At 40.5% G+C, this 115,343-nt stretch carries 101 protein-coding genes (2 of these 101 running past the window's edge); 53 read left to right on the forward strand and 48 right to left on the reverse strand.

Going from position 1 to position 115,343, the window contains the following annotated elements; all coding sequences use genetic code 11:
- Together WKF66_RS02405 and WKF66_RS02410 are read right to left on the reverse strand one after the other, a co-directional pair.
- Window positions 1-300: the start of a SusD/RagB family nutrient-binding outer membrane lipoprotein gene (locus WKF66_RS02405; RefSeq protein ID WP_489672806.1), read on the reverse strand. 1,356 nt of this gene lie to the left of the window's left edge; 300 of the gene's 1,656 nt are visible here — the first part of the coding sequence; the start codon lies at window positions 298-300; its stop codon lies off the left edge, out of view.
- A gap of 16 nt (window positions 301-316) precedes the next feature.
- The gene (locus WKF66_RS02410; protein WP_489672807.1) at window positions 317-3,421 is read right to left on the reverse strand and encodes a SusC/RagA family TonB-linked outer membrane protein; all 3,105 of its coding nucleotides are present in this window, start codon (window positions 3,419-3,421) and stop codon (window positions 317-319) included.
- Window positions 3,422-3,925: 504 nt separating this feature from the next.
- Here WKF66_RS02410 and WKF66_RS02415 point away from each other — a divergent pair.
- A complete protein-coding gene (locus tag WKF66_RS02415; RefSeq protein WP_489672808.1) occupies window positions 3,926-7,735 on the forward strand; it encodes a PVC-type heme-binding CxxCH protein in 3,810 nt (1,269 codons plus the stop codon).
- Window positions 7,736-7,850: 115 nt separating this feature from the next.
- Entirely contained in the window at window positions 7,851-9,230 is a 1,380-nt protein-coding gene (locus tag WKF66_RS02420) for a PAS domain-containing protein (protein WP_489672809.1), read from the forward strand.
- A 19-nt stretch (window positions 9,231-9,249) separates the two neighbouring features.
- Here the strand turns inward: WKF66_RS02420 and WKF66_RS02425 are convergent, their stop codons facing one another.
- Window positions 9,250-9,504, reverse strand: coding sequence for a DUF3072 domain-containing protein (locus tag WKF66_RS02425; RefSeq protein ID WP_489672810.1), 255 nt, complete (start codon window positions 9,502-9,504; stop codon window positions 9,250-9,252).
- Between the two features lie 73 nt (window positions 9,505-9,577).
- On the opposite strand from WKF66_RS02425, the gene WKF66_RS02430 reads away from it, so the two are divergent.
- Window positions 9,578-10,444: an alpha/beta hydrolase gene (locus tag WKF66_RS02430; protein WP_489672811.1), complete on the forward strand. Its 867-nt coding sequence runs from the start codon at window positions 9,578-9,580 to the stop codon at window positions 10,442-10,444.
- Window positions 10,445-10,490: 46 nt separating this feature from the next.
- Here WKF66_RS02430 and WKF66_RS02435 read toward each other — a convergent pair whose 3' ends face one another.
- Entirely contained in the window at window positions 10,491-10,949 is a 459-nt protein-coding gene (locus tag WKF66_RS02435; RefSeq protein ID WP_489672812.1) for a MaoC family dehydratase, read from the reverse strand.
- Between the two features lie 179 nt (window positions 10,950-11,128).
- Complete coding sequence (locus WKF66_RS02440) at window positions 11,129-12,193, reverse strand: glycoside hydrolase family 43 protein (RefSeq protein WP_489672813.1); 1,065 nt, start codon at window positions 12,191-12,193, stop codon at window positions 11,129-11,131.
- 104 nt (window positions 12,194-12,297) lie between these two features.
- On the opposite strand from WKF66_RS02440, the gene WKF66_RS02445 reads away from it, so the two are divergent.
- A complete protein-coding gene (locus tag WKF66_RS02445; protein ID WP_489672814.1) occupies window positions 12,298-13,056 on the forward strand; it encodes an MBL fold metallo-hydrolase in 759 nt (252 codons plus the stop codon).
- 27 nt (window positions 13,057-13,083) lie between these two features.
- Here WKF66_RS02445 and WKF66_RS02450 read toward each other — a convergent pair whose 3' ends face one another.
- Window positions 13,084-14,292, reverse strand: coding sequence for an ROK family transcriptional regulator (locus WKF66_RS02450; RefSeq protein WP_489672815.1), 1,209 nt, complete (start codon window positions 14,290-14,292; stop codon window positions 13,084-13,086).
- Window positions 14,293-14,569: 277 nt separating this feature from the next.
- On the opposite strand from WKF66_RS02450, the gene WKF66_RS02455 reads away from it, so the two are divergent.
- The 8 genes from WKF66_RS02455 (at window position 14,570) to WKF66_RS02490 (ending at window position 26,736) form a co-directional block, all read left to right on the forward strand.
- Complete coding sequence (locus WKF66_RS02455) at window positions 14,570-17,836, forward strand: SusC/RagA family TonB-linked outer membrane protein (RefSeq protein WP_489672816.1); 3,267 nt, start codon at window positions 14,570-14,572, stop codon at window positions 17,834-17,836.
- 18 nt (window positions 17,837-17,854) lie between these two features.
- Window positions 17,855-19,459, forward strand: coding sequence for a SusD/RagB family nutrient-binding outer membrane lipoprotein (locus tag WKF66_RS02460; protein ID WP_489672817.1), 1,605 nt, complete (start codon window positions 17,855-17,857; stop codon window positions 19,457-19,459).
- Between the two features lie 5 nt (window positions 19,460-19,464).
- Entirely contained in the window at window positions 19,465-20,448 is a 984-nt protein-coding gene (locus WKF66_RS02465; RefSeq protein ID WP_489672818.1) for a glycosyl hydrolase family 18 protein, read from the forward strand.
- A 29-nt stretch (window positions 20,449-20,477) separates the two neighbouring features.
- Entirely contained in the window at window positions 20,478-21,821 is a 1,344-nt protein-coding gene (locus tag WKF66_RS02470; protein WP_489672819.1) for a glycosyl hydrolase family 18 protein, read from the forward strand.
- 70 nt (window positions 21,822-21,891) lie between these two features.
- The gene (locus WKF66_RS02475) at window positions 21,892-23,082 is read left to right on the forward strand and encodes a DUF5009 domain-containing protein (protein ID WP_489672820.1); all 1,191 of its coding nucleotides are present in this window, start codon (window positions 21,892-21,894) and stop codon (window positions 23,080-23,082) included.
- Between the two features lie 25 nt (window positions 23,083-23,107).
- Entirely contained in the window at window positions 23,108-25,657 is a 2,550-nt protein-coding gene (locus WKF66_RS02480) for a family 20 glycosylhydrolase (protein ID WP_489672821.1), read from the forward strand.
- 24 nt (window positions 25,658-25,681) lie between these two features.
- Window positions 25,682-26,245, forward strand: coding sequence for a thiamine pyrophosphokinase (locus WKF66_RS02485; protein WP_489672822.1), 564 nt, complete (start codon window positions 25,682-25,684; stop codon window positions 26,243-26,245).
- On the forward strand, window positions 26,242-26,736 hold the full coding sequence (locus WKF66_RS02490) for a GNAT family N-acetyltransferase (RefSeq protein WP_489672823.1): 495 nt from the start codon (window positions 26,242-26,244) through the stop codon (window positions 26,734-26,736). The genes WKF66_RS02485 and WKF66_RS02490 overlap by 4 nt, the downstream gene beginning before the upstream one ends.
- On the opposite strand, the gene WKF66_RS02495 is transcribed toward WKF66_RS02490, so the two are convergent.
- The 3 genes from WKF66_RS02495 to WKF66_RS02505 are packed head-to-tail and all read right to left on the reverse strand — an operon-like array spanning window position 26,737 to window position 32,471.
- Window positions 26,737-30,042, reverse strand: a complete 3,306-nt coding sequence (locus WKF66_RS02495; RefSeq protein WP_489672824.1) for a S41 family peptidase — start codon at window positions 30,040-30,042, stop codon at window positions 26,737-26,739.
- 17 nt (window positions 30,043-30,059) lie between these two features.
- A complete protein-coding gene (locus WKF66_RS02500; RefSeq protein WP_489672825.1) occupies window positions 30,060-31,370 on the reverse strand; it encodes a M28 family metallopeptidase in 1,311 nt (436 codons plus the stop codon).
- A 12-nt stretch (window positions 31,371-31,382) separates the two neighbouring features.
- The gene (locus WKF66_RS02505) at window positions 31,383-32,471 is read right to left on the reverse strand and encodes a DUF4407 domain-containing protein (RefSeq protein ID WP_489672826.1); all 1,089 of its coding nucleotides are present in this window, start codon (window positions 32,469-32,471) and stop codon (window positions 31,383-31,385) included.
- A 108-nt stretch (window positions 32,472-32,579) separates the two neighbouring features.
- Here WKF66_RS02505 and WKF66_RS02510 point away from each other — a divergent pair, with 108 nt between their 5' ends.
- Both WKF66_RS02510 and WKF66_RS02515 read left to right on the forward strand, forming a co-directional pair.
- Window positions 32,580-32,897 (forward strand): rhodanese-like domain-containing protein, encoded by a 318-nt coding sequence (locus WKF66_RS02510; protein WP_489673329.1) that lies wholly within the window; start codon window positions 32,580-32,582, stop codon window positions 32,895-32,897.
- 3 nt (window positions 32,898-32,900) lie between these two features.
- Window positions 32,901-33,101: a DUF6358 family protein gene (locus WKF66_RS02515; RefSeq protein WP_489672827.1), complete on the forward strand. Its 201-nt coding sequence runs from the start codon at window positions 32,901-32,903 to the stop codon at window positions 33,099-33,101.
- On the opposite strand, the gene WKF66_RS02520 is transcribed toward WKF66_RS02515, so the two are convergent.
- Window positions 33,076-34,113 carry a dipeptide epimerase gene (locus tag WKF66_RS02520; RefSeq protein WP_489672828.1) on the reverse strand — a complete coding sequence of 346 codons (1,038 nt, stop codon included), beginning with the start codon at window positions 34,111-34,113 and terminating at the stop codon, window positions 33,076-33,078. The genes WKF66_RS02515 and WKF66_RS02520 overlap by 26 nt on opposite strands.
- Before the next feature lie 89 nt (window positions 34,114-34,202).
- Between WKF66_RS02520 and WKF66_RS02525 the strand changes: the two genes are divergently transcribed.
- Window positions 34,203-35,171, forward strand: a complete 969-nt coding sequence (locus WKF66_RS02525) for a hypothetical protein (protein WP_489672829.1) — start codon at window positions 34,203-34,205, stop codon at window positions 35,169-35,171.
- 49 nt (window positions 35,172-35,220) lie between these two features.
- On the opposite strand, the gene WKF66_RS02530 is transcribed toward WKF66_RS02525, so the two are convergent.
- From WKF66_RS02530 to WKF66_RS02550, 5 genes are all read right to left on the reverse strand, one after another.
- Entirely contained in the window at window positions 35,221-35,478 is a 258-nt protein-coding gene (locus WKF66_RS02530) for a Txe/YoeB family addiction module toxin (protein ID WP_489672830.1), read from the reverse strand.
- The gene (locus tag WKF66_RS02535; protein ID WP_489672831.1) at window positions 35,469-35,678 is read right to left on the reverse strand and encodes a DUF2683 family protein; all 210 of its coding nucleotides are present in this window, start codon (window positions 35,676-35,678) and stop codon (window positions 35,469-35,471) included. The genes WKF66_RS02530 and WKF66_RS02535 overlap by 10 nt, the downstream gene beginning before the upstream one ends.
- Window positions 35,679-35,832: 154 nt before the next feature.
- Window positions 35,833-36,450 carry a rhomboid family intramembrane serine protease gene (locus WKF66_RS02540; protein WP_489672832.1) on the reverse strand — a complete coding sequence of 206 codons (618 nt, stop codon included), beginning with the start codon at window positions 36,448-36,450 and terminating at the stop codon, window positions 35,833-35,835.
- Window positions 36,450-38,198 (reverse strand): M14 family metallopeptidase, encoded by a 1,749-nt coding sequence (locus WKF66_RS02545; protein ID WP_489672833.1) that lies wholly within the window; start codon window positions 38,196-38,198, stop codon window positions 36,450-36,452. Before WKF66_RS02545 ends, WKF66_RS02540 begins: the two co-directional genes overlap by 1 nt.
- A 3-nt stretch (window positions 38,199-38,201) precedes the next feature.
- Window positions 38,202-38,903, reverse strand: a complete 702-nt coding sequence (locus WKF66_RS02550) for a hypothetical protein (RefSeq protein WP_489672834.1) — start codon at window positions 38,901-38,903, stop codon at window positions 38,202-38,204.
- Between the two features lie 34 nt (window positions 38,904-38,937).
- Here WKF66_RS02550 and pepT point away from each other — a divergent pair, with 34 nt between their 5' ends.
- Window positions 38,938-40,191: a peptidase T gene (pepT, locus tag WKF66_RS02555; protein ID WP_489672835.1), complete on the forward strand. Its 1,254-nt coding sequence runs from the start codon at window positions 38,938-38,940 to the stop codon at window positions 40,189-40,191.
- Here the strand turns inward: pepT and WKF66_RS02560 are convergent.
- Window positions 40,169-40,858: a class I SAM-dependent methyltransferase gene (locus tag WKF66_RS02560; protein WP_489672836.1), complete on the reverse strand. Its 690-nt coding sequence runs from the start codon at window positions 40,856-40,858 to the stop codon at window positions 40,169-40,171. The genes pepT and WKF66_RS02560 overlap by 23 nt on opposite strands.
- 34 nt (window positions 40,859-40,892) lie before the next feature.
- Window positions 40,893-41,099 carry a YtxH domain-containing protein gene (locus WKF66_RS02565; RefSeq protein WP_489672837.1) on the reverse strand — a complete coding sequence of 69 codons (207 nt, stop codon included), beginning with the start codon at window positions 41,097-41,099 and terminating at the stop codon, window positions 40,893-40,895.
- A gap of 36 nt (window positions 41,100-41,135) precedes the next feature.
- Between WKF66_RS02565 and WKF66_RS02570 the strand changes: the two genes are divergently transcribed.
- The 10 genes from WKF66_RS02570 to WKF66_RS02615 all read left to right on the forward strand — a co-directional run bounded on the left by WKF66_RS02570 (window position 41,136) and on the right by WKF66_RS02615 (window position 49,635).
- Entirely contained in the window at window positions 41,136-41,528 is a 393-nt protein-coding gene (locus WKF66_RS02570; RefSeq protein WP_489672838.1) for a hypothetical protein, read from the forward strand.
- Window positions 41,529-41,537: 9 nt separating this feature from the next.
- Complete coding sequence (locus tag WKF66_RS02575) at window positions 41,538-42,233, forward strand: DUF2490 domain-containing protein (RefSeq protein ID WP_489672839.1); 696 nt, start codon at window positions 41,538-41,540, stop codon at window positions 42,231-42,233.
- A 402-nt stretch (window positions 42,234-42,635) separates the two neighbouring features.
- Window positions 42,636-43,079, forward strand: coding sequence for a 50S ribosomal protein L13 (gene rplM / locus WKF66_RS02580; protein ID WP_489672840.1), 444 nt, complete (start codon window positions 42,636-42,638; stop codon window positions 43,077-43,079).
- Window positions 43,080-43,090: 11 nt separating this feature from the next.
- Window positions 43,091-43,477: a 30S ribosomal protein S9 gene (gene rpsI / locus WKF66_RS02585; RefSeq protein WP_489672841.1), complete on the forward strand. Its 387-nt coding sequence runs from the start codon at window positions 43,091-43,093 to the stop codon at window positions 43,475-43,477.
- Window positions 43,478-43,495: 18 nt separating this feature from the next.
- Window positions 43,496-44,323, forward strand: coding sequence for a 30S ribosomal protein S2 (rpsB, locus tag WKF66_RS02590; protein ID WP_489672842.1), 828 nt, complete (start codon window positions 43,496-43,498; stop codon window positions 44,321-44,323).
- A 99-nt stretch (window positions 44,324-44,422) separates the two neighbouring features.
- Entirely contained in the window at window positions 44,423-45,259 is an 837-nt protein-coding gene (gene tsf, locus WKF66_RS02595) for a translation elongation factor Ts (RefSeq protein ID WP_489672843.1), read from the forward strand.
- 72 nt (window positions 45,260-45,331) lie between these two features.
- Window positions 45,332-46,453: an N-acetylglucosamine-6-phosphate deacetylase gene (nagA, locus tag WKF66_RS02600; RefSeq protein WP_489672844.1), complete on the forward strand. Its 1,122-nt coding sequence runs from the start codon at window positions 45,332-45,334 to the stop codon at window positions 46,451-46,453.
- 23 nt (window positions 46,454-46,476) lie between these two features.
- The gene (gene pyrH / locus WKF66_RS02605; RefSeq protein ID WP_489672845.1) at window positions 46,477-47,181 is read left to right on the forward strand and encodes a UMP kinase; all 705 of its coding nucleotides are present in this window, start codon (window positions 46,477-46,479) and stop codon (window positions 47,179-47,181) included.
- A 21-nt stretch (window positions 47,182-47,202) separates the two neighbouring features.
- The gene (gene frr, locus WKF66_RS02610; RefSeq protein WP_489672846.1) at window positions 47,203-47,766 is read left to right on the forward strand and encodes a ribosome recycling factor; all 564 of its coding nucleotides are present in this window, start codon (window positions 47,203-47,205) and stop codon (window positions 47,764-47,766) included.
- A gap of 120 nt (window positions 47,767-47,886) precedes the next feature.
- Window positions 47,887-49,635 carry an ABC transporter ATP-binding protein gene (locus WKF66_RS02615; protein ID WP_489672847.1) on the forward strand — a complete coding sequence of 583 codons (1,749 nt, stop codon included), beginning with the start codon at window positions 47,887-47,889 and terminating at the stop codon, window positions 49,633-49,635.
- Here the strand turns inward: WKF66_RS02615 and WKF66_RS02620 are convergent.
- From WKF66_RS02620 to WKF66_RS02645, 6 genes are all read right to left on the reverse strand, one after another.
- Window positions 49,632-50,909, reverse strand: coding sequence for an MFS transporter (locus tag WKF66_RS02620; protein WP_489672848.1), 1,278 nt, complete (start codon window positions 50,907-50,909; stop codon window positions 49,632-49,634). The two genes, WKF66_RS02615 and WKF66_RS02620, sit on opposite strands and share 4 nt — an antisense overlap.
- A gap of 54 nt (window positions 50,910-50,963) precedes the next feature.
- Window positions 50,964-51,599 carry a thiamine phosphate synthase gene (locus WKF66_RS02625; RefSeq protein WP_489672849.1) on the reverse strand — a complete coding sequence of 212 codons (636 nt, stop codon included), beginning with the start codon at window positions 51,597-51,599 and terminating at the stop codon, window positions 50,964-50,966.
- Between the two features lie 2 nt (window positions 51,600-51,601).
- The gene (locus WKF66_RS02630; protein WP_489672850.1) at window positions 51,602-54,055 is read right to left on the reverse strand and encodes a TonB-dependent receptor; all 2,454 of its coding nucleotides are present in this window, start codon (window positions 54,053-54,055) and stop codon (window positions 51,602-51,604) included.
- A gap of 197 nt (window positions 54,056-54,252) precedes the next feature.
- Complete coding sequence (locus WKF66_RS02635) at window positions 54,253-54,774, reverse strand: AAA family ATPase (protein WP_489672851.1); 522 nt, start codon at window positions 54,772-54,774, stop codon at window positions 54,253-54,255.
- Window positions 54,758-55,372, reverse strand: a complete 615-nt coding sequence (gene pnuC, locus WKF66_RS02640) for a nicotinamide riboside transporter PnuC (RefSeq protein ID WP_489672852.1) — start codon at window positions 55,370-55,372, stop codon at window positions 54,758-54,760. Before pnuC ends, WKF66_RS02635 begins: the two co-directional genes overlap by 17 nt.
- Window positions 55,373-55,439: 67 nt before the next feature.
- The gene (locus WKF66_RS02645) at window positions 55,440-56,033 is read right to left on the reverse strand and encodes a hypothetical protein (protein WP_489672853.1); all 594 of its coding nucleotides are present in this window, start codon (window positions 56,031-56,033) and stop codon (window positions 55,440-55,442) included.
- Window positions 56,034-56,182: 149 nt separating this feature from the next.
- Here WKF66_RS02645 and carB point away from each other — a divergent pair, with 149 nt between their 5' ends.
- Entirely contained in the window at window positions 56,183-58,999 is a 2,817-nt protein-coding gene (gene carB / locus WKF66_RS02650; RefSeq protein ID WP_489672854.1) for a carbamoyl-phosphate synthase large subunit, read from the forward strand.
- Window positions 59,000-59,030: 31 nt separating this feature from the next.
- On the opposite strand, the gene WKF66_RS02655 is transcribed toward carB, so the two are convergent.
- The 7 genes from WKF66_RS02655 to WKF66_RS02685 all read right to left on the reverse strand — a co-directional run bounded on the left by WKF66_RS02655 (window position 59,031) and on the right by WKF66_RS02685 (window position 65,959).
- Window positions 59,031-59,993 carry a DUF3137 domain-containing protein gene (locus WKF66_RS02655; protein ID WP_489672855.1) on the reverse strand — a complete coding sequence of 321 codons (963 nt, stop codon included), beginning with the start codon at window positions 59,991-59,993 and terminating at the stop codon, window positions 59,031-59,033.
- A complete protein-coding gene (locus tag WKF66_RS02660; RefSeq protein WP_489672856.1) occupies window positions 59,993-60,550 on the reverse strand; it encodes a LemA family protein in 558 nt (185 codons plus the stop codon). Before WKF66_RS02660 ends, WKF66_RS02655 begins: the two co-directional genes overlap by 1 nt.
- A gap of 148 nt (window positions 60,551-60,698) precedes the next feature.
- On the reverse strand, window positions 60,699-61,169 hold the full coding sequence (locus tag WKF66_RS02665) for a DUF4920 domain-containing protein (RefSeq protein ID WP_489672857.1): 471 nt from the start codon (window positions 61,167-61,169) through the stop codon (window positions 60,699-60,701).
- Window positions 61,170-61,487: 318 nt separating this feature from the next.
- A complete protein-coding gene (gene radA, locus WKF66_RS02670) occupies window positions 61,488-62,864 on the reverse strand; it encodes a DNA repair protein RadA (protein WP_489672858.1) in 1,377 nt (458 codons plus the stop codon).
- Window positions 62,865-62,978: 114 nt separating this feature from the next.
- Window positions 62,979-64,529: an Rne/Rng family ribonuclease gene (locus WKF66_RS02675; RefSeq protein WP_489672859.1), complete on the reverse strand. Its 1,551-nt coding sequence runs from the start codon at window positions 64,527-64,529 to the stop codon at window positions 62,979-62,981.
- A 249-nt stretch (window positions 64,530-64,778) separates the two neighbouring features.
- Window positions 64,779-65,651, reverse strand: a complete 873-nt coding sequence (locus WKF66_RS02680; RefSeq protein WP_489672860.1) for a tetratricopeptide repeat protein — start codon at window positions 65,649-65,651, stop codon at window positions 64,779-64,781.
- Window positions 65,652-65,656: 5 nt separating this feature from the next.
- A complete protein-coding gene (locus WKF66_RS02685; RefSeq protein ID WP_131556207.1) occupies window positions 65,657-65,959 on the reverse strand; it encodes an HU family DNA-binding protein in 303 nt (100 codons plus the stop codon).
- A gap of 171 nt (window positions 65,960-66,130) precedes the next feature.
- Here WKF66_RS02685 and WKF66_RS02690 point away from each other — a divergent pair, with 171 nt between their 5' ends.
- Window positions 66,131-67,186: an A/G-specific adenine glycosylase gene (locus WKF66_RS02690; RefSeq protein ID WP_489672861.1), complete on the forward strand. Its 1,056-nt coding sequence runs from the start codon at window positions 66,131-66,133 to the stop codon at window positions 67,184-67,186.
- Between the two features lie 10 nt (window positions 67,187-67,196).
- A complete protein-coding gene (locus tag WKF66_RS02695) occupies window positions 67,197-67,622 on the forward strand; it encodes a single-stranded DNA-binding protein (RefSeq protein ID WP_489672862.1) in 426 nt (141 codons plus the stop codon).
- A gap of 55 nt (window positions 67,623-67,677) precedes the next feature.
- On the opposite strand, the gene glmS is transcribed toward WKF66_RS02695, so the two are convergent.
- The 3 genes from glmS to WKF66_RS02710 form a co-directional block, all read right to left on the reverse strand.
- A complete protein-coding gene (glmS, locus tag WKF66_RS02700; RefSeq protein WP_489672863.1) occupies window positions 67,678-69,516 on the reverse strand; it encodes a glutamine--fructose-6-phosphate transaminase (isomerizing) in 1,839 nt (612 codons plus the stop codon).
- A gap of 79 nt (window positions 69,517-69,595) precedes the next feature.
- Complete coding sequence (locus WKF66_RS02705) at window positions 69,596-71,068, reverse strand: DUF4270 domain-containing protein (protein ID WP_489672864.1); 1,473 nt, start codon at window positions 71,066-71,068, stop codon at window positions 69,596-69,598.
- A 17-nt stretch (window positions 71,069-71,085) separates the two neighbouring features.
- Complete coding sequence (locus tag WKF66_RS02710; protein WP_489673330.1) at window positions 71,086-71,910, reverse strand: glycogen/starch synthase; 825 nt, start codon at window positions 71,908-71,910, stop codon at window positions 71,086-71,088.
- Between the two features lie 155 nt (window positions 71,911-72,065).
- Here WKF66_RS02710 and panC point away from each other — a divergent pair, with 155 nt between their 5' ends.
- From panC to WKF66_RS02725, 3 genes are all read left to right on the forward strand, one after another.
- Window positions 72,066-72,905: a pantoate--beta-alanine ligase gene (panC, locus tag WKF66_RS02715; protein ID WP_489672865.1), complete on the forward strand. Its 840-nt coding sequence runs from the start codon at window positions 72,066-72,068 to the stop codon at window positions 72,903-72,905.
- 13 nt (window positions 72,906-72,918) lie between these two features.
- The gene (panD, locus tag WKF66_RS02720; RefSeq protein ID WP_489672866.1) at window positions 72,919-73,269 is read left to right on the forward strand and encodes an aspartate 1-decarboxylase; all 351 of its coding nucleotides are present in this window, start codon (window positions 72,919-72,921) and stop codon (window positions 73,267-73,269) included.
- Between the two features lie 93 nt (window positions 73,270-73,362).
- Complete coding sequence (locus tag WKF66_RS02725; RefSeq protein WP_489672867.1) at window positions 73,363-74,502, forward strand: acyl-CoA dehydrogenase family protein; 1,140 nt, start codon at window positions 73,363-73,365, stop codon at window positions 74,500-74,502.
- Here the strand turns inward: WKF66_RS02725 and WKF66_RS02730 are convergent, their stop codons facing one another.
- Window positions 74,503-74,850 (reverse strand): phage holin family protein, encoded by a 348-nt coding sequence (locus WKF66_RS02730; protein WP_489672868.1) that lies wholly within the window; start codon window positions 74,848-74,850, stop codon window positions 74,503-74,505.
- A gap of 17 nt (window positions 74,851-74,867) precedes the next feature.
- Here WKF66_RS02730 and WKF66_RS02735 point away from each other — a divergent pair, with 17 nt between their 5' ends.
- The gene (locus WKF66_RS02735; RefSeq protein WP_489672869.1) at window positions 74,868-75,299 is read left to right on the forward strand and encodes a hypothetical protein; all 432 of its coding nucleotides are present in this window, start codon (window positions 74,868-74,870) and stop codon (window positions 75,297-75,299) included.
- A gap of 186 nt (window positions 75,300-75,485) precedes the next feature.
- Here WKF66_RS02735 and WKF66_RS02740 read toward each other — a convergent pair whose 3' ends face one another.
- Together WKF66_RS02740 and WKF66_RS02745 are read right to left on the reverse strand one after the other, a co-directional pair.
- Complete coding sequence (locus WKF66_RS02740) at window positions 75,486-76,457, reverse strand: 2-hydroxyacid dehydrogenase (RefSeq protein WP_489672870.1); 972 nt, start codon at window positions 76,455-76,457, stop codon at window positions 75,486-75,488.
- A 19-nt stretch (window positions 76,458-76,476) separates the two neighbouring features.
- Window positions 76,477-77,244, reverse strand: a complete 768-nt coding sequence (locus tag WKF66_RS02745) for a peroxiredoxin family protein (RefSeq protein ID WP_489672871.1) — start codon at window positions 77,242-77,244, stop codon at window positions 76,477-76,479.
- A 357-nt stretch (window positions 77,245-77,601) separates the two neighbouring features.
- Here WKF66_RS02745 and rimP point away from each other — a divergent pair, with 357 nt between their 5' ends.
- The 4 genes from rimP (at window position 77,602) to WKF66_RS02765 (ending at window position 83,371) form a co-directional block, all read left to right on the forward strand.
- Window positions 77,602-78,066: a ribosome assembly cofactor RimP gene (rimP, locus tag WKF66_RS02750; protein WP_489672872.1), complete on the forward strand. Its 465-nt coding sequence runs from the start codon at window positions 77,602-77,604 to the stop codon at window positions 78,064-78,066.
- A gap of 2 nt (window positions 78,067-78,068) precedes the next feature.
- Window positions 78,069-79,304: a transcription termination factor NusA gene (gene nusA, locus WKF66_RS02755; protein WP_489672873.1), complete on the forward strand. Its 1,236-nt coding sequence runs from the start codon at window positions 78,069-78,071 to the stop codon at window positions 79,302-79,304.
- A gap of 83 nt (window positions 79,305-79,387) precedes the next feature.
- Window positions 79,388-82,435, forward strand: a complete 3,048-nt coding sequence (infB, locus tag WKF66_RS02760; RefSeq protein WP_489672874.1) for a translation initiation factor IF-2 — start codon at window positions 79,388-79,390, stop codon at window positions 82,433-82,435.
- A 75-nt stretch (window positions 82,436-82,510) separates the two neighbouring features.
- Window positions 82,511-83,371: a hypothetical protein gene (locus tag WKF66_RS02765; RefSeq protein ID WP_489672875.1), complete on the forward strand. Its 861-nt coding sequence runs from the start codon at window positions 82,511-82,513 to the stop codon at window positions 83,369-83,371.
- 2 nt (window positions 83,372-83,373) lie between these two features.
- On the opposite strand, the gene WKF66_RS02770 is transcribed toward WKF66_RS02765, so the two are convergent.
- From WKF66_RS02770 to WKF66_RS02785, 4 genes are read right to left on the reverse strand one after another with little or no spacing between them, the layout of a single operon-like run.
- The gene (locus WKF66_RS02770) at window positions 83,374-84,624 is read right to left on the reverse strand and encodes a glycosyltransferase (RefSeq protein ID WP_489672876.1); all 1,251 of its coding nucleotides are present in this window, start codon (window positions 84,622-84,624) and stop codon (window positions 83,374-83,376) included.
- Between the two features lie 8 nt (window positions 84,625-84,632).
- On the reverse strand, window positions 84,633-85,436 hold the full coding sequence (locus WKF66_RS02775) for a DUF5672 family protein (protein WP_489672877.1): 804 nt from the start codon (window positions 85,434-85,436) through the stop codon (window positions 84,633-84,635).
- 1 nt (window position 85,437) lies between these two features.
- Window positions 85,438-86,571, reverse strand: a complete 1,134-nt coding sequence (locus tag WKF66_RS02780; protein WP_489672878.1) for a glycosyltransferase family 4 protein — start codon at window positions 86,569-86,571, stop codon at window positions 85,438-85,440.
- Window positions 86,552-87,388: a glycosyltransferase family 2 protein gene (locus WKF66_RS02785; RefSeq protein ID WP_489672879.1), complete on the reverse strand. Its 837-nt coding sequence runs from the start codon at window positions 87,386-87,388 to the stop codon at window positions 86,552-86,554. The genes WKF66_RS02780 and WKF66_RS02785 overlap by 20 nt, the downstream gene beginning before the upstream one ends.
- A gap of 149 nt (window positions 87,389-87,537) precedes the next feature.
- Here WKF66_RS02785 and WKF66_RS02790 point away from each other — a divergent pair, with 149 nt between their 5' ends.
- Window positions 87,538-88,779: a glycosyltransferase family 4 protein gene (locus WKF66_RS02790; RefSeq protein ID WP_489672880.1), complete on the forward strand. Its 1,242-nt coding sequence runs from the start codon at window positions 87,538-87,540 to the stop codon at window positions 88,777-88,779.
- Here the strand turns inward: WKF66_RS02790 and WKF66_RS02795 are convergent.
- The 3 genes from WKF66_RS02795 to WKF66_RS02805 all read right to left on the reverse strand — a co-directional run bounded on the left by WKF66_RS02795 (window position 88,771) and on the right by WKF66_RS02805 (window position 92,644).
- The gene (locus WKF66_RS02795) at window positions 88,771-89,826 is read right to left on the reverse strand and encodes a glycosyltransferase family 4 protein (protein WP_489672881.1); all 1,056 of its coding nucleotides are present in this window, start codon (window positions 89,824-89,826) and stop codon (window positions 88,771-88,773) included. The genes WKF66_RS02790 and WKF66_RS02795 overlap by 9 nt on opposite strands.
- Window positions 89,827-89,841: 15 nt before the next feature.
- Window positions 89,842-91,674, reverse strand: a complete 1,833-nt coding sequence (locus WKF66_RS02800) for an ABC transporter ATP-binding protein (RefSeq protein WP_489672882.1) — start codon at window positions 91,672-91,674, stop codon at window positions 89,842-89,844.
- Between the two features lie 91 nt (window positions 91,675-91,765).
- Window positions 91,766-92,644 carry a glycosyltransferase family protein gene (locus tag WKF66_RS02805; RefSeq protein WP_489672883.1) on the reverse strand — a complete coding sequence of 293 codons (879 nt, stop codon included), beginning with the start codon at window positions 92,642-92,644 and terminating at the stop codon, window positions 91,766-91,768.
- Window positions 92,645-92,704: 60 nt separating this feature from the next.
- Between WKF66_RS02805 and meaB the strand changes: the two genes are divergently transcribed.
- Complete coding sequence (gene meaB / locus WKF66_RS02810; RefSeq protein WP_489673331.1) at window positions 92,705-93,610, forward strand: methylmalonyl Co-A mutase-associated GTPase MeaB; 906 nt, start codon at window positions 92,705-92,707, stop codon at window positions 93,608-93,610.
- Here meaB and WKF66_RS02815 read toward each other — a convergent pair.
- On the reverse strand, window positions 93,558-94,241 hold the full coding sequence (locus WKF66_RS02815) for a glycosyltransferase family 32 protein (protein ID WP_489672884.1): 684 nt from the start codon (window positions 94,239-94,241) through the stop codon (window positions 93,558-93,560). The genes meaB and WKF66_RS02815 overlap by 53 nt on opposite strands.
- Before the next feature lie 296 nt (window positions 94,242-94,537).
- On the opposite strand from WKF66_RS02815, the gene WKF66_RS02820 reads away from it, so the two are divergent.
- The 4 genes from WKF66_RS02820 to recG all read left to right on the forward strand — a co-directional run bounded on the left by WKF66_RS02820 (window position 94,538) and on the right by recG (window position 99,381).
- A complete protein-coding gene (locus tag WKF66_RS02820) occupies window positions 94,538-95,872 on the forward strand; it encodes an OmpA family protein (RefSeq protein ID WP_489672885.1) in 1,335 nt (444 codons plus the stop codon).
- A 108-nt stretch (window positions 95,873-95,980) separates the two neighbouring features.
- The gene (locus WKF66_RS02825) at window positions 95,981-96,361 is read left to right on the forward strand and encodes a RidA family protein (RefSeq protein ID WP_489672886.1); all 381 of its coding nucleotides are present in this window, start codon (window positions 95,981-95,983) and stop codon (window positions 96,359-96,361) included.
- Window positions 96,362-96,363: 2 nt separating this feature from the next.
- A complete protein-coding gene (locus WKF66_RS02830; protein ID WP_489673332.1) occupies window positions 96,364-97,272 on the forward strand; it encodes an EamA family transporter in 909 nt (302 codons plus the stop codon).
- 3 nt (window positions 97,273-97,275) lie between these two features.
- A complete protein-coding gene (gene recG, locus WKF66_RS02835) occupies window positions 97,276-99,381 on the forward strand; it encodes an ATP-dependent DNA helicase RecG (protein WP_489672887.1) in 2,106 nt (701 codons plus the stop codon).
- Here recG and WKF66_RS02840 read toward each other — a convergent pair whose 3' ends face one another.
- Window positions 99,382-100,602 (reverse strand): serine hydrolase domain-containing protein, encoded by a 1,221-nt coding sequence (locus tag WKF66_RS02840; RefSeq protein ID WP_489672888.1) that lies wholly within the window; start codon window positions 100,600-100,602, stop codon window positions 99,382-99,384. It lies immediately after the preceding gene.
- Window positions 100,603-100,811: 209 nt separating this feature from the next.
- On the opposite strand from WKF66_RS02840, the gene fumC reads away from it, so the two are divergent.
- The 3 genes from fumC to WKF66_RS02855 are packed head-to-tail and all read left to right on the forward strand — an operon-like array spanning window position 100,812 to window position 103,504.
- The gene (gene fumC, locus WKF66_RS02845) at window positions 100,812-102,209 is read left to right on the forward strand and encodes a class II fumarate hydratase (RefSeq protein ID WP_489672889.1); all 1,398 of its coding nucleotides are present in this window, start codon (window positions 100,812-100,814) and stop codon (window positions 102,207-102,209) included.
- A gap of 5 nt (window positions 102,210-102,214) precedes the next feature.
- Entirely contained in the window at window positions 102,215-102,709 is a 495-nt protein-coding gene (locus tag WKF66_RS02850; protein WP_489672890.1) for a fumarate hydratase, read from the forward strand.
- A 6-nt stretch (window positions 102,710-102,715) separates the two neighbouring features.
- On the forward strand, window positions 102,716-103,504 hold the full coding sequence (locus WKF66_RS02855) for a S1/P1 nuclease (RefSeq protein WP_489672891.1): 789 nt from the start codon (window positions 102,716-102,718) through the stop codon (window positions 103,502-103,504).
- A gap of 49 nt (window positions 103,505-103,553) precedes the next feature.
- Here WKF66_RS02855 and cphA read toward each other — a convergent pair whose 3' ends face one another.
- Window positions 103,554-106,169 (reverse strand): cyanophycin synthetase, encoded by a 2,616-nt coding sequence (gene cphA, locus WKF66_RS02860; RefSeq protein ID WP_489672892.1) that lies wholly within the window; start codon window positions 106,167-106,169, stop codon window positions 103,554-103,556.
- Window positions 106,170-106,377: 208 nt separating this feature from the next.
- Here cphA and WKF66_RS02865 point away from each other — a divergent pair, with 208 nt between their 5' ends.
- From WKF66_RS02865 to WKF66_RS02885, 5 genes are all read left to right on the forward strand, one after another.
- Window positions 106,378-107,253, forward strand: coding sequence for a cyanophycinase (locus WKF66_RS02865; protein ID WP_489672893.1), 876 nt, complete (start codon window positions 106,378-106,380; stop codon window positions 107,251-107,253).
- Between the two features lies 1 nt (window position 107,254).
- Complete coding sequence (locus tag WKF66_RS02870; protein WP_489672894.1) at window positions 107,255-108,097, forward strand: isoaspartyl peptidase/L-asparaginase; 843 nt, start codon at window positions 107,255-107,257, stop codon at window positions 108,095-108,097.
- A gap of 24 nt (window positions 108,098-108,121) precedes the next feature.
- The gene (locus WKF66_RS02875; protein ID WP_489672895.1) at window positions 108,122-108,811 is read left to right on the forward strand and encodes a tetratricopeptide repeat protein; all 690 of its coding nucleotides are present in this window, start codon (window positions 108,122-108,124) and stop codon (window positions 108,809-108,811) included.
- 90 nt (window positions 108,812-108,901) lie between these two features.
- Window positions 108,902-111,046, forward strand: a complete 2,145-nt coding sequence (locus tag WKF66_RS02880) for a carboxy terminal-processing peptidase (RefSeq protein WP_489672896.1) — start codon at window positions 108,902-108,904, stop codon at window positions 111,044-111,046.
- Window positions 111,047-111,197: 151 nt separating this feature from the next.
- A complete protein-coding gene (locus WKF66_RS02885; RefSeq protein WP_489672897.1) occupies window positions 111,198-111,383 on the forward strand; it encodes a hypothetical protein in 186 nt (61 codons plus the stop codon).
- On the opposite strand, the gene WKF66_RS02890 is transcribed toward WKF66_RS02885, so the two are convergent.
- Both WKF66_RS02890 and WKF66_RS02895 read right to left on the reverse strand, forming a co-directional pair.
- Window positions 111,380-112,486: a CapA family protein gene (locus tag WKF66_RS02890; RefSeq protein ID WP_489672898.1), complete on the reverse strand. Its 1,107-nt coding sequence runs from the start codon at window positions 112,484-112,486 to the stop codon at window positions 111,380-111,382. The genes WKF66_RS02885 and WKF66_RS02890 overlap by 4 nt on opposite strands.
- Window positions 112,487-112,554: 68 nt before the next feature.
- Window positions 112,555-113,109 (reverse strand): C40 family peptidase, encoded by a 555-nt coding sequence (locus WKF66_RS02895; protein ID WP_489672899.1) that lies wholly within the window; start codon window positions 113,107-113,109, stop codon window positions 112,555-112,557.
- A 387-nt stretch (window positions 113,110-113,496) separates the two neighbouring features.
- Here WKF66_RS02895 and pdhA point away from each other — a divergent pair, with 387 nt between their 5' ends.
- Window positions 113,497-114,492, forward strand: coding sequence for a pyruvate dehydrogenase (acetyl-transferring) E1 component subunit alpha (pdhA, locus tag WKF66_RS02900; protein ID WP_489672900.1), 996 nt, complete (start codon window positions 113,497-113,499; stop codon window positions 114,490-114,492).
- Between the two features lie 32 nt (window positions 114,493-114,524).
- Window positions 114,525-115,343, forward strand: partial view of a pyruvate dehydrogenase complex dihydrolipoamide acetyltransferase gene (locus WKF66_RS02905; RefSeq protein ID WP_489672901.1) — the start only. The gene runs 855 nt beyond the window's last position; 819 of the gene's 1,674 nt are visible here — the first part of the coding sequence; its start codon is at window positions 114,525-114,527; its stop codon lies off the right edge, out of view.

Consider the following 115,343-nt stretch of genomic DNA (forward strand, 5'->3'; position numbering starts at 1 on the left):
GGCATAGGTCATACGCCAGATTACGCCGCCCACATCACTTCCAACCGGGTAACCATGTTTTTCCCAGATCAAGGAAGCATTATCAGTTGATGTACCTCCCATATTCTGGTTTACTTTGTTAATCACACGACCGTCCTGCGCTGTACCGTTACTCATTTGGTAAATAATTGGCGGCAACAATAATTCAGCTTTTACCTGTTGCGGTACTGCCGGATTAGAGTTTATGTCCAGGTATTTTTTACAACCCGTTACGAAGAACAATGCTATAAAAGCGAACGAAATTTTATATAATTTTTGCATTTTATTTGTCGATTTTTTAAAGTCTAACTCTTAAACCTAAGTTAAAACCAATAGGCTTTCCTACATTTCCATAATCTATACCAAAACCACCTACACCACCAATAGCTGTTGAGTTAGAGTTGGTTTCCGGATCACTACCTGTGTAATTAGTAAGTAGCACTGCATCGGTAACAGTAACAAAGACACCCAGGCTTTTAATATATTTTATTTTAGCTATGGTCGCGGGTGGAAAGTCATAACCTAAAGTAACATCACGCAGCCTCAACGCCTTAATGTTTCTTTCCACGAACATTTCCGGCGATATGTTTGTGGTGTAATATTGTGGCGAATAATAAGGCGTAACGGCTATCGTGTTTCTGGTCGGGTTATCTGTATTTTGTAATCCGTCCTTCAATACACCTGTTATTATCCTTGGGGTTTCCCTGTCAAGTGTTTTAGTACTTGCTCCCCTGGCGAAGGCTTCGTATTCTGTACCATTAAGTACATCGCCGCCATAACGCAGATCCCACAAGAATGATAAATTCAAGCTTTTATAACGGAACCTATTGGTTAGACCAATGTTGAATTTAGGGGTTCGGTCACCAATGGGGTAATACAACGCATCAGTTGTTGTAGGCAAACCAGTTGTCGGGCTTAATAAAAGATCACCATTGCTATTACGCTCGAATCTGGTACCACTGATAGCTGTTGTGCTTGCACCAGGATGCACAGCGCTTCTAACACCAGTTAATATCCAGGTGTCAGAATCGTACAATTCAGGAAGTTCATCGGCAATAGAAAGAACCTTACCTCGGTTTAAACTAAAGTTTGCAGTAACATCCCATGCAAGGTTAGGTCTCTTTATGACCGATCCGATAACTTGCGATTCAAAACCGCGGTTAACCACGGTACCACCGTTTATGAGTTCCAAAATAAATCCACCACCGTAGCTTAAGCGTGGGTTAATGATTTGATCCACACTACGCAAATTGTAGTAGTCGAACTGTACACTTAAACGGTTATTGAAAAATTGCGTCTCGATACCTACTTCAAAATTTTTGGAGGTCTCAGGCTTTAGGTTAGGATTACCTGCGTAGTATGACAAGGCATAACCGCCACCTGTTGTTACAGCGCCAGCGTAGTTAGTACCCAACGAGTATTCTCTCCATGGTTCTTTACCTGTTAAAGCATAGGATACACTAAGTTTACCATAGTTAAACCAAGGCGCTTTTTCTTTAAAAAACGTCAATTCCGTGAAATTGAAAGCTGTACTCGCCGAAGGATAAGCGAAGAAAGGTCGGCTGCCTTCATAGTCAGTAGGACTCATTAATTTAGAAGCGCCATCTACACGGCCCGACAGAGTTACATAAAGCAAGGACTTGTATCCCAACACAGCCTGTCCAAATGCACCAACTGTACGATAACGGTTGATGTAATTAAGCACACGCTGGGTCGTTGGCAACGTATTGTTGATGCTATAAAAATCAGGATCATACATATTTTGCCCTTGTGCAGAATTGGTGGAAGAATTGAAATCGTTAAATGTAGCACCAAGTACATATGTAGCATTAAAATCACCTGTTTGTTGCTTGGCACTTGCAGTGAACGACCCGTTAAATATTCTATCTAACCTGTCGTATGTAAGCACCCTGCCGCCCGTTGGTGCAGCTGCACTACCAGATCCTCTGTACGATTGTGCATGGTAGGCTGACAATCCACTTGTTGCAGCAACGTCCGCACCTAGTATAGCATTTAGTTTAAGCCAGTTGATCGGCGTGAACTCGATGTTTCCGTTAGCAAATATACGGTTGGTCTTATCTACGTTTTTGTTTTTATTAACTTCCCATAGAGGGTTATCAAATTCCCCGTATATAGAGCTGGTATGCAAAAGCCTGTTACCATTAATATCTTGGTACTGAGTGATATCGTACGACGGATTGAACCTATATAAGGAGAGAAGAAAGCCGTTGGCACCCTTATTTACCTTATCGTTAGTGGTATTAATGTAGTTGAATGTAGTCGTTAGTTTTAATAATGGAGATACTACGGCCGTACCAGTTAAGCGCGATGACAACCTTTTGTAAGTTGTAGTTGGAACAGTACCTTTTGTATCGCTGTACTCGTTTGACCAACGGTAAGTAAATTTTTCGGTACCTCCGTCAACGCTTAAGTTATGCTTTTGCGTAAAACCGTCTTGGAAAAATGCATCAATATTGTCGTAAAGTTTCGTGCCGGGCAAGAAAACCGGACCATTGAAAATGGTTGACACCGGATTATAAACACCTACAGAACCTGAATTGTAAACAGTTTGCTGAGCCGGGAACTTATTTAAATGCTCCACCCGAAACGAATTATTATAGTTAATGGATGCGCTTCCGGCCTTACCTTTTTTAGTGGTAATTAAGATCGCACCGCTGGCGCCTGCACTACCGTATAGCGCAGTTGCTTCAGGGCCTTTTAATACGGTATAGCTTTCAATATCATTAGGGTTAATATCTATTGCCCTATTTGAAAAATCCTGATCGCGGTTAGCCGCACCACTGATCAGTTCTCGCGTCTGGTTAAGGGTAGTGTTATTGATAGGTACACCATCCATCACGATCAGCGCATTATTGTCACCGCTGAGAGACACGAAACCTCTTAAGACGATCTGGGCAGATGCACCCGGGTTACCATTTGTACTGTTAATCGTTAAACCCGGTACACGGCCTTGCAAACCGCCAAAGAAATCATTTCGCTGCGTCTCGCTTACCTCGTCACCTTTAACCGTAGGGGCCGAATAGCCAAGACTTCTTTTATCACGGGAAATGCCGTAAGCAGTAATTACAACATCTGTTAATGCTGTAGCATCCAACTTTAGGCTGATGCTTATGATCGATGCCTTGCTAACGGTAGCTTCCTGAGGCGCACTACCCACAAAGCTAAAAACAAGCACCTGGCCTTCACTTGCCTTAATGGCATATTTACCCGCGGAACTTGTAACAGTAACAACTTGCGTACCCTTGATCCGGACGGTAACCCCAGGCAGAGGACTACCGTCTTCGACGTCAGTGACCGTACCGGTAATCGTCCGTTGTTGGGCTATGGCCTGGGATGCAAGCAAAATGAGACCAAAAATGAAAGAGAATAATTGTTTTTGCATATATGGTTATTAGATTAATGAAGTTTTAAAATTAGAAAGCAGTTAGGGAACTATAATCATCAATAATGAATCACTTCTACATTTTTTTTCGATACAACTCGGAAGCAATAGTTGCTTCTTAAAAACATATCAATAGAATTTGTCCACTTTTTTATAAATATGTTGAAATAAATCTGAAAAATGCAAGTTTGTGCTTAATTATTTTAAAAACAGCAAAAAGTCGCATTTTAGAAGGTGGCAAACAACGCCTATATGAATGTTCACCCTATCGATATCGTAACCCATGAAAGATGCACCTGGTGCAGAGTGACGGTATGGATTAGCCTAACCGCTCGTTTCTTTGAATGGATAGATCTTAAATTAAAACGTAATATAGCCTTATGGAGAGAATGTAAGAGGCGGCCCGAGCCTTTCAACTTGTATATACAAATTTCCTTTCATGCTTGTTATATAGCTTGAAAATACTATATTTAGATACCAAATATAAACCTAATCGCGGGCGTCATGTTTAAGTATCTTCTATTAGTTATCTCTTTTTTCTCGATGTTCTTGTTTAATCCTAAGTTCTTTTTTCAAAGTGCAAGGAAGCAACCGGTAGAACTTAATGCGATTCAGGAAGCAACTACCGGAACAATCCTTGTTTTACGTTCAGATACCAAAGACACAGTATTAATACAGAATGTCGCAGAAAATTTCAGGCCTTATATTCATCCCATTACTGCTCCAGATGGTGGAGGTATATTAACCGAATTTAGCCCTGAGCACCATAAACACCAAACAGGACTGTACTGGGGACTAACAAGTGTAAATGGTCGAAATTATTTTGCTAATCCCGGGAAAGACTATTGGCAGCGTGTAGCTGCACGTGTCACGGAGAAATCGGGGATTGTAGTAAAATGGCAGACTGTATATAACCTTCTGGATGATAAGGGCAGTGTGATCATGACGGAAACTCAAAACTGGAGTGCTACACTGGATAATGACCGGTATCTACTTAATTTTGAATGGAAAGGAGAGGCAAAAGCGGACATCACTGTTGCTAAATACCCTTATGGTGGCCTTTTTTTGCGAATGCCTTGGAAACCAGGCATAAAGGGAGAGGTGATTAACGCTTCCAGACAGCGTGATCAAAAAGCAGAAGGACAACCCTCTACCTGGGTAGATGTAGGAATGCAGGTGAAGGGAAGAAGTGATATGGCTCACATCACTATATTAGATCATCCCGACAACAAGGGCTATCCCCAAAAATGGCGTGTTGACGAACAGTTTGGTGTTGGTCCCGTGCGTTCCCGGGATGCTGACTGGATGCTAAAAAAGGGAGAGACAGAAACCATTAAACATCAGTTGGTAGTTTATACCGGTGATTTCAATGATATCAAAATCAATAATACCTGGGCTAAATTTGCAGGTAAAGATCCATCCTGGGCCTCAGTAGATCTTTGGGCACTGGCCAAACAAGAAGGAATGGATGCTAAGTTCTTATCACCGGAGGAAGCGGTGAAAGCGATGACTTTGAAAGAAGGGTTTATGGCTAATGTGTATGCCGCCGAACCGATGATCACTCAGCCCATGGCGTTTTGCTGGGATGATAAAGGAAGGCTCTGGGTTGCAGAAAATAGGGATTATGAATCTCGCTCTTCAGGTTTTTCGAACGATGGAAATAGTAGGATACTCATACTTGAAGATACTAACCACGACGGTAAAGCGGATACTAAAAAGGTTTTTGCAGAAGGCATTCCGTTTCCTGCGGCAATGGCAGTAGGCTTCGATGGGGTTTTTGTAGGAGCGCCGCCGAATCTCCTCTTCATACCGGATCGCAACAATGATGATAAAGCGGATAAAGAAAAGATCGAAGTGCGGTTGACCGGTTGGGGAATCCGTGATAGACATGAAACCATGAACAGTTTTCATTGGGGTCCGGACGGATGGCTTTATGGTTGCCAGGGATTTGCAACGCCCTCCCGAATCCGTGAGCCTGTTGGAAAAGGGAAATTATATAGTCACAAAGAGCCTTTCCCTGATGACGAGATCTTAAAAGGAGAGGGAGTGGATATCAACGGAGGCGTTTGGCGCTACCATCCTATTAAGGACAAGTTTGAGGTAGTTGCACATGGTTTCAGCAACCCATGGGGGATAGATTTTGATGCCAATGGTCAGATTTTCATTACTGCTTGTGTTATCCCACATCTATGGTATGTGATCCCGGGAGGTATTTACCATCGGCAAGGCGGACAGCATTTTAATCCATATACCTACACAGATATCAGAACGATTGCAGATCATAGTCATCGTTCTGCACACGGAGGTGCCAGCATCTATCAGTCTGATGCCTTTCCACAGGAACAGAAAGGAAGGATCTTTATGGCTAATATTCATGAACACGCCATTTTAACCGATATCTTAAAACCTAAAGGCTCGGGGTTTACTGGCATGCATGGTGATGACCTCATGTCTGCTAATAATGCGCAATGGGTAGGCTTCAGCACTACCGTAGGCCCAGACGGTGACCTTTACGTGTTGGATTGGCATGATGCGGATATTTGCGGCGGTACTGTTTTACATAAAGAAACAGGACGTATTTTTCGTATTTCTCCTAAAGTTACACATGCCGAGAACTTCAAAAATAGGTATGTAGACCTCAATAAATTGGCTGACAAGGAACTAGTAAAAATGCAAACAAGTAAGAGCGACTGGCATTCCAGACGGGCGCGTCTTATCCTTCAAAATCGAGCTGCAAAGGGTAAGCTCAAAAAGGGAACCTTAAATGCATTACGTTTAATATTTAATACAAACGCAGTCCCTGCTTTTCGGTTACGGGCGATGTGGGGCCTTTATGTCTGCAATGGCATAACAAATAGTCAGCTTGTTAACTCCTTAAACGATAAAAACGAGTATGTACGCGGCTGGGCTATTCAGTTTTTGGGACAAGATACTCCCGCAGACGATGCTGTAATTACCAAATTTGAGCAGATGGCAAAAGATGAAACCTCTGCAGTGGTTCGCTTGTACCTTAGCGTCGCTTTGCAGCGCATTACTTTAGATAGACGCTGGAATCTTGCTGAAAACTTGATAAAACATGGCGAAGATGAACATGATCACAACCTTCCTAAAATGCTATGGTTTGGAATTGAGCCTCTGGTTGCTAAAGATGCTAGACGTGCGCTTGAAGTAGCGTCCCGTGGAAAGTTAAGCATGATAAAGAAGTTTACTGCCCGGCGTGCTGTTGATGCTGAAGCCACAAATGCATTGGTAACCTGGCTTGGCAATCAAAACATAGTCGACACGGCAATGTTGGCAGGAATGCGGGATGGCTTAGAAGGAAGAACAGATCTGAAAACACCGGCGGATTGGAGAACTACCTATTTGAAACTTCAAAAGCAGGGTGATAGAAATAAGGTTTTGTCCCTGGAAATTGCACAGTATTTTGGCGACACAGAAGCAGCCAGCCATTATTTTACTACCCTTCGCAATAAGGCTGCAAATACAAATGAAAGGCAAAAAGCACTGGTGGCCTTATCCTCACAACAAAGGAGCGAGCTGTTGACTGATTTGCCGGCTTTGCTGGATGATAATTCGTTGCGGACTCACGTGATCAGGGCTATCGCTAATTTCGACGACGAGAAAGTGTCGCAGGTGTTGCTAAACAAGTACCCCAAATTTTCAGAGAAAGACAAAGCCGCAGCCATTGAAACGCTTGCATCCAGATCAAAATCAGGTTGGCTGCTTGCACAAGCCATCAAAAATAAGACGATAGAAAAACGTGACGTTCCCGCAAGTGTCGCCCGACAATTAAGAAGAGTGGTAGGCAGTGGGTTTGTAGAGATCTGGGGGCCAATTGATCAGTTACCTTCCAATGAACTGGCCTATAAAAAGTATTCTGAATTACTTAGTCCTAAGAATCTCAATAATGCTAACCTAAATAAAGGTCAGCTTCTCTTCAATCGAACATGTGGTAGCTGCCATAAGATGTATGGCGAGGGTGGCATAATTGGTCCTGATCTCACAGGTTCTAATCGATCCAAAATCAATTACCTGCTGTTTAATGTTTTAGAACCGAGTGGTGAAATACAAGATGACTATAAACTTGTGGTGATTACTTCCCGGGATGGACGTACCTATTCTGGCAATATCATTGCTGAGAATGACCGTCAGGTTACTATGCGTATAGTCGGACAGGAAGCAGTCGTCATAAATAAATCGAATATACAATCGCGGGAAGTAATGCCTGTTTCGATGATGCCAAATGGATTGTTTGAAGCCTTGACAAATGCCGAGGTAGTGGATTTAGTTGGATACCTAAGCCGCTCAAAGTAAATCAATGAAGTTTATTCCAGTCTTCCCGCCCGTTTAGCGATAATTAAAAAGCATATGCGGTTGTAAAATCCATACGACATTTATTTTCTGTATATTAAACAATTATATATAGAATATGACTGAGCCTGAAAAGGACCAAAATACCTCCGACAATGTGGGAACTCCAAAGTTCGAGCAGCAACAGGTTAATTACCAGCAAAGGAAAGCCGAAATATTAAAAAGCTTTACCGATGCATATCTTGAGTTAGATCTTAACTCTGTAGTAACGTATTATAATAAGGAGGCAGAGCGGATACTATCAATGCCGGAGACTGCCGTTTTAGGGGAGAACTTTTGGGAAGTCTTAGCAGATGTTTTACCACAAAGGTTTGCAACAGAGTTTCGTACAGCAAGGGACACTCACACGACAGTAACATTCGAAGAAATTCTTATACCAAATAAAACGTGGTTAGATGTTTCTGTTTTCCCATCAGGAAGCGGACTTTCAGTTTATTTTAAAGATATCACAGAGCGTAAACTCGCAGTCGAACAATTGCAGGCTGAACGAAGGAAATATAATGACCTGTTTAATAGGAGCCCCCTACCGCAGTGGGTATACGAATTAGGCACTTTTAAGTTCTTAGATGTAAATGAAGCTGCAATTATCCACTACGGTTATAGTAGAGCAGAGTTCTTAAGTATGACGATTAAAGATATCCGAAGGGAAGTCGATATACCAATTTTAACCGCAATTTCTAATAAGCTAAAAGCAGGTCGGTTTAGTAAAAGTACTGTTAAGCATCAAAAAAAGAACGGAGAGGTCATCACAGTTTGTGTAGAAGGTAATTCTTTGAGCTTTGGAGATAAAGATGCACGCCTGGTAATGGCGATCGACCGCACAATTGAAATAGAAAGCGCAGAGGCATTGAAGGAAAGTGTTAACCGGTACAATGTAGTGTCAAAAGCCACAAGTGATGCAATTTGGGATTGGAATATGCTAACTGGTGAAATCGTCTGGAATCAGGGCATTAAAAGCATATTTGGTTATCCACAGGCGTCGTACACAGATAAATGGTGGCAAAAGCATGTTCATCCGGAGGATTTAGATGTGGTGCTGACCAATTACGATTCGCTAAGAAAAAACAAAAAGAACCGTTTAAAAATAGAGTATCGTTTCCAATGCGCGGATGGCTCATATCGTTTTGTACTGGATAGGGCATTTATTACCTTTAATAAGGAGGGAATACCTGTCCGTGGAATAGGTTCAATGCAAGATATATCGGAACAGAAAAAAACGCTGGATATTCTGGAAAGGCAAAATGAGAGACTAAGTCAAATTGCTTGGATACAGTCCAATAAAGTTAAGAATCCTTTAGTTAAAATGTTGGGTGTCATTTCACTTATGTCTATAAGTGAAGGCGACTTAACCTCTATAAACGAAATGGTTCCCTTGTTAAAGCAATTGACTAGTGAATTGGACTTAGCATTAAAGGAGATCGCAGAGAAATCAAGCTAGTTTAACTTATAAACTAGTTTTATAGTCCACGGCCAGTCTTATGCTGTAGCTCATCTATTCGTTTTGAAGCTTCCGACTTATTTAATGTTTCATCAAACTCCTCCTTCGCTTCATCAGACAATGTCTTCAAATAGGAATGTTGCGCACCCGTCATTGGCTCATCTCCAGTTGTCCATTCATCTGGATCTTTGATAGTATTTGAACCTTTTAATTCTGTGTTACTTGTTTCTTCATTTGACTGTTCGTCGAACAGCTCCTCGTCTTGGTTAGCCATATGTTTTCTATGTAGTAAATTCAGATTATGAACAGATATAGCTATTAATTGTTCTATTTATTATATTAGCAGTATGTTCAAGCACCAGTTAAATTTAGCCAGCCTTGCTCGGCAAATTCTATTTATTCTTTTAGTCGCTGCTGCGGCTCCTTCATTCGGACAACAGGAATACACTACGGTTAATAATATTAGTTACTACCCAGATTCTGTTAGCGCTAAGGATAGTTATATAAAATCACAATGCGTTTTAAATTTTTACTATCCCAAAGGACTAAAGAACTATGCAACAATAGTCTGGTTCCATGGGGGAGGTCTTACCGGTGGTGGAAAGGAAATTCCAAAAGCACTAATGGATAAAGGATTTGCCGTTATTGGAGTTGGTTACAGATTGTCTCCAAAAGCGAAGGCACCAGCTTATATCAATGATGCTGCTGCTGCGGTTGCCTGGGCCTTTAAACATGTTGCTGAGTATGGCGGAAGTTCCGATCTGTTATTCGTATCGGGGCATTCAGCAGGCGGATATCTGGGCATGATGTTAGCTTTTGATAAAAAGTACCTAAGTAAATATCAAATCGATGCCAATAAGATTGCTGGACTAATTCCGTTTAGCGGGCAAGCAATCACTCATTTTACTATTAGGAATGAACGCGGAATCAAAGATACCCAGCCTTTGATTGATGACTATGCGCCGCTCTACTTTGTACGAGAAGACGCTCCGCGTACACTGTTGATTACTGGCGACAGGGAGATGGAAATGCTAGGCCGCTATGAAGAGAACGCCTATCTGTTGAGGATGCTCAAGTTAACAGGCCATAAACGAAGCAGGCTGTTTGAGTTGCAAGGTTTCGATCATGGTGGTATGGCTGAGCCTGCCTTTCCCTTGCTAGTGAAAGAAGTAAGGGCCATAACCAAAGAGATTATGGCTCAGGCAAAAAAGTAACCTGATACAAGAACCAGAGCCGTCAAGGTAATTCCAGATGCCGTACTTAAATAAAATGATACAAAAACACTACGTCGCCTGTATAAGCTGGTTTCTTTTGATCTTTGATATTTAGTGTCGCCTCAATGACAACTTTAGTCGTGCCTCGCAGGTTAGCTATTGATTTAAGCTTGGCCTTCAACTGCACTTCACTGTCTACTAAAACGGGCTGACCAAACTTAAAATTCTCAATCCCGTAATTAATTTCCATTTTGATATTACGGACGTCTGCAATCTGTTTCCACAAATAAGGAATTAATGATAATGTTAAATAACCGTGAGCAATGGTGGCTTTAAATGGTCCTTCACGTTCTGCCTTTTCTTTGTCGACATGGATCCATTGATGGTCCAGAGTTGCATCAGCAAATTGATTAATTTGATTCTGGTCAATCGTATGCCATTGCGAAACACCAATTTCTTTTCCTAAATGCGACTCGTACTCTTCAAAGTTATTTATTTCAATCATTTTCTTTATTAAGTTAAACTAAGCTCTTTGCCGGAGCAACAAAATTCAATCCAAATTCCTGTTCTGTATTTTCCGGCTAATCTGTCTAAAAGTAAAAAAAGACAGCATAATTCCCTGCTAGCCGTTACGTTTATTTTAAAATTAGTTTCATTGTCTTGATCACAGCTAAAAGAATTTATCTAATTCGAACCAGGGAAAGCTTTCCTTAAGGCTTCCGCCTCCGCAGCTGTGAGTTTAGAAACGCTTCCATGGCGGGCGTCGGGAGGGATAGAGATGTTCTTTTCTATTTCCCAATTTATCAGGTTTTTTGATATGGAGATCCCATACTTATCGGCCATTGGATAATCATATAGTAAAAGCCATCCTTTTGATAAAGGGTCTCTCATTACGCTTGGGCCTTCCGTTATGGTTGGCGCAATCTGGCCCTTGTTCAATGGGCCACTGTAATTTTGATAGGGACCATCAATCTTATTTGAAGTGGCTACCCTGATCCCTCTGCGTTCTCCTGTTTTTACGCCAAATTCTTCTTCCTTATGAAATAAGTAAAATGTTTTGCCATTCTTTATCAGCGTACCATCAATTACGGAGTAGGGTGGACTGAAGAGAACTTTTGCCGTGGTAAAGGTTTTCCAATCTTTGGTTTTAGAATACCAAAGCCGACTTTTCTTCCAGCCTGTATCTTCAAATGTAGAAGACCAAAAGAGCGTGTATTCTTTTGCAGTCTCATCATAATAAAATTCTGGTGCCCAGATGTTATTCACCAGTGCGCCAGTTTCATTTCTCACATCCTTCATTAAATAAAGCGATTGTTCAAACTGCCAATGAATCAGATCTTTTGACGTTGCAAAGGTGCAGCTAGGTCCGTGTTTTCTGCCCGCTTCAGCATCACCGCTTCCTCCTGTTGCAATCAAGCGCCACAATCCGTCTGGTCCCCGATGAATGAATTGATCGCGAACAAATTGATCCCAGACAGGTTTATTATTGTTCAAAGGAGTCCAGTGCCTACCGTCTGTAGACAGTGCTATATGCAGTTTTGCAATCAGCATTGGGTCTGGAAGAGGAACCTCTATCGTCTCTCCTTTTGCGTTTATCTCTATTCTTGTCGGATAGCGCTGGCGGAAATAAGTTAACATCCAGACTTCTTTACTGCTGTTACCCGACTGTGAATATGCAGGTCCAAAGCTTGTAAGGACTGTAACAAGTAGTAAAAATGTTAGAAAAGGCTGTACTGTTAATCTGGTCATATTAAGTTGTAAAAAAACTCTTATCTCGTATTATTAATCACCGCAGCAAACATTCATTGCATAGGATGGTATATAAATATACATTTAGTATTAAATAAACTATCATGAAACTGAAACTCGCTTTTTTATTATTATTATCGATAGGTATGTCAGCAAGCCAGGCACAAATGGTTACTGCTGATAAAGAAAAGGTTAAAGGTGGGGAACTTACCATTCAGCCAATCACACATGCAACTTTAGTCCTCACTTATCAAAAAAAGAATATCTATGTGGATCCTACAGGCGGAGCCGAAGCTTTCAAAGGTCTGGTTGCACCCGATATCATTTTGATAACCGATATCCATGGTGATCATTTTGATCCGAAAACGCTGGAAGCTGTTAATACCAGCAAGGCTGTAATTATCCTACCACAGGCAGTAGCTGATCTGCTGCCAGCAACTATGGATAAGCAGAAATTGGTGATCTTGAAAAATGGAGATAAGAGCATGCAGTCGGGCATGTCTGTAACAGCGGTCCCAATGTATAATCTACCCGAAGCTCCGAATGCAAAGAACCATACCAAAGGAAGAGGCAACGGCTATATTTTGGTAATTGGCGGTAAAACAATTTATATCTCCGGAGATACTGCGGACACCCCGGAAATGCGTGCTTTAACAAACATTGATATTGCATTCGTTTGCATGAACTTACCATATACTATGGACGTGAACTCTGCGGCACAGGGTGTTTTGGCTTTCAAACCTAAAGTTGTGTATCCATACCACTACCGCGGACAAGATGTAGACAAATTCAAGAGCTTAATAAATACTGGCGATAAAACTATCGAAGTCAGGCTTAAGAACTGGTATCCTGACGCAAAATAGCCTGTTTGCAGTGTGACACTTTATTCTTTAATGAACGGAAGCTGGTTGATGCTCCTCCTTATGGAAATTTTCCATAACAAGAATGGCGGCACCAATCAGCTCTGCATCAAAACCGATTTCAGAAATCATAATCTCTGTTTCACTAGAAAGCCTGGGGATGCAGTATTTGTTCAACGCTTGTTGGATTGGAGCAAGAAGAAGTCTTCCTACTTTAACTCCTCTGCCACTTATCACAATAGCCCTGGGATTCATGATGTGAATAAGGATGGAAAGTGCACGGCCAATTTTGTATCCGGCTTCTGAAAGTAGTTCTACTGCGAATTGGTCACCTTTGTTAGCCACATCCATCAAAGCGTCGCCTGCGTCCACTTTTGACTTATCATCAAAGCCTTGAAAGCTGGAGATCCGGCCATTTTTTATTCCTTCTAAAGCCTTTTCTGCTACCGCAAGCAACGATGCTTCCGCTTCCAGACAACCTTGTTTGCCGCAGGAGCATAAGGCTCCCTCTTCCGTAATTGGTATGTGACTGAATTCGCCCGCGAACCCCGTATGGCCTCTAAAAAGTTGCCCGTTTATGATCATCCCAAGACCAATGCCCCAACTTAGATTGATCACCATCACATCTTTTATAGACTTAGCGACTCCGAACTTTAATTCAGAAAGCGCAATTAGGCTGCTATCGTTGTCGATAAATACCGGTAAACCGATGCTATCAGATATATGACCAGTCAGGCTTTCTTCACCAGCATCTAAATAAGTGTAATTGACTCCTTCATTGATGTTTACGAAGCCTGGCATTCCAATGCCTACACCAATTAACTTTTCTTTATCAAGATTATGCTTCTCAATATGACTGGTAATGATCTCCGTTAAGGAGCCAAGAGAACTGTCGTTGTTTAAAAGTTTAAGTTCAAAAATTTCAACAGGTGTAATATAATTGTTCAAAAGGTCTACTGTAACTATCCTTGTTGAAAGCTGGTCCATTGCAACAGTTACTATAAAAAGCCTGTCTGATTTTACTGCATACATTAATGGCCGTCTCCCCCCGCTGGAGGGAGCGTACCCTTGTTCAACAACCAATCCCATCTCAATCAAATGATTCAGAGACTTAGTAACCAATGGAATGCTCTTATCTATCTTCGAGCTCAACTCCGCACATGACATTACTGTGCCGTAATATAATTGCTGAATGATGTCAGCATACAACTTCGAGTTCTTCTTATTGGTGTTAAACACTTTAGTGAATTTAGATATAGCTGCAAAAATATATATTAGGTTGTAAAAACGTCTAATTTTTAATAATAAGAATTAACCTTTACTGCTAATGATATCCCTAATTACACAAACTTAATTACTTATTTACATAAAAGATTAAATCTTTTTAATTTTATTTTAAAGTTGCGTTTTATTTATTAAGTTTGAGAAAGGCATTTGAGATGCGCTATAAACCAAGGGTTTAGAGCCGTTTAAACTACGCCTTATACCTTCAAACAATCAACTAAACCAAAACACGATGAGGAAAAGTTTACTTTACTACAGATTTTACGGACTGGCTGCAAAAACGATTTGTGTGTTGCTGCTTAGCACATCATGGAGCCCCACATTTGCCCGAATCACCAAATCTAATGTTGTCAGATTTCAAACCGCTCTAAGGGGAAAGATAAATGATGATAGGGGATCAGCCCTGCCGGGTGTAACTGTTACCAACAGTACCCAAAAGAAATCCGTATCCACCAACGCTACGGGTGACTTCACTATAGCGGCAGATAAAGGTGATGTCATCACCTTCTCGATGATCGGGTATGAAGGAAAATCTCTCGTAGCAAATCAACAGGCTAACCTGGTTATTGTGATGACTGAAAAAGCTACGATGCTTGAAAATACCGTTGTCACAGCTTTAGGTATCAGGCGCGAGGAACGCTCACTAGGATATTCTGTTACCGAAGTAGACGGAGACGGTCTAAAAAGAGCAAGGGAAGTTAATGTAATTAACTCCTTAGCAGGTAAGGTTCCTGGGCTTGTGATCAGTTCTGGTGCCGGTGGTGCCGCAGGTTCCTCCAGAGTTATTATTCGTGGCAATACTTCGGTTACCGGTAACAATCAGCCGCTATATGTAATTGATGGTATACCAATCGACAATTCAAATTATGGTGGAGCAGGAGGTGGACAATATGCTTCCGGTGTTGATATGGGCGACGCGATCTCTGCAATTAATCCAGATGATATAGATAAGATCAGCGTTCTAAAAGGAGCCTCTGCCGCTGCATTATACGGTTCACGTGCAGGGAATGGAGTAATCTTAATTACGACTAAGAAAGGTTCAAAGAATAAAGAGCTCGGCATTGAGTTCAATAGCACCTCTTCAATCGAGCAGCAACTTACCAGTTATGACGGCTATCAGTCTTTGTACGGTCAAGGGGTTAAGCAACAGGTAAATACCTTACAAATTCAAGATTACAATACTTTAAACAAAAGCTTTGGTGCAAGGATTGATCCGAATTTAATGGTAATAACCGGAACTGGTGCCAGGGTACCTTATGCTTATGTTAGAAATAATATAGACGGGTTCTTTGAAACAGGGGCCACCTTTACCAATACATTATCATTCGCAAACTCGACTGAAAACTCTTCTTTCAGATTTTCTGCTTCGAACCTGACCAATAAAGACATTATTCCTGAAAGTGGGATCAACAGAAATTCATTCACCTTTAGTGGTAGTTCTAAGTTCGGACCAAAAGTTACGCTGGAGGCACGGGCTTTTTATATGAACGAAGATGTGGATAATCGTCCATCACTAGCGGATGATGCTGCAAACATTGGCAACAGCTTTCTAACCCTTGCCAACACAGTAGATCAAGGCCGTTTCAAAAACGAATATAAAAACGCTGATGGCAGTTATCTGGATTGGAATAATGGAAATCAGTATCGTTTAAATCCATATTGGGTGATTAACGAGATGAGCAACAATACTACCAAGAATAGGTTACTGGCCTCATTACAACTGAACTATAATATCTTAAGCTGGTTGAGCTTGCAAGGTAGAGCATCCGCAGATCAAACGGCTGTAGATTATGAGAAGTTTAGTCCGCGTACAACGCCAGGAGCGTTAACAGGAACACTGGACCAAAATAACAGTAAATATAACACCATTGAGGCCGATGCACTATTAACAGCACAGAAGCAGTTTGGCGCAAACTGGAACTTGTCGGCACGCTTAGGCTCAAGTATCACACGAAACAAGATGGACGGAACTGCAATGCAGTTTACAGACCAGTCTGTATTGGATGTAGTGATTCCTACCAGTTATATCAATCAATCGGTTTCTCCATTGGCTAGAAGAAGAAGTATCAATTCTGTCTATGGCTTAGTTACAGCTGCCTATAAAAGCGTCTTATACTTCGATGCAACGTTGCGTCAGGATGCATTCTCAACTCTACTTTATGGCGATAATGCAAAGACCTACCCTTCAGTAAACGGAAGTTTCGTCTTTTCTGACGCCTTAAAAATGGGTAATAAAATATTGACCTCTGGTAGGATAAGGGCTTCTGTAGCTCAGGTAGCATCGGATACCGATCCTTTCTTAACGGCGCAATACTATCAAAGCAATTCATTGCCTTTCAACGGTTTATCGACCGGACAGTTGTCGACCGGTATAAAAGCGAAGCTCGAGGGCTTAAAGCCAACCACTACTCAGTCTTACGAGTTTGGTGCGGATTTAAAGTTCTTGAACAATAGGATTGGATTAGACATCAGTTACTATAATTCAAGATCTAAAGACCAACTGAATATTTTACCGGCTCCAGTTTCATCCGGCTTCAAAACCACGATTGAAAATGCGGGTGTGATTGTAAACAAGGGCGTTGAAATTGCTTTAAATGCTACGCCAATTGTAACTAAGAACTTCAATTGGGACCTGACTGTTTCATTTGCCAGAAATATTAATAAAGTAGAGTCGCTTGCAGAAGGCACACCATTTCTTGTGTTGTCTGATGCGAGATGGATGGGCGTTTCAGTAGTAGCGATGCCAGGAGCAGATTATGGGTCAATATTGGGATACGATTATCAGAAAGATTCAAAAGGGAATATCATTTTAAATCCTGCAGATCTTCAACCAATGGTAAGTACTACCCGCCAGGTCCTAGGTAAAGGTATATTTGACTGGACCGGTGGACTGAGCAGCAACATGAGCTTTAAAAACTTTACGCTGGGTGCTGTTTTGGATGTGAAAGTTGGTGCTGATCTCTTATCCTTAACCAATTGGGCGGCCACTTCGAGTGGAGCATTGGAAACAACGCTTGAAGGTCGCGCAGAATGGATCAAATCTGAAGAGGACAGACAGGCCGCGGGACAGACCCCTGAGCAATGGACTTCTGCAGGTCTGGTAAGAGGTCTTGTTCCCAAAGGAGTTGTTCAAACCGGAACAGATCCAGATGGCAACCCGATTTATACAGAAAACACCAGAGCCGTCGATCCTTCAGTGTATTGGGGTGGATTGGGTAACGTTGCGAACTCTGTTGGAAGGCCGTTTATTTATGACGGTTCTTACGTGAAGATGCGTCAGCTTACTTTGAGCTATAGAATCCCATCGGTTACCACAGCGAAATTTGGTGTAAAGGATTTACAAGTGTCTTTAGTTGCTCGTAACCCCTTTATCATCTCGAAACATGTTCCTAACATTGATCCGGATTCTAACTATAGCAATGGTAATGGTCAAGGAATTGAATATGGTTCCTTGCCTGGAAGACGCAGTTATGGCTTCAACTTAAATTTTAGATTTTAATCATCTAAATTAGAAATAATGAAAAGAATTATAAATAAACTAAGCATGTTAACACTGGCCTCCATGGTGATGTTCAGCGCATGTAAGAAGTTTGGAGATACTAATATAGATCCCACACGGTCATCAAACCTGGACGCTTCCGTACAGCTAACCACTTCGCAACTGAGGTTCTCTGGCGACTTAAATGTAAATGAACGAACCAGTTTTATGATGACCATGCCGTTGGTGCAGCATATCGCTGGCTCCTATAGCAACCGATGGGGAGGTGGCTATTATAACGATCCGACTATCATGGGCGTCCTTTGGGAGGACTCGTATGGAACGGATATCGTAAACCTGATCGATGCTGTTAAGAGAACGACAGGCCAGGCGGATAAAACGAATCTGAATGCTGCTTGCAGGATTATGAAAGTTTATGTGTTCGCACGGATGACGGATCTTTATGGAGATCTTCCATATAGTGAAGCTGGGCTAGGCATCAAACCAAAATTCGACAGTCAGCAAGATATCTACAATGACTTTTTCAAGGAACTAACTGAGGCATCCAGCCAGTTGACGGTTGGTAAGGACGTTATAAAGGGCGATGTGTTCTACAGTGGCGATGTAACCAGCTGGAAGAAGTTTGCTAATTCACTGCGTTTAAGGCTTGCAATGCGTCTGGTTAAGGTGGACTTGAACAAAGCTAAAACAGAAGCTCAAGCCGCATTTACTGCAGGGGTGTTTACTCAGAACAGCGATGTGTGTAAGGTAAACCATGAAGATATACGCAGTTTATATGAAGAGGCAGGTAAGGGTTACATTAAAGGAAATGCGGTTTCATCCAGTTTCTTCAATGGTGGAGCCACTCCAGGCCGTTTTACCGTTCCCTTCTTGAATCAGCTTAGAAGCACCAATGATCCAAGACTTAAGTACATGGTGAAATATTATGTCGATGCTCCCGGCGGGAACCCGCTCACCCGCCTCGATATTACTGATCAGGTTGTTGCACAAGTAGGTTATAATGGAGTAATACCTGGTCACTACATCTGGAACGATTGGGCAAATGGATTTAATATTACTGTACCGGGTGTGCAAGGCGTTGTTGCCGTTGGAAATAACGATCAAAAAGCGCAGCCCGCTAATTATCTCTTAAGGTTCAATGCGCCCTTTTTACACTTAACGTATTCCGAGGTAGAGCTATTATTAGCTGAAGCAACAGTACGTTTTGGAGCCACATTTGGCGGTGCCGCTGCAGAACATTATCGGAAAGGAATGGAAGCAGGAATTCAGCAACTTAGCTTTTTCCCAGGTGGTCCTACCGTCCCAGCAGCAGAGATCACCACCTTTACAAACGGAAATACTTTAATTGCAGGTCGCGAAATTGAACTCATCAATAGGCAATTGTGGGTTACACTATTCCTGAACGGACCAGAAGCATTCGCCAATTGGAGGAGAACAGGTTTTCCTGCACTGACTCCAGGCGCAGGTATTGATGAAACAAGTGAAACTACTACCATTCCCAGAAGATTCGAATATCCGTATACCGAAGAAGAGCAGAATAAAGCGAACTTCCAGACGGTGTTACCTGGCTTAGGTGGCGTAGATAGCTGGAATAAACGTGTGTGGTGGGATAAAATAAATTAAGGATTATGAAACCAGCGAAGTTTCTTACCAGGTTATTATGTGCCTTTCTTTTGCTTGCCGGCTGTTCTAAAAACCCGGCAAAAGCAACTGAGCCACAATCCGCCAAAGCCGATTTTAAAGTGATCGGTTACCTGTTTGCTGATGGCGATCTTATTGCGAAGTCTTCTTCCGTAGATTTTAGTAAAATCACTCACTTAAACGTTGCTTTCGTTAATCCAGACGCCGCAGGCAATTTCCCCTCTATTAGCACATTAACAGACCTTGTTAAAAAAGCGCACACTAATAATGTCAAGGTTATTGCGGCTTTTGCGGGAGGGAATCCGCCGCAACATCTAAAGGAATTGTTAAAGCCTGCAAAACAGGAAATATTAATTAGCGGACTGCTGCAGTTGACTAAGACATATGACCTCGATGGTATTGATGTTGACCTGGAAGGCGATTTTGTGAATGAAAACTACGAAGCATTCGTTGTAGGACTTTCATCAGCATTAAAAAAAGATAACAAGTTAATGACCGCTGCAGTAGCAACCTGGAATACGGCTGCTTACTCAGATAAGGCGCTAGCATTGTTTGATTTTATCAACGTCATGGCTTATGACCACACAGGCCCCTGGAGAAAGGAACAGGCAGGGCCTCATTCAACTTTTGAACAGGCTGAAGCTGATTTTGCACACTGGAAAATCAATCGTTCTATACCGACCGAAAAATTGATGCTTGGACTACCTTTTTATGCTTACGGCTTTGGGACAGACATCGCCGACAGCATGAATTACGGTGATCTTGTTTCACTGTATCCCGGTTCGGAAAAGACGGATAGTTGGGAATTGGCAGGAAAAGGAACTTTTTATTATAACGGAATTCCTACAATTAAGCGAAAAGTTGCCTATGCACTTGAGCAAAAAGCAGGGGGAGTGATGATATGGCAGCTCCTAGGAGATGCAAAAGGAAACCTTTCATTATTATCGACAATTCATAATGCTACATTATAACTAAACGACAATGACTAAATCATATAATCATGAAAAATATTAAATACTTTTTACTCAGCTTTGTTCTCCTCTCCGTGTTCACGGGGTGTGAGAAGGGACAAGACGCAGATTTTGACGAAAATTTTCATCCTAGGATTATAGACAACTCTGCAGCATTTACTACGCCAAACAGAATTATTTTTCAAGGACAGTCTGCAATCTATTCAGGCTTAACATTTTCACCTAAACCTATAGAAAAAACCAAAATCTCCTGGAAGGTCAATGATGTAGAAGTATCTACTGATACTACATTTACATTCACACCTACCGCAGGAGGTGAATATGTAATAAAGGTTGAAGCCACTTATAATGGTCAGGTCTCTACAAGGATATCAAACGTGTTGGTAAGCCCATCTACTTACACCCCTAAACCCTATACCAATGTTGCGATGGCTTACCTCACAGAGAACGCCACATTTGCAGATGTAGATTTAACTGCAGTCACGCATTTAACCTTTACGGGAGCAAGGGTTACCCCTTCCGGAGCTGTTGATTTTTCGAGGGGGAATGTTAATCAGAACCTTGATAATTTGGTGGCCAGGTCTCATATAGGTGGTGTACCTATTTTATTGGGCGTTACCGGCACATTGTCGGGAGTTGATGGCTGGGCACTGTACAATAGTGTAGATTTTGGTTCTGTGATTAGCGATCCTACTAAAAGAACGGCCTTAGCTGCCTCAGTTGCTCAATATGTACGGGATCACAAGTTGGACGGCGTCGATATCCTAATGACAGATCTTAGTAATGATGTTGGCTCAGTAACTACTGCCAGCATGAAGGCAATAGGTCCGTTATTGACGTTACTGAGAACAGCTTTACCTACTCAAATCTTAACCGTATCGGTTACAACGAACTATTTGCACTGGGATTATCCTTTGGCAGACTTTGCCAAAGCAGACTGGATCAATGTTCATGCGTTCGAAGATGGAACCAACGTTGGTCCGGCTGCTCCAAGAAGACAAGGATCGAGCTATGATCATATGGTGGCCGGAGCTACTATTTGGGCTAACAAGTTGCCTAAAAACAAGCTGGTGATCGGTCTTCCTGCTTTCGGTGCACACTACACTGCAATAGACGCAAGCGGCAACAACCTCGGTTGGGGCTCATATGATTATCTTACCTATAAACAGATCATCGCTAAAGATGCGACGGCATTCAATAAGGAAACGTCTCCAATTGACTTTGGCGTGTATTACAATGGGATCCCTCTGATAAACAGAAAAACCGAATACATTAAAACTAACGGATTCAAAGGCGCCTACTTATATGCCGGAGACTATGATGTCAAAGGGGCAAATTCATTGATGACCGCAGTTCACACTACTCTTAAGTAAGCTATTCTAAAATCCTAACCCCAAAGAATATCGCTTGGGTTAGGATTTTTAGTTTAAACTAAGTCCGCTAATGACAGATATATCACCAGCACCTACTACAAGACTGATTTCAATTGACGCATTCAGGGCCTTGATCATGATCTTGATGATCTTTGTTAATGACCTATGGACACTGATTGACATTCCCTCGTGGCTGGAGCATGTTTCAGCAGATACGGACGGAATGGGACTTGCAGATGTAGTTTTTCCCGCCTTTCTTTTCATAGTAGGACTCTCAGTTCCCTATGCTATCGAAAGTCGGAAAAAAAAGGGCGACAGTGACGTGCGCATTTTTCTACACATACTCTCCCGGACTATAGCCTTGATCGTTATGGGTCTTTTTCTGGTGAATGCGGAAAACTATAGCGATGATGCGGAAGTACCCCGTGGAATATGGATGATCCTGTTGATAACAGCATTTTTTCTCCTATGGCTTGATTATAAAAGTCCTCAGTCTGGGTTAGTGAAAATCTTAAAGGGTATTGGTGTAGTTCTATTGATTCTTTTAATCTCAACCTTTGAGACGAATGATGGTGACGGTATCCTTGCAATGGAAATTTCCTGGTGGGGCATCCTGGGGTTAATTGGATGGGCTTATTTCATTTCTTCTTCCGTTTATTTGTTTTCAAAGGGCAAAATCTGGATACAAATAGTTGCCTTAGTATTCTTTGTTTTCTTTAGTTCTGCTAACTATTTAGGCTGGTTAGAATCATTGGCAACAATAAAAAACTATGTTTGGATCTCAGGAGACGGATCGATGCCTGCATTAAGTATGGCGGGCATATTGACGGCAATGGCTTATAAAGAATTCACATCAAAAGACCGAAAGTTTTGGATCTACACGATTGCCTTCGCAGTGCTATTGATCCTATTCGGAGTACTGACCCGGCCTATGTGGGGCATATCAAAGATAAAAGCTACCCCATCCTGGACCACCATTTGTGCGGGAATTGCAATCCTCGGTTTCCTGTTTACCGTTTACATTACGGATGTTAAAAAGATAATTGCCTGGTATAAGCCCATTAAGCCTGCGGGAACCAGTACCCTGACAAGCTATCTTCTTCCTTATATACATTATGCGATACTTGGAACGTTTTGGATTCAGCTTCCTGTATTTTTTAGAACTGGTGCTATGGGTTTAGCTAAATCAATGTTATATGCTATACTGATCGTTTTGGCTACCGGCTTGTTAGAGAAAAGAAACATTCGCTTAAAAATTTAATAACTTGCTTACGTAATAAAAAGATATGAAAAAGTCCTTCTTTCTACTCCTGAGTATACTTATAAGCCAACTTTCTTTCTCTCAAAAAAAAGGCCCTTTCGATGCTAAACGGTTAAAAATTACCTTTGAGACGGTGGAAAATAATTACAAGGGATCAGCAGAAACTTATTCAAAGTTAACGCTAACCAATCTAAGCGGTGGGGTCTTTCCTGCATCTGGATGGACATTGTATTTCAATGCCGCTACCCCTAAAAGCCTTAATAAAACTGGTGCCTTGATCAATGTAGAATTGATTAATGGGGACTTCTTTAAAGCAATACCAGGTAAAACCTTTAGGGGATTGGCTCCAGGTAAATCAGTGGTTATACCGCTTCTTTCCAGGAACCTTATTAAGCGAACGGATTTTCCAAGAGGTTTCTACATTGTGTTTAATTCAAGGCCTTCAGAGGCCATACCTGTATTATATGAAGCGTTAACAGCAGTTGACTATACCAGACAGCAGCAAGTGATTGCAGAAAAGAACTATCAGGAGAATGATAAAATCGAAGACATTCCGCTTTCCTTACTGCCATCCATTTTTCCAACACCTGCCAGCGCAAAGAAGACAAAAGATATCTTTAACCTCAACAAGCTAACAAAGCTTATATCCGACCCTTCTTTTGCGAATGAAGCAGCATATCTATCAGAGGAAATAGACAAGCTTTTTGGTTTTAAGCCATTGGTAGGAACTACTGAAAAGCAAAACGTAATCATCTTGCAGAAGCTTGCTTTACCTTCGAAAGAGGCGTATAAACTTCAAATTACTTCTAACGAGATTATCATCGGTGCTTCAGGAAATAAAGGATTGTTTTACGGCATCCAGTCGTTGAAGAATCTTTTTTCTCCCTCAATCTGGTCGGCTAAACAGGAGTCTATTTCCATACCAGGAATTCTCGTTAGCGATGTGCCGCGGTTTCCTCATCGTGCCTTTATGATGGATATTGCTAGAAACTTCCAGGGCAAAAAAGAGATTCTTAAGGTAATTGATATGATCTCTTTATACAAGTTGAATGTGCTGCACTTACATCTGAATGACGACGAAGGCTGGCGAATCGAGATCCCAGGCTTACCTGAACTCACTGACATAGGATCAAAACGCGGACATACCTTAACAGAAAAAGATAATCTTATACCGTCTTACGGTTCTGGTCCAAATGTTAATGCCAACTCAGGGAGTGGTTTTCTAAGCAGGGAGGATTACCTGGAGATTTTGAAATATGCAACAGTAAGACATGTGGAGGTGATACCAGAATTCGAGACACCCGGACATGCACGTGCCGCAATTAAATCAATGAATGTCCGTTACGACAGGTTATTAAAAGCAGGGAATAAGCAAGGTGCGGAAGAATACATGTTGAGAGATCTAAATGATTTATCGATATACACATCCGTTCAAGGATGGAATGATAATGTCATCAATCCAGCACTGCCATCAGTATATAAGTTCGTCGAAAAGCTCGCTGACGAGATGATTGCTGTTTACAAGGAGGCAAATGCACCCCTATATACCATTCATTTTGGTGGTGACGAAGTGCCTGCCGGAGTTTGGGAAAAGTCTCCTGCGGTAGCCAATCTATTAAAGACCGATGCCAGTGTTAAGTCTGTGGATGAAGTCTGGAACTACTACTATAAGAATGTCAATAGAATCCTCAAAGATAGAAAGCTTTTTTTATCCGGATGGGAAGAAATTGGCCTGAAAAAAGAGCTGGTCAACGGCAAGAAGCAAATGGTACTTGATCCAAGGTTTGCTGGAGAAAACTTCCACGCCAATGTCTGGAATAATCTATCCCCGAATGAAGACCTTGCCTATAAGCTAGCTAATGCAGGGTATAAAGTTATATTAACCAATGTGACCAACATGTACATCGATCTGTCTTACAACAAGAACTTCGATGAACCTGGTCAGTATTGGGGCGGCTATGTTGATGTGGATAAACTGTTTAGCTTCATACCGTTCGACTTTTACAAAAGTCAGAAAGAAGACGAACGTGGCGTCCCTTTAAAGCCGAACCACTTCGCCAACAAAGAAAGGCTGACAGAGGCAGGTAAACTTAACATCGTGGGTCTGCAGGCACCCCTTTGGAGTGAGATTATTACGACTGAAAATCAGCTGGAATATCTTATGCTTCCTAAGCTGTTGGGATTAGCGGAACGGAGCTGGTCGCCTAATCCAGACTGGGCGGTACAAGTAGATGCTAAGAAAGCCGCATCCGCTTATCAGTATGCATGGTCAGAATTTGTGAATGTACTGGCAAAAAAAGAGCTTCCCAGGCTTGACTCTTACGCTGGCGGTTTCCGATATAGAATCCCGAACGCAGGCTTAATTCTAGAAGAAGGTAAAGTTTCTGCAAACGTACAGCTTCCAGGGTTTGAGATCCGTTACACAACAGATGGTACGGAACCCGATAAAACCAGTAAACTCTATGCAGAGCCGATCCCTGCGTCAAGGAACCTATCCTTCAGGGTATTTAATGCAGCAGGAAGAGGTGGCAAAACTCTTAAATTCAATTATGGAGAAAAGGAAAGCGTAAAATAATTCTTTACTTGCTATCTTAGTCGCATGTCGTCACACCACATCGTTCGCGAAAAGCAGGAGCCAGCATTGTACATACATCACCTTGGAAACTTTGATGAAGAGTACTTAGGTCAGTTGTTAGAATGGAGCCCTTCCTTGGTCGTCAACTCTTCAGAATTCGAGAAGGTGATTAGTTTGGGACTAAAAGTCGACATCGTGGTCAACCCGGAGGATTCTATTATTTTTCAGGAGAACACAAAAAGTATCAACACGGATAATAGCGATATGAAGTCGGTTCTGGAATACTTGATTTCAGAGGGCTATCCAGCAGTAAACCTAATCGATTCAGACGGAGAGTTTGAAAGCTTTAAGGAATATATTTCTCAAATAAACATTGTTCTTTTTACTGGGAATTATAAAGCCTATGCTATAAAGTCGGGCTTTAAAGTATGGAAACCGTCAGGGACCATATTTACAATTGCCGATGGCCAGGAGTTCACCTACCAGAATCTAGAGCCTCTTGAGCCGGGGGTATACGAGGTGGCCCATGATGGTTTTGTGGAGTTTCTATTTAGTCCTTCCTACTTATTTATCAGTGAGACATTATGATTATTTTAAGAAAAGCTAAAGAGAAGGACATTGAAATCATCCAGGAGATTGCAAACAATACCTGGTATAGTGCTTACGAAAGCATATTAAGCATGGATCAAATCGAATACATGCTCGACAAGATGTATAGTAGAGGGGCGTTGATTTCTCAATTACAAGAAGGGCATGTTTTCTTAATTGCTGAAGAGAATGAGAAAGACCTCGGCTTCGCTGGGTTCTCTTTGTCGGACCCCGAGAGAAACACTTACAAATTACATAAGCTCTATGTGTTGCCTTTTGCACATGGTAAGGGAATAGGTAAGTTGTTGATGAACGAAGTGGCCAATATCGCTAAAAATGCAGGCGCGGTTTCTTTAGAGCTGAACGTAAACAGAAACAATAAAGCCGCTGATTTTTATCAGCGCGCTGGCTTTAAAATTAAAGAAACCGTTGACCTAGATATTGGCAACGGTTTCTTTATGAATGATTATGTAATGGAGAAATTGCTGTAACTAGTGGCCTCTAATCGGGTCTTTTGGTTTAGCTACATTAGGGTATTTGTACGTTTTCATCTCCTCTTGTAGTACCTTAATGGTACGTTCCAATTGTGGGTCTCTACCTTCCAGTAAATCCTTAGGTGTAGATTCAACGAATATATCAGGTGCAACTCCCTCATTTTCGATAATCCATTTCCCCTGAGTATCATAGATTCCGAAGTTAGGGGAAGTAATGCTTCCTCCATCCAATAGAGAAGGATATCCGCTGATACCGACTAATATTCCCATTGTAGTGCGTCCAATTAATTTACCAAGTCCTTTATTTTTAAACATGTAAGGCATCATATCGCCACCTGAACCTGCGTTCTCATTAATTAGCATGGCTTTCGGACCAAATATTCCGTTGCCTGGAGTAGTAAAGCTTTTACCGTCTCGTATTGCCCAATAACTCATTAATTCACGGCTTAGAAGATCAATGACATAATCAGCTACCCAACCGCCACCATTATTTCTTTCATCCATCAATAAAGCTTTCTTATCCATTTGAGAGAAGTAGTATCTGTTAAAATACTTGTAGCCATCCTCACCAGTATTCGGCATGTAGACATAGGCAATCTGACCATCACTTGCTTTTTCAACACGCTTGCGGTTACCTTCCACCCAATCCATCTTTCTAAGCTCCAGTTCAGAAGCGAAAGTAATAGGTACTACTACTACTTCTCTTGCACCGTCAACACCCGGTTTGCTATTAATCTTAATAGCCACTTGCTTCCCTGCTTTGAAATCAAACAAGCTATAGATTGAGGTCTCGCTTGTTACTGGAACACCGTTCACGGCGACAATATACTCACCTTCTTTGATGTTCAAACCAGGCTCCGCTAAAGGCGCCTTAAATGTTGGATTCCAATCTAACCGGGTAAAGATCTTCCGGATCTTGTAAGCACCATTGACTACCTCATAATCTGCTCCAAGCATGCCTACTGCCACAGCTGGGGCCATCGGTTCATCTCCTGGATAAATGTAGTTGTGACCCACAACCATTTCTCCCATCATCTCATTGAAGAGGTAAGCCAGGTCGGCACGATGGTTTACATATGGAAGAAATTTCTCATACTTAGTTTTTATAGCTGCCCAGTCAGCACCATGCATGTTCTCTGCATAAAAATATTCTTTCTCCTGGTGCCATACTTCATTGAACATTTGTTTCCACTCCGCTGCGGGATCCACCAATACCTTTATGCCGTCCAGTTTTACTTTTCCGGTTTCTGGTGTAGCGGGCTTCTGTCCAGCAGGAACCATATAGTAGCCGCCTCTTGCAGCATACATCATGGTCTTGCCATCGCTGCTAATCACAACGCCATAAGAGCCAGGGACCAATGTGGCCGTTTCCATCTTGTTTAGATCTAAAGAAGCGATTTCTCCATTTCTGACATAGATCAGCTGATTTTCAACACCGCCATCAATCCCGTTTATTCCACCCGCGGGAATTGGTAAAGAAATAATCCGGTTACTCAAGTCCTCAAGATCAACCTCAATTGGTTTTTTGACAGGCACAGGAGCTGCTTCAGGTGCTTTTGCCTTCGCCTCTTTCTTATTTCCAGTTTTACTAGGCTCTGCTTTTTTGGGAGCAGGTTCATCAGCTTTCACCGCTTCTTCGTCGCTCTCTGTTTTGTAAAGTGAGGGAGTCTTTTTCGAAAGGATCAATGCATAAGCGTTGTAATTTACCGGGCGTTGATAAGCGGACATATGTAATCCGCTATTGGTCAAGCCAACATCGGTACTCGCTAAGAAAAACAAATACTTACCATCTCTGCTAAATGTTGGGTTTCCAGTATTACTCATTCCATCTGTAACCTGCGTATGGGTTTCCTTTTCAATATTGTATAGATAAACGGCGCTTACAGTGCTCGGCAAAGTGGCTACATAAGAAATCCATTTTGAGTCTGGAGACCAGGCGGGCTGCAACTGATTGTAAGTACGATTGGTGTGTGAACCCAGTTTATCCGCTTTAACCAAGACCGGCTTGCGGACTGTGATGTCGATATAATATAAGTTCAGATGACTGTCGCTATAAAACAACTTCTTGCTGTCTGGCGACCAACTTGGCTGGAAGTAAAAATGAGTTGTACCCAGGTCAATATATTCTGGGGCACCTTTAGTTACCTGGTTCTGCAAAACCAATTGATACTTTCCATTTTTATCCGATAGGTAAGAGATGTACTTCCCGTCAGGTGACCATGCCGGATATTTTTCGTAACTACCTGGTGAGTTTGAAATGTTTCTTGCTTCTCCCTTTTCTTTAGGGATAGTAAAGATCTCACCGCGACTTTCAAACAATGACCTAACTCCTTTAGGGGACAATTCAAAATTTCTCACATCACTCGCAAGGTCAATGTAATGCTGACGTTTATAAGGAGCGTCTGCCTGAATGCTTATTTTAACGGTGTTGTCTTTACCGCCTGTCACATCGAACAAATGTATTTCACCTGCCTGCTCGAACGCTATGGTTCCTGCAGAAACATTTAATGATTTGATGTCGTAATCATTGAACTGGGTTAGCTTGTCTGTCTTTTTACTCTTTACATCATAGCTGAACAGATTCATAGTTAGCGCTCTGTCTGAAAGAAAATAGACTTTGTCACCCAACCATTGCGGTTTAACATTGTTTGATCCCGTGCCAGGGATAACCTCAATGGTTTTCGTCTGCGTATCGAAAATCCAGACCTGTGGCATACCGCCACCTCTATACCGCTTAAATGCTACGTTGGAACGATCCGTAGGATCAGTGTTTTTGATATAAGCCCAATGACGCTTGTCTGCAGAAGGGGATCCCTGAACAGCTTCCGGCATGATCAAAGGCTTTTCGTTTGTGCCATCCAAATTAATGCTGTGCATTCTTGGACTCAATGCGTAGTTGTAATCCCTGGTTGCTGTGAAGTATAATTCTGTATTACTCAACCAACCTCTTATCATATCGGCACTCGGGTGGTAAGTGATTCTCTTAGGAGAACCTCCCTCAATGGGAATTACATACACATCGCTGTTTCCATCATAATTTCCTGTGAAGGCAATCGATTTGCCATCAGGAGAAAATACAGGATTTTGTTCCACTGCCGGGTTTACTGTTAATCGTCTTGGATTGCTGCCATCTCTGTCAGAGATCCAAATATCTCCTCCATATACAAAAGCGAGATTGTTTCCACTAACTGCAGGTGTTCTTAACAATAACGTTTCTGCACTTTGAGCAGTGACAGTTCGCACGTTGGCCGACAATGCTGTGGTGGTAAGCACGGTCAGGCTTAAAATTTTAAAGATGTTCATATGGTTCAAGAAGTAATTTAGTTGGTCAGTTTCGGAATCCTTGTTGGCGTATCAGTTCCTTTTACAATTGTTATTGCGCTTTTTGCTATTCCGCGGATGGTTGAAAGTATGTTGTTTACATCCAGTGAGCTAAATTCGTCCTTCACAGTATGGTATAACTTGTCTCCATCAATTTGCACAGTACTGATGGTATGAGCTGGAACACCTAATGCTGCAAGTGTTGCATTATCGCTTCTGTAGAACAGGCGCTGCTCAGTGTAGGGGTCAGGATGGAAAGTAAACTCAGTTCCTTTTAAATTCTTTTGAAGGATTGTACCGAAGTCGGACTTCTCAAAACCGGTGATATAAGCCGTATTCTGACCAAATTTGCTGTCTTTACCAATCATTTCGATGTTAAACATCGCTGTAACATCGTCCGGATTCAGCTTTGAAGAAAAGTATTGTGATCCATAACCACCAATTTCCTCGGCAGTAAAGGCGACAAATACTAATGTTCGCTCGTTGTTATTTAACTGCTTATAGTATTTTGCAAGTGCAATCATTCCAGTAATGCCTGACGCATCATCATCTGCACCATTGGCAATGCTGTCTTGTTCAGAAGTTTTAATGATACCCAAATGGTCATAGTGACCCGAAAAAACCACAATCTCTTTTGCCTTTGACTTGCCGGGAATCATACCTGCGACATTAAATAGCGGCATATTAAGCAGCGAATTCTTTATTTCGATCTTATAGTTTTTTACTGATAAGGCCGCATCTAAGATGAATATCGTTGCCTTTGGATCACTGCTGATGTTACCTTTATCAACGATACTTCCCTGATCCAGGCGGACTTTAATCCTCTGGAAATCTGAAGCGAAACTAGGGTTAACAATTACGATTTGCTTCGTTCCGCTTCGGGAGATCGACCGAAACTGCTCCATGAAAGATTTCGAAGCATCAAAGTTAACTACAGGTGTGTTACTTGACTGGTCAAACGATAGATTTTCTGAAGTGTTTCCAAATGCCATAACATTAGCCGGATCAATCACTTTGCCATTTATGGTAACCTTCGCCTCTGATGGTTTCAACTGAACTTTCGCAAAAGACTGTCTGAAACCGGTCTCACCAGTTAGTGGCTTTAAACCAATACTTTTAAATTCAGATGCAATAAAGGTTGCTGCTTTATCAATTCCCGGCGTAAAAGTAGCGCGGCCCTGCATGTCGTCACTGCTCAGCGTTTTTATAAGTCTTTCAACATATTCTTTGGAGATGATCTTTTCTATGGTTTGTGCGTAGCTCTGCTGGCCGATGAAGAGCGCCAGGACTAAATAGGAGATTTTTTTCATTTGTTATCTAAGCTAATTGGTAGAATTTAGTTTGTTTTTCCGTTCCGTTATTCCCGAAGAAACGCGCGTGTCATGTACGCCATCAATGACTGTGACTTCGTAATCTTTATCTTTATTGGATTCATGGATCTGTGAATCTTCCACGTTTTCTATCGAACGATCATAAGGCCCTCTTCCGCTCATTAACTTCACAAATACCGGTAAGCATTCGAAGAATATGAAGAGGAGTCCGATAAAAGTAATTGCTATTGCAGTCGTCGTGTCTCTGGTGCCGTTTCTATTGAAGCTCAATTGACCAAGCGCCCAGTTTCTGTCCGCAAAGCCGGCCACAGAAGCAAGGCTATCCAACTTCTTATCTGTGAATAACTTTTCATTCATCAACCCGTCGAACTGTTTCCGATCCAAGACGAAGCCTTCGAGCCTTCTAACTTCAGAGGAAAGGGTGTCTAAATCTTTTTGCCGTTGCTGCAATTCGAGCTCTTTCCTTTTTGCATATGGACCGTAGCCCATTACTCCGGAGGTCTCGGTGGTCTTATTTCCGAAGATCTCGAAGTTTAGCTTTTGTCTATCTGCTTTGATTGCACTTTCCAATGAATCACGCTGGGCTTTACTTTCTCCAAGTTTTGCTATCTCAATCTTATATTTGTTACCGAAAGCAAGGTTCAATGTGTCTATTTTAGAACGCTGATTATTGAGATAACTTACCTTTAAGCGCTCCCTGATCTCTTTATCAAAGATCTTAAGCTCTAGTGGACGGGAAATCACCATGCCGATCATGATGGCAAGTAGTATCCGGGGTGTGGCTTGCAGGATCTGCTTGCCCGTACTTGCACTTTTGTTGATGCTTGACACGATATACCTGTCCATGTTAAAAATGGCTAGGCCCCAGATCAACCCAAAAAGTACAGCAAAAAGCCAGGCGCCAGTATCTCCTTTGAAAACAAAGTACATGGCATAGCCCCCGGATAGCGTAGCAAATAAGCCAGTAAAAAATATAGTAGCTCCGATACCGAAATACTTATTCTGTTCGGTAGGATGCTTTTTCAGAGTTGGCATATGCGCACCAGAACAAAACCAAAAAAAGCGCGATAGTGAATTCATGATTGTTTTCCAAAGTTAGCAAAAGACCTACTATTAAACGCCTAGCCCACTTAGTTGTTACAGATTTAAGACTGAATTCCTTATCTTTACAAAAATCAAAATGATATGATAAAGGAGATAACTGTCGAGGAGCTTAAAGAGAAAATCGATAACAATGAAGATTTTCAATTGATTGATGTAAGAGAGACTTTTGAGTACGAAACCTCTAATATAAATGGTGAGAATATCCCTCTGGGAGGCATTTTAATTGAAGCCGATAAAATTGCTACAGACAAACCAGTAATTATGCAGTGCAGAAGTGGTAAGAGAAGTGCTGCGGCGGTGATGCAGCTTGAACAGCAGCTAGGCCTTACCAATTTATACAATCTTAAGGGCGGTATACTTGCATGGCAAGAGGCTTTCGATCCTGATATGCAGGTTTACTAAGCGATGAAGAGAAAGATCGCATTAAACGTTTTTTATAACCTTGGGCTAATTGTATCCATCTGCGGGATATTCTGGTCTTTCAAAAATGAAGCTTATCTGATAACCGCACTATTTGTAGCAACGGCCGGATTCTTTCTTTATGTAAAGATTCAGTTGATCAAAGACATCAGAGGTACGCTTAAGAATAAGGAAAAAGACTTGTAGGAATTCCTTCCAGTCCAAGACCTGGAAGTGTTGTCGGAACGTATCTTCCTTCCAACATTTCCGGGTCTTTAAATGGGTTATTGGTTGTTAACCAGGGCCCATCTAAATCCGCCCAATCGCATAATGGTGCGAGAGCGATTCCTGCTAAGGTCGCACAGGAGGTCTCACTCATACATCCAATCAGGATTTTCATACCAAACGAACGAGCTTTCAAAATCATTTGATGGGCTTCGTACATTCCAGTGCTTTTCATCAGTTTAATGTTGATTCCATGGTATGCACCCTTTAGATCATCCAGGTCTGCCAGGCGTTGCACCGCCTCATCTGCCAGAATCGGAATCGGACTTCTTGCCGTTAGCCAGGCATTGCCATCTTTATCCTGCTTATCCATTGGTTGTTCAATCAGCAAAACACCCTGGTCATGTAGCCAATAGATCAGGTCTATAGCTTTCGCTTTGTCAGTCCAACCCTGGTTCGCGTCAACATACAGCGGTACGTCGCTAACCGACCTGATCGTACGGATCAGTTCTTTATCATTGTCCCTCCCAAGTTTGATTTTAAGTACCTTGAAGTTCTTTGCGTCTGCCACCTTTTCACGAATGACTTCTAAAGAATCAATTCCGATGGTATAGGAGGTAACCGGCATCTTTGAAGCAGCAGCACCATAGATCTCCATACATGATTTGTCAAGCAACTTTCCATTGATGTCGTTCAGTGCGATGTCTATCGCTGCTTTAATAGCAGGATGCCCAGCGTCGAGGCTGTCCAGGTACTGAATTATGGACGCAAAATCAAAAGGGAACTTAAATTTCTGCCAGTCCACCTTACTTAGAAAGAGGTTTGCCGTCTCAAAGCTTTCACCCATGTAGGGAACCATAGAAGCTTCACCATAACCTTCAATGCCTTCGTAACTTAGCTTCAAGAGCATGACCGGAGTGTTTGTTCTGGAAAATTTTGCTATTGAAAAGGAATGCTTCAACTCCAGTAAATAAGGCGTATTAATTGCATGCATAATTGAAACGGCGTTTTCCGTAATGTTAAAGTTAAAAAAATAGGGCTGGTAGCCAATGTAAAAATAATATACCTAATATTGTTCCAGTAATGAATAGCACAATATATCAACCCTTCAAAAATTTTGATTTCAAATACAAGAATTGCTTCTTAAGTGGCGATACTTTCAGTTCTCCGGTAGTGGAAGTTCCTATTCTGCCTAAATGGTTGTTGGAGGTGGCTGATTTTAGTGGGGAGGAGCAGATCAAGCTTCTTGATGAAAGTATTCGAAGTTATAACTCCTTGACGGTTCCATGTAATCAAGAGGTTTTAACACATTTCATTGGTCCTTTAGAGGAGAAAATTGCAAGTGCATTTGCAGCAGGATACGCGGGTGTATCGCAGTTGGAGGAGGTGGACCTTTTCCGCTGGATCGGTAAGTTTATGTATGGGTTACTCTATGTTGAGATGCACGCTGCAGTTAAACAGCAGCAAATTTCTGAAGACGGGATTAATATGTCACAAGGATTGATGCACAAGTTCGGTAACCTTCATACCATGATTCAGGGTATTTATACCAACGTAGAGTTTGAGGATTTCAAACCATGGTCGATCGTTATCGTTCCTCTGGAAGATAAAAATACACCCTTTAGCTTCCGCGATGAGATCAATACACTCACCTTTTCATTGAAGCTCAAAGACTTTGCGATCATTGCTGTTTTACAGGATAATGGTACCAATAAAAGATATCATCATGAAATCCTACAGCAGATTGAAAATACCACATTATCTGCACAACAATTCGAAGAATTAGCCGCCAGATTTTATTACTCTGCTTACCTGTTCAACAGGTTGCCAGAGTATTCAATTCTTCCTGTAGAGGGTACAATTTATATTGATGCAATGCCATTAAGAGGTACGATAAATAAGGCGCTGTTCGACCATTGGCAGCATAAAACCTATGCACAGGTCCTTCAGGATTTCTGGAAACCATGGGGACATACATTGTTCGAAATTATCAAAGATCCAGCAAACCCGATCAGTTATTTCAATCCGCCCGCTCTTCCGGCAACAGCGTAACTATTGATACTGCCGGTACGTTTGGACAAGAAACCTTTATAAGAGAATACTAATAGTGACCTTTTAATGAATGCACGACAATTACATGTTCGGTAATTTCATAAATTAAACGATGTTCCGTGTTAATTCTTCTTGACCATAAACCAGTTAATTCATGTTTTAGTTGTTCTGGCTTGCCGATGCCCTCATATGGGTTTTCCTCAATGGCCTTGAGAAGTTGGACAACTTTCTTCAGTATGCTTTTGTTTCCGGATTTAAGAAAGAGCTTCAGGTGCTGGTCTGCAATTTCTGTGAAATCTATTTGCACGGTTTTGTCAGCTCGTCATGTGTGTAACGAATGACCTTGCCTTGTTTTGCCTGTGCTTGACTTTCTTTGATTTCCGCTACGAATTCCGGCTTATAAGGACTTTCTTCTTCTTTTTTGAAAGCGACATTCAACGCTTTTAAAATCGCTTTAACGGCGACAAGTTCTTTTTTATTTTTAGGATGTACTATTAATGTTTCCATATACAAAATTACAATTTAAACCTGGGCTTAAAACTCTTCTACTTTACTGGTCTTCAAATCGTTTACCGCAAAAGTCGTGCGAAGCCTATAAGAGACGAATTCTGAAAGCATTTGCTGAATAAGAAAGGTAAAACCTTTCTTATTCAGCACTTCATTAGCCAATCTTGTTCGCAACTTGCTCAATGAAATAAGGTAATACTCCTGGCATTAACAGTACCGTAAGGATCATGCCTGATAAAGCGCCATACATATGCGCATCATGATTGATGTTATCCCTCGATTGTTTAGATGCATAAGCGCAATAAACCAGATATAGCGGGCCAAATGCAACTGCCCAGATGCCAAACGGAATGGGCATAATGTACATCTTCGAGAAAGGCTGGAATAGGATGAAGCTGAAAATAACGGCACTCACAGCACCAGAAGCACCAAGGCTGTTGTACCACAAATCGTTCTTGTGTCTAAAAACGGTTGGAAGGTCGCTCAACACTAAGCTCACGAAATACAGGATCGCAAAATTAACAGAGCCAATCATTCTTTCTAAAGCAAAGCCAAATGAGAAGAATGTTATCATATTAAAGATCAGATGCATCCAATCTGCATGTATAAAACCACTTGTAATCAGCGTGTAGATCTTGTGCTTGCGGTAAACATTGTAGGGACTAAGGATGAATTTGCCCATTACGCTATTGTCGTTAAAGGCATAGATACTCGTAACTATGGTAAAAATTAGAATGAATGAGGCTACTGGCGTGTTGTTAATAAAATCCATTAGTTAAGGGTTAGTTTGACGTCCTGCAGCATACGTGCAAAAGGGTATCGGGTGTAAGTCTTCTCGAAGTATGCGGAATTTTTATAGACAAAGTCCAGCTGCGCTTCAGCACTCTTCACAAGTTCCGGGTTTTTGGCTTTTTCTTCGTCCAGCTTTTTCTTTAATGAAGGCTCCTTCTTCAATAATTCTGCTGCTGTGTCTTCAAATACATAGGCAGAAAAGTGTTCTTTCATAGTCAACATAGAGTCAAAAAAGTTCCAGTTAAAAAACGAATCCATTGCTTGGGGCTCCAGCGTTTCAACAATGTATCTGTTTGTGGGTTGGTTTACGTAAACCACAAAGTCTCCTTTATAATATTGGAGTGCTTCTTTTTTCGGACTAAGTTTAACTCCTGAGTGCAGGTAATGGCCTTCATAAGGCCTGTTGCCAGTTTTATAATCGGTAATATAATAAGATTCAGCTTCAATCTGCTGGTCGGCAGACAGGGTCGAAACTTTAACATTGTTTAGCTTTAACAGCTCAATAACTTTCGACCAGGCTTGCGGAATAATATAGGCCATCGGTTTACTAACCGTAGTGGAAGCGTCGAAGGTGTTCCAGTATTTTATAGGTTTGGTGTATGGCTCGTTTCTATCATAGTATAGCCTGTCAAGACCGCTTACTTCACTTGGTTTGTACTTTGCTGCATAACCTTTGAAATCGAAAGTCTCAAAAACTGTATTATTTAGTTTCCAATCCACAGCAAAATCCTGCTGCGAAGCTACCTGCGCATCTGCTTTTTTCTTGTTTTCGCCAATGACTTTCGCATCCCGTTCAACAATGCCAATATAGATCTGCAATAGCTTATAAGTAGCATCCACCCGCTTGTCATAGGCCTTGAGCATGTGCGTTTCAGGCATAAAGCCAATGGCATTGTGCAGGGTTGCGTAGCCCGTAGAGTATCGTGGTGACTCGAGAAAACCGGTAATTCCTGCATCAGGAGTTTCCTCAACAGAATTAACATATGGTGTCATCTCATACCCTACTGCCGCCATCTCACTATACAGCGAGGGCAACATTTTAGCATTTAAGTACTGAGACAAAACAGGGTTCATTTTATCCTTATGTGTTGGAATCAATGTCATGGTGTACTGATAATCTGCACCATTACTGGTATGCGTATCTACAAAGATCTCAGGCTGCCAGGTATTGAATAGTTGCTGAAAAGCAAGAGAGTTCTTGGAGTCTGATTTAATAAAATCCCTGTTCAAATCGTAGTTTTTACTATTTCCTCTGAAGCCATAGGCCAGCGGACCGTTTTGATTAGCTCGGGAAGTGCTGGTTCGGTTAAGGCTTCCGTCTATATTGTAAATGGGAATGATGCAGATCACCACATCCTTGGGTAATAAATCCCCTTTCAACAGGTCTCTCGCCAGCATCATACTGGCGTCAATCCCCTCCGGTTCTCCGGGATGGATGCCGTTATTGATCAGCAACACTCTCTTATCCGCTTTCTTTACCGCTAAAGGATCGAATATTTTATCTCTGGAGAGCACCACAAGATGCAGCGGCTTTCCAAAATCAGTACTCCCATAAGTCAGTAATTTTGCTTGTGGGTAGTGCTTCGCAAGCGACGTGTAGTGTGCTATTGCCTGATCATAGGTTGCAGTCTCTTTTTTGCCGCTGGTTTCATACGGAGTTACCTGTGCTGAAGTTTCAATTGCCATTAGCAACAATAATAAGGTAGTTAAACGTTTCATTGCATTCATGCGCTAAAAATGGCTTTTTTGGGATATACCCACTGGACCAAAGTGGTACTTAATGCCAACGCTATAGTAATTATAAATGTCTGGATTGCTGTTTTTAAACTTAACAGGTGAGTCATCATAACCGTCGAGGCCCTCACCAATAGTAATGTTTGTTTGAAGATTGACGTTGAGCGCTAGTCTTGGAAACCCGGCGTAACTCTTGAAATAAACGTTTAGGCCTAGATTGAATGGGAAAACAATATCGTTTGAATACTCTTTAATCGGGAACTTATACCCCGTACTTTCCTGAATTTTTGCAATGCTTTTAATATTGTTATGAATTATACCCGCCCCTGCACCTATATATAAGTCTTTTGCAAAATTAGAAAAGGAATTCCTGTCGTAATCAATAAGTGCACCCAATGCCAACTTCGCATTAAGAGTAGCAGCCGTGTATGAATTTAAGAATTGTCGCTCGTGAGGATCAGTTTGTACGCTGCCTCCTACAATCTGTCCTCTTTGCAGTTCGCCACCTAGGCTCATGAAGGGGGTGAAATGGTAATCCAGCGTTCCATATCCTGCAAGATCGAAGTCATGTTTCTGTACATCCGTAAAAGAATGGGTATATCCAAGTCCAGCCCCCACACTTAATTTATAAAAGTTGGACTGGGCAAAGACGTTCATGCAAAGCAATAAGGCAATAACGGTAGTGCTAAGTATTTTCATGGATTTTTATATAACTTTGCGTTTTTACAAGACTATGCTAAATTATCAAAATAAAACTAATTCCCTCCAAACGCGCTTTATAAAGTATGTTCAGATTGATACCCAATCTGACCCGCTATCCGCTACTATCCCATCCACGGCCAAACAGAAGGATCTAGGAAAAGTTTTGGTAGAAGAGCTTCTGGCCATGGGGATTGCCGATGCGCATCTTGATGAGTACGGCTATGTATATGCTACTATTCCATCTAATACCGCTAAAAACGTCCCTGTAATCTGCTTCTGTTCACACATGGATACCTCACCAGATTGTAGCGGACAAGGTGTAAAGCCGATCATCCATGCAAATTATCAGGGACAAGATCTGATATTGCCGGATGACAATACCATTGTTTTGAAAATGAAAGCGCATCCTGACCTTAAAGATCAGATTGGAAACGATATTATTACTGCCAGTGGCACTACACTTTTAGGGGCAGACAACAAGTCTGGCCTTACTGAAATTATGGAAGCCGCTGATTTCCTTATAGCGAATCAGGAAGTAAAACACGGGACTATAAAAATTCTTTTTACTCCTGATGAGGAAATCGGAAGGGGAGTAGACAAGGTGGATATAGACAAGTTAGGTGCTGCTTTCGCCTACACCGTTGATGGGGAGACCTTAGGCTCTATTGAGAATGAAACCTTCTCGGCAGATGGAGCTGTGTTAACCATAAATGGAGTAAGCACGCACCCAGGTTTTGCAAAAGACAAGATGGAAAGTGCCATTAAAATCTTATCAGACGTCATCAGCGCTTTGCCTACGGATTGCCTTTCTCCGGAGTCAACCGAAGATAAAGAAGGTTTCATTCACCCTGTAAGTTTTTCTGGAACTGTAGAACAGGCAGAAGCCAGATTTATTATCAGGGCGTTTGATGACGATCAATTACAAGCGAATGCTGAATTCTTAGACGCTACAGTGCAGAACATCATTGAAGATTTCCCGAATTCAACTTATGAGCTCAAGGTGACTGAGCAGTATAGAAACATGAAAAAGGTGCTTGATCAACATCCCCAGATTATGGAGATTGGCGTCGAGGCAATAGAGCGTGCCGGTATCACCGCAAAACGCCAAAGTATCCGCGGAGGAACCGATGGCTCCAGGTTGTCATTTATGGGATTACCTTGTCCAAACATATTTGCTGGAGAGCATGCATTTCATGGGAAACAAGAATGGGCTTCAGTGCAAGACATGGAAAAGGCTGTTCAAACCATTATCAATATCGCCGTTATTTGGGAAGAGAGAGCTTAGCCAGATACTGATCCTGATCGTCTTCAAAAACGATTTCAGCTATCCAGCCTTGCTTTTTAGCAAGGCTTTTTAAGGTCTCCTGATCCACATATATCCATTTGAACCAATCTCCTTTGACCTTTTTATATTCATATCTAAAGGTAACTTCGCCGTAATATCCCTTCAATGGAACGGATATCTCTTGATAGAGATAGGAAAGGTCTGAGCTATCGAAAACGAGTTGTCCACCTGGATTAAGCAAGGTTTTAACGCTTTGTAAAAAATTACTAAGACCGTCGATAGATCCTGTTAACCCAATGCCATTCATCATAAAAAGCAGCGTATCAAACGTTTCATCGTGATATTTAATGATGTCTGCCTGAACGGCCTTATTAAGCCCCCGCTGCTTCATGATATTAACCGCAGACGCAGATATATCCATGCCGGTAACGTCAAATCCTCTGTTTTGTAACACTAGAGCATGACTACCTACACCTGCGCCGACATCAAGGACCTTTCCTTTACACAATTCCAAAGCTTTCAGTTCAAGATCAGGCATGTCCTGTTCTTCGCGGAAATAAATTTCAACCGGCATCTCTTCTGGCACATCATATGAATTATGTACCCACAGTGTTTCTGAAGGGGGCTTGGAAAAATAATCTTTTAACGCTTCACCGAAAACATCCATTGGACAAAGATAAAGCGATTTTAACGGAACCGACTTATGCTTTTAAGCCTGAAATCGAATCTTTGACTTTATCAGATACATCTGATAACGTTTCTTTAGAAGAATCTAACAAAACGCTAAACCAATCTGTAACCTTTTCTTTTAAATCTCCTTCTTTATCTGAAGATAAAATTACTGCTATGGCAACACCTAGTGCCGCTCCCGCTAATATTCCTGCAATTAATTTCGTTTCTTTTGTCATGGGATTTCTATTTATGTAAGTAAAACAAGATAGGCAATGAATAGTTTGTTTATGACTATATTTAATGGAATGGTAAAGAAATTGTCCTACCTAAATATTGCTTTTGCAATTGGTTACTTCGTCCTGTTTCTGCTAAACAGCACCTCTTTCGCGATGGTTGGAATATTGGTAGTCATTATTTTCAATGCAGTGGTATTGAAGCACCTGGAAAAGGAAGAGCCTTTCAAAAGCATTCATTTTGTTATAGGAGCGACTAACATTTTCTTCGCTGGATTTATGACGCTTTGGGTCAGTCACATTACCTTATCATCCATTAACCACCATTATTTTGGGAATAGCTGGTTTTATATCGGCGTCACCTCTTGCTTCATTATTAGTATCTTCACGCATTTTATTCTAGTGATTCGCAAAAGCAGAGTGACCAATTAATAAACTTCTATGAGCAAAATTTTAGCAATTCTCTTTATACTATTCGTTTGTAATAGCACCTTAAAATCACAGACTGTTCATCAGAATACGGGCTGGCTTTTTTTGATGAATAGTACAAAGTTCAATGATAAATGGGGAGCACATTTCGATTTACAGGTAAGGTCTTCAGATGAATTTCAAAGTGTGCGGAATCTGTTAATCAGACCTGGTGTAACGTACTTCTTTAACAGCAGCAATAACCTCACACTGGGATATTTGTTTACGCAGACCTATACTCCAGGAGCGACGCCTATTACAGAAAACCGAGCCTGGGAACAATTCATTCACACCCATAAGATTAAAAGTGTTAATGTGAGCCATCGTTTTAGGTTGGAGCAGCGTTTTATAGAGAAGATCGCTGCAGATGACGTCTTTGCTCAAAGACTTCGCTATTTTGTGAGATTTCTTATTCCGTTAAAGAGGGACGCAAAGGTGTTTGAAAAAGGATTCTTTGGAGCTGTGCAAAATGAAGTGTTTTTTAACATTCAGAACAAAGACGTGATCAATAATAATCTTTTTGATCAAAATAGGGCCTACCTTGCTTTGGGCTACAGGCTTCAGAAGAAGATTGACATTGAAGCCGGATATATGAATCAGGCGGTGAAAGGGCTAAGCGGACATACTAATAATAATATCTTGCAAGTTGCGGTCTATACACGATTCTAAGCCGGCCTTTTAATAGTAGAACCAACTACCTGGTTGATCATTATGTCGTGCTAATTGTTTAAATTGCCTAAAAATTATCTCACACTTAACTGTTGGTTTAGAGTAAGCCTAGATGTGTTCGCTTTTAACAGGGAGTTGACAGGGACATAACAGGGAGGTGACAGGGACTTAACAGGGACGTTTTGCCTGTCAACTCCCTGTTAACTGTGAGTTATCTCCCATTTAGATCTCTGTTACTTCAAAGCCATAGCCAAGGTTCTTCTGAATGAAGGGTGAGAATAGCATGAAATAATCCGTAAGATTAATTCACCAACTGTTTGACAATTACAGATTTTACACTATCTTTGCAGTCCCTAAAAATATGGGGAATAAATAATTGTTTAACAAATTAAATACAAGCAAGTGAATACGTTAAGTTACAAAACTGTCTCTGCCAATGCAAAAACTGTTAACAAACAGTGGGTTGTTGTTGACGCACAAGGCGAGATTTTGGGGCGCTTGTCATCGAAGATCGCAATGATCATCCGTGGTAAAAACAAGCCTGAGTACACCCCACACGTAGACTGCGGCGATAATGTGATCGTTATCAATGCAGAAAAGATTAAGTTGACCGGAAACAAATTCGCAGAGAAGATCTATACTTCTTACACGGGTTACCCAGGTGGTCAGCGTTTCATTTCTCCTAAAGAGTTAATGGCTAAACATCCAAAACGTGTTATCGAGAAAGCGGTACGTGGTATGTTACCTAAAACTAAACTTGGTGCTAAATTATACACCAACCTTTATGTTTATGCAGGTACAGAACATCCTCATGCAGCACAATCACCCAAAACCATTACACTTTAATTAAAGAAGAAATGTCAGTTACTAATACTTCAGGAAGAAGAAAGACTGCTGTTGCTCGTATCTATTTAAAAGAAGGCAGCGGCGTCATTACCGTTAACGGTAAAGATCACAAAGAATATTTCCCTACTCTACCATTACAATACATCGTTAATCAATCATTTACAGTTTCTGAATTGGTTGGTCAGTATGATGTTAAAGTAAACGTAGCAGGTGGTGGAATAACAGGACAAGCGCAAGCGGTTCGTTTAGCTATTGCTAAAGCTATTGTTGAATTAGATGCTGAGAAAAAACCAGCATTACGCGCTAAAGGGTTAATGACCCGTGATATGCGTATGGTTGAGCGTAAGAAACCAGGACGCAAGAAAGCACGTAAGAAATTCCAATTCAGTAAACGTTAATCTTAAGGAGACAAAACAATGGCAAGAACTACATATCAAGACTTATTGGATGCAGGTGTACACTTTGGTCACCTTACCCGTAAATGGAACCCAAAAATGGCGCCTTACATATTCATGGAGCGCAATGGTATCCACATTATAGATTTAAATAAAACTTTAACTAAAACTGAAGAAGCTGCTTCAGCGATCAAACAAATCGTAAAATCTGGTCGTAAGATCTTATTTGTAGCGACTAAGAAACAAGCTAAAGAAATCGTTGCTGAGCAAGCTAAAAAAGTAAACATGCCTTTCGTAACTGAACGTTGGTTAGGTGGTATGTTAACTAACTTTGCTACTGTACGTAAGTCAATCAAAAAGATGGTTACCATCGATAAGATGACTAAAGACGGTACTTATTCGATCCTTTCTAAAAAGGAACGTTTGATGATCCAACGTGAGCGTATCAAATTGGAAAGCTTATTAGGTGGTATCGCGGATCTTAACCGTTTACCAGCTGCTATCTTTTTAATTGACGTTAAAAAAGAACACATCGCTGTTAGTGAGGCGTTGAAATTGAACATCCCGACTTTCGCGATGGTTGATACCAACTCTGATCCTTCAAACATCGACTTCCCAATTCCAGCGAATGATGATGCTACTAAATCAATCTCTTTAATTACTGATGTGATCATCAAAGCAATTGAAGAAGGTTTAGACGAGCGTAAACGTGAGAAAGACGAAGAAACTGAAAAAGAAGCTGTAGCTGCTAAAGCTGCTGCTGATGCTCCTGACGCTGCTGCTCCAGGTGCAAGAAGAAGAAAAGTTGAGGCTGATACCACAGAAGAAGGTACTAGCGAAGAAGCTTAAAATAGTATAATTTGGGTTGTATGGTGCGTTGCAGGGTTTACTTACAACAATACTGTACAACCCATAATTTTTAAATCATAACTTAAAAACAAAACTAAGATGTCAGTACAAATTACTGCTGCAGATGTAAATAAATTACGCCAACAAACCGGTGCCGGTATGATGGACTGCAAAAAAGCATTAGTGGAAGCAAACGGAGACTTTGAAGCAGCCGTTGATTATTTACGTAAAAAAGGCGCTAAAGTAGCAGCTTCTCGTCAGGATCGTGATTCTAACGAAGGTGTTGTTATCGCTAAAGCAACTGCTGACGGCAAACGTGGTGTTGTTGTTGAGTTGAACTGTGAGACTGACTTTGTTGCAAAAAATGCTGATTTCGTTGCTTTGGCTAACAAATTTACTGATTTAGCGATCGATAAAAACCCAGCCTCTTTAGAAGAGCTTTTGGCTTTAGAGATTGATGGTCAGACTGTATCTGAGATTATCGTTGAGAACACTGGTAAAATCGGTGAGAAAATCGGTATCTCTAAATTCGAAACTGTTTCTGGAGAGAAAGTTGTTCCTTACATCCACAGTAACTACCGTTTAGGTGTATTGGTTGCTTTAAACCAAGCTGTTGCTGGTGTTGATGAAGCAGGTAAAGATGTTGCAATGCAAATTGCTGCAATGAACCCAGTTGCTTTAGATAAAGACGGTGTTGATGCGACTACTATTGAGCGTGAAACTGAAATTGCTAAAGAGCAAATCCGTGCTGAAGGTAAACCAGAGGCAATGATCGAGAAAATTGCTGCAGGTAAATTGAATAAATTCTACAAAGACAGTACTTTGTTAAACCAGGAATTCGTTAAAGATTCTTCGAAAGATGTTCGTAAATTCTTGGATGATACTGCTAAAGGTTTAACAGTTACTTCATTCAAACGCGTACAATTAGGATCTTAATCTAAGATTTTAGTACTGTTATAAGGGGTTCCTTGCCATTGGTAAGGAACCTTTTTTGTTATATTTACTTTCATGATCGCGATTGTAAATTGTAAGATTTTTATTGACGGTGCTTTACTGGAGGGTCATGTGATCCTGATTGAAAAGGGCGCCATTGTAAGTGTCGGGAGTATTGTTCCATCTCAGGGTGTTACAATTATCGATGCCAATGGCACTTATGTCACACCTGGGTTGATTGATCTTCAAATCTATGGAAGTGGCGGAAATTTGTTCTCTGCCTTTCCTTCTGCAGAGACCCTGGCTCAAATGGACGATGACCTCCTTAGTAAAGGTACAACAGGTTTTCTTGCTTGTGTGGCCACGAATTCTCCGGAGATCGTGGCACAAGCTGTCGCTGCTGCTAAAGCGTATAGGCAACATGCGAAAGGCTTCCTCGGTCTTCATTTGGAGGGACCTTATTTAAATGCCAAGCGGCGTGGTGCACATGTGGAAGCTTTTATAAAAAAGGCAAGCCTCGAAGAAGTAAAGCAGTTATTAAGCGATGCTGATGGCGTAGTTAAGATGATGACCATCGCCGCAGAACTGCAAGACGACGACGTATTAGATTTTTTGCAGCAACAGGATGTGGTACTGTCACTGGGTCATAGTGATGCGACATGCGAACAAGCGACCAGCGCCTATTCGAGGGGCTTTAGGACCACTACCCATCTTTTTAATGCCATGCCATCAATTCACCATCGAGCTCCGAATCTCCCTGTAGCGGTGTTAAATCATCCTTTTGCAATGGCTAGTATCATCGCAGATGGTAGGCATGTTGATTTCGAAATGGTAAAGCTTAGCCATAGGCTGATGGGAGACCGGTTGTTTTTAATCACCGATGCTGTTACAGAATGCCACATCGGACCTTATCAGCATCAGTTGGACGGAGATAAGTTTATAACACCAGATGGAACGCTTTCTGGTTCAAACATCACGATGCTTAATGCCGTTCAAAACTGTGTTTCACATTGCGGTATTTCCTTGTCAGATGCCTTCAACATGGCATCGAAGAATCCCGCGAGACTTATGGGTTTGAGTAAACAGATAGGCAATTTAAGTGTGGGTAGCTCGGCAAACCTATTGTTTATAGATGCAGAATTACGGTTGAAGAAAGTATTTGTAGCTGGTGCTGAACTTTTGAGCATCAAAAATTAAAACAAATAGCTATTTTTGAGGCCATGAAGTATAAACGGATCCTGTTGAAGTTAAGTGGTGAATCGCTTATGGGCGATAAGCAATACGGAATTGATAATGAGATGGTACGCAAGTACGCAGAAGACATCAAAGCTGTTCATGATAAAGGCCTCGAAATTGCGATAGTAATTGGCGGCGGAAACATTTTCAGAGGTCTGAGTGCAGAGAAATCTGGAATGGATCGTGCCCAGGCCGATTATATGGGGATGCTTGCTACGGTAATCAACAGTATGGCATTGCAGGATGCATTGGAGAAAGTTGGATTGAAAACCAGATTGCTTACTGCTATCAAGATGGAGCAGATCTGTGAACCTTTTATCCGTAGAAGAGCTGTTCGTCACCTTGAAAAAGGACGAATCGTGATTTTTGGAGCAGGAACCGGAAACCCATACTTCACTACCGACTCTGCTGCGGCTTTGCGCGCCATTGAAATAAAAGCAGATGTAGTCTTGAAAGGTACCCGTGTTGACGGTATTTATACCGCTGATCCGGAAAAAGATCCATTAGCAACGAAATATTCAGAGATTTCTTTCAAAGAAGTATACTCAAAAAGCCTGAACGTCATGGACATGACGGCATTTACATTATGCGAAGAGAACAAGTTGCCGATTATAGTGTTCGATATGAACAAGAGCGGAAACTTTATGAAAATCGCTAATGGGGAAGCAATTGGCACTTTAGTTAGATAACACAATATTACAGAATACAGTATGAATGATCTCATAAAGAAACAATTAGAAGATGCACAGGCTGCAATGGATAGAGCTATTGCGCATTGCGAATCTGAGTTAACTAAAATCCGGGCAGGTAAAGCATCTGCGGGAATGCTTGATGGCATCATGGTGGATTATTACGGTAGTGCAACGGCCTTAAGTCAGGTAGCGAGTATCAATACACCTGATGCGCGTACACTTCTCGTCCAACCTTGGGAAAAAGCGTTGTTGGTACCTATCGAGCGTGCAATAATGGAAGCTAACATTGGTATCAATCCGCAAAACGATGGTATCGTGATCAGATTGGTTGTTCCACCATTGACAGAAGAGCGAAGAAAAGATCTCGTGAAGAAAGTAAAGGAAGAAGCAGAGCGAGGCCGTATTACTGTTCGTAACATACGTAAGGATGCCAACGAAAAGATCAAAAAGCTGAAAGGCGAGAGTGTATCTGATGACGAGATTAAAACAGGTGAGGGAGAAGTTCAAAAGATTACCGATGCCTACATTATCAAAGTAGATAAACACTCCGAAGCAAAGGAAAAAGATGTAATGACAGTTTAAGTTATTATAATTTTTAAGTAATTTAAAGGGAATGAAGCGAATGCGTCATTCCCTTTGTTTATTTTCGACCCATCAAACAAGCAATCATCTCCTGATTCATAATAACGGAACACTATTTCAATGAAAATTCTTTACAGCTATCTAAAAAATTATAAGAGCCTGATTTTGTTGGCGCTTTTTCTTGCTGCTATCAACCAGATCTTCTCTTTTTTAGATCCCTATGTGTTCCGTTTAATCATCGATAAATATGTCACAAACTACAAGAACTTTACCACACAAGAGTTCATAAAAGGAGCAGGTGTGCTTATTTTGTTGGCGATGGGTGCGGCTATGGTCTCCAGGATCGCTAAAGCTTTTCAGGATTATTATGTGAATGTAATTACGCAGCGATTAGGTGCAAAGATTTATTCAGATGGTTTAGCGCATTCCCTGGAACTTCCTTATCAGGTGTTTGAAGACCAAAGAAGTGGAGAAACTTTAGGTACGCTTCAAAAGGTGAGAACCGACGTAGAGAAGTTGGTTCAGGCAGTGATCAACGTATTATTTACCAGTTTGATCGGTATCATATTCGTAACTGTGTATGCAATTACAGTGTACTGGTTAATTGCTGTTGTATATTTCTCTTTTATTCCGCTACTTGGAATACTCAGCTCTTTGCTGAGTAAACGAATAAAGACGGTGCAGAAAAGTATTGTCGCCGAAACAACAGCACTAGCAGGTTCGACTACAGAGTCTTTAAGAAATATCGAACTGGTAAAAAGTTTGGGTTTAGCCCAACAGGAAATTGGTCGTTTAAATACAACGACTACAAAGATTCTCGGTTTGGAGCTTAAGAAGGTGAAGTATATAAGAAGCCTCAGCTTTATACAAGGAACCTTTGTAAACCTTTTGAGGAACGGTTTACTCTTTTTAATGATGTACCTGATTTTCTCAGGACGTATCAGTGTTGGAGAGTTCTTCTCTCTATTTATCTATTCCTTCTTTATTTTCGGTCCGCTTCAAGAACTCGGTAACATCATCAATGTATATAGAGAGACAGAGGTGTCTTTGAATAACTTCGAAAGGATCATGTCTATCCCTAAAGATAAAAAGCCTGACCACCCTATTCATGTTGATAAAATCACAAGATTAGAGTTTGATCACGTAGGCTTTAAACACCAGTCGGCCTCAACTAATGCACTTAACGGAATCAGTTTCCATACCAACGTCGGCGAAACCGTAGCTTTTGTAGGGCCATCGGGATCTGGTAAAACGACGCTTGTTAAATTGCTTGTTGGTCTGTATAACGCTAAGTCCGGCGATATTAAATACAACGGCGTGAGCAGTAAGGATATCGACCTTGACTTACTAAGAGAAAAGATCGGCTTTGTTACCCAGGATACACAGCTTTTTTCAGGAACAATCCGGGAAAATCTGCAATTTGTAAGGCCAGGTGCTACCGACGAAGAATGTTTAAGGGTTTTAAATCAAGCGGCTTGTCAGAACCTGTTGGCCCGAGCAGACAAAGGCCTGGATACAGTTATAGGCGAAGGTGGTGTTAAGGTTTCTGGTGGAGAAAAACAGCGTTTATCCATTGCCAGAGCTTTGCTACGTAATCCAGATATTCTTGTTTTTGATGAAGCAACCTCTTCGTTGGATTCATTGACTGAAGAAGAGATTACGGCAACAATAAGAGATGTCTCTGACCTCACAGATCACATTACCATTTTAATTGCGCACAGGTTATCTACAATCCGTCACGCAGACAGGATCTACGTATTGGAAAAAGGGAACGTTATTGAGCAAGGTTCACATGAAGAGCTGGTGACCAGAAACGGGTTGTACTATGCCATGTGGAGACAACAGATTGGTGAACGCGAAAGTGTTTAAGCAGGTTGCTGATCATTAATTTCCTGTAAGCTGAGCTTTGTAAGTTCCTTGGTTTTGAAGTAGGTAATGCCGGCAATAATGATGGTCATGCTTCCGCCAAAAACGACAGCTGGTACCGTTCTCATGAGCTTAGCGGTGAGTCCGGATTCAAAAGCACCTATCTCATTTGAAGAGCCGATGAACATGCTATTCACAGCAGATACGCGACCACGCATCTCATCCGGTGTAAGCAATTGCATAATGGTAGAACGTATGATCACACTAACGCTATCAAATGCGCCTTCCATGAATAGAAATACTAAGGTGAGGTAAAAGCTTTTGGACAATCCATAGCAGATGATACTGGTTCCAAAACCTACTACTGCAATAATCAGATTCCTCCAGGGCTTGTTCATTGGCGAAAAACGGGTCATGACCATCATGGTAATCACAGCACCACTTGATGCGGCGGCACGCATAAAGCCCAGACCTTCTGAGCCTACTTTTAAGATATCATTCGCAAATACAGGTAGCAGTGCCACAGCGCCACCGAAGAATACCGAGAAAAGATCCAGACTCATGGCCCCAAGCATCATTTTGCTTTTGAACACAAACTTTAGACCTTCTGTTAAGCTCGTTGCAATGCTTTGTTTTGGGATGAACGTTGGTTCATGCGCTTTCAAAAAGAAAATGCATACTAAGGCGATGAATATAAAGGTAATGATGATGATATAAGTGACAGTTATGCCAAAGAATGCATAGGTTAAGCCACCTACAAGGGGGCCCGTTATGGATGCCAATTGCCAGCTTGAACTGTTCCATGTGCTGGAATTTGGATAGAGTTTTTTCGGTATGATTTGAGCCATCAAAGAGAAAGTTGCCGGACTAAAAAATCCTCTTGCAATGCCTATTCCAAACACCATCAGGTACATGATTGGAATGATGTAGCTGGTTGGAACATAAGCATGCATCTGCTTGGTTGTGACAATAAGCATCACCAGAGAGCAAAGGAACACACCCGAAAAGATTTTCAATAATAAGCCGCGTTTCTCAGATTTGTCAGCTACGTATCCGCCATATAGCGCCACGCTTATCGCCGGAATCGCCTCGCAAAGACCTACAAAACCCAGGGCAAGCGGGTCTTTTGTTAAATGGTAAATATGAAAACCGATGATTACAGCCTGCATTTGATAGGCAAAAGTGAAGAAAAAACGCATGCCCAGATAAGATCTGAACTCAGGGTAGCGGAGTGCAGCGTAAGGATCTGGCTTTTCGAGGGTATCTTTGTTGTCCAATGCGGTAAAATTTGGGCAAAGGTAAGTTATCAGGAAAAGACTAGGCTAGTTACACTAAAATATTACTTTGTCATAGAAATCAAGGTAAGCGGCTCTCATGTTTTCTGCTTGATTGATTGCAGAAGATGCTGCAATTCCAAAAATGCCCGTTGCCATGAGGTCATCAATATCATTTAGAGTGACACCGCCTACAGCAAGAACAGGTAGCTGAATGTTCCTCTGTTTCAAAATAGTTACTGCGTTTTCATAACCAGTAACACCCAATAACGGCGCGTTGTTAGGTTTGGTTGTGGTTACTTTAAAGGGGCCGAAACCCGCGTAGTCTGCACCCTCTAAGGCAAGTCTAATTAATCCTTCAATGGTATTTGAAGATCCACCGATCGTTGTTGCTTCTCCAAGTTCATCTCTTAGTTTTTGGAAATCAGCATCCATATCTTCGATATGAAAGCCCTGGATATCTGCTTTGCCATTTAAGTGAATGTGATCTGTGACGATCAGGGTAGCTCCCCAGTCGTCACAGAGTTCAGCAATCACATTGATATCTTTTAGCAGCTCATCATCAGATTTGGTTAGGCACCTGTATTGAATCCATTTGGCTCCAGCTTCACAAGCGATTCTTGCCTGATCAATGTGCGAATGTTGTTCAATATCATGGGTGATAAACTGTAGCTTCTCGATGAACTTTTTCATATTTAAAATTTGATGTTGAGCGAAAGTAGGAAATTTGTGCCTGCCTGTGGAAAATAAAAGTTTTCTGCCGTTACAGTTCCCGCGTAGGCGGAGCTGTAGGTGTATCCGTTGCTTTCGTATTGTAAGTCGAACAGGTTGTTTACCAATAAGCCGAGATTGACGTTTCTCAAACCTTTTAAAGCGAAATCGTACCCCAGTCTGGCGTTGTTCACCCAATAGGCATCTAGTTGTCTGCTGCTATTCTGTGTATTGTCCATGTATTGTTTGCTCACATATTTGCTCTGGAAGGCAACGGCAAAGCCTGCAGCTGGCTTGTAGACCAGTTCACCGAATAACACAGACGCTGGAGAGAAGGAGATATCGGGATTCGCATAGTTTGTAGTGATCAGGCTTATTACATCACCATTGTCATCATATTCAGAGACATAGTCTACGTAATCTTTGATCTTGTTTTTGCTGAATGCCGCATTCGCATTAACAGCGAACTTAGTACTGATGATATAGGAGGCATCGAGCTCCAGTCCGGCGCGGTAACTCTTGTCCACATTTTGACGGTACGCATCCGCAAACTCGTTGATCTCGCCAGTAAATATCAATTGATCTTTATAGAACATTCCATAGGCATTTGCACCAAGACTAAAGCTGCTATTGCTAAAACGGTAACCCAGTTCGACGTTATTTAGCCTTTCAGATTTAGGAAGCAAACCCGTTTTGATATTGGTAAAGTCATCTCTGTTGGGTTCTTTATTTGCCACGCTGAAGGAAGTATAAATATTACTTTGTTCATTAAGCGTGTAGGTTGCACCAACTTTAGGGTTGAAGAAATCATATTTATTGTTGAAATCCAGTGCTTTTAGGTTCTTGTCAGTTCCAGTGATGTCATAATTTACGCTTCTATACTGAAGGTCTCCAAAAAGGTTTAGTTTTTCAAAAGGACTGTAATTCACTTTACCGTAAATGTTGAAGTCGTCTTTATTTCCTTTTCCATCATAGTAATGGCGGAAGTTGTCTCCCGCTGACGCATACTCTGCCCAGGTAATCTGTCCGAAATGCTTTCCTCTGTACTCGTTGTAAGCTCCGCCTAATGTAAAGTTTAAGTCTTGATCCGGATTATAGTTCAAGGCAAATGTTGCGCCGTAGAAGTCATTGTCCAACCAGCGTCTGCGCACCAGGTTCGAACGACTTACTGTCTCTCCACCTAGTACAACATTGGGTAAGCCATATTTACTTAACCTGTCCTGAGCTTTATACTCTTCAAAATACCCTTCACCATCTGTATAATGCAGCGCTGCATTGAAAGAGAATTGCTCGGTTAGCTGCTTTGCGTAGATCGCCTGATAATGCGCTTGCTTGTAGTTGTCATTCTGGTCTTTGTATGTGAAGGAATTGTAGGTTCTGCTGTTCGAAGTTAACAAGTGTTGCGCATCAGCCTCTCCTAAATAGTTGCGGTCAATATAAGCTTGCATTTCGGCAGGATCTCCATTCAGCCTGGACTCTGGAACACCGTTCCACGCCTGATATGTCTTTTCAGTACCTGCAAAGATGTTTACTCTGAACAGGTCACTTTTGCCGTGGTAAGCTCCGGACAAAAAGTAGGACTGAAGATCAGAAGCAGCGCGATCAATGAATCCGTCAGACTTCACCCTGGATAAGCGGCCATCGAAGCTCCACCTGTCATTGATCCGGCCTGTTCCAACTTTAACCGTATTTTTCAAGGTATTGAAAGAGCCGAAAGTATTGTTCAATTCTGCGTAGGCATTTTCAGCCGGTGCAGCGGTTTGTATGTTCAAGCTACCGCCAAAGGCACCTGCGCCATTAGTCGATGTACCTACTCCACGTTGGATCTGAATATTATCTACCGAAGAAGCAAAGTCGGGCATATTCACCCAAAAGGTACCCTGACTTTCGCTGTCGTTATATGGGATGCCGTTAATCGTAACGTTTAACCTGCTTGCATCACTTCCTCTGATTCTGATTCCAGTGTAGCCCACGCCCGCACCTGCATCTGAAGTAACTACAACACCCGGTGTATTGTTAAGGATAAATGGCAGATCTTGTCCAAAGTTGTTTTGTTCAATCTCAGCCTTGCCAATGTTCTTGAATGTAGTAGCTGACTTTTCGCCTGCTCTTGTAGCTCTAACGATTACTTCATCAGCCAGGAAGGTAGAAGGTAAGAGTTGTGCATCGAATGTTTGATCAGTTGTAAGGTTAAAGGACCTTTGAATACTTTTATAGCCAACAAAGCTAAATGTTAAAGCGTAGTTGCCGGCTTTTACATCGGTAAACCTGTAGGTTCCATCCGTGTTGGTAATTGTCGATTTGCCGTTAAGCTTAACTGTTGCACCCGGGAGCGCTGTTGAAGATTGATCGGAAACCTTACCCGACACGGAGAATTGAGCTAGTGTAACCAGCGGTAGCATAAACACAGCGAAAACTGTGATCATCAATTTTTTCATTGTTTTTTGTTAAGTAAAACCACTGTAAGTAAGGGGCACTTACAGCCCAGTTAAACTCCATAACCTTGTCCCTACGCCGGCATTATCCGGATCAGGTTTCTATATCCTTTCGAATATAATGGGTATGTTCTCAGCCTGTTTTCGTGTTTTTTACAAAACAAGGCACCCCCTTTTTGATGCAGCAAATGTAGATAATTTTATTTAAAACTATCTACTGCCTTAATTGCATTGGAGAGGCGGTCGTCAATTCCGCCAATAACAGTATAATTTGCATTTAGTGCTTTCAATTCCTGATGCCAGATTTGCATGAAGTGTTCCCGCTTGTGCGGAAATTCTCTTAAAGGATCTTCTTGCCAGGGGAGATCAATATCCATCAAAAGATAAAGGTCATATTTATATTGCGGGAGTGCCTGCAGGACCATTTTAGGTGTTTCGCCAAAAACCTCATCACTCCATATTTTCACCGTGATGAAGGTCGTGTCGCAAAAGATCAGGTCCTGATCAGCGATTGCAAGAATGGAATCTTCCAGAGCAAGTTGGCCATGAAACATGTTTACTTCATCTTGGAGGGTGCAGGGTTCTTTTAATGCAGCACAATAATATCTGGCATATTCCGGAACCCAAAGCGTATGGTAATGCCTGGCAAGTTGCTGGGTAATGGTAGATTTTCCGGTACTCTCCGGACCTACAATAGCTATCTTTTTAATTTGCTTGCTCACGATAAGTTCTTCTCCAATCAAGGTAGCCAACACTCGCTATATAGACATAAAGCGCGTACATAAAGGCTGTTGCATATAAATCTTTTGACACATAGACACCCACATAAATGATGTCAACAAATATCCAGATCAGCCAGTTCTGCAAGACCTTCCGGGCTAAAAAGATCTGTGCGATCAGGCTACAGGCGGTACAAAAGCTGTCGACAAAAGGAAAGGAGGCATCTGTGTTTTTATGCAACAAAAATCCGAGAGCAGCAGTGAAAACGATGATGCCAACTATGGAGAGTACAATCTCCTTTTTTTTGATCATGCTCACCGGTCTTTCTGCTTGCTGGTTGTTTTTGTTTTTACTCCAAAAGTACCACCCGTAAAAGTTCATTGCAAGAAAGTAAACCTGTAGTCCCATGTCTGCATAAAGTTTCGACTCCAAAAAGATAAAGATGTAGATGACCACACTTACTATAGCAATTGGCCAGTTGTAAATGTTATTCTTTGCTGCAAGCCAGACACACAATATTCCTGTAAAAACGCCAAACCATTCGAGCAATCCAGTTTGAATAAAGAATTGCTGAAAGCTTTCATTTATGCTTTGAACCATATCTCAAATGTAATCAACAAGAACCTATTCGCAATAGCTGGCCTTTCATCACACTGGTTTTGTACCTCTATTTTTTAGGCACTGAGGTAAAACTAAGCGAAGTTTTAACACTAACATCTGTAGTGGCATTATTTCTTAGCACATATTCAAGCCTTACGCTAATGCTGCCGCCTTGTATATAGTTGTCAAGGAAACGTGAATTGTCTATATCTAAAACGAGGTCTGAGCCTATATTTGCCTGGACATCAGTTCTTGATGCTACCAGGATTTCTCCACTGCTACCGCTCGATATATAAAGGTTTACGGATTTAAACATTCCCAGACTAGCGCTGGTAGGGTTGTAGGCAGTCAGCTTTGCAGAAGCAATGCGAACATCCTTAATGTAGCTGGTGCCGTTTTGGTTTCCGAATACCTGGTCAATGCTGGTTGCTGATGATTTTGCAGAGGTGGTTGTATTTGCTTTGCCAGAGGCAGGAATAACCAGTGTTGCCGTATAGGGAAGCGTTGATTTTATGATGGACTGAACGGTTGCGCAGCCTGTGATGGCGATGGTGAATGCGATTAACAATGGAACTACTTTTCTCATAGGAGCAGTAATACAAATCTTGTTCCAATAGCGGGAAGCAATTAAGTTTAGGTCCAGGTTTAAAAGTTCTACCATTAATCTAAGCGCCTTTCTTAGTTTTTTAAAATATACCTGATTTGTAATGTTCAAAAGCGTAACTTTGCGTCCCGACAGAAGGGTCGGTGATCGGTACCAGAAGATCAGTACATTCTCACAGGCAATTCTGTTTTTAAATAGATTATTATATGCCAAAAGACACCTCCATACGCTCAGTATTAATTATCGGATCCGGACCCATCATTATTGGTCAGGCTTGTGAATTTGATTATGCTGGATCGCAAGCCGCATTATCGTTAAAGGATGAAGGAATTGAAGTATCCATTATAAATTCCAATCCTGCTACCATCATGACTGACAAGGTCATAGCAGATCATGTTTATCTAAGACCACTTACTGTAGACTCGATTGAGCAGATCTTAATTGAAAGAAAGATCGATGCTGTTTTACCCACTATGGGTGGTCAGACTGCTTTAAATCTTTGTAAAGAGGCAGAAGAACGCGGTGTTTGGGAAAAGTATGGAGTGAGAGTGATTGGCGTTGATGTAGCTGCTATTGAGAAGACAGAAAACAGGGAAGCATTTCGTCAGTTAATGATTGACATAGGTGTTGGTGTAGCCAACTCCAGGATTGCTAATTCATTCCTTGAAGGTAAAGAAGCAGCACAAGAGATCGGATACCCATTAGTCATCCGTCCATCTTACACCCTTGGTGGTTCAGGAGGTGGATTTGTACATAAGAAAGAAGAGTTTGATCATGCCCTGAAACGCGGGTTAGAAGCTTCACCAACCCACGAGGTATTGGTTGAGCAAGCGGTTTTAGGCTGGAAAGAATACGAACTGGAGTTGTTAAGAGACAGCAATGATAACGTTATCATCATTTGCTCTATTGAAAACTTTGACCCAATGGGTATCCATACAGGAGATTCGATAACAGTTGCTCCTGCAATGACACTGTCTGATCGTTGCTATCAGGATATGCGCAACCAGGCGATTAAAATGATGCGTGCTATTGGTAACTTCGCCGGCGGTTGTAATGTTCAGTTCTCCGTTAACCCGGATAACGATGAGATCATCGCCATTGAAATTAACCCCCGTGTTTCCCGTTCATCAGCGCTTGCAAGTAAAGCTACAGGATATCCAATTGCGAAAATAGCTTCTAAGCTAGCCATCGGTTATAACCTGGATGAGATAGAAAATCAGATCACCAAAACAACTTCTGCCTATTTCGAGCCTACAATTGATTATGTGATTGTAAAGGTGCCTAGATGGAACTTTGATAAATTTAAAGGCGCCAACATGGAACTTGGTTTGCAGATGAAATCTGTAGGTGAGGTAATGGCAATTGGGCGTAGTTTTATTGAAGCGCTACAGAAAGCTTGTCAGAGTTTAGAGATTGGCAGAGCTGGCCTTGGTGCTGATGGAAAACACAACAGGAGCATTGATGAAATTATGTACGGCCTGGAGCATGCAAGTTGGAATCGTTTGTTCTTAATTAAAGATGCTATGAGCATGGGTGTTCCTTTAGAGTCGATTCGTAAGGTAACCCGTATAGATAAATGGTTCTTGGCGCAAATTCAAGAGCTTGTAGGATTGGAAACTGAGCTTAAACGCTATTCATTAAATAATGTTCCAAAGGACTTCTTCTTTACCCTTAAACAAAAAGGGTATTCAGATATCCAGATTGCTTACATTTTAGGTAATGTAACGGAAGATGAGGTTTACGATCGCAGAAAAGCGTTGGGAATTAGCAGAGTTTATAAAATGGTAGACACTTGTGCGGCAGAGTTTGCAGCAAAGACGCCATATTACTATTCAACCTTTGAAGAAGAGAATGAGTCCATTCCTACGGATAACAAGAAAATAATCGTTTTAGGCTCTGGCCCTAATCGTATTGGTCAGGGTATTGAATTTGATTACTCTTGTGTTCACGGATTATTAGCTGCCAAGGAAACTGGTTTTGAGGCAATTATGATAAATTGTAATCCAGAGACTGTTTCTACAGATTTTAACATGGCAGATAAGTTATATTTCGAGCCGGTTTTCTGGGAACATGTTAGAGAGATTATAGAGCTTGAAAACCCTATTGGAGTTATTGTACAACTTGGCGGTCAGACTGCTTTGAAGATGGCTGAAAAGCTCCATGAAAGAGGAATCAAGATCATCGGTACGTCGTATAACGATATGGATGTTGCTGAAGACAGAGGTCGCTTCTCTGATCTGTTGAAGGAACTTGATATTCCATATCCAAAATACGGTGTAGCAGAAAACGCAGAAGAGGCGATTATTGTCGCTAAAGAAGTTGGCTATCCCGTGCTTGTCAGACCGAGTTATGTACTTGGCGGACAAGGAATGAGTATTGTAATTAATGATGAGGACCTGGAGAAAGCAGTTGTCAAATTGTTAGGGGATCTTCCTGGAAACAGGGTTTTAATTGATCATTTCTTAGACCGCGCAGAAGAGACTGAGTCTGATTCTATTTGTGATGGTGAAGATGTGCATATCGTTGGTTTAATGGAACATATTGAGCCGGCTGGGATTCACTCAGGCGATTCATTTGCAGTATTGCCTCCATTTAGTTTATCTGATCAGGTGATCGCTGATATGGAAGCGTATTCTAAAAAGATAGCAAGGGCCTTGAATGTAATTGGATTACTGAATATTCAATTTGCTGTTAAAGACGGAAAGGTGTATGTGATTGAGGCTAATCCAAGGGCTTCCAGAACGGTTCCTTTCATCGCCAAAGCATATGATGTTCCTTACATTAATATTGCTGCTAAAGTAATGTTAGGCGTAAACAAGCTTAAAGATTTCAATATCGTCAGAAAGCTGGAAGGTTATGCAATTAAAGAACCAGTATTCTCTTTTGATAAGTTCCCGGAAGTGACCAAAGAGTTAGGCCCTGAAATGAAATCTACAGGAGAGTCAATCAGGTTCATTAAAGATCTGGAAGATCCATACTTTAGGAAATTGTACAAAGACAAGTCGATGTATTTATCGAAATAGTTATTTGAAGTCCCGAAAGGGACTTTTTTATTTACTGTTTGGTCCAGATTCTTGTGTTGAGATCAAGCTCTGCTATGATGCCGTACATGAAACGGATGACCTCCAAATCTTCTTGTAGAAATTTGCCGTCCAGTAAACTTTTAAATACAGGCGGTTCAAAGTAGTCTTTGGAGAGAGGGAAAGCTATATTGACGTATGAGTTTGTAAAGGATACTGAAATCGTATCTTTAGTTTTGTTATTGAGTTGGCAAAGGCGTTCCATCATACTCGGAGTGAGGATGTATCTCGCTTCTATCTGGTCTGTTGAGTAGGTTACGAATGCCTCGCAGAAATCCGGGTCTTCGAGCTTAACCACCTCGCTGTTAGCGTTAGAAAATATTGGCAACTTTTCTGAGAACCACGCGCCGATAGCTGAGCCCATATCTTTCGGGCGGACCACCGTCACTCCGTTAAAATGCTTGTTAAAGTCCGCACGGAAAACAAATCCCTTTAGAATAGTATGCCAATGCTCTTGTCTTCCATTCTTCGTCTGCGTAACGGTTTTGTATTCCGCATGTACTTCAGAGAAGGAAAATCGTGTTTTGCCAGCGGTTCCCTCAACCTGGTCCTGGCTTTTATACCGGTCAGGCTCTTGTGTAAAGAGCTGAGAATTGATAAAACTACTTTCAGAAAGTCCAGTATCATATTGCAACTCCATGCTATTATCAATGGACTTGAGCGCTGCAGCAATTACCTGGTGTTTAAACTGGTGTCGGTATTCATCAAATATGTCCGTGGCCTTACTCAGGAAGTACATTCCTGTAATAAACAATATTCCTCCAGCAACGCCGAAGTAGATCAAAAGGGCTTCCAAAAGGTATCCCAACCCAACCATGCCAATGCCGCCTAAGATTAAAGCATAACACTTGATTCTTTGACTCGAAACTTCCTTACGTACAATTTCTAAGGCTGCCAGGGTGTTTTGAAGCGAGGCGTTCAAGACTGCTTCTTCCATTAGCTATTGAAAAGATCTTTAGCGCTTACATTCTTACGTTCTTCTTCAGTGTTAGAGAGTACAGCTACAGGCTGGTAGTTTAAAATACCAGCAACTACACTACCAGGAAACATCATGATCGCGTCGTTGTACGCTGTTACCGAAGAATTGTAGGATCTCCTTGCTGCAGCGATTTGCTCCTCACTCTCTGTCCAGGTACTTTGAAGGTTGATGAAGTTTTGATTGGCTTTCAATTCCGGATAGCTCTCGACCGTAAGCATAAGACTGCTTACTTTAGAGCTTACCTGTTTGTCTAATTCAAGTTTTTCCTGGGTAGTCAAATTGCCTGCGGATGCCTGACTCCTCAGCTCAACAATCTTGGATAGCGTAGCGGATTCATGCTGCATATATTGTTTAACGGTTTCAATCAAATTAGGTAGCAGGTCAAAACGTTTCTTTAGCATCACATCAATGCTCGAGAAAGCGTTTGCCACCTGATTTTTCTTTCCAATCAGCGAGTTGTATAAGGCTATTCCAAAAATAAATATTAAGCCTAAGAAGATAAAAGCGATAATCATGATTAACGTGTTTAATAAATGGTTAATGCGAATATATTTGAAATTTAAGAAATCTACGAATGTACATGCTAATTTATCATAAAAAAGCCCTGTTTTAGAAAAAACAGGGCATCAATCAATATTTTGGGAGGATGGGCCTCTATTTTAATTACAATATCACAACTCCTTTTGCTTCGAATGCAAGTTCTTTTTTCGGTTCAGTAATCTTCGCTACCTCTGCTGCGGTTTGATGTGCATCTTCAGCATAATGGCGCAACGTCTCTGCTGATATTACTTGTTTCTTTGCAATGCCATCGAGAGCTACTTTCTTTCCAACGATATCCATTGGCATGAAGAACCCATAGTCTTTAAATGTCACACGGATATTTTCTCCGGCTGGCATTTTCAATGTCATCCAGCAACCTTTTTTCTTACAGACCTCTACTACCTCACCTGTAATCTGCAGATCGGCAGTCTTCTTGTCACCCATTGCGGCTTCCATCTTTGCAACCGGAACTTTCTTTCCTGGCTTAACACCTTCACCAAAGCTGCTCAAACTGACCGGCTTCGACTCTTGAGCGAACGCACCATAGGCAATAAAACATAATGCAAAACTCAGTATCAGGGCTCTTAAATTCATGACTTATATTTTAGGTCTTTTCAACAGATTACTATTATAAAGTTATCTAAATTTCTAATACTTAGGAATAACTAACACAAAAAAAATCCTCGCCATCTTACGATAACGAGGATAATCATCCCTATTGTTTGTTGTTAACCATAAAGGTTAGCAACAGTAACAGTATTACAATCAACAGGCCATACTTAATATTGGCATTATAACAATGTTAATGCACAGATAAACAGTGTATTGTAGTTAATCTGCCTTGAGCACCAATTTTTAAATTGGGGAGAATATTCCTCTTAGCGAGTAATATCGTTGCGTTTGCGCCTTGATTTATCCAAATAATACTGTAAATACATCATCTATTTTATTTACATCTTTGATCTCAATATTGAACTTTTGTCTGGATAAGCCTTTCATATTATAGGTGGATATAAAGATTCTTTCAAAGCCTAGTTTTTCTGCCTCCAGTATTCGTTGCTCTATCCTGTTGACGGCCCGGATTTCACCTGAAAGGCCAACCTCCGCAGCAAAACACGTTTTTGACGATATGAATATATCCTCATGTGAAGAGACAACTGCCGCCATAATAGCAAGATCTATTGCTGGATCCTCCACCTTTATTCCACCTGCGATATTCAAAAATACGTCTCTGGTGCTCAGCTTAAAACCACAGCGTTTCTCTAAGACAGCTAGCAGCATATTCATTCGCTTCGTATCAAATCCATTTGCAGACCTCTGAGGAGTGCCATAAGCTGCAGTGCTCACTAATGCCTGTGTTTCGATCAACATCGGCCTGGCGCCTTCTAAAGTTGCAGATATTGCGATGCCGCTAAGCTCTTCTTCGCGCTGTGATAACAGGATCTCCGAAGGATTAGATACCTGTCGGAGTCCGGTGCCATCCATTGCATAAATTCCCAGTTCAGCAGCTGCCCCAAACCTGTTCTTTATTGACCTCAGGATCCGATACACGTGGTGCCTGTCGCCTTCAAACTGCAGCACGGTATCTACCATATGCTCTAGTATCTTTGGACCGGCGATCGTACCGTCTTTTGTAATATGTCCGATAAGAAATACAGGAGTATCTGTTTCTTTTGCAAATTTCAGCAACTCCGCAGCGCATTCCCTAATTTGTGAGACACTGCCTGGAGTAGATTCAATATTGGAGGAATGCAGGGTCTGAATGGAATCTACGACTACTAAATCAGGCTCCAATTCTTCCAGTTGCTTAAAAATGTTTTGAGTCGACGTTTCTGTAAGGATAAAACACTGCGCCTTTGGGTCTGTTGTTATCCGCTCTGCGCGCATTTTAATCTGATGCTCACTTTCCTCACCAGATATATAAAGGATCTTTTTTCCCTCAATGTTTAGCGCAAGTTGCAACATCAATGTTGATTTTCCGATCCCGGGTTCACCGCCGATTAAAATGACCGAGCCAGCAACGATCCCACCGCCCAGGACTCTATCCAGCTCCATATCTCCGGTATGCGTTCTTTCCTCTTTTGTAGAATGTATTTCTTCAATTTTGGATGGCTTGTTTACCCGTTGAGTAGTACCCGACGTTTTCCAGGAGGGTACCTTTGCATTTGTTTTTTCTATCAGTTCTTCAACCAATGTATTCCACTGGCCGCAAGAAGGACATTTACCCATCCACTTTGCAGATTCGTATCCGCAACTCTGACAGAAATACGCTGATTTACTTTTAGCCAATTATATAATATTTAAAGTTATGTATGAACGAATTTACCGTTAATTACAGTAGGAAACCCAATAAAAAAAGGCCTGATTTCTTACGAGATCAGGCCTAAAAGTAACGTTGTTATTTTATAATTTTATTTCTTCATCCTTAGATGAAAGAAAGTGAAACTCAGTTAGGTTGTAAGAAGATACGGCGCGTATCTTAACCCTTTGGCCAAACTTGAAGAACCATTTCCATTGTAAAGAAATTATTCCTTTTTTAATAAAAGCTTCAATGTAAGGATGTACACAAAGCGTAATGTTTTTTTCGTTTTGCTCCTGCAAAATATAGGTTAGGTTACTCTCGATTTCATCCATCAAGACAATGCTAGCCTTTATTTCTCCCGTACCATTACAGGTAGGGCATTTTTCACTTGTAACAATGTTCATTTCCGGCCTTACACGCTGTCTGGTAATTTGAACTAATCCAAATTTACTTGGTGGCAGTATAGTATGCTTCGCGCGGTCGAGCAACATCAGGTCTTTTAAGTAGTCAAACAAGATCTTGCGATTGACAGGCTTATGCATATCGATAAAATCAATAACCACAATACCACCCATATCACGCAACCTTAACTGTCTTGCAATTTCTTTTGCGGCCTCTCTGTTTACCTGAAGCGCATTTTCTTCCTGATTTTCCTTGCTGGCAGTCCTATTGCCACTATTTACGTCTACTACGTGCAAGGCTTCGGTATGTTCCACAACAAGATAAGCACCTCCAGCAAGATTAACTGTTTTTCCAAACGAGTTTTTGATCTGCTTTTCAATACTGAAATGCTCGAAAATATGTTCCTTATGCTTGTATAATTTCACAATCTTCTCCATCTCGGGAGAGATTTCATGAACATAGGAGCGAATGTCTTCAAAGAGATTGGGATCGTTTACATACACGTTTGTGAAATCCGTACTTAAGATATCACGAATTAGCGTTGATGTACGGTCCATTTCTCCCCATACACGTTTAGATGGTTCAGCTTCCGGTAATTTCTTTATGAAGTTTTCCCACTTTGCAACAGAATCTAGAAGATCTTTTTGCAGCTCGGCAACGCCTTTACCTTCAGAAACAGTTCTTATGATAACACCAAAGTTCTTAGGCTTAATACTTTCGATAATTTTCTTTAGACGATTTCGTTCGGTATTGCTCTTGATCTTTTTTGAAATGGAGATTACATTTGAGAAGGGAACTAAGACAACATAGCGACCTGCAATTGACAGGTCAGAGCTTAGCCTTGGACCTTTTGTTGAAATTGGCTCTTTGGCAATCTGAACCGGAAGCACTAGATTCTTGCTAACGATCTCAGAGATTTTACCAGCCTTATTAATGTCACCTTCTAATTTGAAATTATCTAATAAGGTGCCGTTAACAGTGCCATTACGCTTAATTTTTGTAAGCTTTATTAAAGACTGAACTTGTGGCCCAAGATCAAAATAATGCAAAAACGCATCTTTTTCATAACCAACATCTACGAAAGCAGCATTCAGTCCGGGCATAATTTTCTTTATGCGGCCTAAATAAATGTCGCCAACGGCGTAGTTATTATTGATCTGTTCCTTATGAAGTTCTACAAGTTGCTTGTCTTCAACTAAAGCTATGGTCACTCCCAGGGGAGAGGAATCTATAATTAGTTCTTTTACCAAAAGCTACAGAATTAAAGGCTTTACGCCTTATTAACACATGGACTAAAACGCAAAAATATGCAGCCAACAATTAAGGATACAAATCTTTATATCCTTAATTACTGAAACATACATTAAGAAAATCTATTTTTTCTTATGTCTATTTTTTCTAAGACGTTTCTTACGTTTGTGGGTAGCCATTTTATGTCTCTTTCTTTTTTTACCGCTTGGCATAACTTTGAGTTTTAAATATTTTTATTAATCTGTTTATTAACTTTTACTTTTCAGTTCAATGATCTTATCATCAATGAACTTCGACAATGTTGGGTTACCTGCAAGCTTTTTGCTTTTAACATATGCGTCAATCGCTTCTGAATTCTTACCTAAACTTTCATAAGCCGTAGCAAGATAGAAATAGGCGTCAGGGGAGGGCTTGATTGCAATGATATCATTAAAACGAGTAATTGCCTTATCAAACTGACCTGACTTAATTGCAAATGTTCCCAGGCTCATGTTTGCCTTTAAATTTTTGGGATCTTTTTTAACTACATCCAGCAACATTGCTATACCTTGCATTGGCATGCCCATACCATTTACGATCGTGATACCGAGCCCTGTTTTAGCATCAATACTGGTAGAGTCCAATGCCAGTGCATTTTTATAGGAAGCGTTCGCCCGCTGTAGTAAAGCTGGAAGTAAGACGCTATCACGTGTATTGTCAAACGCTTTTACAAACTTATCTCCTGCAGCCAGCCAATCGGGTAACGTCTTTGCTTTCGTTGCCCGAATCTCCAGATATAAAGCACTGGGAAGATCTTGATCAACGGAATCCCACTTCTGTGAAAGTGCTTTGGCTGCGAAGCCTTTTTCACTTTCAGGCGCGGAATTGTACGCTTGTTCCAAACTAGTTATCTCGCTTGCTATATTAGCTCCAAGACTATTCTTGGCAGCAGTCGATACTTCTGCAAGATCTATTACCGCCGGCGTTTTATCAGCCATTTGCTCCCCGGCAGCAGGTCCTTTATTTGTCGTTTCATCTTTTGGTTTAACTAAACCTTTAATATCACGGCTAAACAAATAAAACATCAGGAGCATTACTGCTCCTATCGTTACTACTTGTTTTGAACGGATACTTTTTAGCATATTAACTAAGCTTCTACGCTGATTTTCTTAGTGTTGCTTTTTACTTTATCAACAAAAACCTTTGCTGGTTTGAAGCTTGGAACAAAATGCTCTGGGATAATTATTGCAGTGTTTTTAGAAATATTTCTAGCAGTCTTTTGTGCTCTCTTTTTAACAACAAAACTTCCAAATCCTCTTACATAAACATTCTCGCCACCGATCATGCTAGTTTTGATCACTTTGAAAAATGCTTCAACGGTTTCCTGTACATCTACTTTTTCAATTCCTGTTTTCGTTGATATTTCTGAAATGATATCTGCCTTGGTCATATATTACTTAATTTAATTTATTATGATTTACTATTATAACTGATTTGGGGTTGCAAAAGTATTGCTTTTTAATGAGATAGGAAAATAAAAGATCATTTATTTGTTCCAGCATGTATCAGTGAAATGCAAGTTTTTGAAAAAAAGAATTTTAGAACACTGTATTTTTGTCTCATGAGTTTTCAGCAAGAAATTATTGCATGGTATACAATAAACAAGCGTTCACTTCCCTGGCGAAATACAAGAGATTCTTACGTGATATGGTTATCAGAAATCATCCTTCAACAAACCCGCGTAGAGCAGGGCTTACCTTACTTTCATGCCTTTCATGATGCCTATCCAACGGTTGCCGATTTCGCTAATGCCAGTGAGACAGAGATATTAAAGCGTTGGCAGGGATTAGGCTACTATTCCCGAGGGAGGAACATGTTATTTACAGCCAAACAGGTTCTTGAATTATATCATGGAGTTTTCCCCAGCAGCTATAGTGCGCTGATTTTATTAAAGGGCGTCGGTGATTATACAGCAGCTGCTATTTCGTCTTTTTCTGCAGATGAAGAAAAGGCTGTTTTGGACGGAAATGTGTTCAGGGTGCTGGCCCGTTTTTTTGGGATTGCTACCCCTATCAATAGTACAGCTGGTAAGAAGGAGTTTGGCTACCTCGCACAAGACTTGATTAAAGGTCAGATTCCCTCCCTTTACAACCAGGCGATTATGGAGTTTGGAGCTTTACTCTGCAAACCTAAAACTCCTTTATGCCCGGTTTGCCCCTTACAATTGGAATGTGTAGCAAGAAGCCAGGGATTGGTCAATCAGCTTCCGGTTAAGCTTAAAAATCTCGTTAAACGGAATCGGTACTTCAACTATTTTGTAGCAACAAATGAAGATAACATATTAGTTCGTAAACGGACTGAAGACGACATCTGGCAGGAGCTATTCGATTTTCCGCTTTTAGAAACTAAAACCCCGTATGAAAGGGAAGGCTCCGGCTTTCTGGACCAGGCAAAAATCATGTTTGGTAACGAGCTTAAACTCACGCATATTTCACACAAAAAGCATTTGCTTACACACCAAACTATATATGTTGATTTTTTTGCTTTAGATAATTATATAATTAACTTTAATCAGAATGCGACTGTAAAATGGCTTTCAAACACTGATTTTGAACAATTACCTCAGCCAAAGGTAATCGCTAATTTTATGGATTTTTATTCAACTAACCACTTATAAACTATATTTCATGTCAGGTATTAACAAGGTTATTTTAGTAGGCCATCTGGGCAAAGATCCAGAGGTTAGACATTTAGATGGAGGCGTAACGGTTGCCAGTTTTCCGCTGGCTACTTCAGAGACTTACAACAAGGACGGTAAAAGGGTAGAGCAAACGGAATGGCATAATATCGTCTTGTGGAGAGGGCTTGCGGAGGTCGCATCGAAGTACCTTCAAAAAGGCAAACTCGTTTACATCGAAGGGAAGCTCAGAACACGTTCATTCGAGGATAGAGAGAAAGTAAAAAAATATGTTACCGAAGTCGTTGCAGAAAACTTCACACTTTTAGGAAGAAAAAGTGATTTTGAGAACACGCCGGCAACTACGGATAGCAGCGTACCAAAAAGCGAAGGTGATTACCTGGATAGTGATACTTCCGGAGACCTGCCGTTTTAAACGAGAGAAGCTCATGTCAATTACCATGAGCTTCTTTCACTATATTTAAAACTGATTATTCAACCGTCACGGATTTCGCAAGGTTCCTGGGTTGATCTACATTACAGCCTCTCATTACCGCGATATGATAAGAAAGTAATTGTAGGGGTATGGTAGCTAAAAGTGGTAAAAACGCTTCGCTGGCGTCTGGGATTTCAATGCAGTAGTCAACCATCTTCCTGACCTCTGTATCACCTTCAGTAACAATTGCAAGGACTATACCTTTTCTAGCTTTTACTTCCTGAATATTGCTGATCACCTTTTCGTAGGATGAATTTTTCGTTGCAATCACTACTACCGGCATTTCTTCGTCGATCAAGGCGATTGGACCATGTTTCATCTCCGCAGCAGGATAACCTTCTGCATGGATATAAGAGATTTCTTTTAGCTTCAACGCACCTTCCAAGGCGACAGGAAACCCACTACCTCTACCTAAAAATAGACAGTTACGTGAGTCCTTGAATTTAGCTGCAATTTCTTTAATCAAAGCGTCAGATTGTAACGCTTTCTCTATCTTAGAAGGAATGTTGTCTAATTCGGTTAATAATTCAGTCAGCTTAGAGCTGGTTAATGTGCCTCTTTGCTGGGCCAAATGGAATGCAATCAACGTTAAAACAGTAACCTGAGCTGTAAATGCTTTTGTAGAAGCAACACCTATCTCGGGTCCAGCATGCGTGTACGCTCCTGCGTGTGTTATTCTTGGGATAGATGCCCCAACAACGTTACAAACCCCAAATATCGTGGCTCCTTTTTCTTTTGCCATTTCAATAGCGGCCATGGTATCTGCCGTTTCACCAGATTGAGATATCGCAATAACAACGTCTTTTTCTGTGATAATCGGATTCCGATACCTGAATTCAGAAGCATATTCCACCTCTACCGGTATCCGTGCATATTCTTCAATTAGGTATTCTCCTACCAGACCAGCGTGCCATGAAGTACCGCAGGCGACAATGATGATCCGGTCAACGTTTTTTAGTTTATCTGCATATTCGTTGATCCCACCTAATTGCACACGACCTTCATTAGGATAAATCCTGCCTCTTAGACAGTCGCGGACAGACCTAGGTTGCTCGTTAATCTCCTTAAGCATGAAATGTTCATAACCACCTTTTTCGAGCATCTCCAGCTTTAATTCCAGCTCTTGTATGTAAGGCGTTTGAACGACATTGTCCAGTCTTTTGATCAACAACTCGTCCCGTCTTAAAAACGCAATTTCATTATCATTTAAGTAGATTACGTTCTTCGTATATTCTACTATCGGTGTTGCGTCTGAGGCAATGAAATATTCACCTTCGCCAACTCCAATTACCATAGGGCTACCCTTTCTGGCTGCAATGAGCTGGTCAGGTTGATCTTCATCCATGACAACGATTGCATAAGCGCCATTTACTTCCTTTAGTGCAAGTCTCACTGCTTCCAGTAGATCATCAGGCTCACTTTTGTAGATCTCTTCGATCAAATGTATTAGTACCTCAGTATCTGTATCGCTTTTAAATTCGTGGCCCCTTGAAACTAACTCTGCTTTAATAGTAGCGTAATTTTCAATGATTCCATTATGTATGATACTCAGTTTGCCATTGTCCGAAGTATGGGGATGAGAATTCCGATCTGAAGGCGCTCCGTGTGTTGCCCACCTGGTGTGCCCGATACCGACTGTGCCACTCAGGTTCTTGCCTTCTGCGAAAGCTTCCAGTTCAGAAACCTTACCTGCTTTTTTATAAATGTTTAGGTTACCCCTGTCAATAAGCGCAATCCCTGCACTGTCATAGCCTCTGTATTCAAGTCGCTTCAATCCCTTAATGATTAAAGGCCAGGCTTCTCTATGGCCTATATAGCCAACTATTCCACACATATATTATTGGTTATAAAAAATAAAATCCTCCGAAATTAAGAAATCTCGGAGGATATGAAAGTATTGTAGTAGATTAAATTTAGTTAACCTTGGTATAGTAGATGTTCAATTTAATCGCATTGTTACCAGAGCCAGGAGTTGTGGTATTGATTACCGATCTTCTCGCAGTAAGGATAGATGGAGTTAGATTAGCTTCATCAAATCCGGTAACAGATAAAAACGTTCCATAATCTTCTGTGTCGCCATCTATTAAATTCTGCAGGTAGCTTGTTAGCACAAACAAGTATCTCTTGTTTGTTGCATCATAAAACCCGTTAATCGCACGATCTGGACCTACGTATTTAGGATTGTTGCTATTTTGAGGATTAGAGTAATCTATAAGATTTAAACGGTTTCCAGCGATATCGTTTCTATAGAGAATCAATTTTCTGGCAGGAGCATAAGGCAGCGCATCTGTACCATTAGCAACATTTACCACAAGCTCTGCACGATTAATCACAATTCGGGATGCAGGGTTACCAGCTTTTACAGAGTTTACAAAAGCAGTAAGATCAGGGAATGAGATTTTATTTCTCAACCCGGCGAGACCCTGCAGGTAAGTAACATTATAAGGCGTAGCAGGATTAGGCGTATTTAGCTGCGTCTCCACAGGAGTGCCGGTATAATCATGTTTGATATTTGCAGCAACGGGTCCACTCTTGATAGCGATAGGAAAACTTACGCCCACCGTATCTTTATTGATCGAGTTGGTGACGTCTTTTTTATAATAAAGCTGCAAGTTCGCATTCGTTCCAGCAAAATCTACAAGAATGATCCCACCTTTACCACTGGTAGTCGCTTTGTCAACACTTATTCTTAACCCTTTAAAGGCTGCTGCAAACCTTGAGTTCCGAGACCGGGTTACTGAATCAAGTGAAAGAATGCGACTTTGGATAAAGCTATTGTCTAATCTTATTCTAATTTCAGGAACGATAAACCGCGAAGTATCCGGCTTTCCGGTAACTATATCGGTCACCCTTACCGGCGTATTGGGCATTATCTTAGCGGTAAACGAACCGACAACCGGGGTTTCCACAGCAAATTCTCTATTGCTTTGAAAATTGGTCTGTAGGGCTATATCGTCTTTAAGTTGATGTACTTTAAAGCTGTAAACGGAAGTTGCAGTATCACCATAAAATTCATTTATTATTGTCCCAGTAGCCGGATCAGTTATTCTGCTGTAAGGAAGCACCAGTACTGCTGAATCTATGATCGGGTTTGATCCGAAGCTGTATCCGTTAGAAGGCAGGGAAACCGCAAATGCAAGACTTGCTTCAGTAGTTCCAAAGGTCGGGTCTCCGTTTAGGTAGCCCAGCGGTTGTCTGCTTAGTGCTACGGTACTTGTCGCATCATCTTTAATAGTAATAGACTTTACAGCAACGGTACTATTTAGTGTGCCTTTAATGGCAAGGCTTGGGTCAAGTTCAAAACCAATTGTATTTGCGTCTTTACAAGACGACAAAAGAAAAAGACCTATCAACAGGGTCAATAAGTCTAGTTTTATAAATTTCATATTTTAGTACCTGAGTTTTATGCTATTGAAACCAATTCTTCAGTCGAGATTTCTTCATATAAATTGTAGAAGTTCTCGAAATTATCGGTTAAATTAAAAGCTAAAGTTGGCTTATTAGAATCTTTAACAAATTTTAACACATCAGGACTCAGTTTTTCATCGGCTAACACCACTGCATCAGAGTACGTTATGGCTCCGATATGCAATGCATTACAGTCTGCTTTTTCGAATACTTTCGTATCCTCAACAGTCATTGAATTCATCACTGCTTTTTTATAAAGATCAGTATTCATTGTTTCTGTAAAGCAGTCTTCATATACAGAATATACAACTTTGGAGTTTTTGAAAGTAGGATCGTTTTTGTAAGTAGTTTTGATGTAAGCAGGCACTAACGAAGTCATCCAGCCATGACAGTGAACGATATCTGGCGACCAGCCTAATTTTTTAACAGTTTCCAATGCGCCTTTGCAAAAGAAAATGGTTCTTTCATCATTATCTGCGTAAAATTTATTGTCTTTGTCTCTGAAAACATGCTTGCGCTGAAAATAGTCTTCGTTGTCTAAGAAATAAACCTGCATACGGGCAGCAGGGATAGAAGCAACTTTAATAATTAGTGGATTGTCATTATCATCGATAACGATGTTCATCCCTGAAAGACGAATCACCTCATGCAGCCTGTTCCTTCTCTCGTTAATGTTACCAAATCTGGGCATAAGAATACGGATCTCAAATCCTTTATCCTGCATTGCCTGCGGTAACTGACGGGTAATTTCTGAAATCTTTGTGAGTTCAAGGAAAGGCGACATCTCGTGTGTAACAATCAGTAGCTTCGTTTTTGCCATCTCCATATTCGTAAATAAAAATTTATGTTAAAGAAAAGATTATCAAGGGGCAAAGGTAAGCAAAATAATAACATGTTTCAATATAAATGCGCAAGATGTTTTGTTGGGAATGTAGAAATAACCAACTTTACCGACTCGAAATTTTATAAGCTGGTTTGAAAGTTATAAATACCATTGCGGCCTTAAAGTCGCTGCTCCGTCCAATCAAATTGGCGAAACAGAAAATAGCTTTAGTACCAACTATGGGTGCTTTGCACAAAGGTCACGTCTCTCTAATCGAAGTAGCTCAGCAGCATGCCGAGCTTGTCGTTTGCAGCATCTTTGTAAACCCTACTCAGTTTACAGATCCCAAAGACCTTGAGAAATATCCACGGCCTCTTGAACACGATATCCAGATGCTGAAAGATGCCGGCTGTAACGTTGTGTTTATGCCTTCAGTTCAAGAGATGTATCCCGAGAAGGAGGATTGGCATATCGATTTAGGACCAGCAGAATTTTTGCTGGAAGGAGAGTTTAGAAGAGGTCACTATCAGGGTGTCACTCAGATTGTGAAAAAGCTTTTCGATGCTGTGGATCCTGATGTTGCCTTGTTCGGACAGAAAGACTTTCAACAGGTGCTGATGATCCGCAATATGATCGCTCATTTCGACATGCCGGTACAGCTTATTTCATGTCCCATTATCCGTGAAGCCGACGGGCTGGCTATGAGTTCCAGAAACATTCATTTGACTGCAGAAGACAGAGCACATTCCCTGGTTTTGAATGCTGCTTTAGCTTACGTAAAAGATAACTTTCAAAGCGGATCGATTTCTAACCTGGTTGCACATGCAAAAGAAATGATCAACGAAATCCCTGGTGTGGAGTTGGATTATTTCACTGTTGCGAATGGTGAGACACTCCAACCAGCGGGCGACAAAAGCCAAACTAATCTAATTGCACTTGTGGCCGCTAAAGTTGGTCAGACCCGTCTGATTGATAATATGCTACTTTTTTAATTAACTTTGCAGTATGATTATCGAGATATTAAAATCGAAAATACACCGCGTTAAAGTAACACAGGCGGAGCTTAACTATGTAGGTAGCATTACCATTGATGAGGATCTAATGGATGCTGCACAGATTATCGCCAATGAGAAGGTTCAGATTGTGAACAACAACAATGGTGAACGCTTTGAGACTTATGTAATTAAAGGCGAACGGGGTACAGGAACGGTATGCTTAAACGGTGCTACTGCCCGCAAAGTACAGGTGGGTGACATCCTGATTATTATGTCTTTCGGCTCACTGCCAATAGATGAAGCTAAGCTCTTCCATCCAATTCTGGTCTTTCCTGATGATAACAATCATCTGCTAAAATAAACAGCCCTTTCCCTAAAAAATTTACTATGCAACCATAGTAAATTTGCTTCTGATTCTTTAGATTTGAGACAACCTATCACTTAATCGATATAGATGCTATTTCAATTTACTGAAGAACAACTGATGATCCAGCAGGCTGCAAGAGATTTTGCAAAGTATGAACTTATGCCGGGAGTTATAGAAAGAGACGAGCATCAGAAATTTCCTGTGGAACAAGTGAAAAAACTTGGAGAAATGGGTTTTCTAGGCATGATGGTTTCTGAAAAATATAACGGTAGCGGAATGGATGTAATGTCTTACGTGCTTGTTATGGAAGAGCTGTCTAAAATTGATGCCTCCTCTTCGGTGGTTGTCTCAGTAAACAATTCTTTGGTATGTTTTGGCCTCGAGGCGTATGGCTCTGAGGCCCAGAAGGAGAAGTATCTAAAGCCTTTGGCTTCCGGAGAAAAGCTAGGGGCGTTTTGTTTGTCAGAACCTGAAGCAGGCTCAGACGCCACCTCACAACAAACTACGGCTGAAGATAAAGGGGATTATTATCTGCTTAACGGCACCAAAAACTGGATTACAAATGGCAGCACCGCTTCTACTTATCTGGTTATTGCGCAGACGGATAGGTCTTTGAAACATAAAGGTATCAATGCGTTTATTGTGGAAAAAGGCATGGAGGGCTTCACTATCGGACCTAAAGAAAATAAGATGGGTATCCGTGGCTCAGATACACATTCGCTAATGTTTAACGATGTGAAAGTACCTAAGGAAAACAGGATAGGTGCAAATGGCTTTGGTTTTACCTTTGCAATGAAAACGCTTGAAGGGGGTAGAATAGGTATTGCAGCTCAAGCCCTCGGCATAGCTGCAGGGGCTTATGAATTGGCACTTGCTTACTCTCAACAACGGAAATCTTTTGGCAAAGCGATATCGGATCACCAGGCGATAGCCTTCAAGCTGGCAGATATGGCAACGACCATAGAGGCTGCTCGTTTATTAGTCTACAAAGCGGCCTGGCTTAAAGATCAGGGTTTGCCTTATACGCTTGAAGGTTCAATGGCCAAGCTCTACGCTTCTAAAGTTGCGATGGATGTGACCATTGAAGCCGTTCAAATCCACGGTGGCTATGGTTTTGTGAAAGAGTACCATGTTGAACGATTGATGCGTGATGCCAAAATCACCCAAATCTATGAAGGTACTTCTGAGATACAGAAACTCGTGATATCCCGAGAGATACTCAGGTAACTAGTCTTTACCTGATCCCAAGACCAAGCCGAATATTGCCTTTAGGACAGCAATAACGATAGCCAGCAGTGCTGAAGCCCAAAATCCTTCCGTACTGAAACCACTCATGATGTTAGCAACTAACATGATCATCAAGACTGTGATTACAAATGACATGAGACCCAAGGTCAAAAAGTTGACAGGGAAGGTAAGCAACCTCAATATAAAGCCAATTGTAGCATTTGCTAATGCGATCAAGAGCGCCGCGATAATCGCAGTTCCGTACCCATCTACAGCTACACCTGGAACAAATCGGGCCCCAAGAAATACAGCCAGTCCCATCAATAAAATTTCAATAATCAGTCTCATAATGTTAATTTAGTGGCATGCTCAAAAATATCAATACGCTTGTACTTTCACTTTTAACAGCATCTTTTCTTGGATGTTCATCATCAAATAGCAAGCCACTTTCCATCCTCTTTTCAAATGATAGCACTGCAATTGTTATTACGGAGATTGATAGACCAGGGCTTTTAAAATTGCAACTACTTAATCCGCAGGATAGCGTTTTTAGCGAGCTTATCTCTGTACTTCAAACCCCCTCAGAGAAGGACACCACTATTCGCGAAGAACTTGTCGCAGGGAACTATTTGGTTACGGATACGTCAATTGTTTTCACACCAGTTCAGCCCTTTGTCAAGGGGCGCGAGTATTTGGTCATTACACACATAAATACGAAGTTTGGAGATGCAGAACAAGTTGCAAAGGGGCAGCTTAGTCTGGGAGTTAAGCCCATTCAAAAATCATTGATTAGGTAATTAAGCATAATTTTCAAGAATCTGAAGGACCAGGTGTTGCACTAACAGTGGACTCACAGGTATATCAGTGCGTATTCGTTGGGAAAACGACCCCTTTTGCCCAAGGAGTGTGCACTGATATACCTAGGAGTTCCCTAGTTGTGCAAACCGAACCGCCGTTAAATTGCGATGATTGTTGGCCTTAATTTAAGTATAAACCTCTGGATTTACACACTCTGGTAAGCGTTCACCCTTTAATCCTGCAAGAATGTTTTGTATAGAAAGATTGGCCATAGCCGTTCTTGTCTCTATGGTAGCAGACCCGATATGAGGCAGCACTACTGCGTTCTTCATGCTTAGAAGAGGATTGTCCTTGTGCATAGGCTCCGGATCAGTTACATCTAAGCCGGCACCTCCAATAATTCCCTGTTCAAGTGCTGCTGTAAGATCACTTTCATTATGGAGTCCACCCCTGGCAGTATTAATAAAAAGTGCAGTTCGTTTCATTTTTTCAAATGCACTCTTATCAAAGAGACCTTTATTCTCGTCATTCAGATTGGCATGTACACTAATCACATCACTTTTCTGAAGCAATTCTTCCCAGCTTACATACTTCGCATCCAATTGGCTTTCGGCTTCTTCATTTTTGCTTCTGTTATGATAAATAATTGACATGTCAAATGCACCTTTAGCACTTTTCGCTAAGTCAAAACCTATTCTGCCTAATCCAAATATTCCAAGGGTTTTCCCTTTCAGGTCAAATCCTAAATTTTTGAAAGGATCCAGGAAGTTCCAATTGCCCTTAGCAATTTCTTTGTGCCAAAAGATTGCTTTTCTAGCTACGTTTTGCATCAGCAAAAAAGCGATATCAGACGTGGCTTTACTCAAAACATTAGGCGTATTACCGATTGGTATTTTAAATTCACTGGCTTTAGCGATGTCAATGTGGTCAAAACCAACACTATTTGTCGCTACAACTTTTAAGTGGTTGCATTCTTCAAAGAAATGATCGTCGAGCTTTTGGCTGATACATAACAAGGCATCGCTTTGCTTACAGTTCTCAATCAATTCGTTGTCGGTCATTACACGGTTCTCTTCCCATTCTGTAACGGTATGCCCTTCTTGGATAAGGACGTTTTTAATTTCATCGGGGATCTGGCGGGTAATGAAGACATTCATAAATGATTTCTTTATAATCTTATAAGATTTCTTTAAGCGTATTGTTTAAGATTCTTGGAGTGATGGTCACATTTCCAGAAATAGCATATATAATTTTGTGTGACTTGTCGGCCAGAACCATCAAGGGTTGGTTTCCTGACTCATAAGCCTGATTGATAACTTCTGCATCAACGATGTGCCTTGTATTTACGATGGGATTTCTAATTAGTGCTTTAGCTGCATGCTCAGGTGTATGGTGCGTAATGGCTATGATTGCTAATTTATCTGGGTTATTATATTTGGACAATACCTCATTTACTTCTGCATAGGCGTCTGCCTGAGAACCGCTATAACATCCATCACACCAAAAGATCAGTAATACGGCCTTGCCTTCGAGGGTTTTTAGGTCCAACTTCTTGGCCAGTGGCTTGAGCTCAAGCCTAACTCCTTCCCTCAGCTTCAAACTCTTTGGTAGTCGCAGCTGCTTTGTGTTTGCATCCATTAAAACTTGTGCTTCGGGATCAATTTTGAAAATCGTCCTTTTGTATTCTCTGGCTTTATTCTGCGCCCAGCCCAAGGTATATAGGAAACTTTTCACTTTTGCTATTGCTTCAAGGGAATCAACGACATTGCCAGCCCTGTCGTAAATTTTTGGATCAGTAATCTTCACACCGCCCAGCATCTTCTGTAGTTCTGAACCATTTTTGATAGCGGTGCTTCTTACTGATACTACCTTTCGTCTCTCTTCTTCCTGGGCTAATAGTTGTGTGCTGATTAGTAAAAGAGCAATCAATGTAAAGCGTTTCATACTTGTTTTAGTCAATGGTTATATTTCAAGTATACAGCTATTAATCCAACCATTTTCTATTGTTAAGTGAAAGGCATCACAAGTATTTTGGCTAAGGCAAGGGGGCTTCGGTCTATATTGTGGTTTGAACAAATCCAAGATTAGTTAAAGGCAATTGCATGGTAAGTCCAATTTTCATTGGACTTGTATTGGACTTGCTCACTCTTCAACCCAATCTGAACCCATTTCCCTCAGTAGGATTGAAATACTAATGCGTGCTTACGTTTTTAAATTCAAATATTTATTCTTATATTTGCAGCATAATAGTGGGCAAGAGGGGGCAGATGTCCCCTCTTTTCTGTTATTTGCGAATCGGTTATGCAGATAGAAAAAAGAGTCATAGAGTTGATTGAAGAGAAGATCTCGGATAGACCTGAGCTTTTTTTGGTAGAAGTAAGAATGCTGCCAAATAACAAGCTCATTATTCATGTTGATGGCGATGAAGGAATAAATATTCAGGATTGTGCCGCGATTAGCAGACATGTTGGTTTTCATTTGGAGGAAGAAAATACAATTGACAGAGCCTATAATTTGGAAGTTTCATCTCCAGGAGTAGGAGAGCCGCTAAAACTGAAAAGGCAATACGACAAGAACGTTGGTCGTGAGGTTGGTATAAAGCTTTCGAACGGGGAAGTCAAAGAAGGAAAATTAATTTCAGTTACTGATCAGGGAATTTTGATAGAAGCTAAAGTTAAGGAGAAGGGCAAAAAAGTGCAGTTGGTAGAAACCAACATAGACTTTAGTGATATAACAGAAACAAAGGTTTTAATTTCATTTAAATAAAAATGAGCAATATTAATTTAATCGATTCATTTCAGGAGTTTAAAGACTTCAAGAACATCGACCGTCCGACGGTGATTAGTGTATTGGAAGAAGTTTTTCGTAGCATGCTGCGTAAGAAATATGGCACCGATGAGAATTGTGACGTAATTGTAAATCCGGATAACGGGGATTTGGAAATCTGGCGTACAAGGAAAGTTATGGAAGATGGTTTTTCTGAGGATGATGATCTTGAAATTGAATTGGCAGAAGTAAAACAATTGGATGCGGATATGGAAGTTGGTGACGACTATATTGAGCAGATCACATTGGAAAGCTTCGGTAGAAGAGCGATTTTAGCTGCTCGTCAAACATTGGTTTCTAAAGTTCTTGAGCTCGAAAAAGATGAGATCTTCAAAAAATATAAAGATAGAGTTGGTGAAATTGTAACTGGTGAAGTTTATCAGGTATGGAAGAAAGAAACACTTGTTCTTGATGATGAAGGCAATGAGTTGATGATGCCTAAAAATGAGCAAATTCCGGCCGACTATTTCAAAAAAGGAGATTCAGTTCGTGCGGTGATTTTGAAAGTGGATATGGTTAACAGTACACCTAAAATCATTATTTCGAGGATAGCACCAGAATTTTTACAACGTCTGTTCGAAATTGAGGTTCCTGAGATCTTTGATGGTTTGATCACGATCAAGAAAATTGTTCGCGAACCTGGAGAGAGAGCTAAAGTTGCTGTTGAATCGTACGATGACAGGATTGATCCGGTAGGTGCCTGTGTGGGGATGAAAGGTTCACGTATCCATGGTATTGTAAGAGAACTTAAAAATGAAAATATAGATGTGATTAATTTCACAAACAATGTTTCCTTATATATTACAAGGGCGCTTAGTCCTGCAAAAATCACGTCCATCAAATTAGATGATGAAACAAAGCATGCTGCGGTTTATTTGAAGCCAGATCAGGTTTCTTTGGCTATTGGTCGTGGTGGACATAACATTAAACTGGCAGGTAAATTGACGGGATATGAAATCGACGTTTACCGTGAAGCTGGAGAAGAAGACGAGGATGTTGACATTGAGGAGTTCTCAGATGAAATAGATAGCTGGATCATCGATGAGCTTAAAGCCATAGGTTGTGACACTGCTAAAAGTGTGTTGGCACTATCTATAGATGAGCTTGTTAAACGTACCGACTTAGAAGAAGAAACAATAAAAGAGGTAATGAGTATTTTAAAATCAGAGTTTGAATAACGCAAAATCTGGCTGTTTATACATAGAATAAACAAGAATAAACGTTACTTTTGTATAAGAATTAAAGAAAAATAGGATAATCAATGTCAGACGACAAACCAATAATTTTATTCAAAGCAGTTAAGGAACTTAACGTAGGGATTGCTACGGCCGTTGACTTTCTGGGAAAGAAAGGCTTTTCTGTTGAGAATAAACCCACTACCAAGCTCTCTCGCGACATGTATGATGCGCTTTTGAAGGAGTTTCAAGGTGACAAAATTGTGAAAGAGGAAGCTAATCAGATTGTTATTGGTAAGATACGTCGTGATGAGCCAGAAGTAACTGAGAAAGTTGCGGAAGCACCTAGAAAAACTATAGAATTTGAGAATGAAGGCATCTTAATCAAGAACCTGAATTCTTACAGTCCCCCTGTTGAGAAGGCAAAAGAGGAAGCGCCTGTGAAACCGGCGGCACCTGCACCAACTCCTGTTCCAGCTGTTGAACCTGAGGCTCCAAAGGCTGATGAGGGTTCTTTGCCTGGTGTTAAAATTGTTGGAAAGATCAATTTAGATGATCTGCATTCTAAATCTCGCCCTTCTAAAAAAGAAGAAACTGTTGAGGCGGCACCTACTGCGCCGGAAGTTAAAGCTCCAGAAGTTAAAGCTCCTGAACCAGAAGTCATAAAAGAAGAGAAACCTGTTGAAACTCCTGTTGCAGAAGTGAAACCAGAACCAGTTGTAGAAGCTAAGGTTGCAGAAGAGAAACAAATAGAAGAAAAACCAGTTGTGGCTCCTGTTGTTGAGACGGTAGTACCGACTCCACCTGTTGTGGTTGCACCGGTAGTACCAGCGCCTCCGGTAGTTGAGACACCAAAGGCGGATGACAATGAAGTAATTAAAGCAAGATCTGTAAAACTATCAGGGCCTAATATTATTGGCAAGATCACTTTGCCTGTTACACCTGATCGTAAGTCTTCACCTGTTGCTTCTTCGGGCGAAAGCGCTGAGGCAAAACGTAAGCGTAAGCGTAAGAAAACGCCAGGAGGACCGACTACCGGCCCTAGTACTGGTATTACTCCACAAGCAGCACAACCTGGACAAGCTACGCCTGCTAGACCTGCCGCTCCAACGTTTGGTAACAGACCAGATTTTAGAAATAATACAAATAATACGGCCAATAGGCCTAATTTCAGAAATACAAAACCAGGAGCACCAGGCGGTGGTCCGAAGGAAGAACCTACTGAAAAAGAAATACAGGATCAGATTAAAGCAACACTTGCACGTTTAAGTGGAGCTGGTAAGTCTGGTAAGTTTGCTCAGCGTGCTAAACTTCGTCGTGGCAAACGTGATGATGTAGCATTATCTGCTGAGGAAGCGGCAATGGAACAAGAGCTTCAATCTAAGGTATTAAGGGTGACGGAATTTGTTACGGCAAATGAGTTGGCTTCGATGATGGATGTACCAGTTACAAAAATTATTGGTACCTGTATGAGTCTTGGAATGTTCGTTTCCATCAATCAGCGTTTGGATGCAGAGACTTTGACAATTGTTGCTGATGAGTTTGGTTACGAAATACAATTCGTTAAACCGGATGATGAAAGCGATAGCGTAATTGAAGAAGAAGATGCTGAAGAAACGTTAGTATCAAGAGCACCGGTTGTAACGATCATGGGTCACGTCGATCATGGTAAGACATCATTACTGGATTATATTCGTAAAGCGAATGTGGTTGCTGGTGAAGCAGGGGGAATTACCCAGCACATTGGTGCCTATATGGTAACTACACCGACAGGTAAAAAAGTAACATTCCTGGATACTCCGGGTCACGAAGCGTTTACGGCGATGCGTGCACGTGGTGCCAAGGTTGCAGATATCGCGATCATTGTTATTGCTGCGGATGATGCGGTGATGCCACAAACTAAGGAGGCGATAGCCCATGCGCAAGCTGCTGGTGTCCCATTGGTGTTTGCCTTCACAAAAATTGATAAACCGGGTGCAAACTCAGAGAAAATACGTGAGCAACTGTCTGTTATGAACATCCTTGTAGAGGATTGGGGAGGTAACTTCCAGTCGCAAGAGATCTCTGGTAAAAGCGGTTTGAATGTAGATTTACTTTTAGAAAAAGTATTGTTAGAAGCAGAGTTGCTTGACTTAAAAGCGAATCCTTCGAAACGTGCTACAGGTAGTGTTATTGAGGCTACTTTGGATAAAGGTCGTGGTATTGTGACTACGGTTTTGGTACAAGCAGGTACGTTGAAAGTGGGTGATCCTATTTTGGTAGGTAGTTATAGCGGACGTGTTAAAGCGTTATTTAACGAACGTGGTCAGAAAGTAGATCAGGCTGGTCCTTCGGTACCGGTTCAAGTATTGGGTATGCAAGGAGCGCCTACGGCTGGTGACAGGTTCAACGCAATGGAGAACGAGGTTGAAGCAAGAGAGATCGCGAACAAGCGTTTACAATTAATGCGTGAACAGGGTCTTAGAACTCAGAAACACATTACGTTAGATGAGATTGGTCGTCGTTTAGCAATTGGTAACTTTAAAGAGCTTAACCTGATTGTTAAGGGTGATGTGGATGGGTCAATTGAGGCACTATCCGATTCATTATTGAAACTATCAACTCCAGAAATACAGATCAATGTGATCAGTAAAGCGGTTGGTCAGATCTCTGAGTCTGATGTATTGTTGGCGTCAGCTTCTGATGCGATCATCATCGGTTTCCAGGTTCGTCCTTCTCCAGGAGCGCGTAAGCTTGCTGAGGCTGAGCAAATCGATATCCGTCTTTATTCAATCATCTACGACGCGATCAATGAGATCAAAGCGGCGATGGAGGGTATGTTGGCTCCAGAGTTTGAAGAAAAGATTACGGCTAACGTTGAGATCAGAGATACCTTCAAAATCACGAAAGTGGGTACGATTGCAGGTTGTATGGTACTTGATGGAACGATTACACGTAACAGTAAGATCCGTATTGTTAGAGACGGGGTAGTAGTTTATACAGGTGAACTGGCTTCGTTGAAACGCTACAAAGATGATGTTAAAGAAGTATCAAGAGGTTACGAGTGTGGATTGAACATCCATAACTTTAACAATATTGAGGTTGGCGATATTGTTGAGGCTTACGAACAAGTAGAAGTAAAACGTAAGTTGTAAGTTGCAACTTCACACTATAATTTTTAAAGAGCTGTCTATTAGATGGCTCTTTTTATTTTACAAAACTTATATTCAATGAAAGTAATTAAAGTAGGCATCTTAATATCGTACGACTACGAGTATGCCAAGACATTATTGCCGTTGATTTATGACCATGTAGACGAAATATACTTCGCAGTTGATGTAGATAGGTTGACATGGGCAGGGGAGAAATTTGAGATCAAAGAAGAGTTTTGGAGTTGGGTAAGTGATTTTGACGTTTCAAACAAAATAACAATTTATCAGGATAAGTTCTATCAAGCAGACCTAACAGCAATGCAATGCGATACACGGGAGCGGAATTTACTGGGTAAGCAGATGGGGATTAGTGATTGGTATCTGCAAATTGATTCTGATGAATACTTTGTAGATTTTGCAGCATTTGTACAAAAGCTACTTGCGTATAATCCAAAAGGGCCTGTAAGTATAGATTGTAGAGTTGCAACACTATTTAAGAAAGTGGAAAATGGCTTTTTGATTATCTCGGAGTCTACTGAAAGCTTAAGCTTTGCAACAAACAATCCCGTTTATGATTTGGCAAGAGATAATGAATCTGGGAATGTTACTGAGGTTTGGGACGATTTGGTACTTCATCAAAGCTGGGCCCGTTCGCCAGAAGAGATTTATTTAAAGCTACGCAACTGGAGTCACAAAGATGACTTCAATACAGGCAGTTTTTATAAGCTCTGGAATGCCATTGATGAACATAATTCTTACGCCTTAAGAAACTTTCATCCGCTAACGAAGTCTGCGTGGCCCAAGCTTAGGTTTTTTAAAGGGACAATTGATGAAATTATTAGATCGGAGTCTCTTAAGCGTATCCATCTTTCAGACGAAATACCAGCAGTTAAAAAGTCAGTATTCTCCCGGGTGTGGAAGGAAATTAAAAGCAAATAGCCTTATCTAAAAGCGTTTAGAGCACTTTTTAATTTGAAAATAGCTAAGTTAATCACCTTAAATGGCCCGAATAAATTTCTACAACTTATTTTATAATCATCTACCATCTCCTGTGAGTAGGGTTTTATCAAACTTTCTTCAACGTAGCGTTGAGTCGACATATCAAAATGTGATAAGATTAACTGCTCCAAACTCTTTACTATTTTCTGCGCTTTGTAGTCCTTTGCGATCTTAAGTTTAGCATTAACGGAGAGTTTTTCTTTTGCAGATGGTGTTTTGTATAAATATCTAAGGGCGCCCGCTATTGCAGTTTTACTTCTCTTCACCACGATGCCACTCTCTTCATTATTCATGAGTTCAATTTGGGCGTTGTCTCTATCTTCCGTGCTAATGGTAACAACAGTCGTTCCGACTGTCATCGCTTCTGCTATCACCATTCCGAAGCTTTCTCCAATTTGACTGGCAGCCAAAAAAACGTCCATGGCTTTGTAGTAAATAAGCAGTGTCCTTAAATCTGCAGTGTTCTTAAGGATCACCAATTTGTTCGTGATTCCAAGGGAATTTGCATGAGCGATCATCTCTTCTGTTGCACCGACCAACAAAAATCTTGTGTCGGCTACCTTCGCCGCAAATTTAGCATAGCCAGTTAAGGTGATAAGATCAAACTTATTATTGTCAGGCCTGCCTATGCGCCCAACAATAAAATTGTCGTTCAGGTTATACTTTGATTTAAATTCCGTAACCTCCTGATCAGATGGGAGCAGCCTGTTAATGCTGTCGACATCAACCGGGTAAGGGAGTGCTTTTCGTTTAGTGATGAAGTTGACTGGTAGGTTTTTGTCTAACGCCATTCTTCTTACCAATATCATTTTAGATATATAAAGGTCATAGTCGATCAAGTCGTAGAGTGGCGAGGGCTCGTAGATTCCAAACACATTAGTTTGAATGACTAATCTGGGTTTATGATGCTGTAACAGCTGAAATAGCTCCGAATCTAATGCACCTCCACCATGCCAGTGGATCACATCTGTTTGTTGGATGAGTGTAGTTAATTCACCAAAATTGCCGTTCAACACCACTACTTCAATACCCATATCTCTAAGTAATTGAACTCGCTCTCCTCCTTTAAGTAAACTAACAACAATAACGTCGAAGTATTCTTTGTCAATGTATTTCGCAAAAAGCTGCAGTGCATATTCTGTTCCGCCTAACCCAAGCTGGTTTACAATTTCCAGTATCTTTATCTTTCCCATTTGATTTCTTACAGACTAACGCCTAGTTCCTTGAATATTGGTTCCCAAAAGTTCAGGTGTCTATCCCAAGCATGGCAGCCAAATGGCATTGCCCCCTTAGTCAGGCCCAATGCATCACTTGGATTATTTTCGAAAGCAAAGTAAACAGCTGTTTTGAAGTTTGGTATCTTGAGGCGATTTTTATGTCTATTAACTTCAATGCTCCAAAAGACGTCTTCTGCAAACTGGTATTCTTCACGCCCGTTATAAAGGTCTATCATCTTTTCCTCTTGTTTGCATATTGCGTAAAACCTGGAGACTTTTCGTAAAGAAAATCCCCCATTCCCCACGCGGTTTTCAAACTGAATATCTGTTGGGAGATAAGTGCCCGGTTGCGTAATGTTGAGTTTCGTATGAACGTGACGTAGTATATAATTCTTGTATTTTTTTATAAAATCTGGAAATCCGGCGTATCTTAACCAAGGAGCTCCAATATAATCATACCCTTGACTGCACCAATGTGTTAGTTCGTCCTTGAAGACAAAGGCATCTGGTTGATAGATTAACAGATATTCATGGTCAAGAAAAAGTTCGTAAAATGAAGAATGCAACATCAGTCTGTTGTATCCTGTAATATTGGCAAAATATTCATTATCCAGGCTGATCACTTCTGGAAAAGTCATGCTATAGTGATCAAGTGAAAGCTCGTTTGGTTTTATTACAACTATCCGATGGTTGCCTAACATTTTGAAGCACTGCTGGATGGCTAGTTCCTCCAGATGGTTAATCTGTGACTTATATACTGGGATAACGATAACAGGCGATTTTTTCATTTTAAAATTTACTTAATGCTTTATGATATACTTTTATTGTCTCGCTTGCTGTTTTCTCCCAAGTGAAATTTTGTGTCTGAAGATGGCCCTTTTCTTGATATTCTGCTCTTAAATCGCCATTATTCCAGATCTCGGAAACCTTTTGTCGCAAATCAGCATGGTCATTCAGTTCAAAGTAAATACCTGCATCACCTGCTATCTCAGGGAAGGAGCTGTTATTTGTTAAAATTACAGGACAACCTGCAGACATCGCTTCTAAGATAGGTATGCCAAAGCCTTCATATTCTGAAGGAAAAACAAAGCACCTCGCGTTCTCATAATAGGCTTTAAGCTCCGAGTCCTTAAAGTTTTGCTGGATTATACGTGAGGAAATGCCAAACTCTTCAAACAGAGATAATTCTCCTTCATCAAATTCATTACCCCCTGCACAAACTAGGTGTAGATCATTAAATTGGTGAAACAACTGCGAAATTGCTGTTATAAAGAAAGTGAAATTCTTATAAAGGGATCTGTTACCTACGAATAAGATATAGTGACTTGGTAGTCCAATTGGGACAGCTACGGAATCACTGAATTGATGCGCCAGATGCACCACGTCAATCTTGTCTTCTGAAATCTCGGGATATATGCTTAGGATGTCGTTCTTGGTATTCTCAGAAACTGCGATTATCCGCTTTGCCTCAAAGATGAGTTGTTTTTTATTGTGCATTGTGTCAGGATCATCTTCAAAATATTGAGGGTATAGTTCATGGATCATGTCATGTACCGTAAGGACGAACGGTTTTTGTTTCAAGTGTAACAAAAAGTACGGATCGTAATAAGTAGGCACGAATAAATCAAAGGACTGTTGTTGCAGCAATTTAATTGAATGCTCTTTATTTTTCTTTTTCAGTTTCCGCGGAAGAAAGGCTCGAAATAGCGTACCGTACCTTATAAGGAACTTGTTTTTATTCTGATAGCTAGTCGGGTAAAAACTACTGTTAAGGTAATATATATTATCTGTGTATAGTACTGGAAAGTGGAGATCTATATCTTCTTCCTCTTTAAATCGAACACATAGCTCTGTAAAATACCTGGATATTCCACCGAATTCTTGTGTCGTGAAGATTTGAGGATCAATAAGTAGTCTCATCATTGCGATTTTTTTTCGGGATAAAGAGTAATAGTATTTTCATAAACACTTTAAGAATTTCCCATCCCAACGGACGTTCTTTAATTCGCAAAAATTGCTTAACGCGGCGTTGTTTAAAGAGTGATATTTTTGCATAGTCTGATAGGAATGCAGGGAAATGTTTTTGTAATACAACATCACGTTCTGCATACATCATTACATAATTGTTTGGGTCTGAAGAGAGCCCGGTGCCATCATACAAGCTAACTATAATGGGCAGATGTTTATACGTTATATTGGCCTTGCAGACCGAATAGATCAAGAACTCCCAATCTGATACGATTTTGAACTCTTCATTATAGTAGAATATACTGGTAAAGAGCTCTTTTTTGATAAAACTAGCTTGATGCGGTAGATTCTCCGTAAAAAAGAAGTTAAAGGTTAGTACATCAGGCGAAGTGATTTTTCTTGTTTTTGTGCGCTCCTGAAAAAGGATGTCTCCAAAATATAAGTCTTTACTTCCGTCAATTTCATAATTCACCTGTTGTAGTACGTTATTGTCGTTTAAAGTGTCGCCACTATTTAAGAAAAGAATATATGCACCGGTAGCCATCTTTATGCCCTTGTTCATCGCATGATAAATACCGTTGTCAGCTTCGCTTATGTATTTAATTCGATCTGCATATTTGATTAATACTTCTTGACTACCATCATTGCTACCGCCGTCAATAATTAGAAATTCATAATCCCCAAAGCTTTGATTAATTACACTTTGAACGGTCTTCTCTAAACCCTTTTTGTCGTTGTAATTAACGGTAACTATTGAAAATTTATTAGTCATTTCGTTTAGTGGTCTTCTCTCTGGTAAGGGGCTTTAAAAAATGCTAATTTATCGAAAATAGCACAAACGAACGCATCTGGATTTTTCCATGATTATGGTTATTCAATATGTACTTTTGCGAAGCTACTTTTCAGTAGTTGTTATATAGTATGAAGAAAGTTGCAATCATTGTCCAGCGGTATGGTATTGAGATAAATGGCGGTGCTGAATATCATGCAATGATATTGGCGGAGCAATTAAATACCGTCTACGACATAGATGTGCTCAGCACTTGCGCGCAAGACTATCATACTTGGGCAAATGAATATCCGGAAGGAAGTTCTGTTGTAAATGGTGTTAAAGTACACCGTTTTACGGTAAATCATATGCGGAGTAAAAGCAAAGTTCATTCATTGCTTAAAAAGCTTAATAAGCGGACGCTCTTACAGCAGGGATTGAGACGCCTTGGGATCTTAGAGAAAGTGGAGAGATTATTATCTATACCCGATAACTTTAAAGAACTGGGTGATGAATGGTCGAAACAACAAGGACCATTTGCACCGGGATTGATCAACTATCTACAGGAAAATGAATACAAATACGATGCACTTATCTTCTTTACTTATCTGTATTATCCTACGTTCTTTGGCTTAAGAATAGCTCCTCATAAATCAATTTTGATCCCGACTGCCCATGATGAACCTGCCCTTACGCTACCCGTTTTTCAGGAGTTTTTTCAGCTACCCAAGGCAATACTTTACAATACTAGCGCAGAGCAGAGACTGATACATGAACGCTTTAATAACAGCAGAATTTATAATGATGTTGTGGGAATAGGCATTTCTCCTTCCAATGCCGATACTCATATTGATCCGATAAAAGTTTTGAAGTCGGATGCACCATACTTTATCTACATAGGCAGGATAGACCCAGGGAAAGGTAGCGACGTCATGCTTTCACATTTCATAAAATATCAAGCAGATGTTAATAAGGAGATCAAGCTGGTTTTAATTGGAAAATCTTCTATGCAGATTCCTCAGAACAAGGATATTATACACCTTGGATTTGTAGCGGAAGATCTGAAACTTGCGATGCTTCAAGATGCAAAGGCGCTTATTGTGCCATCAGAACATGAGAGCCTATCGCTGGTAACTTTAGAGAGCCTTGCGAATGGGGTTCCGGTCATTGTGAATGGTGCGAGTGAAGTTTTGGTTAACCATGTAGAACAAAGTAACGCTGGCCGTATATTTTACGATTATAACTCTTTTTCGGAAGCGTTGACTTACTTTTTAGAGGAAAATAATAAGCTAGGTTCTATTTCTGAGCTAGCCAAAGCATATGTAATTACTAATTACAGTTGGAAAGCCGTTCTGGAAAAGTTTACTAAAGCAATAGATTATGTATCAAGATAATTTCTGCAGCGTTTCGCGATAGACCTGTAGGTAAGCGAGTGCACTTTTATTCCAATTGAATTGACTGGCATGCTCTATTATCATTTCTGTTCTATCATTATTGTTGAAATCATCCATTCCTTTTTTAAATGCAGAAACCATATCCTCTGAATTAAAGGAACTAAAATAGTATGCCGCAGTACCCCCTATTTCAGGCAGGGATGTAGCAGTTGATAGAAAGACCGGTTTACCAAATCTCATGGCTTCAATTGGAGGAATACCAAATCCTTCTGCGATAGAAGGAAAAAGAAAAGCCGTACAGTGTTGATAATACCAATATTTATCATCCTCTGAAGTTGCTCCAAGGACTTTAATCCTGTCTGCTACGCCCAGTGCTTGCGCTTCAGCCATTATTTTATTTATATAGATTGGATCTGGCTTGCCAGCAAGTAGCAGCTCATAATCATTGTTCTCTAACAGTGGGATTAATACATGAAAATTCTTCTTAGGATTGACAGTGCCTAAAGCGAAAAGAAAAGGTTTATCTGGAATGTAGCTTGGTTTGGTGCTTAAAGACAATATTGGCTCCGCACAACCATTGTAAATAACAGTAATAGGTTTAGTTCCAACATTCAAGTGCTGCAAAATCTCTGATTTTGTAAAGTTTGATATTGCAACGATGTGATCGCATAAGTCAATATTTCTTTGATGCTTGCGTAAATATTTGCTAACCTTTGCAGGTGATTTTTCTTCATGTAAGAAGTTTAAATCATGAATGGTTAACACCCGCTTTATCTTCCTGCTTTTTGGAATGTATCTGGAGAGTTGATACGTTGTATGCCAAATGTCAATGTCATCGATTCGTGGGAATATAAACTTCTGCAAACTATTCTGATTAATAAACTTATCGCCGGTCTCAAAATGTTGCTGAAGAGAGGGATTTAAGTAGAAAGATAGCTCATCTGTCTGGCCTTTGAGGCGTTTTAATGCAGTGCCTAGTTGTCGACAATATTCAAATAAGCCGGTATGGCTGTATTTCATTCTTTCACAATCCAGGGCAATTCTCATCTTGTCGGTTTATGTTTAGTCAATAAAAGACTGCATGTCAATCAACTTCCTATATAGGCCATTTTTTTGCAGCAGTTCTGCATGTGTTCCAACCTCTATTATTTGTCCTTTGTCGATCACTAAAATCTTATCGACGTGCTTGATAGTGCTTAATCGATGGGCGATGATCACGGATGTTCTGTTTTCCATTAATCTGTTTAATGCATCCTGTACTAATTTCTCGGATTCTGTATCCAGTGCAGAAGTCGCCTCATCCAGTAGCATGATCGGAGGATTAGCCAACACTGCTCTTGCTATGCTTATTCTTTGTTTCTGACCACCTGAAAGTTTATTTCCTCTATCTCCAATACTGGTATCATAACCGTTTTCAGTATTAAGGATAAACTCATGCGCATTAGCTATTTTGGCAGCGGCAACAACTTCTTCGTAAGTGGCATCAGGTTTTGCGAAGGCAATATTATTAAAAATAGTATCATTGAATAGGATGGATTCCTGTCCTACATTTCCCATTAGTCTCCTCAGGCTGTCTGCTGCGACATCAATTAAATTGTGATTGTCGATTAAGATTGCACCGGATTTAGGGTCATAAAACCTTGGAATGAGATCCATAATGGTACTTTTCCCGCCTCCGGAAGGCCCAACAAGCGCTACTTTTTCTCCTTTGTAAATCGTAAAATCAATATTACTTAATACCTCTCTTTCTCCGTAACTAAAGCTCACATTTTTAAATGTAAGTGTGTTATGGAATCCCCCAAGCTCAATTGCGTTCTCTTTATCCTGCATCTCTTGTTTAGTATCAATTAGATCTAATACGCGAACTCCAGCTGCTATACCGGAATGAATGGTACTAAAAGAGTCTGACAAGGCCTTAACTGGTTGCATAACTTGTGAAAATGTGGCTAGATATACTAAGAATTTAGCCGGCTCCAGGCTCCCTGTTTCGTTGCTTAAAATCATGGTTCCGCCATACAATACTATAAAAACGACGACCAACACGCCAAGACTTTGCGAGACTGGAGATGCGAGTTGCTGACGGCGGGCCATTTTTTTACCCAGATTAGAATAGAAAACGTTTTCCTGATGGAACTTGTCTTTAATTCTTTGTGTTGCATTGAAAGCTTTTATTATTCTTACACCGCCAAGTGCTTCATCTAAGAAGCCAATCATCTTAGCAAAACTTTCATGAGACTCTTTTGCTTGTTCTTTTAAACGCTTAACGATTTTACTAATAATAAATCCTGACACCGGAATAACCAGTAAGGCAAACAGCGTCAATTTAACTGAAATTGAAAGTAACACAGCGATCCAGAAAATCAATTGCAAAGGTTCTTTAAAGACGACCTGCAATGTGCTGGTGACCGTTCCCTGAACAATCTGAACATCGGAAGCAACTTTTGAGATAATATCCCCTTTCTTTTCGTTGCTAAAGTACCCAATGTGTAGATTCATTACGTTGTTAAAAACCGTCTTGCGAAGATTTAGCAACGTATGGACTCTTAGATCTTCCATAAAACGTTGCGACAGGTAGCGAAAGAGATTGGAGAGAAATACGGTTACTACGATGAATCCGCATACCAACTGGAGCGTATAGATCGTGCCTCTTGTACTGATTGACTGCTTGATAAAATTGCTGAACCTGGCAATAACGTCAAATGTGGAAGCTTTTTCCAAGCTGGTTGGCGTGGCGCAAGCTTCCTTTCCAACCGAGAAGATGGTTTCAAGAAGTGGGCCTAACAACGTGAAAAGAAAAGTATTAAAAAATATAGCGAGGATAGTAACCAGTACGTATGGTATCGCGTATTTCTCTATGGGTTTAGCAAATGATAATAAACGGAAATATATTTTCATTAAAAAATTTGAAATTTATCAAAGGTACGGAATTACAATCACCTAATAGATTTGATAGTTAGGCACTGACTATCGGTACGTAAATCTATTGTCATTTAACAATTTTATAGTTCTTGTATTCGAAGAGCCGAAGACCTAGCTTCATTTCGATCCACTGCAGCAGTTTTTTTTTAATGCTTCTATTGATCTCTAATTTAGAAGGATCGATACTAAACTTCCAATTGGCTTTCTCAATTCGAGGAAGCATTACTGCTGGGGGACCTTCAGTAAACCTGGTAAGTTTGTCTGCGTTGCCATAATCAAAGGTTTCCGGCGTAGGCGAATATTCAGGAATAAAAGAGTCGTAACGATAGTACTGATTAAAATTATTCATTTTCAAGCTTATTCCTTGTGGCGGCTTTACCCATCCATAATGATAGATATAAGCATCAATTAGTTTAACTTTTATCTTACGGTTATCAATTCTGAAACCTTGGGCATCTTTGTAAGATCTGATTCCTGGTAGTCTTTTTAAGAGTCGGATCTCTCTACGGTACCACCGTCTAGATTCTGCCACAAAATCATAAGAGCCATAGAAGTGTTTGTATTTCAACAACAGGCCCTCAATGTTTGAATCATCTAAATTTTCCAGCATTTCATTTTTTATCAGGGGCAAGTATTTTTCATGAACACATTCATCCCCCTGGATGTAAAAAGCCCAGTCAATATTGTCTGAAATTGCATTAAAGGCAATGTCTGTTTGTTGTGCAAAGATGGTTCCACCTACCCTCAATTCGGTATCCCAAACTGTTTCAATGATTCTGATTTTCGACGAATTGATGCTTTTAATCAATTGCAATGTTTCATCTTCGGAATCTCCAACAGCGATCACGAACTCATCACATAGTGGCAATATGGAATTAATGGCTTCGACGATTGGGTAGTCATTTTTAACCGCATTTTTTATGAAAGAAAAACCCGCAATTTTCATGTAGTTTTGTTAAGAAGTAAGTTTTTCTGTTCTATTTTTTTAACAAATATAAAGTTATTGATGACATCGGCCGGGGAGTTATTAGATGAAATAAAGAAAGGAAATTTTTTATCCATAGCCCGTGCGTTAACTATCGTTGAAAACGAACTTACTCATAGCGATGAAATTTTGCGGTCACTAACTTTTACCAAGCCCGTAAAAGTTCTCGGGGTGACAGGTCCGCCAGGGGCCGGGAAAAGTACGCTGGTCAATGCGATGATAGGCCAGTTTCTTCTTGAAAATAAAAGCGTTGCTATCTTGGCAGTTGATCCGACATCACCCTTTAACCTGGGCTCGTTGCTAGGTGACAGAGTTCGGATGTCTTCCCATTTCAATCATCCAAACGTTTTTATCAGGTCGGTCGCGACAAGAGGATCTTTAGGAGGTCTGTCTGCAAAAATAATTGAAATGATTGATTTGCTCAAAGCCTCGGTTTTTGATTATATAATTATAGAAACTGTAGGAGTGGGACAATCTGAAGTCGAGATTGCAGGCCTAGCAGATAAAACGATAGTTCTTTTAGTTCCAGAATCCGGTGATGAAATCCAACATTTAAAGTCGGGGCTTATGGAGATAGCAGATGCATTTATTGTAAATAAGGCAGACAGGGAGGGCGCAGACACCTTTACAAATACTTTAATCAAAATGTTGCACGGACGCCCTGAACTTATACCTGTGTATAAGACGGTTGCTCATCAGGGTCTTGGGATAGAAGAGGTAACAGAATGGATAACAAATGTTGCCACTACGAACACCAAAAAAGCGCATTTATATGCGGATAAAGCTTTTAAATTGATTCAAGTAATAAGGATTAATGATATCTCGAAAGAAGATCTATTTAGGCGTATTGAAGAGCGCTATCTCGAACCTGAGTTTAATCTTTACGCTTTTGTGCAAGATTTTCTGGCTTCAATACGGAAGAGGTAAGCTGCTGGGTTTTCCAATGATCTTCCCGTTTATTGTAAAGGAAAAATTTCGATAGTTTGTATTTGAATTTCATTTTATTATTATACTCGGGGGGCAGTACTCTATGGAGGACATCCGGATTATCCAACAAACATTGCTGAACAGCATTTGTATATACAGTTGGGCCGGTCATATGGTGCACATTATGTGGGTGTTTATTTAACCTAATGTTCTCAAACATTAATTCAAGCGTTTTCTTTAAGAAAGGATGGCCTGCGGCATAAATTAGCGCCCATTGAATATAGCATGGGGAATTATTTTCTATTGATATTACAGCTACGTCATCGGGAAGAATCAGGTCCTTTAGTTTGCCGGGTATACTGCTGTCGATATCCAGATAAACGCCCCCCTTTATATTCAGAACTGCATATCTGAAAAAGTCGGCCTTAGCAGCACCAATTTGGATTTTATCGTAAAGTGCCAGAACTGATGAACTATATTCTGTTCTTAAAAATTGTCTGATTCTTTCATCATCATAAAACTCATAAGTAAATTCAGGATTGTTTTTTCTAAATCTGGAAATGTGCCATCTGGTGATCCATGGCAGGTTTTGGCTTTTAAAGGTTTGATGTATGATGTTGGGAATTGCCATATCTTAAGTTCTGCTAAAATAACTAAAATGGCTGGTAATTGTTCGTGTACCAAAAACAGGACTTGTGCGCTTAGAAAACATACATCGTTTTTAATTCTTTTTAGTTAAAAAAATTTTGCACTTTGTTGCCTTATTATAATCCAACAGATGTAAGATGCCAAATTCATCTAATTTCCGTTTTTAACTAAATTTGGAACGGTGTTTGTATATGTGTTGGAGAAAATAAAAATTTGTTTAATTTTGCAACACAAAAAAATTAGACAAGTGAAATTTGTTTAACCTTAAAAAAGAAAATTATGAATTATTCTACTTTAAAAAAGAGCTTAGCGGTTTCTTTTGTAGCATTGATGGGAGCAACGACTCTTGCAAGTGCTCAGGATTCCACTTCGACATCTTCATCTGCCAAGGTATTTGGTGGTAGAGGACAGTACAGAACTTGGTCGTTCGGTGTCAATGCGGGTGTTTTATCTCCGTTCATTGCAATCGGCGGTTCAAATGACTTCAGCAACTGGGATCCAACTTTGGGTTACGGTATCTCATTGAGAAAACAACTAGGTCATGCTTTTGGATTAGAAGGTAACATTTTCCGCGGAAAAGTTTCTGGAACTAACCAAGATGCTCCAAATGGTATCGTTAATGGTATCAGAGATTTCGAAACTGAAATCGGTTATTCTGCAGATTTAAGAGGTGTTGTTAACGTTGCAACTGTTGATTTCTTACGTCGCAACAATTCAGTTAATTTCTTCGTTACTGCTGGTTACGGTTTGATCGCTTATGCACCACACCCTAACACTGCTACTGCTGCAACTGATTTCAAAGACAAAGCGGGTGATGAAGGTGATAACAAATACGTAAAAGAAGCTTACATCCCAGTTGGTGCTGGTATTAAATTCAAAGTTTCTGAGCGTGTTTCATTTAACTTAGGTTATACTATGCACTTCATCGATTCAGATAACTTTGATGGTGTTTATGCTAAAGCGACAACTAAAGATAAATTCTCTTACGGATATGCTGGTCTTGAATTCTCTTTGGGATCAAGTGCTAAACCGAACTTGGATTGGGTTAATCCTTTAGCTTTAATGTATGATGAATTGAAAGATCCTTCATTACGTCAAGAAGTTGAAGCATTGAAAAACCGTGTATCTAACGTTGAAAAATCTATCGAAGATTTGAAAAAAGATACTGATGGTGATGGTGTTTCTGATCAATTTGACAAATGCCCTGGGACTCCAGCAGGTACTGCAGTTGATGGTTCAGGATGTCCACTTCCAGTAGTAGCTCCAGTAGCTGCAGTTGGAACTGCAACAGGTTTCGAAACTATCCAATTTGAATTCAACTCATCAGTTTTAAAAACTGACGCTTATCCAACTTTAGATAAATTATCTTCAGTATTGCGTGAAAACGGTGGTAAAGTAGCTGTTAGCGGTTACGCTTCAAGCGAAGGTACTGCTGCATACAATGTGAAATTATCTAAAGACAGAGCAAATTCTGTTAAAACTTACTTAGTTAACTCTGGTGTTAATGCAAGTCAAGTTTCAACTAAAGGAATGGGTGAAGCTAATCCAATCGCTTCAAACGATACTGAAGAAGGTCGTATCCAAAACCGTCGCGTTGAGACTGCTAGAAACTAGAATTTTCTAAAACTATTTTTAAAAGAGGGCCCTTATCTGAGGGCCCTCTTTTTTATTTATACATTTGCAGACGTCATGACGTTATCTCTATAAAGCAATCTTAAAAATATGAATACAGTTATTAATACGAGCAGCGCACCGGCTCCAATAGGTCCGTATAGTCAGGCTGTCATTGCCAATGGATTTCTTTTTTTATCTGGTCAAGTCGCCATTAATCCAGAGAACGGCGAAGTGATTACCGCTTCTGTTTCCGAAGAAACCCACCAGGTAATGCGCAATATTAAAGCACTTTTGCTTGAAGCTGATTATGACTTTAAAGATGTAGTTAAGACCACCATTTTCCTCTCAGATATGAATTTGTTTGCAGAGGTCAATGAAGTTTATGGCTCCTACTTCGAAAGTAATTATCCGGCACGTGAAACTGTGGCGGTTAAAGGTCTGCCAAAAGCAGTTAATGTTGAGATCTCTCTGACAGCATATAAAGGATAGTTCTGAAAACGCCAGTTAAATATTTCTTAGCGGGAATTTTGTCATTTGCTATATGGGGTTTTTTCTCAATACCATTAAGAAACCTTAAGGCTTTCCCTTCCGAGGAGATTCTTTACTACCGGGTATTTGCTTCAGTAGTCTTATTATGGATAGCCATTTTGATTTTTCGGCGTAGATACATTCGCCAGGATATAGAATATTTATGTGGCATTGAATGGAAAGAACAAAGAATGATCCTATTAAAGATGTTGGCTGCCACCATTTTTCTGGTGTTAAATTGGTACACTTATATCTATGCGGTCAACAATGTAAGTCTGCAATCCGCCGCTTTTGCATATATGGTATGCCCCTTGCTCACTGCGTTTGGTGGTTTCATCCTGCTTAAGGAGAAGTTATCAGTATTTAAATTCGCCGCGCTCGGTATTGCTTTTATTAGCATTGTTCTGCAAGCAACCGGATCGTTAATCGAAGTGGCATGGTCCGTAGGCATTGCGTTCTTATATGCACTTTATTTGATTTTACAACGAACGATGCAGCACCTTGACAAGCTAAACGTTTTAGCCGTTCAAATTGCTATTGCAGTTATTCTTATGCTTCCTTTTTACATCACACGACATGGAGCAATTCCGTCGGAGAGTTGGTTTTGGACTAACATAATTGTAATTGCCTTAGTATTCACTATTATACCATTGTTCCTCAGTTTATATGCTTTAATTGGTATACCATCTTCTACCTTGGGAATTATCATATATGTCAATCCAATAATAGCCTTCACAGTGGCTATCCTTTATTTCAATGAAAAGATTGATCCGCACCGGGTGTTCTCTTATTCATTGCTGCTAATTTCTATTGTTATTTTTAATTGGCATCTGATAAGAGGTATATTTACTGCTAAACTAAAAAACGGATAACACGTGTTTGCTTCAACGCTAGATACAAATATTGAGTTTCTAAAAGGTGTTGGGCCAAAACGAGCTGAACTTTTACAAAAGGAGCTGCGAATCTTTACCTGTGAACAGTTGCTTTCTTACTATCCATTTAGATATATTGACCGCACCAAGTTTTATAAGATCAACGAGCTTAGCGAAGAACTTCCATACGTACAAATCTTAGGGAGAATTACTGCTAAAGAAGAAATTGGAGAAAAGCATAAGAAACGAATTGTTGCGAAGCTGAGCGATGAAACCGGTGTTATGGAATTGGTTTGGTTCCAGAGTCTGAAATGGGTGACTGATAACGTTATCAGTGGAAGAGTTTATATTATATTTGGAAAGCCTACGCTTTTCAATGGGAATTTTAGCATTTCTCATCCGGAAGTTGAAAGTTACCCAAGACCGGCTAATGTGGTGGGTAACCTGCATCTACAACCGGTGTACTCGACTACTGAGAAACTTAAAAGGTTTTTACTTGATAGTAGAGGGATACAGAAGCTACAGGCACTGGTTCTTGATCAATTCATATCCGACATTAAGGAAACACTTCCTCTCTATGTATTAAAGAATCTCAATCTTGCGGGCAGGAAACAAGCTGTTTTGAATATTCATTTTCCGCAAGATCTTAGCCTTTTAAAGAGCAGTGAATTAAGGTTGAAGTTTGAGGAGCTGTTCTATATTCAGCTTCTTATGTTACATGGAAAGAAACAGAGGGAATTAAGATTTAAAGGCCACTTATTTCCAGTGGTAGGTGAAAAAGTACACACTTTCTACAATGAATTGTTACCTTTTGAATTAACAAACGCTCAGAAGCGGGTAGTCAAGGAAATTCGACAGGATACGCAACGTGGGATTCAGATGAATAGATTAATCCAGGGTGATGTTGGGAGTGGTAAGACGGCTGTTGCGCTTTTAAGCATGCTGCTGACCAATGACAACGGATATCAGGCTTGTATGATGGCTCCTACCGAAATTCTGGCGCGTCAGCATTATGAATCTGTGGTAACCTTACTAAACTCCCGGCTATCGAATGTTGCTATACTGACCGGTAGTTCTACAAAAAAACAAAGGGTAAAGATTCATGAGGATCTTGAAAATGGCCACATAGATATACTCATCGGGACACATGCTCTTATTGAGGATAAGGTGGTTTTTAAGAATTTAGGAATGGTTGTTATTGATGAGCAACACAGATTTGGAGTGGAGCAGCGTGCGAAGCTTTGGCGGAAGAATATAATACCTCCACATATTCTGGTAATGACAGCTACGCCCATTCCAAGAACTCTGGCGATGACACTTTACGGCGATCTTGATATATCTATCATCGACGAACTTCCAGCAGGAAGGAAGCCTATTGAAACCAAACATTTAGTAGAAGGACAGCGGCTAAGGATGTTTGGGTTTATGAAGCAAGAAATTGCTAAAGGGCGACAAGTTTATGTTGTTTATCCTTTGATTAAAGAAAGTGAAAAGTTGGATTTGCTTCATCTTGAGGCAGGCATTGAACAAATGAGTTATCAATTTCCGTTGCCCGACTATCAGATCAGCATTGTACATGGAAAGATGAGCAACGCGGATAAGGATTATGAAATGCAAAGATTTGTAACTGGGAAAAGTCAGATTATGGTTGCAACAACTGTCATTGAAGTTGGGGTTAACGTTCCCAATGCTTCGGTAATGGTTATTGAAAACGCAGAACGCTTTGGCTTATCACAACTCCATCAGCTAAGGGGCAGGGTTGGACGTGGGGCGGAGCAATCCTTTTGTATTTTGATGTCAGGTAACAAGCTAGGCAAGGAAGGGAAATTGCGCTTAGAAACTATGGTTCGTACAAACAATGGCTTTGAAATTTCTGAAATTGATCTGCAACTCCGTGGTCCTGGTGATTTGTCCGGGACTCAACAGAGCGGAGTTCTTGAACTTAAGCTTGCAAATCTAGCAACCGATCAAGCTATCCTTCAAAAGGCAAGAGATGCCGTGATAGAAATTCTTGCTGAAGATCCGGGCCTGAGTGATCCAAAGAACAGCCTTCTTAAAACTTATCTTGCTAAGCGTTTAAGAGGCATTTCACTAGATAAAATCTCTTAGTTAATCTTCGTCACTTCCGGGTAAGGAACCAGAACCTGAATAAGCACCTTTTCTTATGATCGGTGTCTTCAAATATTTATAAAGCTCATCTAGATGAAGCAAACTGCCATTAGTTAGGTTACCCAGAAAAATGATAACAATGTTTTTCTGCACATCACGAATATAAATGTGCCTGAACCCATGCCACCAACCGGTATGGTATACAACCTTTCTATTCTTTTCACCATCAAATATTCTCCACCCGTAGCCATAGTTAAAATGCCCGTTTATAGCTTTATTATGACCTTTATATGCCGAGTCAAGACTTTGCTTTTTTAACAGCCTTCCATTTTTTAACGATTTATCGTAAAGTACCAGGTCATGTATAGTGCTATATACTCCTTTATCTCCAACAGGGCCATCTAAAAAGTTTTGTACCACTGAGTACCTCCATGTTCGGTCATGACCCACCACATCAACGGGAATTTTTGGATATACAGTCGTTGAATATACGTGGGTATGTTTCATCCCGGCAGGTTTAAAGATGTTTTCCATCATGTAATCTGCGTAGGTCTTGCCCGTTACTTTTTCTATAATTGCAGCAAGTACCATGAAGTTGGAGTTGTTGTAGTGAAATCTGGTATCTGGCTTTGCATATTTGTTAGGTTTATACTCAGCAATTAGATTCATCACATCAAGATTGCTCATTGGCTTTTTCTTGTCTTTCCAAATTCCATCAGTAAAATAGACATAATTCATCATGCCGCTTCTGTGCGTTAACAGCAGCTTTACATTAATTCCTTCGTATGGGAAATTAGGGTAGAACTTTTTCACATCATCCGTAAGCGATAATTTTCCTTTTTCTACAAGCTGCATAATTGCAGTCCCGGTAAATGTCTTTGTAACTGATGCAAGTTCGAATTCGGAATCAATTTTTAAACTGTCGCGATGAAGATAATCGGCCCAGCCTATTGCTTTTTCATAAAGGATTTTCCCATCTTTAGCAACCAGCATGTTGCCGTTGAAACCATACTTTTTGTGTAGGTTATATACAAAATCGGCAATCCACTTATCTCCTTTTGCAGGGTTGTAAGCGATCAGCAAGCTATCTGCTTTGTCGTCATCACGGGTTCTTTCGGTACTTGGTTCGGCTAGAGTTTGATTATTTTTAGCATCGGAAGAACAGCCAAAAAGTAACAAAGAGGCCATTGCAGCCACTAGGATGGTATTGCGGTATATCATTATAGGTAGGTAAATAAAGCCGGAAATTAAGGATATTAAGCCTTTTATGCAAAAAGGGTTTTAAACATTGTTCAAATACGAATCACATTGACATTCGAATTATTCAGTGTCTTAAATATCTTACACAAATCCAATACTTTAGAAAAGTAAAAACTTAAATTTGGGGCTGCAAATCATAAAGAGTATATATCCTGAATAACGATTAACCTATGAGCTTTAGAACAGAACACGATACAATGGGTGAAGTACAGGTTCCTTCCGATAAATATTGGGGAGCCCAAACTGAGCGATCGATAAATAATTTTAAAATTGGTCCGGAAGCTTCAATGCCGAAAGAAATTATTCATGCTTTTGGCTATTTGAAGAAAGCAGCAGCTTTGGCTAACACAGAGTTGGGCGTCCTGAGCTTTGAAAAAGCGAAATTGATTGCTGATGCCTGTGACGAGGTGATCGCTGGCAGCCTGGATGATCAATTCCCGCTTGTTATTTGGCAAACAGGCTCAGGTACTCAAAGTAATATGAATGCCAATGAAGTAATTGCAAACAGAGCGCATGTTCTTCAGGGTGGAGACCTTCATGATGACGAAAAGGTTCTGCATCCTAATGATGATGTTAATAAATCACAATCGTCGAATGATACCTATCCAACAGCAATGCACATTGCGGCATATAAACAAGCTATGGAGATAACGATTCCAGGTTTAGAAAAGCTTAAAGCTACATTGAGTAGAAAGGCGATTGAGTTTAATGATATCGTGAAAACGGGACGTACACATTTTATGGATGCTACTCCATTAACTTTAGGCCAGGAGTTTTCAGGATATGTTCAGCAAATTGAAAACAGTATAAGAGCGATTAAGAATGCTTTAGTGATGATAGCTGAGCTTGCGCTTGGAGGCACTGCCGTTGGTACCGGATTGAATACGCCTAAAGGATACGATGTATTAGTTGCTACAAAAATAGCAGAGCTAACTGGCTTGCCTTTCGTTACGGCTCCAAATAAATTTGAAGCACTGGCAGGACATGACGCTATGGTAGAGCTCTCTGGGGCGTATAGAAGAACTGCTGTTTCATTAATGAAAGTGGCAAACGATGTGAGAATGTTAAGTTCAGGACCACGATGCGGAATTGGAGAGATAATTATTCCAGATAACGAACCAGGATCTTCGATTATGCCAGACAAGGTAAATCCAACCCAGCCTGAAGCAATGACAATGGTTTGCGCACAGGTTATGGGTAATGATGTGACTGTTGGTATCGGCGGCAGCAACGGTCATTTTGAATTGAATGTCTTTAAGCCTGTTATCGCAGCGAATGTCTTACAATCCGGAAGATTAATCGGTGATGCCTGCGTTTCATTTAATGATAAATGCGCGGATGGAATCCTTCCGAACCTACCTGAGATTAAAAAACATTTGCAAAACTCATTAATGCTTGTCACTGCCTTAAACCCTCATGTGGGTTATGAAAATGCAGCTAAAATCGCTAAGAAAGCACATAAAGAAAATAGAACTCTTCGCGATGCTTCCATCGAACTTGGATTATTGACTGGCGAACAATTCGACGAATGGGTACGGCCAGAAGACATGGTAGGTAGCTTAAAGTAGTCAGAATGTTTAAAATTTTAGTTGGATGTATTCTTTTCCTGTGCTTTGTTGTTGGATGTACCCGATTGCCTGATATACAAGGCAAGGGCTCAGCAGCATTTCAAGGCGTTTGGAACCAAGACAGCGTTGACAACGAGAATAAGCTACTTACCTATACCAAGCATAATTTTAGAATTACTTGTGATTCGTTCTATGTTGATCTTATTACTCATTCCAAGGTAAACTACTATTCAGATTCTTGTTTCAACAATGGGCTATGGAAAGAATATGCCAAAGGTGTTTATGCGATACGAAATGACAGCTTGTTTTTGGTAGGTACCTATACTAAAGATAACTACAGGCAGAAGATATCCGGTTGCTATCAAATTGGACAATACATTAAGTCCTTCAAAATCTTAAAAATGGATGATGAAAAGATTGTAATGGAAAGTGGCGACAACCAGAGGATTATTAACCTTTTCTTAAAAGAAAGAATTACTTGTGTACCAAAGCCCTTATAAACGATTATGAAGAAATATAGTATAACATTACTGGTCTTAGCCATGCTTTGCCTACCATTCGGCGTGAATGCCTGGAGTATGATCGGGCACAGAATTATTGGACAAATTGCAGAAAATCACTTAAGCGGTAAAAGCAAAAAAGCAGTACTAGCTATTCTTGGTACGGAGAGTTTAGCCATGGCAAGTAACTGGGGCGACCTCATCAAGTCTGACTCCAAATATGATTCTTTGTACAACTGGCATTTTGTCAATTTACCAGCGGGACTTAGCCAGGAAAAAGTTTTTAGTTATTTAGAAACTGAGAAAGAGCCAAACGTTTACAATAAGTCATTGGAAATGATTCGGATATTGAAGGGCAAACAGAGTTCTCCAGATCAAAAGAAGTTCGCCCTGCGAATGTTGATTCATATGGTAGGGGATTTAAATCAACCTATGCATACCGCTCGTAAGGAAGATCTTGGAGGTAATAAAATTTATGTAACCTGGTTCGGAGAGAAATCAAACCTTCATCGAGTTTGGGATGATGAACTCATAGATTACCAGAAGTTAAGTTACACAGAATTTGCTGCCGCCATTGACTACCCAACCAAACAAGAACTGATATCCTGGAAAGCTAAATCGCTTAAAGAGTATGTTTACGGTTCTTATGATGTTTGTTCTAAAATTTATGAGACCACTAAACCCGAGGCTAAATTGAGTTACAAGTATAATTTTGATTATGTGGACACGCTTAATGATCAGTTGCTTAAAGGTGGAATTTGCCTGGCTAATATTTTGAATGATACCTTTAAATAATAGTATAAGTAAGGGATAATCATTAGCTGGTTATCCCTTACTTAAATTATTATACTCCAAACTCCTTGTCCAGGTATTCTGTTACTTTGCCAATTGCGTTATCAATAGTGTCGCTTAAGATCGTGATATAAGATCCCGGTTTAGCGGTAGCTATAATGTACCTGAAGCAGTCGTCGCCATTGTTATTGATGATCACTTCTTTTTCAGGATTAACCTGGTTAATTCCCGTTAGAAGAAGGTCAATTAATTCTTGACGGGTACGGCCGCGTAAATATTTTTCCTGGCAAATTATTATCCGATCAAACATCTGCGCAGCGATTTTTGCCGTCTCTATTATATCTTCATCTCTTCTGTCTCCGGTTCCTGATATTACCCCCACATGTTCGGTTGCTTGAATGGATTGTAAAAATCCCTTAATTCCATTGAAACCGTCCGGGTTATGTGCAAAGTCAACCAATACCCTAAAGTCCTTAAACTTGAATATGTTCATCCTTCCAGGAGTTTGAGCTGCTGAAGGAATAAAGGTTTCAAGTGACATTTTTATATCTTCAATTTTATAGCCCTGAAGAAAGGTAGCTAATGTTGCAGCTAGAACATTTTCGATCATAAAGTCAACCGTACCTCCAAAAGTTAAGGGAATGTGCGTTACTTTTTCAACTCTGATTTTCCATTCTCCTTTCTTGATGGTGATATATCCATTTTCGTAGATTGCCGCAATCCCACCTTTTTTCCCGTGGTCAACTATTAAAGGGTTGTTCTCATCCATGCTGAAGTAAGCAACATGACAATCGGCAGTTTTAGCGATTTTAACGCAGTACTTATTGTCTGCGTTCAATACTGCCCAGCCTGTGCGTTTAACAGCACCAATTACAACTGCCTTTACTTTGGTAAGGTCGTCAAGGGTATTGATATCGGATATGCCTAGGTGATCTTCCTGGATGTTTGTTACCACTCCAATATCGCAACTGTTAAATCCGAGTCCAGCACGTAAGATCCCGCCTCTAGCAGTTTCTAAAACGGCAAATTCTACAGTAGGGTCACGCAGTATAAATTCAGTACTAACAGGCCCTGTTGTATCGCCCTTCATAAGCTTTGTATTCTGAACATAGATTCCGTCTGAAGTAGTGAAACCTACTCGTGTACCGTTGCTTTTTACAATGTGTGCAATGAGTCTTGTGGTAGTTGTTTTTCCGTTCGTGCCCGTTACTGCAATGATGGGAATCCTGGCGGATTTACCCACCGGATATAACATGTCGATAACTGGTGCCGCCACATTTCGCGCCAAACCTTCACTTGGGGCAAGGTGCATTCTAAAACCTGGTGCTGCGTTTACTTCTAGCACTACACCTCCGTTTTCCGGCAGGGGCTGAGTCAGGTTTTCTGCCATGATGTCAATCCCACAAATGTCAAGACCGATTACTCTTGAAATCCGTTCTGCAATAAATACGTTCTGAGGATGGACAAGGTCTGTAACGTCAATAGATGTACCACCTGTACTTAGGTTTGCAGTTGATTTTAAGTAGACAATTTCGCCTTTCGATGGTACAGTTTCAAGAGTATAGGATATCTTTTCAAGAAGGTTTAATGTGTCCCGATCTACATTGATCTCAGTGAGTACGTTTTCGTGGCCATAGCCTCTCCTTGGATCTTCGTTTTCTTTGTCAATCAGTTCCTTGATTGTGTTTAGATTATTGCCAGTTACATGAGCTGGTACTCTTAATGCTGCAGCAACCATCTTATGGTCTATCACCAGAATTCTAAAATCGTATCCAGTAATAAATTTCTCGATTATGATCTTTCTGGAATAGTTTTTTGCATATTCAAAAGCTTCTTTGGCCGCTTCATCCGTCTTAACATTTATTGAGGCTCCTCTTCCATGATTGCCATCAAGTGGCTTAAAAACCAGAGGATAGCCTACTTTTCTGATTGCGTCGGGGAGGTCCTCAATTTCCGATATGGTAACGCCTTTAGCGACAGGGATGGCAGCATCCTGAAGTAGTCGTTTGGTTTCATCTTTATTTCCAGCGATGTCCACAGCAATACTGTTTGTGCGCTCTGTCATAGTTGCTCTGAAACGCACCTGGTTCTTACCGTAACCAAGCTGGACCAGGGAGCTTTTATTTAATCGGATCCATGGAATGTCTCTTGATATTGCTTCATCTACAATTGAACCCGTACTAGGGCCAAGCCTCTCCAATTCCCTTAACTCACGTAATTTTTGAATATCTGCTTCAAGATCATATTCCTGATTATTGATTAAGGCTTCTGCAATATCAACAGCTGATTGTGCAGCGAACAGCCCGGCCTTTTCCTCTGTGTAGCTGAATACAACATTATAAATGCCTTCTATTTTAGTTTGGCGGGTTCTTCCGAAACCAGTATCCATACCAGCTAGAGTTTGGATTTCTAAAGCAATGTGTTCTATCACGTGGCCCATCCAGGTTCCCTCGGTAACACGTGCAAAGAATCCCCCTGGTTCTCCCTTAGAGCAACGATGTGTTTGAAGTGAAGGAATTAGTTCTTCAATCCTTTCTCTGAAGCCTTCGATCGCATTCGTTGGTCTTTGCTCCAGATCCTCCAGGTCCAATCTCATTTGTATCAGTTTTTTCCGGTTTATAGACCATATGTTAGGCCCACGAAGTGCCTGGATATTTAATATTTTCATGGATAATTGTATGTTTTGATTATTGAAGCTTAGTCGTGTGAAAATTAGTCAATTTATAAGCCAACTTTTATGTAGTATGGCTAAATAGTTTATTCATCAGCGCGATCGCACCTCAATTTCTAAATCCGACTTTAAAAATCATAAAAAAACTAAATTATTTGCTTATTGACCATATCTTTGGCCCCAATCGGAAATGTAATCACTTGAAATGACTCCAAAAGGAAAATTAATTATTATAGGTGGCGCTATAAATACTGGAAGTTTTACTGAAACCCAGTTTGGCCTGCCTCAAAATATGAATTTTTTTGAAAGGGGCATTCTAAAGAAGATCACGACGGAATCCATTAGGAACACCGAGTCTCGATTTGAAATTGTTACTACTGCTTCGCTAATTCCTGAGAAAGTTGGAGAAGAATATATAAAAGCATTCGCTCAGCTCGATGTTCATGACGTGGGTGTTTTAACTATTAATAATAGAGAACAAGCTAACTCCGAAGAAAACTGTGCTCGTGCAAGGGCCGCCGATGTGATTATTTTTACCGGTGGTGATCAGCTCAGGCTATCTTCAATTTTTGGAGGGACAAAGTTTCATAGTGTCTTACTCGATAAGTACCAGAATGAGGAGATTGTGATTGCCGGCACTTCAGCAGGTGCTGCTGCGAGTTCAAAAAACATGATCTATCAGGGTAGTAGCAAAGATGCGCTTCTAAAAGGTGAAGTTAAAATTACCGGCGGACTAGGATTTATTGATGGTGTGATCGTAGATACACACTTTGTGCAAAGAGGTCGGATTGGACGATTGCTTTATGCTGCGGCTAGTAATCCAGGTATATTAGGAATCGGCTTGGGTGAAGATACCGGTTTATACATTTCTAACGGAAGTAGGATGGAGGCGATAGGTAGTGGTATGGTAATATTAGTTGATGGCAGGCATATGGCAGATACTAATCTCACTGATGTGGAAATGGGGCAACCCGTATCCATCAAAAATATGGTGGTACATGTGATGTGCGATGGCGATATATACGATCTTGTAGAGCATAGGTTAACAATTCACCATCCAAAAGTAATCTCAATAGATTAGTATGAAATTGATTATTCATGGTGGGTTTTTTAGTGAATCTGCTACCAATCAGGAAACCAAGCTAGCTAAACAAACCGCCTTATCTGAAATTGTTCAGATGGCTCACACTTATCTTCAAGATCATTCTGCTGTGGAAACGGTTGTTTATGCGATAACTCAACTCGAGAATAACGAGCTTTTTAATGCAGGTTTAGGGTCTCAGATACAAAGTGACGGCAAAGTGCGTTTATCTGCCTCGATAATGGATGGTTCAAGCCAACGATTTAGTGGCGTAATAAATATTGGGGATGTTAAGAATCCAATACAAATTTCAGAAAAGCTCTTAGCTTACGAAGATCGTGTATTAAGCGGATCAGGTGCTTTAGCTTTCGCCCGGGAACATGGGTACGAGTATTTTAACCCAATTACCCCTCAGCGAAAGAAAGAGTTCGAGGAGAAGTTAAATCAAGACCAAAGATCAGGAACTGTCGGTTGTGTAGTGCTGGATCGTCACGGCAATTTGGCAGCAGGTACTTCTACGGGAGGTAAAGGGTTTGAAATTCCTTGTCGTGTGAGTGATTCTGCCACGGTTGCAGGTAACTTTGCCAACTCCTATGCAGGAATTTCTTGTACTGGTGTCGGCGAAGATATTGTTAATGCTGCCCTTGCGGCTAAGATTGTGACAAGGGTTACTGATGGCTTTACCCTGAAAGATGCTTGTAAAAAATCTTTTACTGAAATGAAGGAATTTGATGGGTTCGCAGGAGTTATTGGTATTGCCAAGAATGGCGATACCTATTATCAGGATTCCCATCCTCACATGGTCTGGGCTCTATACGATAGTGAAATTAGAGTCTTCGGTTAAACCTATTTGTACTATCTTTATAGCATGAAGAACAGTTGGTTGACCATTATATTTGTGGGTGTTGCCACTCAGGCAATGACTCAAACCAGCCATTTTTTACCACAACAGGGAACATCAGATGCATCCATAAATATTGCCGTATCCAGTCATGAAGAAAATAACGGAAACACTTATTTTGGAGAAGCGGAAAAGAATGAGCGTAAGGGAGAGCTGAATGAGGCAGTAACGTTATTTGGTAAGGCAGCTTTTGAATACAATAGCTCAAAGCAATTAGATAGATACGGTTCTGCTTTACTCAGACTTAGCAATGTGCATTACCTTTTAGCGCACTATACAGAAGCAGAACAGGTGGTGCTAAATGTTGCGATCAAAAATTATTCGAAACTTGGCAGCAAAAGAGGACTTATTGAAAGCTACAGCCAATTGGGAAAGATATATTTAGCGTCCACAAAATATACCCAGTCCATGTGGTTTTACACACAGCAAGGAATTTTAGCTAAGCAGACTGGAAATGACAGAGCGTACATCGAGTCAGTAATTGGCATTGCAAACGTGAAAATAAAGAAGAAGGATTATGTTCTTGCGAGCGAAGACCTTACAAGAGCCGAGCATTTGGCAAATACCTCTAACTTAAATCAATATAGGTCGCAAATTAAAGAGGCCAGAGCACTGATTCTTGCTAGAAAGACCTCAAAAAACCAATCAAATAATTAATTCGCTAAGTTTACAGAAAAGAGACAGTAATAATACTGTCTCTTTTCTTTTATTTTTAAAATTGGTATCATATTAGTGCGTCATAAGAAAATGGATTTTAAATCAGTCAAAGAGATGTTGAGAAGAATATTATTGGTAACGTTTACCGCCGCTGTACTTGCATGTCATGCTTCACCAAAACCTCAGGCGATTGTGCAAGGGGTTGTCAATATCGTGCCTGATGCTAAACAGTCGCTTGTTTGCAAGGAGATAGTTACGCTGATAGAAAATTATAATTACAAAAAGATTAAAGTTACTGATTCGATATCATCAGTAGTTCTAGACAGGTATGTAAAGGACCTTGATCCATCAAGAAACTACTTTACTTCTGCAGATATAAAAGATTTTGAAAAGTATAGGTTTCAACTCGATGATGATTTCAGGAATGGTGACTTAAGTGCACCATTTTATATCTTCAATGTTTATCTTAAAAGATACAATGAGTGGATCGATTACGGTTTGGCACAAGTAAAAACCAAATTCGACTTTGCTGTGGATGACAACTATGTTTATGATCGCGAAAAAATGCCTTGGGCACCTTCTACGGCTGACCTAAACACCTTGTGGAAGAAACGCGTAAAGTATGAGCTTGTTAACTTAAAAATAGCAGGTAGTACTGATGCGAAAAATACGGAAGTGATTACCAAACGATATCAAAATTTGAAATCACAAGCATCAAAAATAAATAACCAGGATGTGTTTCAAAGTATAATGGATGCTTTTACAGAAAGTATAGATCCACATACAAATTATTTTAACCCTACAAATGCGCAAGCTTTTAGTGAAGATATGGCAAGATCTTTCGAGGGAATTGGTGCGCGTTTACAGTTGGAGAATGAAGTGCTTAAAATTGGTGAAATTATTCCTGGGGGACCTGCTTTTAAGACGAAATTATTAAATACTGGCGATAGAATTATTGGAGTGGCCCAAGGAAATGGTGAGTTTGAAGATATAACCGGATGGCGAATAGAGAATTCTGTCTCAAAAATTAAAGGCCCTAAGGGCACTACTGTCAGACTAAGAATAATCCCAGTAGGACAGGAGATGTCTGCTAAGCCGGTTGTTATTGCCTTAATTAGGGAAAAAATTATTATGGAGGACCAGTCTGCTAAGAAAAAGGTTGAGACTGTAAAATCTAACGGTATTACTTACAAAGTCGGCGTAATTACACTTCCTGCTTTCTACGCAGATTTTAATGGCGCTAAGCAAGGTGATAAAAATTATAAGAGTACTACACGTGACGTAAAATTACTGATTGATACCTTAAAGAATAAAGACAAAGTAGACGCTATTGTAATGGATTTGAGGTCGAATGGTGGTGGATCATTACTGGAGGCTATCAACTTAACAGGTCTTTTCATTGACAAAGGGCCAGTTGTACAAGTAAAAGATTTAAGAAATGATGTAGAGGTTAATGAAGATACTAATCCTGGGGTAGCATGGGATGGTCCATTTGGGGTGATGGTAGATAGACTTAGTGCTTCCGCTTCTGAGATTTTTGCTGGTGCAATTCAAGATTACGGAAGAGGAATTATACTTGGCACCCAGACGTATGGTAAGGGAACTGTTCAATCTTCAATAAAGATGGATGATCTTGTTAACCCTTCGATTTTACAACGATTAGCAGCGTTGGTAGGTAAAAATGGTTCCATGAGCAAACCAGCGGGTGACCAACCTCAGCTAGGTTTAATCAATCTTACCATGGCTAAATTCTACAGGGTTAATGGAAGCAGTACTCAACATAAAGGAGTAGTGCCAGACATTACTTTCCCATCTTTATATCCATTAGATAAAATTGGTGAGGATACAGAAAAATCTGCACTACCATGGGATACGGTAAACAAGTCAAATTTCGTTCCTGTTGCGGATCTAGGCACTACTAGAACTGAGTTGGTCAAACTTCATAACCAAAGAATGGCAAATTCGATTGACTATAAGACATTACAACAAGATCTCGCTGATCTTAAAAAGCGAGAAGGTGAGAATTCTGTTAGCCTAAATGAAGTAAAGTTGAAAAAGGAAAGAGACAGTTTAGAAGCAAAGTCGTTAACTAAAACTAATATGTTGAGGGCATCTAGGGGTTTGCCGCCGCTAAAAAAGGGTGATAAGATCACCAAGGAGGAAAGCTTTGACTTTGTTCAGGACGAGAGCCTGAAAGTTATAGCAGATTTGCTTCAGTTGAAAAAGACGACGTAAAGGATGTTAAAGCCCCGTGAGGGGCTTTTTTTATGTCTAATATAGTGGTTTCCAATAGCAACAATGATTATTTAGGTATGAGTTGCGGGCCGTTTAACGGTTATTAGGCATAGATATTGCATAAGCCAAATAACTAACAAACAATTTGATTATGAACGTTAAACGTACATTTGGCACTATCCTTACTATCCTAGGAGTTATTGGATTAATTTACGCAGGTTATGGTTTTACACAACATGACGGTGCTACAAGACAGCTTATCGTATTTGGAATAATTGGGGCGATTTTTTTCTTTACCGGTGTGGGCTTAGTAAGAAATACGAAAGACGAGGCCTAATTCTCGATTTTCGTTATCCAACTATTAGCAAACTTCAAATTATGCCCTGGGAAGTCTGTATTTGTTAAACTTTTAAGTTTTTCAAAAGCCAGGTTATTGGGGTCAATTGTAAGTCCACGGACCTTGTCTTGTCTTACCGAGGTAATTTTTGCGGAAAGGAAATCTCCTGAAGATGTCAATTGGATCTGCATCAACGGTGCAAATCCGTTTATTCCTTTCAAATTGAACATTCCATAAGTGCAGAAGTTTCCTAGGCTGTAAGCTATAAATTTATTTTTATAGACCTCAACAGCCCTGGTTACATGTGGTCCGTGGCCTATGACAACATCGGCACCCGCATCTATTACCGCGTGAGCAAATTCATAAACGTTACCTCTGTTTTCCTGATAAAAGATTTCTTGCTTTCGGAGAACATGCTCAAATTTGGATCCTTCACCGCCACCATGGAAGGAGACAATTACTATGTCTGCCTGTTCTTTTAATTCTTCTACAAGTCTTTTTGCCGAAACATGGTCATTTATTGAAACTGTATTTTCATTAGGGGCAAATGCGCAGAATGCGTATTTGATACTGTCTTTCTCTAAGATAATAGATGGATAGGATTGTAATCCAGCAAATTTAATATTCAGTGAATCTAAGATCTCAACTGTTTTTTTTCGACCTTTTTCTCCAAAATCACCAACATGGTTATTGGCAATGCTTAGCAGATTGAAACCAGCATCCTTAATGATTTTTGCATACCTTTCTGGCATCCGAAAGGCGAAGCAACTATTGCTAATGGTATCCTTACACTTACTAGACTTGCCCGAATCTAAAAAGCATCCTTCAAGGTTTCCAAATATGATGTCGCCTTTTAGATAAGGAACCACCTGCTTAAAGCTATTTTTACCATCATTCGGCGGTAAGTTAGATTTAATAGGGTAAGCAGAACCTAACATAATATCTCCAACGGCACATATTGTTAGCGTATCATTGTCACTCAGAATTCTAGTTAAAGGGTCGGCTTTAATTTGTACCGCATTAACGCTTGACTCGCCAACGCGACAACTTAATATTATTAATAATACAATTGAACAGGCGAAAAACTGATTTATAAGTTTCATTGTAAATACTACTGCATAAAAAAAGCCCTTTCAATTAATGAAAGGACCTAGTAATTCTTTGCTCATTTTTATTCTTCGACAAGATCGTCTTTAATGCCGTCTATAATTCGTCCGCCTTTATAGAAATATCTGGAATAATATGGTTCGTTTAAATTGCTTATAACAACTCCTCTTGTAGAAGACGCGTGAGCAAATCGGCTGTCGCCAAGATAAATTCCAATATGAGTAATACTTCTGCTTTTAATTTTAAAGAAGACAAGGTCACCTTCTTTCAGCTCATCTTTAAGTAAGGGGTTAACCATACTGAAAATATCTCTGGAATTTCTTAAGATAGTAGTGTTGAAAACTTTGTCGTAAATCGCTTTAGTGAAAGCCGAGCAATCAATGCCGTTTTTAGTATTTCCGCCAAATCTGTATGGGGTTCCTATCCATTCATAAATGAACTTGTAAAGTTTGACATTGGAGGTTGCGTCCACTGCGACACCCATCACTTGAGAAAAATATTGGGATGCTAAATTATCCGGGTCTTCTAATTTACTGGTTTCTTTAGCTTTGCTCTGGGCGTTAACTGAGGCTAAACTGCACAGTACTATAAAAGTAGACAATAAAAACTTTTTAATCATGTTATACTGTTAAGTTTGGGTTATAAGACTTACACTTAAACGTACACCACCAGGGGCTTATTGTTTGAGCTGTAAACATATGCAATTATAGGATTTAATCCAAATTCTCTGTTCAATTATGTTAACAGTTATTAACATTTAGAAAGGTATCTGCTTATTCTTCTTATTATTAGGTGTGGACTTAATGGTATAATATAAAACCGGCTTTGAATTACAGCTGTTGTTATAATAAGAAATGGCATAATGATGCTTGCTGGGCTCATATGTCAAAACTTAATTTCCTTACTCTTCAATATGTAACCTTAGTATTCATTTTCGCTCAATTTCTTCGATATATTACAATAAAAAAGTAGATTTGCTCTCATAAATAAAAATCAACACCCAACAATGAGTGCAGTAGAAATTAATAAGGATACCTATCTGAAGTGGTTTGAGTCGATGTTGCTTATGCGCAAGTTCGAAGAGAAAACTGGGCAACTTTACGGACAACAAAAAATTCGTGGATTTTGTCATTTATATATTGGACAGGAAGCTGTGGTGGCAGGAGCAATTTCTGCCTTGCAACCAGAAGATTCCATGATTACCGCTTACCGCGATCATGCTCATGCATTAGCCAAAGGTGTTAGCGCTAACAGTATTATGGCGGAGATGTATGGAAAAGCTACAGGATGCTCAAAAGGTAAAGGTGGTTCTATGCACATGTTCAGCAAGGAGCATAATTTTTATGGCGGTCACGGCATTGTTGGCGGTCAAATCCCTTTAGGAGCAGGTATTGCCTTTGCTGAGAAATTTAAAGGGACTAAAAACCTTAATGTTTGCTATATGGGTGATGGAGCAGTCCGTCAGGGTGCATTAAATGAGGCTTTCAATATGGCGATGTTGTGGAAGCTGCCAGTGATTTTTGTTTGTGAGAACAATGGCTATGCTATGGGAACTTCAGTGGAACGCACTACAAACATGAAGGATCTTTATAAGATTGGTTTAGGGTTTGACATGCCATGTGCTCCTGTGGACGGCATGGATCCTGTTGCTGTTCATAACGCCATGGATGAGGCTGCACAAAGAGCCCGTAACGGAGAAGGTCCAACTTTTCTGGAAATGAGAACTTATCGCTACCGTGGACATTCTATGTCTGATCCTGCAAAATATAGAACTAAGGACGAGCTGGAAGAGTATAAAGCAAAAGATCCTATTGAGCTGGTAAGAGAAGTGATCTTAAAGGAAAACTATGCTGATCAGGCTTGGATTGAAGATGTGGAAGCTAAAGTAAAGCAAATCGTTGATGAATCTGTTAAATTCGCAGAGGAGTCGCCGTGGCCTGATGCTTCTGAATTGTATACTGACGTATATGTTCAACAGGACTATCCATATGTTAAAGATTAATTTTGAACTTATTTCAATAGATAGAATATAGAATGGCTGAAATAGTTAAAATGCCCAAGATGAGTGACACCATGACCGAAGGTGTTATGGCTAAGTGGCACAAAAAGGTTGGTGACAAAGTGAAAAGCGGAGACGTACTGGCTGAAGTTGAAACAGACAAGGCTACTATGGATTTAGAATCCTATTGGGATGGAACGATATTATTCATTGGCGTAGAAGAAGGTAAAGCTGTTCCTGTTGATGCTGTTATTGCCGTTATTGGTAAAGAAGGTGAAGACTATAAGGCTGCATTAGATGCTGAAGGTGGTGCTGAAACAGCGAAAGAGGAAAAAACAGAAGTTAAATCTGATTCTACAGATAAGCCAAAAGAAGATAAACAAGAAGAAGCGCCTAAGTCTGCTGCGTTAAGTGACTCAGATTTAGAGAAAATGGGCATTACGGTTGTAAGAATGCCTCTTTTAAGTGATACTATGACGGAAGGCGTAATCGCTGAATGGCATAAAAAAGTTGGTGATAAAGTTAAAGATGATGATATCCTGGCTGATGTTGAAACCGATAAGGCGACAATGGAGGTTATGGGATATGCTGAAGGAACGTTACTTCACATTGGTGTGGAAAAAGGGCAAGCTGCTAAAGTCAATGGCATTATTGCTATAGTTGGACCAGAAGGAACGGACATCAGCAGTATTCTTAATCAAGGGGATGCTCCTACTAAAACCTCGGCTGATAAATCTGCAGATGCTCCTGTATCGGAAAAGGCTGAAGAATTAAAGGAAGATTCTACTGCGTCTACTACCTCAGGTGATCGGGTTAAAGCATCTCCTTTGGCAAAAAGAATTGCTAAAGATAAA

The organism is Pedobacter sp. (genome assembly GCF_037719805.1).
In the GTDB taxonomy this organism is placed as follows: domain Bacteria; phylum Bacteroidota; class Bacteroidia; order Sphingobacteriales; family Sphingobacteriaceae; genus Pedobacter.

Excerpts from the sequence above, each read along its gene's own strand:
- WKF66_RS02800 (WP_489672882.1), bottom strand. The coding sequence starts at position 91,674 with ATGAAAATATATTTCCGTTTATTATCATTTGCTAAACCCATAGAGAAA.
- WKF66_RS02460 (WP_489672817.1), top strand. The coding sequence starts at position 17,855 with ATGAAAAGAATTATAAATAAACTAAGCATGTTAACACTGGCCTCCATG.
- WKF66_RS02820 (WP_489672885.1), top strand. The coding sequence starts at position 94,538 with ATGAATTATTCTACTTTAAAAAAGAGCTTAGCGGTTTCTTTTGTAGCA.
- WKF66_RS02540 (WP_489672832.1), bottom strand. The coding sequence starts at position 36,450 with ATGGATTTTATTAACAACACGCCAGTAGCCTCATTCATTCTAATTTTT.
- WKF66_RS02790 (WP_489672880.1), top strand. The coding sequence starts at position 87,538 with ATGAAGAAAGTTGCAATCATTGTCCAGCGGTATGGTATTGAGATAAAT.
- pdhA (WP_489672900.1), top strand. The coding sequence starts at position 113,497 with ATGAGTGCAGTAGAAATTAATAAGGATACCTATCTGAAGTGGTTTGAG.
- WKF66_RS02520 (WP_489672828.1), bottom strand. The coding sequence starts at position 34,113 with ATGCATGCAATTAATACGCCTTATTTACTGGAGTTGAAGCATTCCTTT.
- WKF66_RS02690 (WP_489672861.1), top strand. The coding sequence starts at position 66,131 with ATGAGTTTTCAGCAAGAAATTATTGCATGGTATACAATAAACAAGCGT.
- rimP (WP_489672872.1), top strand. The coding sequence starts at position 77,602 with ATGCAGATAGAAAAAAGAGTCATAGAGTTGATTGAAGAGAAGATCTCG.
- WKF66_RS02890 (WP_489672898.1), bottom strand. The coding sequence starts at position 112,486 with ATGAAACTTATAAATCAGTTTTTCGCCTGTTCAATTGTATTATTAATA.
- WKF66_RS02535 (WP_489672831.1), bottom strand. The coding sequence starts at position 35,678 with ATGGAAACATTAATAGTACATCCTAAAAATAAAAAAGAACTTGTCGCC.
- WKF66_RS02695 (WP_489672862.1), top strand. The coding sequence starts at position 67,197 with ATGTCAGGTATTAACAAGGTTATTTTAGTAGGCCATCTGGGCAAAGAT.
- WKF66_RS02515 (WP_489672827.1), top strand. The coding sequence starts at position 32,901 with ATGAAGAGAAAGATCGCATTAAACGTTTTTTATAACCTTGGGCTAATT.
- WKF66_RS02785 (WP_489672879.1), bottom strand. The coding sequence starts at position 87,388 with ATGACTAATAAATTTTCAATAGTTACCGTTAATTACAACGACAAAAAG.
- WKF66_RS02455 (WP_489672816.1), top strand. The coding sequence starts at position 14,570 with ATGAGGAAAAGTTTACTTTACTACAGATTTTACGGACTGGCTGCAAAA.
- WKF66_RS02740 (WP_489672870.1), bottom strand. The coding sequence starts at position 76,457 with ATGAATGTCTTCATTACCCGCCAGATCCCCGATGAAATTAAAAACGTC.
- WKF66_RS02430 (WP_489672811.1), top strand. The coding sequence starts at position 9,578 with ATGTTCAAGCACCAGTTAAATTTAGCCAGCCTTGCTCGGCAAATTCTA.
- nusA (WP_489672873.1), top strand. The coding sequence starts at position 78,069 with ATGAGCAATATTAATTTAATCGATTCATTTCAGGAGTTTAAAGACTTC.
- WKF66_RS02425 (WP_489672810.1), bottom strand. The coding sequence starts at position 9,504 with ATGGCTAACCAAGACGAGGAGCTGTTCGACGAACAGTCAAATGAAGAA.
- WKF66_RS02630 (WP_489672850.1), bottom strand. The coding sequence starts at position 54,055 with ATGAAAAAATTGATGATCACAGTTTTCGCTGTGTTTATGCTACCGCTG.
- WKF66_RS02780 (WP_489672878.1), bottom strand. The coding sequence starts at position 86,571 with ATGATGAGACTACTTATTGATCCTCAAATCTTCACGACACAAGAATTC.
- WKF66_RS02680 (WP_489672860.1), bottom strand. The coding sequence starts at position 65,651 with ATGCTAAAAAGTATCCGTTCAAAACAAGTAGTAACGATAGGAGCAGTA.
- WKF66_RS02885 (WP_489672897.1), top strand. The coding sequence starts at position 111,198 with ATGAACGTTAAACGTACATTTGGCACTATCCTTACTATCCTAGGAGTT.
- WKF66_RS02685 (WP_131556207.1), bottom strand. The coding sequence starts at position 65,959 with ATGACCAAGGCAGATATCATTTCAGAAATATCAACGAAAACAGGAATT.
- WKF66_RS02805 (WP_489672883.1), bottom strand. The coding sequence starts at position 92,644 with ATGAAAATTGCGGGTTTTTCTTTCATAAAAAATGCGGTTAAAAATGAC.
- WKF66_RS02465 (WP_489672818.1), top strand. The coding sequence starts at position 19,465 with ATGAAACCAGCGAAGTTTCTTACCAGGTTATTATGTGCCTTTCTTTTG.
- WKF66_RS02770 (WP_489672876.1), bottom strand. The coding sequence starts at position 84,624 with ATGGGAAAGATAAAGATACTGGAAATTGTAAACCAGCTTGGGTTAGGC.
- WKF66_RS02815 (WP_489672884.1), bottom strand. The coding sequence starts at position 94,241 with ATGGCAATTCCCAACATCATACATCAAACCTTTAAAAGCCAAAACCTG.
- WKF66_RS02645 (WP_489672853.1), bottom strand. The coding sequence starts at position 56,033 with ATGGTAGAACTTTTAAACCTGGACCTAAACTTAATTGCTTCCCGCTAT.
- panD (WP_489672866.1), top strand. The coding sequence starts at position 72,919 with ATGATTATCGAGATATTAAAATCGAAAATACACCGCGTTAAAGTAACA.
- WKF66_RS02660 (WP_489672856.1), bottom strand. The coding sequence starts at position 60,550 with ATGATTATCGCTTTTATCTTCTTAGGCTTAATATTTATTTTTGGAATA.
- WKF66_RS02470 (WP_489672819.1), top strand. The coding sequence starts at position 20,478 with ATGAAAAATATTAAATACTTTTTACTCAGCTTTGTTCTCCTCTCCGTG.
- WKF66_RS02725 (WP_489672867.1), top strand. The coding sequence starts at position 73,363 with ATGCTATTTCAATTTACTGAAGAACAACTGATGATCCAGCAGGCTGCA.
- WKF66_RS02480 (WP_489672821.1), top strand. The coding sequence starts at position 23,108 with ATGAAAAAGTCCTTCTTTCTACTCCTGAGTATACTTATAAGCCAACTT.
- WKF66_RS02825 (WP_489672886.1), top strand. The coding sequence starts at position 95,981 with ATGAATACAGTTATTAATACGAGCAGCGCACCGGCTCCAATAGGTCCG.
- WKF66_RS02575 (WP_489672839.1), top strand. The coding sequence starts at position 41,538 with ATGAGCAAAATTTTAGCAATTCTCTTTATACTATTCGTTTGTAATAGC.
- WKF66_RS02490 (WP_489672823.1), top strand. The coding sequence starts at position 26,242 with ATGATTATTTTAAGAAAAGCTAAAGAGAAGGACATTGAAATCATCCAG.
- WKF66_RS02475 (WP_489672820.1), top strand. The coding sequence starts at position 21,892 with ATGACAGATATATCACCAGCACCTACTACAAGACTGATTTCAATTGAC.
- WKF66_RS02895 (WP_489672899.1), bottom strand. The coding sequence starts at position 113,109 with ATGATTAAAAAGTTTTTATTGTCTACTTTTATAGTACTGTGCAGTTTA.
- WKF66_RS02545 (WP_489672833.1), bottom strand. The coding sequence starts at position 38,198 with ATGAATGCAATGAAACGTTTAACTACCTTATTATTGTTGCTAATGGCA.
- WKF66_RS02735 (WP_489672869.1), top strand. The coding sequence starts at position 74,868 with ATGCTCAAAAATATCAATACGCTTGTACTTTCACTTTTAACAGCATCT.
- WKF66_RS02710 (WP_489673330.1), bottom strand. The coding sequence starts at position 71,910 with ATGGCAAAAACGAAGCTACTGATTGTTACACACGAGATGTCGCCTTTC.
- WKF66_RS02420 (WP_489672809.1), top strand. The coding sequence starts at position 7,851 with ATGACTGAGCCTGAAAAGGACCAAAATACCTCCGACAATGTGGGAACT.
- carB (WP_489672854.1), top strand. The coding sequence starts at position 56,183 with ATGCCAAAAGACACCTCCATACGCTCAGTATTAATTATCGGATCCGGA.
- WKF66_RS02495 (WP_489672824.1), bottom strand. The coding sequence starts at position 30,042 with ATGAACATCTTTAAAATTTTAAGCCTGACCGTGCTTACCACCACAGCA.
- WKF66_RS02560 (WP_489672836.1), bottom strand. The coding sequence starts at position 40,858 with ATGGATGTTTTCGGTGAAGCGTTAAAAGATTATTTTTCCAAGCCCCCT.
- WKF66_RS02880 (WP_489672896.1), top strand. The coding sequence starts at position 108,902 with ATGGATTTTAAATCAGTCAAAGAGATGTTGAGAAGAATATTATTGGTA.
- WKF66_RS02865 (WP_489672893.1), top strand. The coding sequence starts at position 106,378 with ATGACTCCAAAAGGAAAATTAATTATTATAGGTGGCGCTATAAATACT.
- WKF66_RS02795 (WP_489672881.1), bottom strand. The coding sequence starts at position 89,826 with ATGAGAATTGCCCTGGATTGTGAAAGAATGAAATACAGCCATACCGGC.
- WKF66_RS02855 (WP_489672891.1), top strand. The coding sequence starts at position 102,716 with ATGAAGAAATATAGTATAACATTACTGGTCTTAGCCATGCTTTGCCTA.
- WKF66_RS02445 (WP_489672814.1), top strand. The coding sequence starts at position 12,298 with ATGAAACTGAAACTCGCTTTTTTATTATTATTATCGATAGGTATGTCA.
- pepT (WP_489672835.1), top strand. The coding sequence starts at position 38,938 with ATGCTAAATTATCAAAATAAAACTAATTCCCTCCAAACGCGCTTTATA.
- cphA (WP_489672892.1), bottom strand. The coding sequence starts at position 106,169 with ATGAAAATATTAAATATCCAGGCACTTCGTGGGCCTAACATATGGTCT.
- WKF66_RS02655 (WP_489672855.1), bottom strand. The coding sequence starts at position 59,993 with ATGGAAGAAGCAGTCTTGAACGCCTCGCTTCAAAACACCCTGGCAGCC.
- WKF66_RS02505 (WP_489672826.1), bottom strand. The coding sequence starts at position 32,471 with ATGAATTCACTATCGCGCTTTTTTTGGTTTTGTTCTGGTGCGCATATG.
- rpsI (WP_489672841.1), top strand. The coding sequence starts at position 43,091 with ATGTCAGTTACTAATACTTCAGGAAGAAGAAAGACTGCTGTTGCTCGT.
- WKF66_RS02850 (WP_489672890.1), top strand. The coding sequence starts at position 102,215 with ATGTTTAAAATTTTAGTTGGATGTATTCTTTTCCTGTGCTTTGTTGTT.
- WKF66_RS02440 (WP_489672813.1), bottom strand. The coding sequence starts at position 12,193 with ATGACCAGATTAACAGTACAGCCTTTTCTAACATTTTTACTACTTGTT.
- WKF66_RS02485 (WP_489672822.1), top strand. The coding sequence starts at position 25,682 with ATGTCGTCACACCACATCGTTCGCGAAAAGCAGGAGCCAGCATTGTAC.
- WKF66_RS02665 (WP_489672857.1), bottom strand. The coding sequence starts at position 61,169 with ATGAATTTAAGAGCCCTGATACTGAGTTTTGCATTATGTTTTATTGCC.
- pyrH (WP_489672845.1), top strand. The coding sequence starts at position 46,477 with ATGAAGTATAAACGGATCCTGTTGAAGTTAAGTGGTGAATCGCTTATG.
- WKF66_RS02565 (WP_489672837.1), bottom strand. The coding sequence starts at position 41,099 with ATGACAAAAGAAACGAAATTAATTGCAGGAATATTAGCGGGAGCGGCA.
- WKF66_RS02525 (WP_489672829.1), top strand. The coding sequence starts at position 34,203 with ATGAATAGCACAATATATCAACCCTTCAAAAATTTTGATTTCAAATAC.
- rpsB (WP_489672842.1), top strand. The coding sequence starts at position 43,496 with ATGGCAAGAACTACATATCAAGACTTATTGGATGCAGGTGTACACTTT.
- WKF66_RS02765 (WP_489672875.1), top strand. The coding sequence starts at position 82,511 with ATGAAAGTAATTAAAGTAGGCATCTTAATATCGTACGACTACGAGTAT.
- WKF66_RS02415 (WP_489672808.1), top strand. The coding sequence starts at position 3,926 with ATGTTTAAGTATCTTCTATTAGTTATCTCTTTTTTCTCGATGTTCTTG.
- WKF66_RS02875 (WP_489672895.1), top strand. The coding sequence starts at position 108,122 with ATGAAGAACAGTTGGTTGACCATTATATTTGTGGGTGTTGCCACTCAG.
- glmS (WP_489672863.1), bottom strand. The coding sequence starts at position 69,516 with ATGTGTGGAATAGTTGGCTATATAGGCCATAGAGAAGCCTGGCCTTTA.
- WKF66_RS02570 (WP_489672838.1), top strand. The coding sequence starts at position 41,136 with ATGAATAGTTTGTTTATGACTATATTTAATGGAATGGTAAAGAAATTG.
- WKF66_RS02410 (WP_489672807.1), bottom strand. The coding sequence starts at position 3,421 with ATGCAAAAACAATTATTCTCTTTCATTTTTGGTCTCATTTTGCTTGCA.
- infB (WP_489672874.1), top strand. The coding sequence starts at position 79,388 with ATGTCAGACGACAAACCAATAATTTTATTCAAAGCAGTTAAGGAACTT.
- tsf (WP_489672843.1), top strand. The coding sequence starts at position 44,423 with ATGTCAGTACAAATTACTGCTGCAGATGTAAATAAATTACGCCAACAA.
- WKF66_RS02615 (WP_489672847.1), top strand. The coding sequence starts at position 47,887 with ATGAAAATTCTTTACAGCTATCTAAAAAATTATAAGAGCCTGATTTTG.
- WKF66_RS02550 (WP_489672834.1), bottom strand. The coding sequence starts at position 38,903 with ATGAAAATACTTAGCACTACCGTTATTGCCTTATTGCTTTGCATGAAC.
- WKF66_RS02745 (WP_489672871.1), bottom strand. The coding sequence starts at position 77,244 with ATGAAACGCTTTACATTGATTGCTCTTTTACTAATCAGCACACAACTA.
- WKF66_RS02500 (WP_489672825.1), bottom strand. The coding sequence starts at position 31,370 with ATGAAAAAAATCTCCTATTTAGTCCTGGCGCTCTTCATCGGCCAGCAG.
- nagA (WP_489672844.1), top strand. The coding sequence starts at position 45,332 with ATGATCGCGATTGTAAATTGTAAGATTTTTATTGACGGTGCTTTACTG.
- fumC (WP_489672889.1), top strand. The coding sequence starts at position 100,812 with ATGAGCTTTAGAACAGAACACGATACAATGGGTGAAGTACAGGTTCCT.
- WKF66_RS02840 (WP_489672888.1), bottom strand. The coding sequence starts at position 100,602 with ATGATATACCGCAATACCATCCTAGTGGCTGCAATGGCCTCTTTGTTA.
- meaB (WP_489673331.1), top strand. The coding sequence starts at position 92,705 with ATGACATCGGCCGGGGAGTTATTAGATGAAATAAAGAAAGGAAATTTT.
- WKF66_RS02625 (WP_489672849.1), bottom strand. The coding sequence starts at position 51,599 with ATGAAAAAGTTCATCGAGAAGCTACAGTTTATCACCCATGATATTGAA.
- WKF66_RS02705 (WP_489672864.1), bottom strand. The coding sequence starts at position 71,068 with ATGAAATTTATAAAACTAGACTTATTGACCCTGTTGATAGGTCTTTTT.
- WKF66_RS02435 (WP_489672812.1), bottom strand. The coding sequence starts at position 10,949 with ATGATTGAAATAAATAACTTTGAAGAGTACGAGTCGCATTTAGGAAAA.
- WKF66_RS02730 (WP_489672868.1), bottom strand. The coding sequence starts at position 74,850 with ATGAGACTGATTATTGAAATTTTATTGATGGGACTGGCTGTATTTCTT.
- WKF66_RS02870 (WP_489672894.1), top strand. The coding sequence starts at position 107,255 with ATGAAATTGATTATTCATGGTGGGTTTTTTAGTGAATCTGCTACCAAT.
- pnuC (WP_489672852.1), bottom strand. The coding sequence starts at position 55,372 with ATGGTTCAAAGCATAAATGAAAGCTTTCAGCAATTCTTTATTCAAACT.
- frr (WP_489672846.1), top strand. The coding sequence starts at position 47,203 with ATGAATGATCTCATAAAGAAACAATTAGAAGATGCACAGGCTGCAATG.
- WKF66_RS02775 (WP_489672877.1), bottom strand. The coding sequence starts at position 85,436 with ATGAAAAAATCGCCTGTTATCGTTATCCCAGTATATAAGTCACAGATT.